This window comes from Cohnella endophytica (assembly GCF_003628305.1).
GTDB classification, from domain to species: Bacteria; Bacillota; Bacilli; order Paenibacillales; family Paenibacillaceae; genus Cohnella; species Cohnella endophytica.
This window is the reverse complement of the sequence record NZ_RBZM01000010.1, coordinates 1-115,343: the sequence shown is the minus strand read 5'-3', so window position 1 is coordinate 115,343 and position 115,343 is coordinate 1. Positions and strand designations below refer to the sequence as shown.

99 protein-coding genes and 2 pseudogenes (1 of these 101 running past the window's edge) are annotated in these 115,343 nt (G+C 48.8%); 36 read left to right on the top strand and 65 right to left on the bottom strand.

The annotated features are described in order from the left end of the window. On the bottom strand, positions 1–238 hold the 5' portion of the coding sequence (locus D7Z26_RS22265; protein WP_120979226.1) for a hypothetical protein. 143 nt of this gene lie to the left of the window's left edge; only the first 238 of its 381 coding nucleotides appear in the window; its start codon is at positions 236–238; its stop codon lies off the left edge, out of view. A 177-nt stretch (positions 239–415) separates the two neighbouring features. Here D7Z26_RS22265 and D7Z26_RS22260 point away from each other — a divergent pair, with 177 nt between their 5' ends. Both D7Z26_RS22260 and D7Z26_RS22255 read left to right on the top strand, forming a co-directional pair. Further along, entirely contained in the window at positions 416–1,222 is an 807-nt protein-coding gene (locus D7Z26_RS22260) for an alpha/beta fold hydrolase (RefSeq protein ID WP_120979368.1), read from the top strand. A gap of 23 nt (positions 1,223–1,245) precedes the next feature. Beyond that, positions 1,246–2,223 (top strand): GGDEF domain-containing protein, encoded by a 978-nt coding sequence (locus tag D7Z26_RS22255; protein WP_120979225.1) that lies wholly within the window; start codon positions 1,246–1,248, stop codon positions 2,221–2,223. Positions 2,224–2,288: 65 nt separating this feature from the next. Here the strand turns inward: D7Z26_RS22255 and D7Z26_RS22250 are convergent, their stop codons facing one another. From D7Z26_RS22250 to D7Z26_RS22235, 4 genes are all read right to left on the bottom strand, one after another. Beyond that, the gene (locus D7Z26_RS22250) at positions 2,289–3,077 is read right to left on the bottom strand and encodes an ABC transporter ATP-binding protein (protein ID WP_120979224.1); all 789 of its coding nucleotides are present in this window, start codon (positions 3,075–3,077) and stop codon (positions 2,289–2,291) included. Further along, entirely contained in the window at positions 3,074–4,102 is a 1,029-nt protein-coding gene (locus tag D7Z26_RS22245; protein ID WP_120979223.1) for a FecCD family ABC transporter permease, read from the bottom strand. Before D7Z26_RS22245 ends, D7Z26_RS22250 begins: the two co-directional genes overlap by 4 nt. A gap of 4 nt (positions 4,103–4,106) precedes the next feature. Continuing rightward, complete coding sequence (locus tag D7Z26_RS22240) at positions 4,107–5,378, bottom strand: ABC transporter substrate-binding protein (protein ID WP_158602405.1); 1,272 nt, start codon at positions 5,376–5,378, stop codon at positions 4,107–4,109. A 204-nt stretch (positions 5,379–5,582) separates the two neighbouring features. Next, positions 5,583–7,157: an ABC-F family ATP-binding cassette domain-containing protein gene (locus D7Z26_RS22235; RefSeq protein ID WP_120979221.1), complete on the bottom strand. Its 1,575-nt coding sequence runs from the start codon at positions 7,155–7,157 to the stop codon at positions 5,583–5,585. A 104-nt stretch (positions 7,158–7,261) separates the two neighbouring features. On the opposite strand from D7Z26_RS22235, the pseudogene D7Z26_RS22230 reads away from it, so the two are divergent. Next, positions 7,262–7,378: pseudogene (locus D7Z26_RS22230) on the top strand (zinc-binding dehydrogenase); the annotation flags it as partial. Between the two features lie 2 nt (positions 7,379–7,380). On the opposite strand, the gene D7Z26_RS22225 reads toward D7Z26_RS22230, so the two are convergent. Beyond that, a complete protein-coding gene (locus D7Z26_RS22225; protein ID WP_120979220.1) occupies positions 7,381–7,989 on the bottom strand; it encodes a hypothetical protein in 609 nt (202 codons plus the stop codon). A 128-nt stretch (positions 7,990–8,117) separates the two neighbouring features. Here D7Z26_RS22225 and D7Z26_RS22220 point away from each other — a divergent pair, with 128 nt between their 5' ends. Together D7Z26_RS22220 and D7Z26_RS22215 are read left to right on the top strand one after the other, a co-directional pair. Continuing rightward, a complete protein-coding gene (locus tag D7Z26_RS22220) occupies positions 8,118–8,435 on the top strand; it encodes a hypothetical protein (RefSeq protein ID WP_120979219.1) in 318 nt (105 codons plus the stop codon). 47 nt (positions 8,436–8,482) lie between these two features. Next, positions 8,483–8,767, top strand: a complete 285-nt coding sequence (locus D7Z26_RS22215; protein ID WP_233567139.1) for a transporter — start codon at positions 8,483–8,485, stop codon at positions 8,765–8,767. A gap of 78 nt (positions 8,768–8,845) precedes the next feature. Here D7Z26_RS22215 and D7Z26_RS22210 read toward each other — a convergent pair whose 3' ends face one another. Then, a complete protein-coding gene (locus D7Z26_RS22210) occupies positions 8,846–9,805 on the bottom strand; it encodes a D-2-hydroxyacid dehydrogenase (protein WP_120979217.1) in 960 nt (319 codons plus the stop codon). 389 nt (positions 9,806–10,194) lie between these two features. On the opposite strand from D7Z26_RS22210, the gene D7Z26_RS22205 reads away from it, so the two are divergent. Then, positions 10,195–12,225: an S-layer homology domain-containing protein gene (locus D7Z26_RS22205; protein WP_120979216.1), complete on the top strand. Its 2,031-nt coding sequence runs from the start codon at positions 10,195–10,197 to the stop codon at positions 12,223–12,225. Positions 12,226–12,310: 85 nt separating this feature from the next. Here the strand turns inward: D7Z26_RS22205 and D7Z26_RS22200 are convergent, their stop codons facing one another. From D7Z26_RS22200 to pqqA, 6 genes are read right to left on the bottom strand one after another with little or no spacing between them, the layout of a single operon-like run. Continuing rightward, the gene (locus tag D7Z26_RS22200; RefSeq protein WP_233567121.1) at positions 12,311–13,246 is read right to left on the bottom strand and encodes a dipeptidase; all 936 of its coding nucleotides are present in this window, start codon (positions 13,244–13,246) and stop codon (positions 12,311–12,313) included. A 24-nt stretch (positions 13,247–13,270) separates the two neighbouring features. Next, positions 13,271–14,377 (bottom strand): pyrroloquinoline quinone biosynthesis protein PqqE, encoded by a 1,107-nt coding sequence (gene pqqE, locus D7Z26_RS22195; RefSeq protein WP_120979214.1) that lies wholly within the window; start codon positions 14,375–14,377, stop codon positions 13,271–13,273. Beyond that, complete coding sequence (pqqD, locus tag D7Z26_RS22190; RefSeq protein ID WP_120979213.1) at positions 14,368–14,646, bottom strand: pyrroloquinoline quinone biosynthesis peptide chaperone PqqD; 279 nt, start codon at positions 14,644–14,646, stop codon at positions 14,368–14,370. The genes pqqE and pqqD overlap by 10 nt, the downstream gene beginning before the upstream one ends. A gap of 2 nt (positions 14,647–14,648) precedes the next feature. Further along, a complete protein-coding gene (gene pqqC, locus D7Z26_RS22185; RefSeq protein WP_120979367.1) occupies positions 14,649–15,347 on the bottom strand; it encodes a pyrroloquinoline-quinone synthase PqqC in 699 nt (232 codons plus the stop codon). Positions 15,348–15,355: 8 nt separating this feature from the next. Next, complete coding sequence (gene pqqB, locus D7Z26_RS22180) at positions 15,356–16,267, bottom strand: pyrroloquinoline quinone biosynthesis protein PqqB (protein ID WP_120979212.1); 912 nt, start codon at positions 16,265–16,267, stop codon at positions 15,356–15,358. Between the two features lie 59 nt (positions 16,268–16,326). Next, positions 16,327–16,398, bottom strand: coding sequence for a pyrroloquinoline quinone precursor peptide PqqA (gene pqqA / locus D7Z26_RS28130; RefSeq protein WP_407643547.1), 72 nt, complete (start codon positions 16,396–16,398; stop codon positions 16,327–16,329). Between the two features lie 233 nt (positions 16,399–16,631). Between pqqA and D7Z26_RS22170 the strand changes: the two genes are divergently transcribed. The 4 genes from D7Z26_RS22170 (at position 16,632) to D7Z26_RS22155 (ending at position 22,489) form a co-directional block, all read left to right on the top strand. Continuing rightward, positions 16,632–16,883 (top strand): hypothetical protein, encoded by a 252-nt coding sequence (locus D7Z26_RS22170; RefSeq protein WP_233567117.1) that lies wholly within the window; start codon positions 16,632–16,634, stop codon positions 16,881–16,883. Between the two features lie 193 nt (positions 16,884–17,076). Continuing rightward, entirely contained in the window at positions 17,077–20,589 is a 3,513-nt protein-coding gene (locus D7Z26_RS22165) for a response regulator (protein ID WP_233567115.1), read from the top strand. Further along, a complete protein-coding gene (locus D7Z26_RS22160; protein ID WP_120979210.1) occupies positions 20,586–21,425 on the top strand; it encodes a CheR family methyltransferase in 840 nt (279 codons plus the stop codon). The genes D7Z26_RS22165 and D7Z26_RS22160 overlap by 4 nt, the downstream gene beginning before the upstream one ends. Continuing rightward, entirely contained in the window at positions 21,422–22,489 is a 1,068-nt protein-coding gene (locus tag D7Z26_RS22155; protein ID WP_199731762.1) for a diguanylate cyclase, read from the top strand. Before D7Z26_RS22160 ends, D7Z26_RS22155 begins: the two co-directional genes overlap by 4 nt. A 96-nt stretch (positions 22,490–22,585) precedes the next feature. Here D7Z26_RS22155 and D7Z26_RS22150 read toward each other — a convergent pair whose 3' ends face one another. The 4 genes from D7Z26_RS22150 to D7Z26_RS22135 all read right to left on the bottom strand — a co-directional run bounded on the left by D7Z26_RS22150 (position 22,586) and on the right by D7Z26_RS22135 (position 26,447). Then, on the bottom strand, positions 22,586–23,575 hold the full coding sequence (locus tag D7Z26_RS22150; RefSeq protein ID WP_120979209.1) for a cell wall hydrolase: 990 nt from the start codon (positions 23,573–23,575) through the stop codon (positions 22,586–22,588). Positions 23,576–23,657: 82 nt separating this feature from the next. Next, positions 23,658–24,596, bottom strand: coding sequence for an NAD-dependent epimerase/dehydratase family protein (locus D7Z26_RS22145; protein WP_233567111.1), 939 nt, complete (start codon positions 24,594–24,596; stop codon positions 23,658–23,660). A 54-nt stretch (positions 24,597–24,650) separates the two neighbouring features. Next, entirely contained in the window at positions 24,651–25,511 is an 861-nt protein-coding gene (locus tag D7Z26_RS22140; RefSeq protein WP_120979208.1) for a MerR family transcriptional regulator, read from the bottom strand. A gap of 54 nt (positions 25,512–25,565) precedes the next feature. After that, the gene (locus D7Z26_RS22135) at positions 25,566–26,447 is read right to left on the bottom strand and encodes a DMT family transporter (protein WP_120979207.1); all 882 of its coding nucleotides are present in this window, start codon (positions 26,445–26,447) and stop codon (positions 25,566–25,568) included. Positions 26,448–26,889: 442 nt separating this feature from the next. On the opposite strand from D7Z26_RS22135, the gene D7Z26_RS22130 reads away from it, so the two are divergent. Beyond that, positions 26,890–30,729 carry a galactose-binding domain-containing protein gene (locus D7Z26_RS22130; RefSeq protein WP_407643546.1) on the top strand — a complete coding sequence of 1,280 codons (3,840 nt, stop codon included), beginning with the start codon at positions 26,890–26,892 and terminating at the stop codon, positions 30,727–30,729. Positions 30,730–30,830: 101 nt separating this feature from the next. Here the strand turns inward: D7Z26_RS22130 and D7Z26_RS22125 are convergent, their stop codons facing one another. Next, positions 30,831–33,248 (bottom strand): S-layer homology domain-containing protein, encoded by a 2,418-nt coding sequence (locus D7Z26_RS22125; protein WP_147423885.1) that lies wholly within the window; start codon positions 33,246–33,248, stop codon positions 30,831–30,833. A gap of 318 nt (positions 33,249–33,566) precedes the next feature. On the opposite strand from D7Z26_RS22125, the gene D7Z26_RS22120 reads away from it, so the two are divergent. Both D7Z26_RS22120 and D7Z26_RS28020 read left to right on the top strand, forming a co-directional pair. Then, on the top strand, positions 33,567–34,676 hold the full coding sequence (locus D7Z26_RS22120; protein ID WP_120979204.1) for an ABC transporter ATP-binding protein: 1,110 nt from the start codon (positions 33,567–33,569) through the stop codon (positions 34,674–34,676). 14 nt (positions 34,677–34,690) lie between these two features. Continuing rightward, positions 34,691–36,250, top strand: coding sequence for a glycine betaine ABC transporter substrate-binding protein (locus D7Z26_RS28020; protein WP_120979203.1), 1,560 nt, complete (start codon positions 34,691–34,693; stop codon positions 36,248–36,250). Between the two features lie 2 nt (positions 36,251–36,252). Here D7Z26_RS28020 and D7Z26_RS22110 read toward each other — a convergent pair whose 3' ends face one another. Beyond that, positions 36,253–36,834 (bottom strand): manganese efflux pump MntP, encoded by a 582-nt coding sequence (locus D7Z26_RS22110; protein WP_120979202.1) that lies wholly within the window; start codon positions 36,832–36,834, stop codon positions 36,253–36,255. A gap of 147 nt (positions 36,835–36,981) precedes the next feature. After that, positions 36,982–37,398, bottom strand: a complete 417-nt coding sequence (locus D7Z26_RS22105) for a GreA/GreB family elongation factor (RefSeq protein ID WP_120979201.1) — start codon at positions 37,396–37,398, stop codon at positions 36,982–36,984. A 666-nt stretch (positions 37,399–38,064) separates the two neighbouring features. Between D7Z26_RS22105 and D7Z26_RS22095 the strand changes: the two genes are divergently transcribed. Next, positions 38,065–38,649: a GNAT family N-acetyltransferase gene (locus D7Z26_RS22095; RefSeq protein ID WP_120979199.1), complete on the top strand. Its 585-nt coding sequence runs from the start codon at positions 38,065–38,067 to the stop codon at positions 38,647–38,649. Between the two features lie 25 nt (positions 38,650–38,674). Here the strand turns inward: D7Z26_RS22095 and D7Z26_RS22090 are convergent, their stop codons facing one another. Genes D7Z26_RS22090 through D7Z26_RS22080 form a run of 3 tightly spaced genes read right to left on the bottom strand, consistent with a single transcriptional unit; the run spans position 38,675 to position 40,004 of the window. After that, on the bottom strand, positions 38,675–39,082 hold the full coding sequence (locus D7Z26_RS22090) for a VOC family protein (protein WP_120979198.1): 408 nt from the start codon (positions 39,080–39,082) through the stop codon (positions 38,675–38,677). A 12-nt stretch (positions 39,083–39,094) separates the two neighbouring features. Beyond that, entirely contained in the window at positions 39,095–39,697 is a 603-nt protein-coding gene (locus tag D7Z26_RS22085) for a DUF2812 domain-containing protein (protein ID WP_120979197.1), read from the bottom strand. Beyond that, positions 39,684–40,004 (bottom strand): PadR family transcriptional regulator, encoded by a 321-nt coding sequence (locus D7Z26_RS22080; RefSeq protein WP_120979196.1) that lies wholly within the window; start codon positions 40,002–40,004, stop codon positions 39,684–39,686. Before D7Z26_RS22080 ends, D7Z26_RS22085 begins: the two co-directional genes overlap by 14 nt. A gap of 250 nt (positions 40,005–40,254) precedes the next feature. Between D7Z26_RS22080 and D7Z26_RS22075 the strand changes: the two genes are divergently transcribed. The 4 genes from D7Z26_RS22075 to D7Z26_RS22060 all read left to right on the top strand — a co-directional run bounded on the left by D7Z26_RS22075 (position 40,255) and on the right by D7Z26_RS22060 (position 45,613). After that, positions 40,255–41,325, top strand: a complete 1,071-nt coding sequence (locus D7Z26_RS22075) for a tetratricopeptide repeat protein (RefSeq protein ID WP_120979195.1) — start codon at positions 40,255–40,257, stop codon at positions 41,323–41,325. A 19-nt stretch (positions 41,326–41,344) separates the two neighbouring features. Beyond that, complete coding sequence (locus tag D7Z26_RS22070) at positions 41,345–41,878, top strand: metalloprotease family protein (RefSeq protein WP_120979194.1); 534 nt, start codon at positions 41,345–41,347, stop codon at positions 41,876–41,878. Between the two features lie 580 nt (positions 41,879–42,458). After that, positions 42,459–44,969 carry an S-layer homology domain-containing protein gene (locus D7Z26_RS22065; RefSeq protein ID WP_120979193.1) on the top strand — a complete coding sequence of 837 codons (2,511 nt, stop codon included), beginning with the start codon at positions 42,459–42,461 and terminating at the stop codon, positions 44,967–44,969. A gap of 179 nt (positions 44,970–45,148) precedes the next feature. Continuing rightward, positions 45,149–45,613, top strand: a complete 465-nt coding sequence (locus D7Z26_RS22060; protein WP_120979192.1) for a VOC family protein — start codon at positions 45,149–45,151, stop codon at positions 45,611–45,613. A gap of 28 nt (positions 45,614–45,641) precedes the next feature. Here D7Z26_RS22060 and D7Z26_RS22055 read toward each other — a convergent pair whose 3' ends face one another. The 14 genes and pseudogenes from D7Z26_RS22055 to D7Z26_RS21990 form a co-directional block, all read right to left on the bottom strand. Next, entirely contained in the window at positions 45,642–46,283 is a 642-nt protein-coding gene (locus D7Z26_RS22055) for a hypothetical protein (RefSeq protein WP_120979191.1), read from the bottom strand. Between the two features lie 23 nt (positions 46,284–46,306). Continuing rightward, a complete protein-coding gene (locus D7Z26_RS22050; protein ID WP_120979190.1) occupies positions 46,307–47,224 on the bottom strand; it encodes a DMT family transporter in 918 nt (305 codons plus the stop codon). A 28-nt stretch (positions 47,225–47,252) separates the two neighbouring features. Further along, a complete protein-coding gene (locus tag D7Z26_RS22045) occupies positions 47,253–48,455 on the bottom strand; it encodes a serine hydrolase domain-containing protein (protein ID WP_120979189.1) in 1,203 nt (400 codons plus the stop codon). A 126-nt stretch (positions 48,456–48,581) separates the two neighbouring features. Further along, entirely contained in the window at positions 48,582–51,578 is a 2,997-nt protein-coding gene (locus D7Z26_RS22040) for an S-layer homology domain-containing protein (RefSeq protein WP_120979188.1), read from the bottom strand. Between the two features lie 211 nt (positions 51,579–51,789). Beyond that, on the bottom strand, positions 51,790–52,746 hold the full coding sequence (locus D7Z26_RS22035) for an NAD(P)-dependent alcohol dehydrogenase (RefSeq protein WP_120979187.1): 957 nt from the start codon (positions 52,744–52,746) through the stop codon (positions 51,790–51,792). Between the two features lie 60 nt (positions 52,747–52,806). Then, a pseudogene (locus D7Z26_RS22030) lies at positions 52,807–53,223 on the bottom strand (M48 family metallopeptidase); the annotation flags it as partial. A 119-nt stretch (positions 53,224–53,342) separates the two neighbouring features. Then, complete coding sequence (locus D7Z26_RS22025; protein ID WP_120979185.1) at positions 53,343–53,558, bottom strand: hypothetical protein; 216 nt, start codon at positions 53,556–53,558, stop codon at positions 53,343–53,345. Positions 53,559–53,719: 161 nt separating this feature from the next. After that, a complete protein-coding gene (locus tag D7Z26_RS22015; RefSeq protein WP_199731761.1) occupies positions 53,720–54,925 on the bottom strand; it encodes a family 43 glycosylhydrolase in 1,206 nt (401 codons plus the stop codon). Between the two features lie 63 nt (positions 54,926–54,988). Further along, positions 54,989–55,147 (bottom strand): glycoside hydrolase family protein, encoded by a 159-nt coding sequence (locus D7Z26_RS27565; protein ID WP_199731760.1) that lies wholly within the window; start codon positions 55,145–55,147, stop codon positions 54,989–54,991. A 633-nt stretch (positions 55,148–55,780) separates the two neighbouring features. Further along, complete coding sequence (locus D7Z26_RS22010; protein ID WP_120979184.1) at positions 55,781–57,643, bottom strand: terpene cyclase/mutase family protein; 1,863 nt, start codon at positions 57,641–57,643, stop codon at positions 55,781–55,783. Positions 57,644–57,880: 237 nt separating this feature from the next. Continuing rightward, positions 57,881–59,449, bottom strand: coding sequence for a M56 family metallopeptidase (locus D7Z26_RS22005; protein ID WP_158602403.1), 1,569 nt, complete (start codon positions 59,447–59,449; stop codon positions 57,881–57,883). Positions 59,450–59,451: 2 nt separating this feature from the next. Then, entirely contained in the window at positions 59,452–59,886 is a 435-nt protein-coding gene (locus tag D7Z26_RS22000) for a BlaI/MecI/CopY family transcriptional regulator (RefSeq protein WP_233567109.1), read from the bottom strand. A gap of 122 nt (positions 59,887–60,008) precedes the next feature. Then, on the bottom strand, positions 60,009–60,272 hold the full coding sequence (locus D7Z26_RS21995; protein WP_120979181.1) for a zinc ribbon domain-containing protein: 264 nt from the start codon (positions 60,270–60,272) through the stop codon (positions 60,009–60,011). A gap of 145 nt (positions 60,273–60,417) precedes the next feature. Beyond that, a complete protein-coding gene (locus D7Z26_RS21990) occupies positions 60,418–61,059 on the bottom strand; it encodes a 2OG-Fe(II) oxygenase (protein ID WP_120979180.1) in 642 nt (213 codons plus the stop codon). Between the two features lie 230 nt (positions 61,060–61,289). Between D7Z26_RS21990 and D7Z26_RS21985 the strand changes: the two genes are divergently transcribed. Further along, positions 61,290–61,613: a 2Fe-2S iron-sulfur cluster-binding protein gene (locus D7Z26_RS21985; protein ID WP_120979179.1), complete on the top strand. Its 324-nt coding sequence runs from the start codon at positions 61,290–61,292 to the stop codon at positions 61,611–61,613. Between the two features lie 64 nt (positions 61,614–61,677). Here D7Z26_RS21985 and D7Z26_RS21980 read toward each other — a convergent pair whose 3' ends face one another. The 4 genes from D7Z26_RS21980 to D7Z26_RS21965 form a co-directional block, all read right to left on the bottom strand. Beyond that, positions 61,678–63,123, bottom strand: a complete 1,446-nt coding sequence (locus D7Z26_RS21980) for a M56 family metallopeptidase (protein ID WP_120979178.1) — start codon at positions 63,121–63,123, stop codon at positions 61,678–61,680. 9 nt (positions 63,124–63,132) lie between these two features. Then, positions 63,133–63,492 (bottom strand): BlaI/MecI/CopY family transcriptional regulator, encoded by a 360-nt coding sequence (locus D7Z26_RS21975; protein ID WP_120979177.1) that lies wholly within the window; start codon positions 63,490–63,492, stop codon positions 63,133–63,135. A gap of 207 nt (positions 63,493–63,699) precedes the next feature. Then, positions 63,700–64,275, bottom strand: a complete 576-nt coding sequence (locus D7Z26_RS21970) for an NADH-quinone oxidoreductase subunit A (protein ID WP_120979176.1) — start codon at positions 64,273–64,275, stop codon at positions 63,700–63,702. 121 nt (positions 64,276–64,396) lie between these two features. Beyond that, positions 64,397–65,290 (bottom strand): C40 family peptidase, encoded by an 894-nt coding sequence (locus D7Z26_RS21965; protein WP_120979175.1) that lies wholly within the window; start codon positions 65,288–65,290, stop codon positions 64,397–64,399. 250 nt (positions 65,291–65,540) lie between these two features. Between D7Z26_RS21965 and D7Z26_RS21960 the strand changes: the two genes are divergently transcribed. Beyond that, positions 65,541–66,170, top strand: coding sequence for a DUF975 family protein (locus D7Z26_RS21960; RefSeq protein ID WP_120979174.1), 630 nt, complete (start codon positions 65,541–65,543; stop codon positions 66,168–66,170). Between the two features lie 66 nt (positions 66,171–66,236). Here the strand turns inward: D7Z26_RS21960 and D7Z26_RS21955 are convergent, their stop codons facing one another. Both D7Z26_RS21955 and katG read right to left on the bottom strand, forming a co-directional pair. After that, on the bottom strand, positions 66,237–66,662 hold the full coding sequence (locus D7Z26_RS21955) for a Fur family transcriptional regulator (RefSeq protein ID WP_120979173.1): 426 nt from the start codon (positions 66,660–66,662) through the stop codon (positions 66,237–66,239). Between the two features lie 90 nt (positions 66,663–66,752). After that, a complete protein-coding gene (gene katG / locus D7Z26_RS21950) occupies positions 66,753–68,933 on the bottom strand; it encodes a catalase/peroxidase HPI (protein WP_120979172.1) in 2,181 nt (726 codons plus the stop codon). A gap of 243 nt (positions 68,934–69,176) precedes the next feature. Between katG and D7Z26_RS21945 the strand changes: the two genes are divergently transcribed. After that, positions 69,177–69,641 (top strand): CcdC family protein, encoded by a 465-nt coding sequence (locus D7Z26_RS21945; protein ID WP_120979171.1) that lies wholly within the window; start codon positions 69,177–69,179, stop codon positions 69,639–69,641. A 60-nt stretch (positions 69,642–69,701) separates the two neighbouring features. Further along, entirely contained in the window at positions 69,702–70,127 is a 426-nt protein-coding gene (locus D7Z26_RS21940) for an exosporium protein C (protein ID WP_120979170.1), read from the top strand. Positions 70,128–70,205: 78 nt separating this feature from the next. Here D7Z26_RS21940 and D7Z26_RS21935 read toward each other — a convergent pair whose 3' ends face one another. Then, on the bottom strand, positions 70,206–70,778 hold the full coding sequence (locus D7Z26_RS21935) for a DUF3995 domain-containing protein (protein ID WP_120979169.1): 573 nt from the start codon (positions 70,776–70,778) through the stop codon (positions 70,206–70,208). A 158-nt stretch (positions 70,779–70,936) separates the two neighbouring features. Between D7Z26_RS21935 and D7Z26_RS21930 the strand changes: the two genes are divergently transcribed. Then, a complete protein-coding gene (locus D7Z26_RS21930; RefSeq protein WP_120979168.1) occupies positions 70,937–71,698 on the top strand; it encodes a VCBS repeat-containing protein in 762 nt (253 codons plus the stop codon). 340 nt (positions 71,699–72,038) lie between these two features. Next, a complete protein-coding gene (locus tag D7Z26_RS21925; RefSeq protein WP_120979167.1) occupies positions 72,039–72,455 on the top strand; it encodes a hypothetical protein in 417 nt (138 codons plus the stop codon). Positions 72,456–72,864: 409 nt separating this feature from the next. Here D7Z26_RS21925 and D7Z26_RS21920 read toward each other — a convergent pair whose 3' ends face one another. Together D7Z26_RS21920 and D7Z26_RS21915 are read right to left on the bottom strand one after the other, a co-directional pair. Then, positions 72,865–76,542, bottom strand: coding sequence for an S-layer homology domain-containing protein (locus D7Z26_RS21920; protein WP_120979166.1), 3,678 nt, complete (start codon positions 76,540–76,542; stop codon positions 72,865–72,867). Between the two features lie 441 nt (positions 76,543–76,983). Continuing rightward, positions 76,984–80,214: an S-layer homology domain-containing protein gene (locus D7Z26_RS21915; RefSeq protein WP_120979165.1), complete on the bottom strand. Its 3,231-nt coding sequence runs from the start codon at positions 80,212–80,214 to the stop codon at positions 76,984–76,986. A gap of 255 nt (positions 80,215–80,469) precedes the next feature. Here D7Z26_RS21915 and D7Z26_RS21910 point away from each other — a divergent pair, with 255 nt between their 5' ends. Beyond that, the gene (locus D7Z26_RS21910; RefSeq protein ID WP_120979361.1) at positions 80,470–81,849 is read left to right on the top strand and encodes a DJ-1/PfpI family protein; all 1,380 of its coding nucleotides are present in this window, start codon (positions 80,470–80,472) and stop codon (positions 81,847–81,849) included. A 564-nt stretch (positions 81,850–82,413) separates the two neighbouring features. Beyond that, positions 82,414–82,995 (top strand): hypothetical protein, encoded by a 582-nt coding sequence (locus tag D7Z26_RS21905; protein WP_120979164.1) that lies wholly within the window; start codon positions 82,414–82,416, stop codon positions 82,993–82,995. A 187-nt stretch (positions 82,996–83,182) separates the two neighbouring features. Here D7Z26_RS21905 and D7Z26_RS21900 read toward each other — a convergent pair whose 3' ends face one another. Together D7Z26_RS21900 and D7Z26_RS21895 are read right to left on the bottom strand one after the other, a co-directional pair. Then, a complete protein-coding gene (locus D7Z26_RS21900; protein WP_120979163.1) occupies positions 83,183–84,328 on the bottom strand; it encodes a serine hydrolase domain-containing protein in 1,146 nt (381 codons plus the stop codon). Between the two features lie 216 nt (positions 84,329–84,544). After that, the gene (locus D7Z26_RS21895) at positions 84,545–86,095 is read right to left on the bottom strand and encodes an ABC-F family ATP-binding cassette domain-containing protein (RefSeq protein ID WP_120979162.1); all 1,551 of its coding nucleotides are present in this window, start codon (positions 86,093–86,095) and stop codon (positions 84,545–84,547) included. A gap of 165 nt (positions 86,096–86,260) precedes the next feature. Here D7Z26_RS21895 and D7Z26_RS21890 point away from each other — a divergent pair, with 165 nt between their 5' ends. After that, positions 86,261–87,394, top strand: a complete 1,134-nt coding sequence (locus D7Z26_RS21890) for a THUMP domain-containing class I SAM-dependent RNA methyltransferase (RefSeq protein WP_120979161.1) — start codon at positions 86,261–86,263, stop codon at positions 87,392–87,394. A 392-nt stretch (positions 87,395–87,786) separates the two neighbouring features. Here D7Z26_RS21890 and D7Z26_RS27200 read toward each other — a convergent pair whose 3' ends face one another. The 4 genes from D7Z26_RS27200 to D7Z26_RS21875 form a co-directional block, all read right to left on the bottom strand. Next, positions 87,787–88,065, bottom strand: a complete 279-nt coding sequence (locus D7Z26_RS27200) for a hypothetical protein (protein ID WP_147423884.1) — start codon at positions 88,063–88,065, stop codon at positions 87,787–87,789. Continuing rightward, a complete protein-coding gene (locus tag D7Z26_RS21885; protein WP_120979160.1) occupies positions 88,065–88,814 on the bottom strand; it encodes a nucleotidyltransferase domain-containing protein in 750 nt (249 codons plus the stop codon). Before D7Z26_RS21885 ends, D7Z26_RS27200 begins: the two co-directional genes overlap by 1 nt. A 5-nt stretch (positions 88,815–88,819) precedes the next feature. Continuing rightward, the gene (locus D7Z26_RS21880; protein WP_158602402.1) at positions 88,820–89,722 is read right to left on the bottom strand and encodes a pentapeptide repeat-containing protein; all 903 of its coding nucleotides are present in this window, start codon (positions 89,720–89,722) and stop codon (positions 88,820–88,822) included. Positions 89,723–90,559: 837 nt separating this feature from the next. Next, positions 90,560–91,210, bottom strand: a complete 651-nt coding sequence (locus D7Z26_RS21875) for a hypothetical protein (RefSeq protein WP_120979158.1) — start codon at positions 91,208–91,210, stop codon at positions 90,560–90,562. A gap of 183 nt (positions 91,211–91,393) precedes the next feature. Here D7Z26_RS21875 and D7Z26_RS21870 point away from each other — a divergent pair, with 183 nt between their 5' ends. Further along, positions 91,394–93,601, top strand: a complete 2,208-nt coding sequence (locus D7Z26_RS21870; RefSeq protein WP_120979157.1) for a stalk domain-containing protein — start codon at positions 91,394–91,396, stop codon at positions 93,599–93,601. Between the two features lie 95 nt (positions 93,602–93,696). Here the strand turns inward: D7Z26_RS21870 and D7Z26_RS21865 are convergent, their stop codons facing one another. The 7 genes from D7Z26_RS21865 to D7Z26_RS21835 form a co-directional block, all read right to left on the bottom strand. Beyond that, positions 93,697–94,452 (bottom strand): hypothetical protein, encoded by a 756-nt coding sequence (locus D7Z26_RS21865; RefSeq protein ID WP_120979156.1) that lies wholly within the window; start codon positions 94,450–94,452, stop codon positions 93,697–93,699. Further along, positions 94,421–94,948, bottom strand: a complete 528-nt coding sequence (locus tag D7Z26_RS21860) for an RNA polymerase sigma factor (RefSeq protein ID WP_120979155.1) — start codon at positions 94,946–94,948, stop codon at positions 94,421–94,423. The genes D7Z26_RS21865 and D7Z26_RS21860 overlap by 32 nt, the downstream gene beginning before the upstream one ends. Positions 94,949–95,129: 181 nt before the next feature. Then, complete coding sequence (locus D7Z26_RS21855) at positions 95,130–96,494, bottom strand: ABC transporter substrate-binding protein (RefSeq protein WP_120979154.1); 1,365 nt, start codon at positions 96,492–96,494, stop codon at positions 95,130–95,132. A 30-nt stretch (positions 96,495–96,524) separates the two neighbouring features. After that, positions 96,525–97,886, bottom strand: coding sequence for an ABC transporter substrate-binding protein (locus D7Z26_RS21850; protein ID WP_120979153.1), 1,362 nt, complete (start codon positions 97,884–97,886; stop codon positions 96,525–96,527). A 30-nt stretch (positions 97,887–97,916) separates the two neighbouring features. Beyond that, positions 97,917–99,230, bottom strand: a complete 1,314-nt coding sequence (locus tag D7Z26_RS21845) for an ABC transporter substrate-binding protein (protein WP_120979152.1) — start codon at positions 99,228–99,230, stop codon at positions 97,917–97,919. After that, positions 99,227–100,735, bottom strand: coding sequence for an ABC transporter substrate-binding protein (locus tag D7Z26_RS21840; RefSeq protein WP_120979151.1), 1,509 nt, complete (start codon positions 100,733–100,735; stop codon positions 99,227–99,229). The genes D7Z26_RS21845 and D7Z26_RS21840 overlap by 4 nt, the downstream gene beginning before the upstream one ends. Continuing rightward, the gene (locus D7Z26_RS21835; RefSeq protein ID WP_120979150.1) at positions 100,732–101,295 is read right to left on the bottom strand and encodes an RNA polymerase sigma factor; all 564 of its coding nucleotides are present in this window, start codon (positions 101,293–101,295) and stop codon (positions 100,732–100,734) included. Before D7Z26_RS21835 ends, D7Z26_RS21840 begins: the two co-directional genes overlap by 4 nt. A gap of 478 nt (positions 101,296–101,773) precedes the next feature. On the opposite strand from D7Z26_RS21835, the gene D7Z26_RS21830 reads away from it, so the two are divergent. From D7Z26_RS21830 to D7Z26_RS21820, 3 genes are all read left to right on the top strand, one after another. Then, a complete protein-coding gene (locus tag D7Z26_RS21830; protein ID WP_120979149.1) occupies positions 101,774–102,718 on the top strand; it encodes an ATP-binding cassette domain-containing protein in 945 nt (314 codons plus the stop codon). Further along, positions 102,715–103,485, top strand: coding sequence for an ABC transporter permease (locus tag D7Z26_RS21825; RefSeq protein WP_120979148.1), 771 nt, complete (start codon positions 102,715–102,717; stop codon positions 103,483–103,485). Before D7Z26_RS21830 ends, D7Z26_RS21825 begins: the two co-directional genes overlap by 4 nt. 621 nt (positions 103,486–104,106) lie before the next feature. Next, positions 104,107–104,946, top strand: a complete 840-nt coding sequence (locus tag D7Z26_RS21820; RefSeq protein WP_120979147.1) for a hypothetical protein — start codon at positions 104,107–104,109, stop codon at positions 104,944–104,946. Positions 104,947–105,170: 224 nt separating this feature from the next. Here D7Z26_RS21820 and D7Z26_RS21815 read toward each other — a convergent pair whose 3' ends face one another. The 5 genes from D7Z26_RS21815 to D7Z26_RS21795 form a co-directional block, all read right to left on the bottom strand. Then, on the bottom strand, positions 105,171–105,701 hold the full coding sequence (locus D7Z26_RS21815; protein WP_120979146.1) for an AAA family ATPase: 531 nt from the start codon (positions 105,699–105,701) through the stop codon (positions 105,171–105,173). Between the two features lie 18 nt (positions 105,702–105,719). Next, positions 105,720–106,091: an ASCH domain-containing protein gene (locus tag D7Z26_RS21810; RefSeq protein ID WP_120979145.1), complete on the bottom strand. Its 372-nt coding sequence runs from the start codon at positions 106,089–106,091 to the stop codon at positions 105,720–105,722. A gap of 85 nt (positions 106,092–106,176) precedes the next feature. Beyond that, positions 106,177–106,722, bottom strand: a complete 546-nt coding sequence (locus D7Z26_RS21805) for a GNAT family N-acetyltransferase (RefSeq protein WP_120979144.1) — start codon at positions 106,720–106,722, stop codon at positions 106,177–106,179. Between the two features lie 22 nt (positions 106,723–106,744). Further along, positions 106,745–107,731, bottom strand: coding sequence for a hypothetical protein (locus tag D7Z26_RS21800; RefSeq protein WP_120979143.1), 987 nt, complete (start codon positions 107,729–107,731; stop codon positions 106,745–106,747). Positions 107,732–108,644: 913 nt separating this feature from the next. Next, entirely contained in the window at positions 108,645–109,529 is an 885-nt protein-coding gene (locus D7Z26_RS21795; RefSeq protein ID WP_120979142.1) for a hypothetical protein, read from the bottom strand. Positions 109,530–109,653: 124 nt separating this feature from the next. On the opposite strand from D7Z26_RS21795, the gene D7Z26_RS21790 reads away from it, so the two are divergent. The 4 genes from D7Z26_RS21790 to D7Z26_RS21775 all read left to right on the top strand — a co-directional run bounded on the left by D7Z26_RS21790 (position 109,654) and on the right by D7Z26_RS21775 (position 112,977). Continuing rightward, on the top strand, positions 109,654–109,872 hold the full coding sequence (locus D7Z26_RS21790; RefSeq protein ID WP_199731759.1) for a DUF2188 domain-containing protein: 219 nt from the start codon (positions 109,654–109,656) through the stop codon (positions 109,870–109,872). Between the two features lie 112 nt (positions 109,873–109,984). Next, on the top strand, positions 109,985–110,956 hold the full coding sequence (locus D7Z26_RS21785; protein WP_120979141.1) for a hypothetical protein: 972 nt from the start codon (positions 109,985–109,987) through the stop codon (positions 110,954–110,956). Positions 110,957–111,111: 155 nt separating this feature from the next. Continuing rightward, positions 111,112–112,125 (top strand): tyrosine-type recombinase/integrase, encoded by a 1,014-nt coding sequence (locus D7Z26_RS21780; RefSeq protein ID WP_120979140.1) that lies wholly within the window; start codon positions 111,112–111,114, stop codon positions 112,123–112,125. A 507-nt stretch (positions 112,126–112,632) separates the two neighbouring features. Next, the gene (locus tag D7Z26_RS21775; RefSeq protein ID WP_147423883.1) at positions 112,633–112,977 is read left to right on the top strand and encodes a hypothetical protein; all 345 of its coding nucleotides are present in this window, start codon (positions 112,633–112,635) and stop codon (positions 112,975–112,977) included. Between the two features lie 108 nt (positions 112,978–113,085). Here the strand turns inward: D7Z26_RS21775 and D7Z26_RS21770 are convergent, their stop codons facing one another. Next, positions 113,086–114,285, bottom strand: a complete 1,200-nt coding sequence (locus tag D7Z26_RS21770) for an ankyrin repeat domain-containing protein (protein WP_158602401.1) — start codon at positions 114,283–114,285, stop codon at positions 113,086–113,088. Between the two features lie 230 nt (positions 114,286–114,515). Between D7Z26_RS21770 and D7Z26_RS21765 the strand changes: the two genes are divergently transcribed. After that, positions 114,516–114,869: a helix-turn-helix domain-containing protein gene (locus tag D7Z26_RS21765; RefSeq protein ID WP_120979137.1), complete on the top strand. Its 354-nt coding sequence runs from the start codon at positions 114,516–114,518 to the stop codon at positions 114,867–114,869. Positions 114,870–115,343: the final 474 nt, after the last annotated feature.

Here is a 115,343-nt window from a genome sequence, read left to right as displayed (position 1 = left end):
TAACCAGCTTACCCTCGTCTGGATTGTCGAAATCTCCGCCGAGAGTCAGATAACCAAGCCCGCGGAAATCGCCGGCGATCGTGCCGCCGAGCTTGTCCAGACTTTGAATGCCGGTGCCCGCGTAGCCGTCGAATCGCTCGATCGCATAGTCTACCAGCTTGAGCGACTTTAGTTGCTCCACCGCCTCTTTCGCTTGATCCGGCGTGTTAAAGTAAGCGAATACCGTTCTTTCCGGCATAGAATTAACCTCCGTTTCCGAATGCTGGCACGTTGCAAGAATGACTTCGGTAGTGTGCGCCGCGCTCAGGGGAACTATTCGCGCATGCAAAAAGCGATTATAGTAGACATTTGTCGAGTTTTATCGAATATAATGATCGTACAAGCCATTAAGCTTATCTGCGAAAGGGGAATTTCCATGACAATCGACATTATGGAGCGCAATAACGTAAAGGTAACAGGAAAGGGTACCCAACCTATCGTGTTCGCGCATGGATTCGGTTGCGATCAAGACATGTGGCGTTACATCGTGCCGCACTTCGAGAACGACTACCGCGTCATCCTGTTCGATTACGTAGGTTCCGGACGATCGCAGCTCGGCTACTACGACGCGGAAAAATACAACGACCTGCAAGGTTACGCCCAAGACGTGCTCGAGATCATGGAAACGCTGGAACTGAGAAAGGCGATATTCGTCGGCCATTCCGTCAGCAGCATGATCGGCTTGCTGGCTTCGAACCGCGATTCCAAGTACTTCGAACGCCTCGTCATGCTCGGGCCGTCTCCTCGCTATATCAACGACCTTCCCGATTATTTCGGAGGGTTCAATAGAGAAGAAATTGACGAGTTGCTCACGATGATGCAGATGAATTTCATCGGCTGGGCAAGCTACCTGGCGCCGATCGTCATGCAGAATGCGGAACGGCGGGAATTATCCGATGAATTGGAAAAAAGCTTCTGCTCCCGGGATCCTCATATCGCGCGACAGTTCGCGGAAGTAACCTTTTTGTCCGATTGCCGCAAAGATCTCGATCACGCGTCGGTTCCATCGCTTATTCTTCAATGCTCCGACGACAGCATCGCTCCGATCGAAGTGGGCAACTATTTGCATGACCATCTGAAAGGCAGCACGCTGAAGCTCATGAATGCCAAAGGCCATTACCCGCATCTCAGCCACCCCGAAGAAACGACGGAATTGATCAAGGATTATTTGGCACATCATTAGGGTTAGGAGAGAAGCGGTTTTACATGGATAATCAATTAGATTTCGCGCCTTGCGGTTACTTCTCCATCTCGAGCTCGGGGATCATTCGGTCCGCTAATCGAACTTTGGCGAATATGCTTACGTACGAACGGGATGAAATGCTGGGGAAGCACATCGAATCTTTCATGTCCGTCACGAACAAGCTGTTCTTTCACACGTATTTCTACCCGTTTATCCAACTGTACGGACACGTTAACGAGATTTTCCTCTCGTTGCGGGCAAGCAATCAATTGGATGTGCCCGTTCTGCTGAACGGAATTCGGCAAGAGCGCGACGGCGAAGTCTTCATGGATTGCGTAGTCGTCGAAATGCGCAAACGGTTGGAACACGAGAAGGATATTCTTCATACGAAAAAGCGACTAGAAGAGCTTTATCAAGCGACGAACGAAGCGAACAAAAAGCTTGAGCTCCTGCATCAAGAATACGAGATTAAACAGCAGGAATTAATTCATATCAACCACCAATTAGAGACGTTGGCATTGACCGATCCGTTAACCGGCCTGAGAAACCGTAGGTTTTTCCAAGAAAGCTTGCAAGCCAACATCGCAATGTTCCATCGCACTCAATTATCTTTCTCGTTGTTCATCCTCGATATCGACCGTTTCAAATCGATTAACGATACTTATGGCCATCCCGTCGGCGACCTGGTTCTTACAGGGCTGGCGCAATTGCTTAAGGCCGAATCCCGGGAAATCGACACCGTCGCCCGATACGGCGGAGAGGAATTCGTCCTGATTGTTCCGAATACGACCTATGAGAACGTCAAACCAATCGCGGAGAGGTATCGCTCCAAGATCGAAGCCACTCCGATGGGGGACTTACGGATAACGGCGAGCATCGGCATCGCGACGATTACGCCTGAAGATACGGAGCTAACCCTGATCGGCAAAGCCGATCAAGCGTTATATGATTCAAAGACCAACGGAAGAAACCGGGTTACTCATGCGGAAGATAAGGCATAAGCGAACTCCGAGACGAATAAAACCGCGTCCTGCCCGGTGAGGGAGAGACGCGGTTTTTTAGTTACTTACTCTTTAACGACTCCGCAAGGCAGGTATACCGGTACTCCGTCATCGTTATGCACTTTGGCCTCGATACCGAACACCTCGCGGAAAAATTCAACCCGGAACACTTCGCTCGGATTTCCCGCGCGCACGATCGTTCCTTGTTTCATCGCCACGATCCGGTTGCAATAACGAGCCGCTTGGTTCAGATCGTGCAACACCATTACGACGGTAATTCCCTGTTCCCGATTCAATCGGCGAATCAGTTCCATTAATTCCAACTGATGCGCGATATCGAGATAAGTCGTCGGTTCGTCAAGCAGCAATATTCTGGGCGTCTGCGCCATGCACATGGCAAGCCATGCCCGCTGTCGCTCGCCTCCCGACAATTCCAGGAGAGAACGGTGCTGTAACTTGCCCATGCTAGTTACTTGCAACGCCCAGTCCACCACTTCTTCGTGTTTGCCCCGGGACTCCTCGAACCATTTCAAATGGGGGTTGCGCCCTCTTCGAACAAGCTCGCGCACCGTAATGTCCAACGAATGCTCTTGCGTCTGCGTCAGCATCGTCATATTCCTGGCGATGGCTTTGCTGTCCATTCCGGCTAACGTCCGGCCGTCCATGGATACGGTTCCTCGTTGCGGGGAAGCCAACCTTGCCAACATGCGCAGAACCGTTGACTTGCCGGACCCGTTAGGGCCGACGATACCCAGCCATTCCCCTTCGGAAACCTGCAGATTAAAGCCGTTGACGATGGAGTCTGCCGGACGATATCCGTATTTCAGATCGGCTGCTTCTAACGCTGGACTCATCCTTTTAACCCCCTTCTAAGCAGGTAGAGAAAGAAAGGCGCACCTAGGAGCGCGAGCAGAATGCCTACGGGAAACTCGATGGGATCGAACCAGCTTCGCGCGGCCGTGTCCGCGGCTACGACGAGAATGCCTCCGCCGATCGCCGCCAAAGGCAGGAAGATCCGATAATCGTTACCGACTAACAATCTCACGATGTGGGGGACGACCAGACCGACAAAACCGACCATGCCGACGATGCTGATCGCGGCGCCCGCCAGAAACGTGGAGACCAGAATGATAAGGAGCCTTCCGATCTCCACCCGGCTGCCGAGCAGCTTAGCCGCATCGTCACCCAGGACGAGCAAATTCGCCTGCTTAACTAGAAAAACGGAAGCGATAATACCGATCGCCGTATAGGGCAACAGGGTCTCGAAATGCGGCCAACTCCGTCCGTTCAAGCTGCCCGACATCCACGGCAATACCGCTTGAACCTTCTCGCTGTTCAGGATCATCAAAGTCGTCATTGCCGCTCCCAGCAGGGAATTGACCGCTACCCCGGCTAAAATAAGCCTTAAGGGCGACGCTCCCCCTTTCCAAGAGAGGCCGTAGACGACGGCCGCCGCGACTAAGGCGCCAAGGAAAGCCGAGACGGGTAAGTAAGCGATCTGAGCCGGGAACAAAATCATAATGATAACGGCCGCTAGTCCTCCGCCCGACGAGACCCCGATAATGCCGGGGTCCGCAAGCGGATTACGGAACACGCCTTGAAGGAAAGCGCCCGCGATTGCCAGGCAGACGCCCGCCAACAATCCGGTCAGTACGCGCGGAAGCCTTAGATTCCATACGATCTGCCTGGCTTCCGAGTCGGAAGAATGGATCAGCGCCGTCCAGACTTCCCGTGCCGGAATGGAGATGGAGCCCGTCATTAGACCGACCAGCACCACAAGCAGCAGAAGCGCAATGCCGGCGATCAGAAAGATTCCATTACGGGTATATCTAGGATTGCGAGCCTCTAGGGCGCTTTCGCCGGATAAAACGGTTGCCATCTTGTTATTTCACCTGCAGGAGCAATTTATTGATCGTTTCAATCGCATCGGGAGCTCTCAAGCCTGGATTCGCGGCGAACAGATCGGCAGGCAGCACCTCGAACCGGTCGTTCTTCACGGCCGACAAGCCTTTCCAAGCGTCATTCGTCTCGAACTGTTTCTTGAAGCTTGCTTTTACTTCAGCGGCGTCGCCATGCGTGATCAAGAGAATCAGTTCGGGATTGGAAGCGATAATCCGTTCCAAGCTCAGCTCCGCGTACTGCGGCATCGTATCCATTTTCGGGAATCCGGAAGCTACGTTTTTGCCGCCTGCCAGCTCCAGGAAGTTGCCGGGATAACTCGTAGGGAGCGCGACGACGAAGCTTCCTGGCGCACCGTATACGATTAACGTTTTCGGTTGCGTAGCGGGTTTAACGAGCGAAGAGATTTTCTTGTCCATTCCTTTAATCAGTTGTTCGCCCCTCGTTTCTTGGCCGAGCACTTGAGCGTACAGTTTGATCGTTCCCTGTATATCCTCATACGTGTTGCTCGAATTGAACAGCACTTGCGCGCCCAGCTTCTCGATCGTTGCCTGCTGGGATTTGAGAGCAGGGCTGGCAATAACGAGATCCGGCTTAAGCGTTGCAAGCTTCTCGAACAGAATGCCGTGAGCGCTGCCGACTTCGGTCGCGGAGGCCGCGGCTGCCGGAATGACGTTGCCCAGGGCAGTTGGACGGCCGACTACGGTGCTTCCCAGCGCATAGATAATTTCCGTGTCCGCGGAAGAAAGCGTGACGATCCGGCTCGGTTTCTTCTTCAAGGTAACCGGTCCGCCGCTTCCCGTTACGGTGAGCGTGCTGCTGATGGCTACCGTATTGGAGCTCTTGTTGTAGGTAACCCATTTGCCGAAAGCTTCGGATATCAGGCGCAGCGGCACTAAAGTTTTGCCGTTCGCCAAGCGAGGAGCTACTGCGAGCGTTTGCTGAACGCCGTCTATGTAAGCGGAATTGGAGCCGATCGTAAGCTTAACCTTTACCCCGCCTTGCGTGGCCGATACCGTCTTCGTTTTGGAATCCCAAGAGGCCGTTCCGCCTAGGGCGCTTACGATGTTGCCGTAAGGAACTAACGTAGTTCCGTCCACGACTACCGGACTCGTATCCAAAGAAACCGCCTTTTGGTCGAGCGTAACCTTGATTGCAGGGCTTGCAGCCTCCGCCAAGTTAACTTTGCTTGTCGATACCGTAGTCAACAATACCGCTGCGGCCAACAATCCGCGAGTCAATCCTTTGTAAAACACGAAATCATCTCCCCAATTAGTAATGATAATCATTATCAATAAATATCATTCTATTGATAATGATTATCGTTGTCAATGTTTAAATATTAAATATGCGATTGTTCGTGCTCTCTAGGTCAAAGTCGCTTCTCGCAGGCTTAAAGAAAGAGCCGGAAACCACCCTCGAAGGTGCTTTCCGGCCCTATTAAATTAAACCTGGTATCCCTACAAACTCTGCTCGCTTACGCCCGTTACCGGATCGAAGGTCAGCATTTTCGTTCCGATCTTATCGATGAAGAACCGATCATGGCTTACCGTAATGACGGCCCCGGGAAAATGAATCAACGCCTGCTCCATGACCTGAATGCTCGTGAGATCCAGATGGTTGGTAGGCTCGTCCAAGACGATGACCGCGGAACCCGAGAGCAGGCATTTCGCCAACGCGACTCGAGCCTTCTGTCCGCCGGACAAGTTGCCGATGGTCTTGCTCAAATCCGCCTCCGAGAATTGCAGCATAGACAGAAATTTGTTTACCTTTTTGCGCGGCGCGTCTAGTCCCAATCCGTACGTATTCACCGCGTGGCTCACGGTATCCTTAGGGTTAAGCTCCTCCCACATCCGGTTAAAGTAGGCGTAGCCGACGCCCTTCTCCCAGACCACCTCGCCGGATTCGGGCTTCTCCTGGCCCGTAAGCGCCTTGATGAGCGTGGACTTCCCGCTTCCGTTCGGCCCCACGATGACCAAGCGGTCTTCCTTCTGAATATCGAAGCTGACGTCCTTGAAAATCTGCCGCCCCTCGTAGGTCTGTCCGATTGCTTTCACTTCGCACAGCTTGTCCGGGAACCGAAGCCTCTCGTAAATATCCGTAATCAGGACATTAACGGGATGCGGCTCGATCCGTTTCTTGTTATCCGCCAGCTTGCGGGAGAGACGGTCCTTGGAGCCGGATTTCCTGCTCGCGCGATCGTCGATCGCCTCGGACTCCATGAGAAGAAGCTCCTCTTCCCACTCGAACTGACGATCCAGCTCCTTCTTGCGCATCTTTTTCTTACGGACGTAGTCCGTGTAATTTCCCTCGTATTCCTGAAAATGATAGTTCTCGATCTCGATCGTTCGCGTGACGACTTTGTCGATGAATTGCCGGTCATGGGATACGAGAATCATGGCGCCGTTGAAGCGGTACAGCCACTGCTCGAGCCACGCGATGCCTTCGATATCGAGATAGTTCGTGGGCTCGTCGAGCAGGACGACATCGGGTTGCTGGATGAGCATCTTGGCGAGCGCGGCGCGGTTTCTCCACCCTCCGGACAATTCGTCGATCGGCTGATTGCGCGATCTCTCGTTGAACCCCAGCTTCGTTAGAACCGTGTTAATCTCGACGGACACGTTCCAGCCATCGAGATGCTCCATTTGCTCGAACAATTCCGCTTGCCTGCCCAGCAGTCCTTCCATTTCGCCGTCATCGGTGACCAAGCCCAGTTTTTCTCCGACTTCCTGCAGCTCCCGTTCGATCAGAGCGACCTGCTCGAAGCATGCCTCCAGCTCTTGCTGAACGGACAGGCTTCCGCTTAATTCCGAGAATTGGGAGAAGTACCCGATCTTCGCCTGAGGATCGATGTCCACTTTACCGGACGTCGGCTCTTCCTTGCCCAAGATCAGCCGGAATACGGTCGACTTCCCGGCACCGTTCCGTCCGATCAAGCCGACACGCTCTCCCTTGCTCAACCGAAAATAAATATCGCGAAAGATCAGGGACTCTTCGTATTTCTTCGTAACGTTCTCCAATCGAATTACGCTCATGCTAGCTATCACCCTTCCGGTTCCAACAGTCTATGGGTGATTATAACATTAGACTGGAGGTCATAGCTCTTTCACAGTCGTAAAGGAATCGTCGTTTCGATCCAAAGTCGGTCATCGATAGGCGCTATCCCTTGGAACAAACGGCCGAAGCTCACAAGTATGTAGAGACGGGACGCAAAAAGGGCAACGTGATTATCACTATCGGGCGTAATAATCCGTAGCTTTAGAATCGCGCGGCCTGCAAAATAGCAATCGCTGCCCGCTCCCTGCGCTCCGCATCGTCGCTTCTCATGACTTCCTTCAGAATACCGAGTGCTTCCATGATCGTCTCTTCGTCAATCAGCCTGGATCCGGATGCTGCCGGCTTCGTTAATAAATTCTCTAGCTCCTCTTGGGTGACAGGGCGCCCGAACATCCCGATTTCCCCTTCGCGACCTAGAAAATTCAGCAGCTCCGGATGTAAATCTTCTCTCCTCAGGCTTCTCAGCCAAGTCACGCCGCGCCTATGCCCGCTGCATTCCTCAAGATTGTCGAAGTGATCCAAATAATAATAGTCGCCCACATCGCCCAGATGCAGGCGTTCGCCATCGTCTACGATCAAGTAATCGCCATCCTGCATGCCGGACGCGAAGTCGCAATACTCCTCTAATCTCCGATCCAGCTCCTGCCCGTCTAGACGATACGCTTTAGCCAATTGCTCCCTCAGATCCGCTTTGCTTATTTTATCCAGATCCCCTATACCCGGCCTTCCGTAACACACATAATTGCCCTCTAGGAATTCCGGCAAGCGGTTTGCGCCCTCCAGGTTAGCTTTCATTCGGAACAAACGCATGTCCATTCCCTCCAAATAAACACAGTTTCCTTGATTATAACACCTCAAACGTTTCGTTTAGCCCCGTAACGCCTAACTAGGCCACCGCATAGAATAACCCATGTTCGACAAATACGGAGGTTTTCGCCATGAGCTCGCAATATGACGTACGGAACGAGCTGACGCCGATCTTTCAGTGCGATTCCAAGCTTCATCAGACGTTGAAGTCCCACAGAGACCAGCTTCATCAATTGTGCGCTTCCCACGCCCATCGGCTGGTTAAGGTCGAGACGATGGACGGCGACGTCTTCGAAGGGCACATCCATTATTGCGACAGAGGAATTTTATACTTACGCCTGTCCAATGAAGGTTTGAATCGCGGCTTTTTCCCAGGTCCCCCGGACCCCTATAACAACTTCGTGCTTCCCCTCGTTCTCTTTAACCTTCTCGCCATCTCGCTGATCTGAGGACGCTGGGACAACCGACTATCTAAGGAGTGATGAAATTGGCCTTTATGCCTCCCTTCGGACCGCAAGGCGGGCAACAACAGCCCCCCTCTTCGCCGCCGCCTCAAACGATTCCTCCCAAGCCCATGACGACGACGTTTGCCATTGATCCGGGCGCAATCTCCCGCTGCTTGTTCCGCAACACGTACATTTGGCCGCGCAGCGGCCCGGGCTTCTGGTTCTATCCCGTCTTCGTCGGTCGGACATCGATCTCCGGATTTCGTTGGAACGGTTTCTTCTGGATGTTCTCCGGCTTCGACCTTCGGAGTATCGAATCGTTCACGTGCTTCTGACGACACAATACACAATAGGAGTAGATAGCGCAAAAAACCGGGAGCTCCCACCACTGTGAGGGGTTCCCGGTTTTTTGGTCAATACTTCTTCTTGTAGTCGACCAGATTACGCAGCTTGTCCGTCTCGCCGGACAAGTAAGTCTCAAGGTTCGAGACGAACAGCTTGGCCAGTCGCTCCGTGTTGCGCACGGTGTTACCGCCGGCGTTGTGCGGCGTGAGAATCACGTTCGGCATCTTCCAAAGCGGATGATCGGCGGGCAACGGTTCCTGCTCGAATACGTCTAGTCCGGCGCCCGCGATGGCACCCTTGTCTAGCGCCTCGATCAGATCCTCCGTCCGGACCGTCGCGCCGCGCCCGACGTTAATAAAATAAGCGCTTCTCTTCATGACCGCGAATCGTTCCGCATCGAACAAATGCTTCGTCTCGTTCGTGAGAGGCAAAATGTTAACGACATAATCGGCTTCCCGCAGCGCATCGTCGAGACGGGAAGTATCGTAGACGGCATCCGCTTCCGGCATTGTTCCTCCCGATCTGCGGACGGCGACTACGCGCATATCGAACGCGCGGGCAATCCGGGCAACCTCCCGGCCGATCTCCCCCGCACCGACAATCGCAACGGTGCCTCCATTCATCTCGGCAAGCGTATTCGGGCTTTCCCATACGGACGTCCGCTGATTGCGAATGGCGTCCGCAATGCCGCGAGACAGCCCCAACATCATGGCGACGGCCGTCTCGGATACCGACCGGGCATGAACGCCGCTGGCATCGGTAAGCCGAATGCCGCGCTCCTCCAGCAGTTCGAGCGGCAGACTATCGATTCCCGACGACCAGCTTTGCAGCCAACGGAGCTTGGCGCCTTCCCGCAGAGCCTCGTCCTTGACCTTTGCATCCCAACCGCAAATAATCTCGGCTTCCCGGTAGATAGGGTCCTCTCCATCAGCCGGTTGACCAAAAACAATCGAGAAATCCGGCGCCGCGCGCCGCACGGCCTCTTGCTGTTCCGCAGTAAATTCGCTGAGACAAAGTATACTTCTCATGATGAATAACCTCCCCTAATTAAAGCTCTCCTGCTTCCTCGGAGAAAACGACTCCTATATAGAATACCGATGTAATCCCTTGCTCATCGGGACTCGGCAGGAATGAAGAACATCGCGACAGTCACTTCCGTTGTTATTTTGTAATTATGTTATCATATGTAATTTGTGATCGGGTAATCTTTTTGTTATGGCCTCGACTGAGTATCGAAAATGAGTCGAAACACGCCCATTTAGGCTATATATTTGGAAGCCTATGTAATTTTTTTACATTACATTACTGGTAATAAATGCATTGACATCGCAGGATATGTCCGGCACTATGTTAAATAGTGGAAATCAATATCGTCACTTGCCACAAAACTCACACTGACAACTTGGAGGGAATTTCAATGAAGAAACTAATTGTAACCGCTCTATCAACTGCAATCGTATTAGGCTCTGCTGTTCCAGGCTTTGCCGCCGAAAACAATTTCAAAGATATTGAGGGTTCCTACGCTAAAGATGCAATTATCCAACTGCAAGCACAGGGTATACTAAACGGACTTGATGCGACGCACTTCGACCCCAAAGGCGATTTAACGCGCGCACAATTCGTTGCAATTCTTGTAAGAGCCTTAAACCTTCCAGTAGACACATCGGCAGCATCGTCATTCGGCGACGTTAACGGATGGGCTGTTCCATACATAGAAGCAGCGCGCAAGGCAGGGTTCATTGATGGCATAGGTAATGGAAAGTTTGCTCCCAACGCCGTCCTGACGCGCGAGCAGGCCGCTAAAATTATGGTGATGGCATTGAAAACGCAAGGGACAATCGAGGAAACAGCTCCATTAACCTTTACGGACGCTGCTAGCATTTCCGATTGGGCGAAAAACTACGTAGCATTGGCATTGAAATACGGTTTAATCTCTGGTACGCCTAACGGTTCATTCAACCCCCTCGGCAACGCTAACCGTGAAATGGCGGCAGTCATGGGTGCAAACTTCATTAAAGGCGTCGAAACAGTCGTTAGCACTTCGCCAACTCCTACACCGACACCGACACCGACTCCAACGCCTACACCTGCGCCTGGAGGCGGCGTAATAATTCCTGCAGAAGCATCAGTTACTACAATGGCAGAACTGCAATCCGCATTAACGGCTGGCATCAGAGACATTACAATCGCTAGCGAGCTTGCAGCAGGTACGGGCATCGCCACTGTTCCGGCAGGTACTACGCTGAGAGATTATTGGAAAATCGGTTCTGGTAACAAAGTGGTAGTAAACGCAGGTGGCCTGTTAAGATGGGGAACCGGTACAACGGATAACCTGTTCGTAGGCGATGCTAGCAGCACGGCTAACCTGCAACTAGCAGCCGGAGCAACTTTCACGATTACGGGCGGAGCGTCTTCAACGATTGAATCTTACGTTCTAACCGGAACAGGAACCGTGCAACAACAAGCTACGAACCCATTCGTAGTAGGAGAAGATGAAACCTTCACAATTGCAACCGGAGCCACATTAAAGGTTGCAGCGGCCGTAGATACGGATATCGAACACGTTCAACCCGTATTGAGCGTAGACACCGACGGCGGTAAACTCGTAGTCGATGGAACATTACATTTGTTAGCTGGATCACGCGTTGTGCTGGGCGATGGACTTAATAGCATTGCAACCACGGGAACGATAATTAACAACGCAGGAACATATGATGGTTCTGTCATTACCGGCGTAGTCGGAATTCTTGATGGGGGTCATCAAGCGATTAATTTTGCAACGGCGTCCGTAGCTACAATGGCTAATTTGCAAATCGCATTAACGGCTGGCGTAAAAGATATTACAATTGTTAGCACACTCACAGGCACGGGCACAGCTATAGTCCCAGCAGGAACTACGCTGAGAGATTACTGGAAAATTGGCGCTGGTAACAAGGTGGTCGTAAACGCAGGCGGCCTGTTAAGATGGGGCTCCGGTACAACGGACAACCTGTTCGTAGGCGATGCTAGCAGCACGGCTAACCTACAACTAGCAGCCGGGGCAACTTTCACGATTACCGGTGGAGCATCCTCAACAATTGCCTCCTACGTGCTGACTGGAACAGGAACCGTACAACAACAAGCTATGAATCCATTCGTAGTAGGAGAAGATGAAACCTTCACAATTGCAACCGGAGCCACGTTAAAGGTTGCAGCGGCCGTAGATACGGATATCGAACACGTTCAACCCGTATTGAGCGTAGATACCGACGGCGGTAAACTCGTAGTCGATGGAACATTACATTTGTTAGCTGGATCACGCGTTGTGCTGGGTAATGGACTTAATAGCATTACAACCACGGGAACGATAATTAACAACGCAGGAACATATGATGGTTCTGTCATTACCGGCGTAGTCGGAATTCTTGATTCGAACCATATCGTAATTGACTTTAACGAAGTGCCATAACCGTATGGATTGACGCAGAACGGCCAGGAGACACCTCTAGAGGGTGACTTCCTGGCTGTTTTATTGTTTTTTAACCCGCGGAATCTTATTCCGGCAAATTGTTCTCGTAAAAGTTGTACCAATTCTTATATACAAAGTGCTCGACATCTTCTTCGTTATAATGCTTCTGCAGCATATTCACAAAATGATGATATTTACCGGAGTGTTCCAGACCGACGACCCACTCCTTGATCCCATCGAAATCCGAGCCTAATCCGATATGGCGGCTGCCTCCAAGCGAACAAACATGGTCGATATGCCGCAATATTTTATCCATCGTCACAGGCTCCTCCAGATGCACGAACGGCGGAACAAAGGTGATTCCCATGACGCCGTTAATTCGAATGATCGAAGCGATCTGCTCGTCCGTCAGATTCCTCAAACGCGGGCAAATCGCGCTTGAATTGGAGTGCGAGGCGATGAACGGCTTATCGGAAAGCTCGGTCAACTCCCAAAAACCTTTCTCGGAGAGATGGGATACGTCCACAATGATCCCCAGGCGATTGCATTCCTTGATCAGTTTCATCCCTCTAGCCGTAAACCCGCCTTTTCGCGGTTCCATGACGCCATCGGCAGCCCAATTCGCATGGTTCCAGGTAATGCCGATGCTCCGCACTCCCAAATAAAACAAGATGCGAACATAAGTCAGGTTTCCCTGCAGCGCATCCACTCCTTCAAGCGATAGCAAGGCCCCAATCCATCCTTCTTCCCTAGCAAGCTTCAAATCCGCCTTCGATTGAACGAAATGAATCTGTCGGTTGGAAAGAATACGTTCGTGGAACAAATCTACGCTTTCTAGCACATGCCGAAATTGATCCGAATAGGGGGCAGATAGATAGATCGCAAAATTCTGGACGCCGATGCCCGATTCGATCATTCTATCCAACGTAACGTCTAGCAGCTTCTCTTCATGAAGAAAATCGAGCTCCGGGTTTTCCAGCAGCTTATTCAGCACATCGCAGTGGGCGTCGAATATTCTCACAGGCACATTCCCCCATTGTTCTATTCATCTGCCGCGATAGGAATAGGAAGGAGATAGCTTCTCGAGATCGGAATCTTGTTCGATGTCTCCTCCGTTAATAGAAGAAACGAATTCGGTGATCAAGCCGCGATGAGGCGACCACTGACATACAGGGTCTGTCTGCCGCGCGTCGCCCGTCAAGAGGAAGGCCTGGCATCGACATCCCCCGAAATCTTGAAAACGACGGTCGCAGCTCTTGCATGGCTCAGCCATCCAATCAAATCCTCGGAAAGCATTAAAGGAGACGGATTCTTGCCAAATTCTCGTTAGATTCCGATCTAGAACGGATTCAAAATGAAAAGTCGTAATACTCGCCGCAGCGGTACAAGGCAGTACTCTTCCGTCCGGCGTGACCGTCAGAGATAATTTGCCCCATCCTCCCATGCAAGGTTTCGGGAAATCCTCGTAATAGTCGGGAACAATCCACAGCAGCTCCATTTTGTTGCCAAAGCTTTCTTTCGCTCGCATGTAGGCTTCTTCGGCTACCATGAGCTGATTTTTGGTAGGCAGCAATTGCTTCCGATTTAATAGTGCCCACCCATAATATTGGGTGTTGGCAAGTTCCAGCCGCTGTGCCCCCCACGACGCGCAAAGCTCGACCATTTCCTCGACGAGATGAATATTTTGCCGGTGCAGTACGACATTCATATGTAAAGCGAGTCCGCCGGCACGTATGATTTGGGCTGCTTGCCGTTTGATTTCATGAGCCTTATAACCGGCTATCGAATCGGCAAGCTCAGGCGTAGAAGCCTGAACGCTTAGCTGTATGCTATCGACGCCGGCCTCTATGAGCTGCCGAACGCGCTTTTCCGTAACCCCAACCCCGCTCGTTATTACATTGACAAAGAAGCCCAATTCGCGAGCGCGATGGACCAACTGCTCCAGATCCGCTCGCAAAAGCGGTTCACCGCCCGTAAAGTGAACTTGTACGATGCCAAGCTCGCTAGCTTCCTCCAATACTCTTATCCAATCCGCGGTCGTTAGTTCGTTCTCTCGTTTTTGCAGCTCTAGCGGATTCGAGCAGTAGGGACAATGCAGGGGACAACGGTGAGTGATTTCCGCCGATAAGGCGTAGGGTATGCTTACTTCCATGTCTCCACCCACCCTTTGTCTGCCGCTTGGTTTAGAAATTCGAGTATATCCGCCTCTAAATCCGCTTGATCGTACCTCGTCTCCAATTGTTCGATGATTTGAGCAACCGTTCGTTTGCCGTCGCAAAGCCAGAGTATCGCTCCGGCGGTAGCATTGAGATTAACGACTCGTTCCGGTAGAAGGAGTAAATCCGTTTGGCGGGCTTTATCGTATTTAAGACGAGCCGGGCTGCGTAACGTCGGCTGATCTGATAGCTCCCACGTGATCATGGCTAATTCGCCTCATTAGGGAATGCCAAGCCCAACGCATCAAGAATAGCCCATAGTACATCGCACTTAAAGTTAAGCGCGGCTATCGCTTGTTCCTGTTCCCTTCGATCCTTGCATTCGCGCAGAACAAGCTCCAGCCCGTGATCCGCATCGCGAGGCGCTTGATGAAGCCGTGCCTGAAAGTATTCCAACCCTTCAGGGCGAATCCAAGGATACAGCCGTTCAAATACCGCAATACGCTGGGTGATCAGAACCGGCGCGAACAGTTCCGTCAATGAAGAAGCAACGGCTACCGGCCAAGGTTGAAGACGGCAAAAATTGACGTAGGCATCGACGGCGAAACGAACGGCCGGGAGCACATGACGTTCGTCCAGCATTTCCTCTCGAGGAATATCAACCGCTTCTCCAAGACGAATCCAAGCCTCGATTCCGCCCTCGTTCCCCTCGCGTCCATCATGGTCGATTATCCGTTGAATCCAGTCTCGTCGCTCCTCGCGCGTGGGAAGCTTCGAGAGAATAAGCGCGTCTTTGACCGGAATATTTTGCTGATAATAGAATCGATTGGCGACCCAAGCCCTCAGCTGAGTAGGACTCAGTTTCCCTTCGTGCATGCGTACGTGATAAGGATGTTTGTCATGATAGCGTAACTCCCCGACTCTTCGTAATCGCATCGTGAATTCCTCATTAGATAACAAATGCATACTCAAGCTTAGACCTCCAGTTCCAAACCGTCATAACCGACCTCGATTCCCTGCTCTTTAAGAAGCAGGTATTCGATCGATCTCTCATCAAGAATAGGGTTCGTGTTGTTGATGTGAATATAGACCTTGCGATGTGCCGATAGGTTGGCGAGCCGCTCTAGGCTGCCGTTGGGGCCGGTAATCGGGACGTGCCCCATGTCTTCCGCAACCAAATCGGAAACTCCTAATCTCCGAAGTTCGTCGGAAAACCAGAAGGTCCCGTCAATAAAGACGCAATCCGCCTGCTCAAGCTGATTCTGGAGCGCTTCGGTCCATAACTCGATGCCCGGTGCATAGACAACGACGCCTCCCGTAACCCGATCTACGATACGGTAACCGACCACCCATGGTTCGGCTCCTCCCGCATCCTGATTGCGGGATGCATAACGGGGAGGCTTGTTACCTAAAAATATCGGAGATATCCATAGCCTACCCCCAAATAGTGGGAATGATTCTTCGGGCTTAACCTCCGACCAACGAAAAGCAGCATAAGGTTCCAAGATTTTCCGGACAGGGAATGACGTCGTCAAAGCATCTAGTACGGGAGCCGTAGCGTACACTTCCAAATCCGCTCCCTGTCTTAGACTGAGTAGTCCTATGGCGTGATCAAGCTCCGCATCCGTAAGCAGAACGCCCGAGATTGGAGTGTCGCGAACCTTCGGACCCGGGATTAGCTCCGAACAGGATTCAATCTGGGCGCACACCTCGGGAGTCGCGTTAATCAGGTACCACGTCTTACCATCGGCGCTTAGGGCTAACGAATCCGTCATCCGAGCATGAACGAACGAAGTACCTTGCCGTGCGCGACGGCAGATCGGACAGGCGCAATTCCATTGAGGAAACCCTCCCCCTGCCGATGATCCCAACACCTTTAATAACATTTGCCCCCTCCTAATAGAAGGTTAAAAAATAGATGCCGGATTTCTCCGGCATTTTATCTTTACTTCTGATAGGCGTATGCCGTAACTTCAGCGCAAACCTCAATGACCGTAAAGCTCGGTTTAACCCACATCGTCCCACCTCCCTGCCGCGGGATAAGTTGCCGAAAGTCGTGATTTATTATACGTTGCTTGATTTTGTCCCATAACAAGTAATAAAGCGGCGTCCAATCGTCTCGAATCGGCACTTCGCGTGGCATGAGCATATTCGAGCAGTCAATTGACATACACATCATATAGGAGAGAACTCGTAGACCAATCGCACGGCAAGGATATCCTTGGTGCAAACCAACAGGAGGTTGTTCGGGTGAAAATAAAACGTTTCTCAAATGCCACTAAAGGCGCGTTCATGGGGCTTACGATGACTGGAGGATGGTTGGTAGCCGACTTGCTTCTTCCGGAACCGTGGGGGGACTATCTTCTATATGCCGCAATGGCAGTCGTTAACGTGATGGTCGGCTGGAGGCTCGCCACATTGACCGAACAACAGGAACGCGGCACGTCCGCCCCCCCGACCGCCGACGCAAGGAGTACGATCACGTACGAACCCGAGGCATAAGACGAACTACGACCCGCAAGATGATCACTTTGAAAGAAGTGACTCTCTTGCGGGTTGTTTGCGTTCTCATCCGATTATCGAGGATGGGCGGCCTACCTCATTGTCGAATGTCGTCGCATCACTTAAACTAGTAATCAAAGAATAGTTTGCCATAACGAATGCGGTTCTGGATTAACCACTGGGGGAGACCGGTATGAAAATTTCGCAAGCGAGAATCGCCTCGATTAACTTGATCATTATTGCCATTATGATTATCGTCGGCATCGTAAGCTTCTTCGCGTCCCTATCGATGCAACGAGCTTCTAATTTCATCGTGCAGGAAACGATTCCCGTCATTCGCGCGACCGATAGTTTGCTTCAAGACTTGACCGACGAGCAGAACGGTATTCGCGGTTATATTCTAACGGACAATCCTTCTTATCTGGAGCCTTACGTAACCGGAAGGGAAAAGGTGACCTCCGACCTGAACGTCATCGCTCAATACGCGAAAGTTCATTCTCCCGAATTGAGTACTTTGCTTAATGTAAAAATCGCCACTTTAATCGAGAAGCTCCAAGCCTTCTTCTACGATCAGAAGACTCGCGTGGAAAGCGGACGAACGAAAGAAGCGCTCGGGTTATTGGACTATGCCAAACAACAGATGGACGAGTTCCGTGCCAGACATGCGGGAGTTAAGGACATTGTAAGCCAATTAGCATCCGAGGCATGGACGGAATCGGATAAGACGGGAGAACAGGCTCGTTATCTCATTCTATTGTCCGTCTTGGTATCCCTCTCCGCGGGCATTGCCTCGTTTCTCATGTTCCGGCGTTCCTCACAAAGCGAAAAAGTGCTTCTCGACACGCTGCAGCAATTATCCGCGAACATCGAAGAAAACGAGCGCCAAAACTGGCTGAAGACCGAGTATGCGCGACTGGTCGGACTGGCTCAGGGAGTTACGGATTTAAAGCTATTAGCCACTCGGCTAATATCCGAGATCGCGAAGGCGGTAGAAGGTGGACACGGAGCGTTCTTCGTGTTGGAGTCCGATCCCAAATCGACTTATAACGGGGAATACGCGCTTCTTGGCAGTTACGCCTATAAGGAAAACAAGCAATTGCCCAACCGGTTCCGTCTTGGGGAAGGGCTCGTTGGCCAGTGCGCGTTGGACAACTCCCCGATCGTGCTCAACAACGTGCCGGAAGATTACGTCGCCATTCAGTCCGGCTTGGGCGAGTATAAACCGCTAACGATTACCGTTCTTCCTGTGGCTCATGAGAACGAAGTCGTCGCCGTCATCGAAATCGCCTCTTTACAGCCGTTTACGCCGATTCAGCTGGAGCTTCTGGAACAGCTGTCGCTGACGCTCGGCGTCTTAATCGATAGCGTGAAAGGCCGGCACAAGACGGAACGGCTTCTGCTTGAAGCCCAGCTATTGTCCGAAGAACTGCAGTCCCAGCAGGAGGAGCTGCGCGCTTCGAACGACGAGCTTGCCGCGCAGACGCAAACACTGAAGCAGTCCGAGGAGAAGCTGAAAGCTCAGAGCGAGGAGCTTCAAGTCATTAATGAAGAAATGGAATTGAAAACGGTTCATCTCGAGGCGCAGAAAACCGACATCGAAAGGCAGAACGATATTATACGGCACGCCAGCGAGGAGCTTCAATTGAAGGCAGACGAGCTGGCGCTATCCAGCAAGTACAAGTCGGAGTTTCTGGCGAATATGTCGCATGAGCTTCGGACTCCGCTCAATAGCCTGTTGATCCTGTCGAAGTCTCTGGCGGATAACGGCGAGGGCAACTTGACGGAAGACCAGATCGAATCGGCCAAAATCATTCACGGCGGCGGACAGGATTTATTAAGACTCATTAACGATATTCTCGACCTATCCAAGGTAGAGGCCGGCAAGATGCAACTTAACCCGGAACGTATACCGATTGACGACTTCCTTCGCAATCTGCAATATCAATTTAAACCCGTAGCCAGCGAAAAGGGAATCAAGTTCGAATGCGCGAAAGCGGCGGATTTGCCGGAGGCTCTCTTCACGGATGCGCAAAGGACGGAACAAATCTTAAAAAACCTGTTATCCAATGCTTTCAAGTTCACCTCCGAAGGAACCGTATACGTTAGCATCGAAAGGCCGGCTCCGGATATTCGTTTCACGGACAGCGATCTTACGAGAGATAACTCGATCGCCTTCAAAGTGCGCGACACGGGCATCGGAATACCGTCGCACAAGCAGGAGGAAATATTCCGTTCGTTCCAGCAAGCCGACGGGTCCACGAGCCGCAAATACGGCGGTACGGGACTCGGCCTTACGATTTCACGCGAGTTGGCGAGCTTGCTTCGCGGAGAAATTCATCTTGAGAGCCGCGAAGGCGAGGGTAGCTGCTTTACCCTAATCCTCCCGCTGGAATTACCAGAGGCGGCTTTGAAGACCGAGACGGAATCGTCGCAGCTAACGGGACAAGCTTCCCGAACGAGGGTAGAGCCAGCGAAGGAACAAGTCCGCGCTACGGCCGAAAAACCGATTCCCCGCTCGGGTGAACGCAGCCGGTCTCTCTTGGTCGTCGAAAGCGATCCGGAATTCGCCGGCGTCCTTCGCAGGATGGCGGAGGTTCGAGGCTTCGAGACGCTCATCGCCCCTAATGGAACGGAAGCGCTGCAACTTGCCAAGCGGAACGTACCCGACGCGATCGTGCTTAACCCGTGGCTTCCTGACATGGATGGGCAAGAGCTGCTGCGACTTCTGAAAGACAGCACGAAGACGAAGAACGTTCCGACTCACCTGATTACGGGCAAGGACGAGGTCGCCGCTTCTCTCGAGAAGGGGGCCGTCGGTTTCCTGACCTCTCCGGGGGCAGAGGCGCTTGAAGCGATTTTCGCGGAAATCGATGACGCGATGCGGCCGGGTCGAATCCGGCAAGTGCTGGTCATAGAAGACGATGAAGGAAACCGCAAGGCGATCCGCGAGTTGATGAGGTCCAAGGATATCGAGATGCATGATGCCGGCAGCGTGAGCGAAGGTATGGATGCGCTCCGCGAGAGAACGTTCGACTGCGTCATTCTCGATCTCGGCTTGCCGGACGGCACCGGCTTCGAATGGCTGGAGCGCGCATCGGAGGAAGGCCGCATTCCGCCCGTCGTCATCTACACCGGTCGCGAGCTTTCGCAGGAAGAATACAAAGATCTGAACCGTTTTACGGATAGCATCGTCATTAAAGGAGAAAATTCCCCCGAACGGCTGCTGGACGAAGTAATGCTCTTCTTGCATAGCGTGGGAGGCAAGACGACTAAGCTCGAGGGCGATAGAACGATGATCCGTCGCGTTCATGATACGGATAACACGTTGCAAGGCCGCAAAATACTTCTCGTGGACGACGATCTGCGCAATACGTTCGCTCTTTCCAAAGTCCTGAAACAACAGGGCCTCGACGTCATCATGGCCGACAACGGCAAGCTCGCGATCGAGAAGCTGCAAGCCGACGACGACATCGAGCTCGTGCTCATGGACATGATGATGCCGGTGATGGACGGTTACGAGGCCATGCGCGAGATCCGCTCGAACGGGAAATACGAGTCTCTCCCGATCATTGCTCTAACTGCCAAGGCGATGATCGGAGACCGGGAGAAATGCATCGAAAGCGGCGCGAACGACTATATGACCAAGCCATTGGACGTGGACAGGCTCCTCTCGCTCCTGCGCGTCTGGCTATCCAGCGACCGATGAACGACAACCGGACCAGAAAGCTGGAGCTAGAATTGCTGCTGGAGGCTATCGCGCAGAAGTACGGTTACGATTTTCGCCAATACGCGCCCGAATCTTTAAAGAGACGGTTGGATTACATTATGAAAAAAGCGGGAGTCGCCCACTTGTCGGAGCTCATCCCGCTGGCGCTGCACGACGAGACCTTCGCGAATGAACTGCTGATGGATATCTCGGTGACGGTGACGGAGATGTTCAGGGATCCGCCGTTATTCGCGGAATTGCGGAGTAAGGTCGTCCCGCTGCTTAAGACCTACCCTTTCGTCAAGATCTGGCATGCGGGCTGCGCGACGGGAGAAGAAGCCTATGCGATGGCGATCCTGCTGCAAGAAGAAGGCTTCTACGACCGCGTGCAAATCTACGCGACCGATATTAACCAACGCTCGTTGCAGATTGCGCAGCAAGGCATCTATCCGATCGAGAACATCGGTACGTTCACGGAAAACTACCACGCGGGGGGAGGGACTCGTTCCTTCTCCGATTATTATCACGCCAAGTACGGCATGGCCAAGCTGAACGAGGATTTGAAGAAAAATATCGTGTTCGCGAGCCATAACTTGGTCACCGACCATGCTTTCGGAGAGATGCACTTGATCGTATGCCGCAACGTGCTCATTTACTTTAATCGCGAGCTGCAGGTCCAAGTGCTGCGACTTTTCGACGAAAGCCTCGTCAATCGCGGCTTCCTGTGCCTAGGCAGCAAGGAGACGCTCGATTTCACGCCGCTTGCCGACCAGTACGAGGCCGTATCCGCGCCTTGGAAAATCTATCGCAGATTCGCATATGGAGGAGAACGATGAGCTTCATGGAGCCGCAAGACAAAATAACAGCAAAAGTGTTGGTCGTGGACGATCGCGCGGAAAATTTGTTCGCGATGGAGACGATCCTGAAGCAGTTGGATTGCGAGGTGTATACGGGGCGTTCGGGCAACGAGGCGTTGTCATTGACGCTTCGGAACGATTTCGCGCTCATCTTGCTAGACGTCAACATGCCGGACATGGATGGTTTCGAAGTCGCCGAGCTTCTTCGGGGCAACGAAGCGACATGCCGCATCCCGATCATCTTCGTCACGGCGATTAACAAGGAAGACCGCAGCGTGTTCAGAGGTTACTTGTCGGGGGCCGTAGACTATTTGCTTAAGCCCGTCGATCCGGATATTCTGCTCAGCAAGGTCAAGGTGTTCCTGGAGCTGCACTTGAAACGCAAAGAGCTGGAAGCCATCAAGGCGAAGCTGGACGAGGAAATCGAGCAGCGCAAAGCCAAGGAAATCGAGCTGCTGGAGTCCAACGAGAAGCTCGAACAGTTCGTTGTCCGGCTCCAGCAGGCGAGCGACACGGACGGGCTGACGCTCGTCGCGAACCGCCGCTGCTTCGATCGGACGCTCGACAAGGAATTCGAGCTGTTAAAGCGCCGCCATTTCGATAGTTCGAACGGGCTCCCGCTTTCCCTCATCCTGCTGGACGTCGATCAATTCAAGAAATATAACGACAACTACGGTCATATGGAAGGCGACCATTGCCTCCGGGAAGTCGCGAAGGCGCTCAGCCGCGCCGTCAATCGGCCAAGCGATCTTGTGGCCCGTTACGGCGGAGAAGAATTCGTCGCTCTGCTGCCGGATACTGCGCTGTCCGATGCCGTGCATATCGCCGAACGGATGAGACAAGAGGTCGAAACGTTGCGCTTGCCTCATGCATTCTCCGACGCAAGCCCCTTTGTAACCGTTAGCCTAGGCGTTTCCGCCATCGTGCCTCAGGAAGGCGCGAATACTCGCTCCCTGATCGAGCGCGCGGATCAAGCGATGTACCAAGCCAAGATGGCCGGGCGCAATCGCGTTCTCTCAAGCGAGGATGTCCTACATGTTTAACGGATTCGAAGAGACTGCCCTCATAAAAAAAGCCTCCAACCCCACTTTAATAGTGGTTTTGGAGGCTTTTCGATTTTGTTCCCATTCTATCTGATCCTACTTGGCATAACGATGAGACCCGATCGTATCGATCACCGTCAGACTGGACCAGAACTTGCCCTTCGTTACCCTGGGATTGAAGAAATACACGGCATCCCCGACATTGTTCTTGCCGTTCAGCGCATCCTTGGCAGCGCGCAACGCGTTGGCTTTCGGCACGCTTTTATCCAATAATCCGTTATGGGCGGGCGGAAACTGCTTGCCGGAATAGACGACGTCCCGAACCGTGTCCGGAAACCGCGAATCTTTGACCCGATTCAGTATGACATTCGCTACCGCCAACTGGCTTTCATAGGACTCGTCGCCGACTTCAACCTGCGTAATCTTGGCCAGCAATAGCCACTCCGCTTCCGTAAACGGCTTTGCCTCGTGGCTTAGAATGGACGGCATGACGACTCGTAGCTTCGCTCCCGCCTCGACGCCGTCTTCCGGGTTCAGTCCGTTGCGTTTCAATAGATTAGCCTGGCTAACGCCTGCCTGCTTGACGATCTCGGTTAGACCGAATTGCTCCGTTGCGACGGACAGCGGAACCGATTCAAGCGATACGATCTGCTCTTCGTCGTTCCAGCTTACTTTCGCGTGCAGCATCTCCGCTCCATCGCGCAAAGGAATATACATACGCCCATCCGACGTAAAGGGAGCAGCGTCCATTATGTAACGAGCGCCGTTGAAGTATACGACAGGTACTCCGTTACCTAATAGGATACGATCTCCATACACGGTAGTAATCGTCGCTTCTTCATTGTCTTGATTCCAATTGACCTGCGCTCCGAACATCATGGACAATTGCGCGACAGGCAAATACATTCTTCCCGCAATCTCTCTGACGGAATCCGTTTTTATATCTTTTCCATCCAACTTAATCGTTGCTTGTACCTTTGCAATCGGCTTCTCCTGTGCGGCATTCGCCGTTAAAGGCAGGGCCGTTGTTAATAAGAGCAGAGCCCCTATCGCTAGGAGTGTAAGCTTGTTTATCCTCTTCTTCATGTTTGTTCCCACTTCGATTTGGACACCCCTCGACGAATTCTTCTTTTCTCAAGGTATCGGAATCGGTAGCGGCTGTAAACGTTTATGAGGAGAATTTCATTTTGCGAGCCGCGAGATACCCTTCCAGCGTTTGGGCGAGAGCTTGCTCCATCGGCGTTGCCGTCACGCCGAATCGCTCGCTGAATTTACGGCTATCGACGATAAAATCGTTGTCGAATTGGTACATCATTTCAACGCTCTCGCGCGCCTCGGGAATAAACAACCCTCCCAATCGGAGCATACTCTTGCCCATCGACTTCACCTTCACCGGTTTGCCGACAATCCGATAAGCCATTTCGGCAAACTGTCGGGGAGTAACGGTATCCGCATTCGGGACATGCCAGACTTGACCGAAGGCGTCCTCATGATTTCCCAGCGTTACAAGCGCCTTGCCGAAATCGTCGATAAAGGTATACGTATGCTTTTTGTCCGGATTCCCAAGCACGGAGCAAGGTTTCCCCTCCGCGATCGGCTGGAAAAATCGACCTCCCACGGAAGAATTGCGTACGGTGGGACCGAAAAAATCGGATCCTCTTCCTATCGCTACCTGTAATACCCCGTCTCGATGAAGCTGCTTTAACCGTTGCGACAACTCCGCCCTGATCTTGCCTTTTTTGGAAATCGGGGCATCCGGCAGTTGCTCATGAATGCTCCCTTTTACGAAGCCGTACATATATAAATTTTCCGCGACCACCAGTTTGGCTTCCGCAGCCAAAGCACCTTCTACAATATTGTTCTGCATGCGAGCAAAAAGGTTTTCCCATTTGTGATAGGCTGGCTGTGCACAGTGATAAACGATCCGGACATCCTTCATTACCCTAGCCGCTTGGGCTCCGTCCATAAGGTCCGCTTTTTCCAGCAGTACCCCCCGATGCACCGCGGCCTTCCCGCTGCTACTGACCATTTTCACCTGTTCGCCGTTTTTTACGAGCTCCTTCATGACCGACATCGCTAATGGACCTGTTCCCAATATCAGATTCATTGCTATTCTCCCCCTCGAATTGTTCGGATGAGAACACAATAAACCCTATAGCAACTATAGAGTCAACCCTTTAATTACGGGAACTTGCAGCTCCACGATAAACTCTTCCGGCTTGCCCATCTGCGTCATATCCACCAAGTATTGCTCTATTGCGGGGCCGCTCTCTTCGTAGCCGTTAGTCTTCATCCATTCGAGCAGCTTCCCGTAGATCCGTTTGCAGGATTCTTCATTCGGTACGCCACAGTAGAGAGCGGTAATATATTCTCCGCCGGCGATGGTTCGCGTGAAATCCGCTGTCGTCCCCCTGCTATCGACGGGGATGCAGACTTCGATATCGGAGTCTTGGCGATCGAAGATCATAATATTCTCATGGTACACAGTCATGATATAACCGTTAGGCGTCAGACCGTTTTCTTCTACCTTATGAAAAAGCTCGGTAAACCGCACGACAGAAGGTTCCATTCCGCAAGCATAGCGCCCCCGATCGAAAGCGACATGGCGATCCGGATAATGTTTCATTTCCACCAGGATATCAAGCTCCTTAAACTCACCGCCCAAGGCTTGAAGAAAATTTACTTGCGCCATTCTTTGTTCGATAGCCGTCGCGACCTTCTCCAGCCTTCGAACCTCCTGCAAAGTTTCCTCGTGCTTCGTTTTCATCATTGCCATGATGCGGTCTAACTTCTCGCTTTTTAACGTATGGCTGATTTCTTCTAGCTTGAAATTCAGCGATTTCAAGCCTTGAACGATTTTGATATGCAGGAGATCAAGATTCGAATAATACCGGTAACCGGAGTGCTTATCCGTTTCACTCGGATGGACCAAACCGATCTTATCGTAGAAGCGAAGCGTCTGAATGCTCAAATTGCATATTTTCGAAGCTTGACCGATGGAATACAGTTGATCCTGTCGCATGAAAACAACCTCATTCCGATGGAATTGGATAGAAAGCTTGAGCACTGCTATAACTCATTGTTTCGCCGTCTTCCTTCTATGATTCGCTAAGAAGACTCCCCCCAGAATGAATGCTAGCCCCGTCAATAAATTCCAATGGATCGGCTCGTTCAGCAGCGTGCTGCCCCAAATAATCGCGCTTGCCGGCACAAGATAAGTAACCATCGTAGCGAATTCGGGACTCCCCTTCTGGATCATATAATAAAAGAGAATGTAGGCGATGCCCGATCCGAATACGCCTAATCCAATCAACATCGCGATGTTCGTGCCCGATGCGATGTGCGGCAACGAGACTCGTTCGAACGTAAATGCCATGCTTCCGCTCCCCAGCATCGCGCAGAGCAATGTGCCGAATGTGATTTGATACATCGATACTCCCTTGAGCCGTTTGGACAATTGCGAGCCGATCGCATAACACAGCGTGGCCGTAATCATGCAAGCAAAACCTAACAAATCGACCGAGATAATCGAATCTTTATTTATTCCTAGTAAAATAATCAGTCCGATAAAGGCAATTCCCATACCGAACCATTGTTTCCGATTCGTGACTGCTTTGAAAAAAAGCGCACCCACGACGATCGTCCACAGCGGCGTCGTCGCATTTAAGATGGATGCCATGCCGCTCGTTAATCTCGTCTCGCTAAATCCGATGATCGCCCAAGGAATCGCCGTATTGAATAAGGCCATAACCGCCATGGGGATCCACGGGATTTTCCCGATTTCAAAGGGCTTTCGCAAAATAAGCATGATCGTCGCTATCGTAACTAAGCCGAAACTAGATCTGAGAAAGGCAATGGTCCATGGACCGAAATCCTGCAGCAGTTGCTTAATAAAGAAAAAGGAGCCTCCCCAGATGAGACTCAATAAGATCAATGCGGTATAAAGCAGACGAGGCAAAACCATTCCTTCTTTCTAAGAAATATCTTCTTCTACCCGAAGGGAACGCCAGTTCCTATTAGATATTATACCAAATGTTAAGGAAACGACCTACTTAAAAATCAAATTAAACCTTAAACACATAGAAAAACACACGATGTCAATAAATGGATCGGGTTTCGAATTGCGTCTATGGTTCCAGGCGGTTGTCGATCGGGCGATCAACACCTTTTGCAATAAAATTACACACGATTAGCGTAGGAATGCATCTTCAGCAAGAGATACAACTGATTTATGCTAAGTTCGCCAGACCGTAATATAACCTCATGGTAGTTTCATACCGGATGAGTCTCTCGAAATTGCACAGTAAAGGAGGTAATAAAAAACGGCTTACGGCCTTAGTAAAATGAAAGCGCATTATCGAATAAAAAAACTTCATACCAGGAGGTTGTTTATGTTATCGATGAACGAATCGCTAAAAAGAAACCCCGTCGTTATTTTGTTTCTGGCATTCGTTGTCCTGCTCTCGCAGCTTACACTTTATCCTTCCACGTCATCGGCCGCAGGCGGTTCTAACCTCGCACTAGGCAAAACCGTATCGGCGAGCGGCCAAGCCGACGTCTACACGCCGACCAACGTGAACGACGGCAATCAAGCCACGTATTGGGAAAGCACGAACAACGCGTTCCCGCAATGGGTTCAGATCGATCTCGGCGCGAATACGAGCATCGATCAGGTCGTGCTAAAGCTTCCTGCGGGATGGGGAACGCGTACGCAGACGCTGACCGTTCAAGGCAGCACGAACGGCTCGACTTTCACGAACCTCGTAGGCTCCGCCGGTTATGTTTTCAACCCTTCGGTTGCGAACAACTCGGTCACGATCAATTTCACGGCGGCAAGCACGCGTTACGTCCGCCTGAACTTCACCGCGAATACGGGCTGGCCGGCAGGGCAATTGTCCGAGTTCGAAATCTACGGCGCCAGCGGTCCTACTCCAACTCCGACGCCTACGCCTTCGAACGTCTACCAAGCCGAATCGGCAGCGCTGACCGGCGGAGCGAAAGTGAATACGGACCATACGGGCTACTCCGGAACCGGTTTCGTTGACGGATACTGGACGCAAGGCGCGACGACGACCTTTACGGTTAACGTAGCGTCCGCAGGAAATTACAACGCGACGCTGAAGTACGGCAACGCGAACGGCAGCACGCAGACGATAAGCCTCTACGTCAACGGAACCAAAATTCGTCAATCCTCGTTGCCCAACTTGGCGAACTGGGATACTTGGGGGACTAAGGTAGAGACCATTACCCTGAATGCCGGCAATAACACGATCGCGTACAAATACGACGCGGGCGATACCGCCAACGTCAACCTTGACCAGATTACGTTAGATCCAACTTCAGCCACACCTACTCCGACGCCGACGCCTACACCAACGCCTACTCCTACTCCTACTCCTACTCCAACACCAACACCAACACCAACACCAACACCAACACCAACGCCTACTCCAACACCGCCACCGGGCGGGAATATTGCTCTAGGCAAGCCGATTACAGCAAATTCTTCCACGTTTACGTTCGTAGCTACGAACGCCAACGATAACGACGTTAACACGTACTGGGAAGGCGGCGGCTTTCCGAGCCAACTGACACTCGACCTATTAGCCAATCAGAACATCACGTCCATCGTGCTGAAATTGAACCCTGCTGCGGCTTGGTCTACGCGGACCCAAACGATCCAAGTGCTCGGCCACGACCAGAACACGACGACGTTCAGCAATCTGGTATCGGCGCAGACGTATACATTTAATCCGGCTACCGGCAACACCGTCACGATTCCGGTTACGGCGACAGTGAAACGTCTGCAATTGAACATCACGGCCAACTCCGGGGCTCCCGGCGGTCAAATCGCCGAGTTCCAAGTATACGGTAATCCTGCACCGAACCCCGACTTAACGATTACGGGCATGTCCTGGACACCGACATCCCCGCTCGAGTCGAACCCGATTACCCTTAACGCAGTCGTATCGAACATCGGGAATGCCAGTTCTCCCGCCACTACGGTAAACTTTTATCTGAACAACCAGTTGGCTGGCTCGGCTCCGGTAGGCGCGCTTACGGCTGGTCAACAGACTACGGTATCTTTGAATGTCGGTACCCAAAATGCAGCGACTTACACCGTCAGCTCCAAGGTTGACGAGAATAACGCGATTATCGAGCAGAACAAAGCGAACAATGCCTATACGAATCCTTCGTCTCTAGTCGTTGCTCCCGTGCCGAGCTCCGATTTGGTCGCAACGGCGGCCTGGAACCCAAGTAATCCAAGCGCCGGCAATACCGTTACCTTTACGGCAAACCTAGGTAACCAAGGTAATATTGCTTCCGCAAGCGGCGCACATGCCATCACCATGGTCATCAAGAACTCTGCAGGTGCAACCGTTCAAACCCTGAATGGTTCCTATAACGGCGCTTTAGCGGCGGGACAATTCGTCAACGTGAACATGGGAACTTGGACGGCCGTCAACGGCAGCTATACGGTCACGACGACCGTTGCGGTCGATGCCAACGAAGTCGCCATCAAGCAAGCCAACAACACAAGCACGACAAGTCTCTACTCCGGTCGGGGCGCTAACATGCCTTTCAACGTTATCGAAGCGGAGCTGCCATCCAATGCGACGAACGGAACCCGGTTGGTTCCTAACTTCACGCCAGGCGACTTTGCCGGCGAAGCTTCCGGACGTTCCGCGGTTTACTTGGATGCGACAGGGAAATACGTCGAGTTTACGCTGACCTCTCCGGCCAACGCGTTCGTCCTGCGTAACGCCGTGGCTGAGAATACGACGGGAACCGTCAGTATCTATGCCGACGGAGTCAGCAAAGGTAAATTCAACGTTACCTCCAAGTTCTCTTACGTGTATGCAACGCCTTCTACGCTTGGTCGACTCGGTTACGACAATTCCGGTTCGAAAGCTTACTGGCTCTACGAAGACTCCCAGCTGATGCTTGACCAGGTCTATCCGGCGGGAACGAAGATCAAAATCCAGAAAGACGCCGGCGACGTCCCATGGATTTACGTAGACATGATCGAGACGGAGAATGTCGCTCCTGCGGCTTCCAACCCCGATCCGAGCAAATACGTTCAGGTTTCGGCGACCAAATCCATCGATCAAGCGCTGACCGAATTCAGGCAGGATAACACCAAGAAAGGGATTTTCATTCCTGCCGGCACGTGGACGATCAATAGCAAAATCTTCATCTACGGCCGCGCGACCGAAATCATCGGCGCAGGTCCATGGTACACGAAGCTGACGGCTCCGCAAGACCAATCCAACACGGACGTCGGCTTTAATATCGCTTCTACCGCGAACGGCTCGACCATTAAAGACTTGTCCGCGTGGGGTAACTATCAGTATCGCGTGGACGGTCCGGGCAAATTCATCGACGGAAACGGCATGCAGAATGTCACGATCCAGAACATCTGGGCGGAGCACTTCATCTGTCTGTATTGGGGAGTCGGTGCTTCCAACAATACGTTCAAGAACAACCGGATTAAAAACATGTTCGCAGACGGAATCAACATGACCAACGGTTCCAACAACAACATCATCGATAACAACTACGCAAGAGCAACCGGCGACGATTCCTTCGCCGAATTCAGCGCAATCGATGCCGGCGGTTCGTACAACGTAGGCAACCAGTTCACCAACCTTACGGCGGTTGCCGTAAGACGCGCTGCTGCTTTTGCAGCCTATGGCGGTTCGGGCAATACCTTCCAGAACCTCTACGCCGCAGATACGTTGACGTACCCGGGCCTTACGATCAGCAGCTTGAGCTTCGGTTACAACACTTTGGGCTTCGGCGACGTGGATACGGTATTCGACGGCATTACGCTCGACCGGACCGGCGGAGACTTCTGGACCAGCGTCGGCGCGGACGACAAGATCAACGATTACCAGAACTTCGGAGCCATCTGGTTCTTCGGAGGAGATCGAGTCTTCAAAAATATTTTGGTTAAAAACGTCGATATTAATAATTCGGTATACTTCGGTTTGATGTTCCAATCCAAATCGCCGGAAAACTTGCCGATGCAGAACGTTCGTATCCAGAACGTTAACATCAACAACCCGACGCGCTACGGAATCAAACTCGTAGCCAGCGCGGAACAAGGGCAAGGACCGGTTTACGGCGGAGCAAGCTTTACGAACGTGAAAATCAATAACCCGGGCGTTCAAGCCATTTATGGCGAGAGCAAGAACCCGAACTTTACGGTCACGAGAGTGTCCGGCAACAACTGGTAATGCAGCTTTGTTAGAAGGGTAACCGGATATCCGGTTACGTGAGACAGACAAAGGCGACCGCGGGATTTCCCGCGATCGCCTTTTTTTACTATATCGCCTTACTAAGCTTTAAGCTGGTCGAGCAATGTTTTAATCTCAGGACTTAAATTTAGAACGCGCAGGAGAATACTCAAAGCTTCCGCTCTTGTCGAAGACTCATTCGGCGCAAACGTGCCCGCGGCACGCCCCTCGACGATCCCCGCAGCAGCAGCCGCGCGAATCACATCCGCGTTCCAAGTACCGGCAACGTCGTTGAAGGACGCCGGCTCATGCTTTTCTACGGCATTGAAATCTACCAAGCGGCTTATAATCGCGATGATCTCGGCACGGGAAATGGCCTGATTCGGTCTGAACGAACCGTCTGCATAACCCGATAGAATGGCGTTGGAAGCCAGCGTCCTAATCGCTTGGCTCGCCCAGTACTCTTCCTTCACGTCTTTGAAGCTCCGCGAGCTGCTCGACGTCTCGATAGGGAATATCCGAGCGATCAATGCGGCGAACTCCGCACGCGTAATCGGAGCGTTCGGACGGAATGTTCCGTCTTGATAACCCGTAATAAAACCCAACGTGACGAAAAGATCGATGTTTGATTTGCTCCAATGCTGGTTAATATCAGAAAATGCGCCGCTAACCGGGCTCGCCGGGGCTTGTTCGACTTTGCTCTTCAAGTACGCTTCTAACTTCGTTTGATCAATCGCAGGCGAGTAAACGGTAGCCGGCGAAGAAGTCTCCGGCTCGGTTGGCGTGGTCGGGGTCGGGGACGGATGATCATCTCCGGAAGACGGTCGACCCGCTACCGCGACGGTCACTACGTAATCTTGACTTAAACCGTCTTCGGCGTATACCGAGTACGTTACAGGGTTCGTGAAGTCTTGCGTCGTAACGCCGCTAGCTTGTTCCTGAACCCCGACCCTGACTTCCTTGCCCGTACTCGTAAAGGAAGGCGTTAATTGAGTTAAGTCGGTTCCGAAAGGTACCGTAATCGCTACGGTATGATGACTCTGATCCACGGCTCCGATTGTTTGCGGATTCGCGAACGAGAAAGAAGTAAGCTCCTTCGCCGGATTCAACCCCCTATTTAGGATCAGCGTATAAGGGATACCCGAATTATCGGAATCTACCGTATAGATGATCGGGGCTAATCTGAGATCATTCTCGGTGACGCCGGATTCTTGAATGTCGCCATTGATGACAAGACGATCTCCCGTTGTCTCGAATTCAGCCATTGTGATGCTTAAATCCGTTCCGTAGGGAATATCGAAGGAGATCGTATGATGGACAGGATCGATCACGCCCGTCGCCTCAATTGGCGAAATCAGGTTGTAGGACTTGAGTTGATTGTCCAACACCACCGTCACCGCATAATTTTGCATCAAACCGTTCTCTGCGAATACCGTGTACGTTTGCGTGCTTGTAAAATCGTTTGACGTGCTTCCGGAAGTTTGGACGCTGCTGCCGATTCTTACGGACGCGCCGCTTGTCGTGAAAGTTGCTTTTAGATGAGTACGGGAAGTACCGTTAGGCAGCGTAACCACTACCGTATGCGCTGTCTCATCTACGATTCCCTCTACTCCTGCAATGCTGAAAGTCAGCATCTCTTTGGTTGCGCTCGCACCTGCAGCCGCTACTGTTACGGTAACCGTATAGATTTGAATGCCGCCGGCTTCATCGTAAACCACGTAGTTAACAGGCGATGTAAAATTAACGACGCCTTCTCCGCTAACTTGCTGCGCTCCGTTAAGGAGGACTCTTGTCCCCGTGGACACAAACGAAGGCACCAATGCCGCCCGGTTAGTGCCGAAGGGAACCGTAAGAGCTATCGTATAATTCGACTCGTCGATAATCCCTACGGAAGATAGCGAAGCCAAGCCGAAAGATGTGAATTCTTTGGCCGTGCTAAGCACTCGTTGAATCGTAACGGTAACCGTATAGTTTCTTGTGCTGCCATCCAATGCTTTAACCGTATACGTCAATGGATGCGTAAAATTTTGGGGACTGCCGCCGCTGGTTTGAACGACCCCATTAACCAGCACTTGGGCTCCGCCGTCATCCGTCGTAAAGGTAGGCTGCAACGCGGTGACGTCCGTACCTTGCGGAACGGTTAGGAAGATCGCAAACGCTTCGTCGTCAATGAAACCCGTCGATGCCGGGCTCGATAAGTTAAATGTACGAATGGACTTTATGTTGCTTGGTCCGATGGTTACCGTCACCGTATAAACTTGAGCACTGCCATCCTCGGCAATGACCGTTAAGTGGACAGGACCCGAATAGTTCGTACGCGTCGCGTAACTCGTATGGTTCTGAACCGTTGCGCCGTCGGAAACCGTAAAGATTTCCAGCATATTAGTGACGGCCGAACGGAAAGGAACGACGACGCTTATCGTATGATTATCCTTATCGATGATGCCGAGATTCCCTTCTACGGAAAAAGAAAGGAAATCCTTATCATTAGACGAGCTTGCCGGGCTTGCGAATGTCATTTGCGGAAATAGACTTAGAAATAAGCTTAAAACTAGTGCGACTGAAAGAGTTCGTTTTGATATTTTCGACAATTTCGTAAGCCTCCAAGTATGATTTCATCTGCCTCAAAATGAAGCAAATCTCTTTTAGTATAGTCTCTCAATCTTCCTAGGGATAGTGCGTGTTGTCATCCCTTTTGTCACATGACATTTTTACAAAAAAAGAGAAAACGTTTGGAGACTTCCACCCGACAAGTCGTCCGAAAGCGTAGGAATCACCCAATTGGGAATAAATAAAAAAGCAACCAAGTTCTACACTGAATATTGCGAGGTGCCGGATTGATAAAGTTCATAAACGTAACGAAACGATACCAAGATGGATCAACCGCGCTTAAAGGTATCGATCTGGAGATTAAGGCCGGGGAACTGATTACCCTGATCGGGCCGAGCGGCTGCGGTAAAACGACGACAATGAAAATGATCAATCGTCTGGTCGAACCGAGCTCCGGTCAAATTCTGATCGAAGGGAAGGACATTTCCCGCATTAATCCGGTCGAGCTGCGCAGAAACATCGGTTATGTCATTCAACATATCGGTTTGTTCCCGCACATGACGATTAAAGAAAACGTCGCGGTCGTGCCTAAACTGAAAGGAATGGACAAAAACTCTTACGAACGAAGAATCGATGAGCTGATGGAAATGGTGGGGCTGGACCCGAGCCAATACCGGGACCGATATCCCGCGGAATTGAGCGGAGGCCAGCAACAGAGAATCGGAGTCATACGCGCGCTCGCCGCGGAGCCGTCGATCATCCTGATGGACGAGCCGTTCAGCGCGCTGGATCCGATCAGCCGAGAACAGCTGCAAGACGAATTGATTCGTCTGCAAGAGGAAGTGAAGAAGACGATCGTCTTCGTCTCGCACGATATGGATGAAGCCCTGAAAATCGCCGACCGCATCGTGTTGATGAAAAGCGGAGAAATCGTCCAAGCTGACACCCCCGACCACATCTTGCGCCGCCCCATGAACGATTTCGTACGCACGTTTATCGGAGGCAACCGGTTGAACGAATCAGAGCAGTTGACGGTAGACGATGTAATGGTGGCCAATCCGATAACCTCCTCGTTGACAAGGGGGCTGGCTCACGGGGCGAAGCTGATGAAGCAGTTCAGGGTAACCAGCTTACTCGTTACCGATAAGAACCGAATACTCAAGGGCATCGTGACCAAAGAGATGCTGGAGGAACAGTACCGCAATGAAGATTTGTCCCTTCAGGACATTATGAAATCCGATATCCCGACCGTTCAGACTGGAACGGGAGTGAACGACGCCGTTGAACTAATGAGGAATCACGGCTTGTATAGCTTGCCCGTGATCCATCCTAACGGCGTACTTGCCGGACTTGTCACCAATTCCAGCCTGATCGATGCTCTGCTTAAGCAGATTTAACACGGAGGTAAAATATGAATCTTTGGGATGTGATGATGAATCGGAAAGAGGATATTTACCATGCGACAATGGAACATATCCAGCTTTCGTTCATCGCCCTTCTGATCGCGATCGTGATATCGATTCCCACCGGACTGATGCTGACCCGTTTCCCTAAGCTGGCCGCCCCGGTGATCGGTGTAACGTCCTTGTTTCAAACGATCCCCAGCTTAGCCTTGCTCGGGTTCATGATTCCGTACCTCGGGATCGGAATGTTTCCGGCTATCGTCGCCCTAACCGTCTATGCTCTGCTGCCTATTCTAAGAAACACGTATACCGGCATCATGAACGTGGAGAAACCGATCAAAGAAGCCGGGATCGGCATGGGCATGACCAGCATGCAGGTCATGCTGAAGGTAGAGCTGCCGCTCGCTTTGAACGTGATTATGGCCGGTATTCGAACGGCGACCGTCATGTTGATCGGCGTCGCCACGCTCGCATCGCTTGTGGGGGCCGGCGGGCTGGGCGATTTGATTTTCCGGGGGATATCGACGGTCAACACCGAGTTGATACTGGCCGGTACGATTCCAGCGGCATTATTGGCGATCGTCTTCGACTTCTTGCTGGGATGGATGGAGAAGGCGGCGACCCCCAAGGGTATACAGTCGGGCCGCAAAAAAACTTCCAAGCTTGTCCGAGGATTGAAAATCGGATTCAGTTCGATCTTAGTCATCGCTTTATTGGCGGGTATCGTGGCGAATAACGTTCGATTCGGTTCCGATAAAATCGTGGTCGGCGGCAAGAATTTTACCGAGCAGGATATTTTGGCGCATATGATGGCCTCATTAATCGAAGCAAAGACGGACCTTCAAGTTGTCCGCAAGCCCTATCTTGGAGGATCCCAGGTCACTCATAATGCCCTGATTAAAGGATATATCGACATTTATCCGGAATATACGGGAACGGGCTGGACGTCCGTCCTGAAGGAACAGCCGATTGGAGGCAAGCCGGAGGAAACGTACAGGCGCGTGAAGGAAGCCTATGAGCAACAATTCAATGTCACCTGGCTTCGGCCGATCGGCTTCAACAATACCTATACGTTAGCCATGAAGAGAGAACGCGCCGAGCAAGAGGGTATCGAGACCTTCACGGATTTGACGCGGAAATCTTCGAATTTCGTACTCGGCGCCACGCATGAATTTCTGGAGCGCCCGGATGGATACCGAGGCCTGCAACAGGCCTATGGAATGAAATTCAAGGAAACCAAAGGACTGGACCCGGGACTGACCTATAGCGCCGTTAAAGAAGGGACGACCGACGTGAATGATGCTTTTTCCACGGACGGCCGTATCGAAGCATTCGGTCTCAAGGTTCTTAAAGACGATAAGAATTACTTTCCGCCCTACTATGCAGCGCCCATAATCCGTATGGAAACGCTGCAGGCGCATCCCGAATTGGAGGAAGTCCTTAACCTGCTGGCCGGTAAAATCGACGATCGAACGATGTCGGTGTTGAACGGCAAAGTGGATCTGGAAGGACAGCAGGCCCGCGCCGTTGCCGAGCAGTGGTTGAAGGATTCGGGGCTTATTCCCTAAAGTTAAAAAATGATTTCATAACAGCCGATTGCAATTAAGAGGATACATCCCATCAAATCGGAATACTTGCCGAGCCACGATTTTGTAATCTTGCCGCCGAGTCTAATGCCAAAGTCGACGGATAATAAGGAGAAAAGACCGACCGAAATCGCCGAAAGGATTGGAGAAACGCCGCTGGCGCCGGCGCCGAAACTGCTCGCAATACAGTTGATGGATAACGCAAAGCCTAATGAAATCGATTCGATCCATGAAATGACGTGATCTCCGTCTTTATCGGTTCTGTCGGCTATGCGATCGGGAGTTACGGCCGGTTGCTTATTTTTTATCGATGAGGAGCGTATCCCCCAAATGCCGAGGAAGACGATCACGAGTCCGCCGATCAAGTTGCCCCAAAACGCGGAAAACAAGTGAGAAAAATAACTCCCGGCTGTCATCGCCAAATAAGTCGCCGCCATCGAAAATAAAGCGATAAATAGATTCGAAAAGAACGGTACTCTGGTTGAACGCGCTCCAAACGTCACTCCGATTCCTAAATTGTCTATATTCGCGGCAATTCCGATGATGACGATAGAAATCCAATGCATGACTTTGCCCCCTGCCGATTGATTTCCTCAATCAGCTTATGCCTGAAATCGCCCAGATGCAACAGGAGCTTTCGAATGGGAAAACCAACTAGGGCTGCAACAGGTTACTTGATCATAACCTGTTGCAGCCCCTCAACTTACTAAAGTTCAATCCGATACATTCACGACGGTTATCCAATACTTCCCCGCCGGAGAGTCGATCTCTATTCTATGGCCGTTCTCCGAGAGAAGGAGGTGTTGACCTACCGGCGACAAGAAAGAAATATGTCCGAGCTCAACATCTACCTGATGAGGCAGCACAATCGTTAGCGTCTCTTCGTCTCCCTCGGCTTCATACCGAATGGTCACCTTGGAACCTATCCAGACATACTTTTCCTCGGCATTATTGCCGGATCTCTCGAGGTATTGTCCAATATGATGGCGATACGTCGCAATGAATTTATTCAAATGCATTCTATCCGCGAGATTCGGGTAGGTGTTGATTATGTCCGTACCATTCTCGTCAAAAAATAAGAGTTGTTCTCTTAGATTATCGCCCAACGTATCTTCACGACTATGGTTCACCGGATCCTACCCCCTCGAAACTCGCTCCCCGATACTCGAAATCCAAAGCACGTCCTTTAGCCATTAATAAATCCTCCTTCAAATAAGACCGATGAATCTTTGTAAGGATCAATTTGCCTTTTTCAATTGTTTTTTGGGTCGGCAGTATTTACATACCTTCGTTGGCGTACCGTCACCCAATACCCCGTCATAGAGCAGCTTTATTCCCGTTCTAGCGCATAGCGGGCATTCTCCTCTACCCTTCCCTTCAAGTTGAAGCAATACATTTCCTCTAGTTTTGGTAGCCATAATCGATTTTCTCTCCTCGTCTCATAATTTGTACGTTCCGGCGTCCAACCTTGCACAAATCGTGTCCCCTTCTAGCGGGGAATAGGACAGAAAACACAGCATCACCGCCTCACCCATTAAATGTAAAATGCAGATATAAACAATGAAGACACCCCGCTTCATTGCGAGATGCCTCATTTAGGATAGGATAACATGACTGGTAATGGATATCAACTTTACCTTAATATTTACATTTTAAGTAAAAGAAATATTGCGTAAGTCCTCAGTTCTGCAATTGGCCTACTATTAAAGATGAAAATTGGCTCTTATCAGTTGTCAATTGTCTTTGTATCCTAAATACTAACCACTAGAAATCGGAGAAAAAAGGAGACATAGTCGATGCGAGTCGAACCCGTTATTTTGCAAGGAGTTAGGATCGCCCTTGTTCCCATGGAAGCTCTTCATATCGCCCCGCTATACAATGCGCTGAACGATCTGGAGATTTGGACGTATTCTCCCCCGGGCATGAGAAATATAAACGATATGAAAACGTATGTAGAGACGGCTTTAGAGGAACGTGCCAGAGGAGTTGCCATGCCTTTTGTTATTCGCGACATAGAGACGGACCGACTAGTAGGAACGACCAGATTTGCGGACATTTCCATCCCTCATAGGCAGTTGGAAATCGGATGGACTGCTCTTGCCAGAGAAGTATGGAGAACTCGCGTCAACACCGAGTGCAAATATTTGCTGCTGCGGCATTGTTTTGAAACGTTGGGTACGGTCCGCGTGCAGCTTAAAGCCGATTCCCGCAATTCCCGTTCATTAAGTGCGATGGAGCGAATTGGTGCCGTTCCGGAAGGAATACACCGATGTCATCGAATATTGAACGATGGCTACATCAGAGACACGGCTTATTATAGCTTTATCGCCTCGGAATGGCCCGACGTAAAATCGAAGCTGGAAAGCATGCTTACCGTTTAGCCAAGCATCGGCTCCTTGCCCGGTGCTATCCAACCGGGTTTGGGTTGATCGCAAAAATGGAATGGATATTCCCCTCTGGATCGGCAAAAAAGCCAGTCGTATGCCCCCATGACATGGTCTTTGGTTCAGAAATCGCCGTAGCTCCCTTCGAGGTGAATGTCTTGAACAGATCATAGACAGCTTCCGGAGAATTGCATTCAAAGTTAAGCTCGAATGCTTGTCCCTTTCGTTCTTCAATGAACGAATGGTGCTGGTTTGTATTTTCCGCCATTAACGATTTGGAGCATATCGCCATACGAATCCCGCTATTCTCGAATTCTACATAATGATCCTCTTCGATCACCGTTTTAAACCCAATGACTTCGCGGTAGAAACCAGCCAAGACAGATACATCGCTCGCCAACACGGTAATACCTTCTAATCGAATCTTCATACTTTGTCCCCCTTAAACGTACTTTTTCTTCTTATTATTGTATTGGACGCAGCTGAATAGGAACATGGCGCAGGCGATCATGAAAATCCAGGGAGGCAAGAAGCGCAGCATCGCAAACGGAGTTTCGAATATAAACGCCCTCCAGAATTTCGATCCTTCCCTCTCCCATAATCCGTTGGTTAAATAGCTTGCTTTGATATCGAACAGGGCGTGGAAGATACTTCCCTTCAATATGATCATTGTGTAAATGAAAAAGAGGCAGGCCGTCATCAGGGAGTAATTCATAAGGCGTTTATAATATGCAACCTGCGAGCCGGCATCCGAAAAAATCTCGTCGCGGCCATCCGCGTTTTTTTGCCAATACTGTATGCTCCCCCAGCGTCCGCCCTTCAGATGGGACCAACCGAAATCCGCATAGGTCACTTTATATTCTTCGAACTTCTCCGCACTCATATAATCCTGATAATCCAGACGAATGACCATTTTACGGGCTGACGGCTTGAACGTATACGAGCCGAACGGGCTTATCCTATCGCAAGCGTATCCTTCGGCCAATCGGTCGTTTAGCCACTTTTCCTCAGCTAGTAGATTAGCGAACAACCTAAGTTTTTTCATCGTACTCCCTCGTTTCATAGAGTGATAGCAGATGCTGTAGACGCCTCTGTTCGATTGCCAGTATTCCTTTCCCCTCATCCGTGATCCGGTACACTTTCCGGCGTCCCGATTCACCCGGCACCGGCTCGATCCAGCCATGCTTGCTCAAATTATCGACGGCTCCGTACAACGTTCCCGCCGCCAGAATTACCGCCCCTCCGCTCATATGCTCAACCGTTTGCATAATGGCATACCCGTGAAGCGGCTCATTCAGCGCCAATAAAATATAGTGCATCGTTTCCGACAACGGCAGCAGTTGGTGCTTCATTCGTTCGCCTCCCATCTCTATGCAGTTGAACTGTACAGTTGAACTTAATAAGATTATATACAGTTCAACTATACATTTCAACTATATAATCGCTCTTTATTATTTGCGGTAGGTTCCCCTATCGGATTCTCTAGAGAAGGAATATGTGGAAATTTGTAGAATTATGAGATTTGGAAATGATTCTTAATCATGGGAGGGTATTTAGTTCAGAATCGAATCGGTCCGCTAATAGAAAGGATTGAAGGCCCAAATGGAGACGATAGCTTCCGGCAGCAATGAAATCGCTCTTAATACGACCCTTCCCGCCCATGATCTTGAAGAGACGATTTGTCAGCGCTGCGAGGAAAGAGAAGTTGAAGACGGCTACAGATTATTATTGTGCCATGTATGCCGAACCGAACTCGCCAAACGTAAAGTTCCCTTATGGATCAAGGGGACAACGCTTGTCATCGTAATCTTGCTTTTGTATTCCCTGTTTCAATTTCCGTTCACTCTGAGCGCAGGCGTTCATTACAAAAGGGGAGTTCAGGCATACGACAGCCACAAAAGCTGGACGGCCGTGCATGAATTCGAACAAGCGACGGATCGTTTTCCCGATTCGACGAAAATACTAGCCCGGTTATTCATTTCTTATTATCAAACAGGACAATTCGACAAAGCCTCCGAAACGCTTAGTAAAATCGGCGGTAAAACCGCCGAGAGCGAAAGTATGGCCAACTTGATCAATAATGTCGTTTCCGAGATGGAGCGCCGTTACTATTCCGATAAAGAACTTCAAGAAATTTTCATGGGGTCGGATCTCGCCGTTCGAATTACGAAGCTGAGAGAATACATAGACAAGCACCCTGAAAGCGTGTCGGGACAATACTATTTAGCGGATAGCTTATTCGATGCTAAACAATTTAATGAGGTCGAGTCCATCGTATTGAAGTTACGGGAGACGGAAACCGATTATGAGCCCGCTACTTTATTGTTGGCCGCAGCCTACAGGGAAACCAAGCAATACGATAAAGCAACCCATGAAGTTCAGTCCGTTCTCGGCAGTAACAGCGAGAGCGATAGCGCTTATTTTGCATTAAGCAGAATCGAATTAAAGCAACACTTGGACAAGCAAGGCTTAGCTGACGCACAAACCGCCTATGACCTGAATCCGGATGACGGGAATCTGATCGCCAACTTGGCGCTTGCCAATTATTTTAATCAGAATATGGCTGAACGCGATCGACTGGTCAACTTACTGCGAGATCGTGAAGATTACGGTCAGAAGGATTTAGATCAATTGAATTCGATCTTCGACGGTACGACGGCATGGCGCGGTTAATATCAAGCGAGGTGATCTCTTGTTCTTTATTCCCGGATTTCTTATTTCCATCGTTACTTTCCCTGGCGTGATCGTGCACGAATTCGCGCATCAGCTTTTCTGCAGACTGTTCCGAACGGCCGTCTTGGATGTGTGCTATTTCCGTGTCGGCAATCCTTCCGGTTTCGTCGTACACGAGCACCCTCGCAAAGCATCCCATCAAATATGGATAGGACTTGGCCCCTTTTTTGTTAACACAATCGTAGGTGCCTTAATTGCGCTACCCTCGGCTATTCCCGTCATTCAGTTCGAGAATGCGTCGTTCATTGATTATGTATTGATCTGGTTAGGAGTATCCATTGCCATGCATTCCTTTCCAAGCACCGGCGATGCCCAGAACATCTGGAGCAGCATCAAAAGCCGGGAAACATCTTGGTTACTGAAAATTTTGGTGTCGCCCATCGTCGGTCTAATCTATATTTGCGCGTACGGCTCTGTCATTTGGTTGGACTTATTATACGGCATTGGCGTCGCCACCCTTATTCCCTATTTACTCGTCAATTTATTAGTTTAACGATGAGAGAAGAAGTGTAAAAAAAGCCACTAAGTCTATAAGACTTGGCGGCTAATCCTTTAATATGGGCATCCTACCTCTGTATCCGCAAGCGGGACAAGTGACTATTCGTTCGTTGAATAATCCAGTTTTTAATGCGAACGCAAAATATAATCTCGATAATTTAAAGCGACTGGCGCATGCCGGGCAAACAAAATGAGTATTTTTCGTGCGGATATCAACGTACTTGTAAACCAATAGATAACATAAAACCAATGGGAGAAATACTTGAACCAGAATGGCTGCCGTATTTTCTTGATTCATCCTTGTCCCTTCTTCCGTTTGGGTTTGAAATCACCTGCGATCTATATTAAGTATAATATGATAGCTCATCGTAAGTGAACCTTACTTTTATTATCCTTAAGCGGTTGTCTGTCGGAAGAAGCGTCACCCTCTTAAATTTATCTAAATCCTCATTATTTTACATTAATTTCATGGAGCACCCCCATTTTACATGGTAATATTCACCTATATTCGAGGTTCTATGATTACGTCTTAATACCTTAATGATGTGCCTCGTGAAATATAAGGAGGAAAATGAATGAAACGAAGTAAGCATTTAGTCATAGTTTTACTCGTTCTGAACCTTGTTTTCAACTCGATGCTATCCTCTGCGTCCGCTGCAGTGCCACAGGATATAGAAAAGCATTGGGCAGCTGACACTTTGAGAAAATGGGTAGATGCCGGCTTAATTAAAGGTTACCTTGACGGAACATTCAAACCGAATGCTCCCGTAAAACGCAGCGAATTCGTGGCTCTCCTGAATCGCGCGTTGAAGCTAAGCGATGCATCCGCAAGAGTATCCTTTAATGACTTGACCCAAGACAACTGGGCATATCAAGAATTTGCAATCGCAGTTAAAGCTGACTATTTGAAAGATACCGTCAACAAAGTAAATCCAAATCAAAATACATCCCGCCAAGAAGCGGCTGTTATGATTGCAAAGGCGCTTCATCTGGATACGCCGGCTGGCGGAGACGTCTCACAGTTCAGGGACGCGAGTCAAATCGCGGTTTGGAGCAAAAGCGCGATTGCGACTTTGGCTGCGCACAACGTATTCAAAGGTGACGCGAAGGGCAACATGCGTCCTAAAGCGGATATTACGCGCGCGGAAGCAGTCGTTGCCATCAATGCAGCGCTAGGTCTGCAAAACAAGCCAGACACCGTATTCGATAAAGCGGGCGTGTACGGTTCTACCGATAAGACAGAGACAATCAACGGTAATGTTGTCATTGCCGTGGACGGCGTTACGCTTCAAAACACGATTATCAACGGGGATCTGACCATTGCCAAAGAGGTACGCGATGGAGACGTTACTTTGAAAAAAGTGACAGTAAAAGGCACGACCCATGTAAATGGAGGCGGCGAAAATTCCGTTCACATCGAGGATTCGGTTTTACTTCGCATTATCGTGGACAAGCCTAGCGGTAAAGTAAGAATTGTGGCAATCGGCGCGACAACCGTAACGGACGTAATCGTCAATACGTCAGCCAAAATCGAAGAGTCTAACTTAACGGACAGCGGATTTGCAAATATCCAGCTTTCCTCAGCTTTGCCGCAAGGAGCTACCGTTGATCTGGTCGGCCAATTCGAAGACGTACGCGTCATGGCAGCCAACATTAAAATCAATATTCCAAGCGGTTCCGTTAGCAATTTGCTCGTCGACGAGAGCGCAGCTAACAATACGATCAACGTAGGTACTGAAGCACAAGTTCTAAAGCTAATACTCGACGCAGTAGCCAAATTGGTCGGTAACGGTAAAATCGAAAGCGCGACGGTCAACGAGAAAGCGAAAGGCTCCTCTTTCGAGACGAAGCCAAACCAAGTAGACGGCGCCTCCAAAAACGATATTTCGCTGACGCCACCGACAAGTGGATCAACACCTTCCTCGAACAACGGTGGCAATGGTAATGGAAACGGCGACGTTTGTACGGCCGATTGCAGTAATGCAACTCTTAGCAGTCTGTCGGTTTCGAGCAGCGTGAACGATTTTGAGCTCTTTCAACGAAACTTCGATCGTGTAATAACCGGGGCAGGCTTTAGTAGCGATGCATTTGCTTACTCGTTAGAAGTACCGCGCGACTTCGTCGAATCTGATACAGCGTTCAGCGTCACGGCTGCTGAATATGCAACTGTTTCTTACGACATCCAGTATGACGACGGAACTTATAGCTGGGACACATTAACTAAAGGTCAAACCTCCTTTAACGTTCACCTGAAACCGCTACACGACGCAAGCATTTACATTTACGTTAACAGTGGCGATAAGATCCACACCAAATCTTATTACATCGAAGTTTTTTACACTCGTAATTTGCAAGAAGCGTTCCGTATAGAAAATAGGGGCTACGACACAGCGCACCCGCAGTACAGCTTGGTGTCCCGAGCACTTGAAGACGGGGATCAAGTCGTCGTCACTATCGGCAGCAACAGCATCACTGCGACTAACGAAAATGGTAATACGTTTATGCAATTGCCAAATTTCACACCGGCAGCAAACTTGCAAGGCGAATTTCATGTGACGGTTACACGCGGCGACCAACAAATCATGGATGGCAGTTATCAATATGATCTTACCCCTCTCAATCTCGTGACGGACGGTTCAGGAATCGATGTCCAGTTGATGACGAGAGAAGAACTGCAGGATGATGACGCTCATAGCACTTTTCCGGATCGGAGCTCGTATGGATTTAAAATCAGCTTCCATCCTGATAAAATCACGAGTTCGGATCTGCTTAACGCAAAATTTATGAGCATCAATTGGTCGGATATTTGGAGTGCCGACACAGCTCCGCGCATCTGGACGAATGAAGATGTCAAAATCAGCTACAATAAGTTTGGGGCCATTCATTCCGTATCGAAAATTAATTTCGAATTCCCTTATCTGCATTACTTCCTTGGCCGAAATGAAATATACAACCAATACGTATATGTCTTCGTCTATGATGAAAACAAAAACATTATCGGTTATTATGTGTACAAGGCAAATTTCGATGAAGACCATGTCGGCGAATTTGTGACGATTCTTCCGCCAGCTCCAGCAATCCCTTAATGAATTAATCTGTCCGTAGCCTTCGAAGTAAAATATGCTGATATACATGATATTAAGGGCCGGGATGTCACCTAATAGAGGGTGTCTGTCCCGGCCCTTTCTCTACCTGTATTTTTTGAAATACTTCTTCGGGTATATTAAAATTGACGCAAAAGCATCGTTAAGGGAGGCATTTCAAGATGAAAAACCGCTCCGTACCGACCGACTTCATTCTTCCGCATGTCTATTACGAGAAAGTGGCCAATGCGCTCTCCTGGTTAATCGAGGTGTTCGGTTTTACTGAACATTTCCGCTTCGAGCTCCCCGACGGTCAGCTCCACGGCGCAATGATGCACTACGGCAATGCGTGGGTCATGCTCAAGAGTCCGAGTCGAACGATGACAAGTCCTGCCAAGCTCGGCTTGGCCACGCAGTCCATTATGGTGTTCGTCGAAGATATCGATGAACATTATCGCCACGCGAAATCTTCGGGTGCCCAAATCGTAGAAGAGCTTTTCGATACGGAGTACGGCGAGCGTCAATATTCGGCGCAAGATCTAGAAGGGCATATGTGGACGTTCTCGAAGCATGTTCGAGATGTTAGTCCCGACAGTTGGGGTGCGACGCTAGCCCGTAACGGAGGAGAAGAATGGCAAGGAGTTTGAAGAGCAACGAATCCGATCGCTCAAGCCATCATTCATACTTTTGATCGGCCAATGATAGAGGTATCTCAATAGAATCAGTTCCCATCATTTTTTGGCCTTCTTTTTCATTGGAGCCGACTTCTACGCCAATTTTAGATACCTCTGGGTGATGTGGGCCATTTTCATCAGGAATGATATCAATCATAACGGTCCCTGTGCCACCTCCCGTCGGCTTATAGCTGCGATCTCTTCCAACCTCTATCATCGTACGCCATTCTGAGTGACCTGAAGCAGTCGTCCATGTTGAGACATAGTCCGCGGGTTTTAATCGAGTTCCGTTGTCGGGGTAGCTGCTTATGATGTTGGAGACATGCCACTTGTCGGGGATATAGAAAGCAACGCCGCCCCAATCATCAGAGTCGATCTCAATCCAAGCAACAATCTGTATATGCTCAGCCTTCCCATTGTCTCCCCTGACATAGACCGTTCCTTTGGCCGATGTCTTCAAATCCGTAGAAGCCGAATTCACATGAAAACTTTTGGTCTGAATGACTTTTTCGTTGACCGTCGTATCCCGAAAAGATTTTTCTTGTCTTGAAGATAGCTGAAAAATCACTACCGTCACAATTATAATTAGTACGGCAAGCAAGATATATCTCGTTTTTTGTCCTTCTTTTACGACATTATTCATTAAACGAAACACTCCCTTGCCCCTCAATTATAATTGTTTGCGGAACCGCGTAAGCTCCTTATCTGCGGAAGCTGCGGCACGATCATCCCCACCAGCATTAACAAACAGCCGATTACACCCCGGGTACCCAGCAGCTCGTCCAGAATGAAATAACCGCCGATAACCGCAAAAACCGTTTCCATGCTCATAATAATCGCAGCCTGCGTCGGTTGCGCTTTTTTCTGACCGATAACCTGCAGCGTGTATGCAATCCCGACAGAGCATATCCCGCCATACAGAATTGGAATCAGCGCCTGCGACAAGCCAGTCCAATCGATCTTCTCCATGGCTACGGCCACGAAGAAACTAAGAATCGAACAAGTTAAAACCTGGAAAAACGACAGCTTGATTACGTCCGACTTACGAGATAACTTGTCGATAATCAGAATATGCGCCGACCAGAAAAAAGCCCCTACGAGCTCGTATAAGTCACCCTCTCCCAACGTCAAATCACTTTTTACGCATAGCAAATAAAGGCCGACAAGCGCCACGATTGCACCTAATGCGCTATTCAAGTTAAGGCGTTGCTTCAGGAACAACCCAAGAAACGGCACGATGACAATGTATAAGCCCGTTATAAAGGCGGCTTTTCCCGCTGTCGTATGTACGAGCCCGATTTGCTGGAAAGACGAACCGCAGAAAAGGATAAGGCCTGCGCAGAACCCGGAAACAGCCGATTTTTTTACCGAAGCTCTAATCTCTATCGACGATTGAACGGATCTTCTATCTAGAAAAAGGATGAGCGGAATTAAGGATAGCGCGCCTAGGGCAAATCTGACCGCGTTGAAAGTAAAGGGGCCTGTATACGACATTCCCTCGCGCTGCGCCACAAAAGCAAATCCCCAAATGCAGGCGGTAATCAGAAGCAATAAACTCGACTTCAATTGTTTTTGCTTATTCATAAGTTGCCGTCTCTCCCAGCCTATCTTTTTATTGCACCAAATCGAAACCAAAATGATAGTCCGATTGGTTGTCGAATTCCCACTGACCTATCTGTTGTATGACTTCCTGAAACATTGCTCCTCCCGAGTCGCTGTTCGTAAGGATGACTACTCCATCTCCGCTCGTTCGATTGATATAGTACGTGCTCTGGTAGCCTATATTAGAGCCTGAATGGGTAATCAACTCGTCGTCTGAACCGGAAATAACGCCAAAGCCTAGTCCATAATTATTTAAAACCGGAGTAAACATCCGACCTAACGATTCCTTGCTCAAAATGTTTCTGCCTGCAGGTTGTTTTTCGATTTTATCGTCAACCAAAGCAGCTACGAACTTCGCAAAATCGACAACGTTCGTATGCAGTCCGGCTGCCGCCAATTCACGATAAGATATTGTTGGATATGCCTTTTTCGATTGATTGTATCCGACGGCAAGATTGGATACTTCTTCAGAATGGAGAGCAAATAAACTATCGTCCATTCCCAGAGGATTCAAAATTTCGCTTTTCATGTAGTCGGAATAATTCCGTTTCGTTACTTCCTCTACGACTAATTGAAGCAGCGTGTATCCGCCTCCGGAATATTGATATTGAGTTCCCGGTTCATAGATTAATTCCACTTTCTGCTCCGCACTGTTCTTTCCGCTTAGAGACTCCTCCAGCGTCGGTATTTTCCGGCCCTTAGGGTACCCTGGGTAACCATGTAAAGATAAACCGGCTGTATGGCTTAACAATCGGCATATCGTAACTTCCTCCATGTTAAATGAACTTTCGGGAATATGCCATCGGGTAAGATAACGATCTACCGGCTTATCCAGTTCGAGTTTCCCTTGTTCGACCAGCTTTAATATCCCCCAAGAATTTACGGACTTTGAGTTGGACGCTACTTGAAAGATCGTTTTCTCATCTACTTTAATTTTCTTCTTAACGTTCGCGTATCCAAAACCTCTCGACCACGCCAAATGCCCTTGATGAATAACAGCGATCGCGGCACCCGGAACATGATATTGTTTCATCCTTTTTTGCATTTCTGCTTCTAAGAACGTTGGTAAATCCATTTCCGCATAACTCGTCGGTTCCAACGTGCTCTCGTTTACATTCGTTATGTCTTTAGAACATCCCGGCAAAAATATTACACCCGCAACTAGGATCGTAATGGATAATAGACGTAATCGGCCTGTTCTTGTCGAGATCATCGAACCCCCCCTAACCAAATACCATTTTTTATAATAATTATATAAAAACTCATATGCCTTCGAAAGCTTTTACGAATGAGCATATACAAAAAGGCACCGCAGCTGGACCTGCGATGCCGGATGCGATTAGATCAAATTCGATTTTTGTAACAGATGCTGCACGATAACGGCAACTTCCGCTCTTGTCAGATTGGCTTTAGGGGCAAGCTCTTTAGCGCTTCTGCCCGAGACAATGCCCGCTTGCAAGCAAGCGGATACGGCGTCTTTGGCCCATTGGGATACCTGCTCCCCGTCTTTGAAAGCTTGCAGCTTCCCTGCCGTCGCGTTTGCGCCATCTTTCTGAATACCGGTCAGCTTCATCGCTTGCGCGATAATGACCATCGCCTGCTCGCGCGTCATTAGAGCTTCCGGCCGGAACATGCCTTTCTCGTCGCCCTTGATCAGACCGTATTCATGAGCGGCGTGAACAGACCCGCTGTACCATGCATTAGCCGTTACATCGGCATAAGAGACCGATGTGTCCGTTGTCCGCAGACCTAGCCCTCTTGCTACAATGGAAATGAATTCGGCGCGAGTAATTGCCTGTTCGGGGTGGAACAAGCCGTCTTCTTTACCTTTCACAACCATCCGCGAGCCCATATCGTTCATGCTGTTCTTTGCCCAATGGCGCTCCGCATCCTTAAAAGTAACCGGATGATAGACGAGCGCATACACGCTGTTCGTGAGACTATTGATTCGAGCGTGGTAGCGGCCATCGGAAATCGTCACTTGGGTTGGCACATGGCGAACGGAGCCGTCGCTTTCTACCACGACCGCCGTCGTGATTTTGCTAGGATCAATGCCTTCCGGCAATTCGATGGATCGTTCCACGTACACGTTGAACTTGTTAGCCTCCACCGTGGAACCGCCGCCCGTCACCGTGATGCGGAATTCGATCGGCTGTCCGACAAGCGCGAAATGACTTTCGGCCGCAGCCGTCTCGACTCGTTTTTGCGTCTCGTCGTCGGGCTTGGCAATCTCGATGTTGACGCTGACGTCTTCCAATCTCACATTATTTCCCAACTGCTTCAAGATTTTCGAAAGATCGAGCTGAGGGGCCGGGATCCTGTAGGTAGCGTTCGCCGTATTGATCTCGACAACCGCATTCTTCCGAACCAAATCGTTCCACATTTCTCCTTTGATAGTTTTCTGTGGCCCATCTTGTCCAGACGGATTGCCCGAGCCGCTGCTGCCATTGCCACCGTTACCACTGTTGCCGTTGCCACTGTTACCATCGTTGCCGCCGTTGCCGTCGTCTTCTACGAACTTCAGCGTAAAGACTGCGCCGTTCGCACCGACGAGCACATATTGACTTCCATCATAAGCGACATCTGTAAAATACTCTGTTGCGCCCGGAACGGACGTCCAGACGATTCCGTCGGGAGAAGTCAGCACCGTTTTGTCGCCGACCGCTACGAATTGCCCGTTCAGATACTTGACGCCATTCAATTGCGCGGTTACGCCCGACGTGCTTGGCACCCATGTCTGCCCGTCACCGGAAGTCAGAATCGTTCCTTTCATGCCGACCGCTACGAATTTTCCGGCGGCGTAGACGATACCTTTCACCCACAGTTGGTTGATGGGTTGACCGGGCTTTTGCTCCAGTTCCCAGGAAACGTCCCAGATCTCGCCATCCGTAGAGGACAAAATCTTCTGCTCTCCGACCGCGGCATAGACGCTGCCCGAATAGGCAAGGCCGAATAATGAAGTGCTTTTCCCCGTATTTACAGACGTCCAAGTTGTACCGTCGCTTGATGTATAGACTCTTCCGTAAGTATCCGTAACCATATATTGATCGTTCGCGTATATGATGTCACTAATGGGAGGAGGAGAATTCGACGTGAGCGGGTTAACCGTCCACGTCTCGCCGTCATCCGAGAAAAGCACTTGACCATACTGACTAACCGCCGCGTAATGGCCGTTGATGTAAACGATTTTGTTTATCGCAGCCCCTTTATTGTCCGCGATTGGATTAGACGTCCAATTCTTTCCGTCCGCAGAAGAATATACCGCGCTGGTGTAACCCCCGACCGCCAAGTATTTACCTTCGTGGTACACAACGTTTTGCAAATGTTCGCCGATACCGCTGGAGACGCTTTCCCAATTTTCTCCGTCTTCGGAGGTCAACACCGCTCCCTTGTTGCCGACAGCGACGTATACACCATTGCCGTAAGCCATATCCAGAAGGTAACTATCCGATATCGGCGAAGTCGACGACACCCAGTCGGTCAAGTTCGTCGACGAATAGTGAACATAAACGGAATTACTCCCCACATACTTGTAACCATTTATATAGTAATTTCCATTTGCATAATTGATATTTCCGAAAGTCGCGGGGGCATCCACGACCACGGCGGACCAACTTGCGCCGTTCTCGGAAGTCGCCACTTTTCCGCCTTCTCCGACGGCGATAAACATGTTTTCGTCGGTCGTTATATCGATCAGCGTATACGTGGACGAAACGGAATTCCAGTTCGTTCCGTCCGTGGATGTGATAATCGTTTTGTCACCGACCGCAACAAATTTGTTATTGTTAAAGGCGACTCCATAAAGCGGTTTTGTTCCGAACTCTTTCTTGTCCCAGTTCTCCCCGTCGCTGGATGTCAGGACAACGGACTTGCCTTGCGAGATCATCCCCATGTCCCGAACGCCGCCTACCGCAACGAATTTTCCGCCCGCATAGACGATATCGCTGAAACTCACCATATATCCCGCATAGCTTTTCTTGGTCCATTGATTGCCGCCGTCCACGGAAGTATAAAGGACAGCTCCATTTCCCATCGTCGAAGATCCAACCGCTGCATAAACGCCATTGCCATAGGCGATCGCGCTCAGGTAAACGTCATTATTTCCAACGGTCGTTTTTGCCGTCCAATCTTTTCCATCCGGTGATGTCAACAATTCCCCATTACTGCCCAGTGCAACAAACTGATTGTCTCCGTATGTAATACTCGATAAATTCTGGGCTGTTGGATAAGGGCTTTCCCGATTCCATACCTCCTTGGTCGCCGCTGCCGCCCAAGCGGGAAGCACGCCGACCATGAGCAGGAAAACCAACGCCGCCGCTGTCAATCGTTTCATCATTCGTAAATGCCATTCCTTTCGTGTTGGAATCGTTTCATTTCGTCATCCAACATAGCACACCGGATCTCTCAAACTTCTCTCAAAAATCTCTTATCAGGTGTAGCTATTGACTCCGTGTTGACTAATAGGCATAAAAAATACATCGCCAGAGCCCTTGGGCTACATGGCGATGTATTAAAGCTTTCGTACCGCTATTTGTCTTGTCCTATTCTCATTCTTCTATTGACGATCCGGAATATTCAATCGATATGGCTACCCCTCCTCTTTTGCGACCCAGCCCTACGTAATCATGTGCTTCTACGATTCGATCCATTGGATAGATTCTGTCAACTACCGGTTTCATATATCCACCTTCAACTAACTCTTTGATCTTAGCAAGGCGAACTGCTTTTAATTCTAATTTCCCATCATCGATTGATATATATTTCCCTTTTGGGCTTAACGCTTTTTTGCACATTTCTTTTATTTTCGAACCTTTGGCTTTTCCCGCAGCATCGAGTATAAAGTCGTAACGATCAACGGAATTGGCAGAATCATCATTGGTGTAGTCAATTACCTTATCTGCCCCCAAAGATTTCACAAACTCCAAATGACTCGTACTGCATACTCCCGTAACTTCAGCCCCATAATATTTTGCCAGTTGTATGGCTATTGTTCCTGATGTTCCGGAAGCCCCGTATATAAGAACTTTTTGTCCACGTTGAATATTTCCTTCTTCTACGCGTTGTAACGCCAAAAGGCCGCCATACGCAGCAGCAGTTGCCTCTTCGTAACTTATATTTGCAGGCTTTAGGGATAGACACCCGCGCATAGAGTCTGTTTCTTTCATGCATTTATATTCCGCGTAAGCGCCAAGTCCAAGACCCGTAACTCCATAAACCTGATCACCTGCTTTAAAACGTTTGATGTCTTTGCCTACGGATTCAATTTCTCCTGCTAACACCATGCCTATGATGGACTTTCTCGGCTTTGTAAATCCTAAAACCATACGCATCGGCAGCCAAAACTGAATAGGCAATTGAGAACCTCGAATATAGATATCGCTAGCCGTTACTGCTGTCGCGTGGATTTTAATGCATACTTCATCGTGCTTAGGGAAAGGCTTTTTTACTTCCTTAAGTTGAAGAACTTCCGGCGGCCCATATTTCGTGCATACAACTGCTTTCATGGGATCAATTCCTTCCTGAATGGATGGAAACCTGATAGCATTACTCTTCCCCCGCTGCAATTAAACCGTCATTAAATGCCCATACCTGGCTAGAAACTCTTCCTTCTCTTTATAGTCCGGCATAATGCTTCCGACACGTCTCCAGAATGATCTATCGTGATTCATATGAATTAGGTGACATAACTCGTGGATAATGACATAATCTATCACTTCGATCGGGGCCATCGCTAGACGATAATTAAAAGTTACCTTCTTACTTGAGCTGCAACTTCCCCACTTGGTTATCGACTCTACGATCTCAATGGTTTTGGGTTTTACTTTCAGTCGTATTTGGTACCTATTGATTCTTTCCGCCACGATTTTCTTACAGCTTGAGATGTAGAACCTCTTGAGCTTCCTCTTCAGTTCCTCTTCATTTAAATCGTCCGTTTCTATTAACTCATGAAGAGAATACTCTTTACCAAGATAAAGGAACTTTCTCGAGAGATATAACTCCTTCATATATGAATCCACCAACATTCCATTTCAATTCGGCCTAATCATCATTGCTCATTTAACACTACATGATTATGGGGGAATTGAATACCTGGCAACAACTATTCATTGGGATGGGATGATTTAATCAAATCTTTCCTCCAGAAATCGATTACGGTATGGTCCGACAATTCCATGGAAGCCCACGAATTCTTATATCTCAGCCCAAATCCATCCATCATCTCTATCGTGCTTTTAATTTCCGCGTTCTTCACTCTTAGTTCCATCGATACCACATGATTAAGAATATTCTTTAACGTATCCATTTCAGAAGTCATCTTCCGTTCAGTCCTCCAATAGTTCGTCCTTAGTTGTTTCTCCAATCGTAGTATACTTCCCCTTCATCTCAATAGCGAAACGTTCTTAGGGAAAAATGTACTCAAAAAAATACAGAGCAATGGCTTCAAACTTCGCCACGCTCTGTATTCAGGATAAGAACTCACGTTGTGAGGGAAACGGTGACGAGGGAAACATTCGCCCCTCCCATGCCCCCGCTTATTCGAATGACGTTGTCCGTACCCGGTTTAAGATCGATCAGTCTACTGGCACGACCGGTGTAGGCGCTCCAGCCTCCCGTGCCGGGCAGGGAAAGAAAGTAACCTTCTCCCGACGGATCGCCGCTGGCGTCTACCTTAAAGGCCGCTCCGCCGTCGGCGGAAGCATAGGTTACGGTCAGTAACGCCTTGCCGCCTGCGCCTCCATTAACGCCGGTGAGCTCTATGTAGGAACCTTCGGTATGCATATTTTCAATGCTTGCATTCGTTCGGGTCGCCCCGCCCCCGACGGATACATGGTCGCCGTTCACCGGATACTCCGACTTCTCGGTATATTTCTCGAAGCTCTCCCCGACCAAGTCGCGATATTTGACCTCCGTGGCTTTGGAGCGCGGTCCGACGGATGGGACGCCCTCGGTCGTCTGTTGTACCTTCTGGATGGCCCCGTCTTTATCGAAGAACACCTGGTCCACGCAGACGGAGCGCAGCGTACCGTTGGATGAGATTTCGGCATTGTGATAGAACAAATACCAGTTACCCTTGAATTGGACGATAGATCCGTGCGTCGTTCCGCTATTTTTCACCGGGTCCAGAAAGACGCCGCGGTTTTTCCACGGTCCAAGCGGACTGTCGCTGGTCGCGTACCTCATCTGGTTGCCACCTGAATGATTGTCGGCGTACATCAGGTAATACATGCCTTTCCGTTTAAATACCCAGCTGGCTTCATGGAAGTCCTCCAGCTCGGCGAATCGCTTGGGCTGACCGTCTATCGACATCATGTCGTCGCCCAGCTTGACGCCGAAGCTTTTCCCTCCGCCGCCGGCATAGAGGTAATAGGTCCCGTCGTCGTCTCGGAACACGCTCGGATCGATCAGACTGTCGCCGGGAAGCCCCTCTATATAACCTTTGACGGTGAAATTCGCAGCTGGCTTATCGCTTGTGGCCACGCCTATTTTCCAGGAATTATTCCAATTCGAATCGCTAGGATGGGGAAAATAGAAGTAATATTTTCCGTCCTTATAAGCGGCGTCCGGAGCCCACATAAAGCCGCCTTCCGGCCGCCCCCACGACACGTCGTCTGCTCCCAGTATTTGACCTTCGTCCACCCAGTCCACCATGTTGTCCGACGAGAAGACGTGATATTTATCCATCAGATCGCTGCCTCTGGAGGGGAAAATATCGTGCGAAGGATACACATAAATACGCCCGTCATCTCACACGTGAGCTGAAGGATCGGCGGTGAATATACTCGTGTATATAGGATTCCCCGAGGAAATATCGGCATTCGGAGGCGAGTCGGAGGATGTGCACCCGCTAAGAACGAACAGCAGCATAGCTCCCGGCAATAATAGTCTCGCAAGCATCTTTCTCATACAGGTTTCCTCCCGGATAGATCTATACGGGAGGTATCCCCGGTATGTAGATCGGCTAACCCCAGTGTATAACAAAGGAAAGCACCGAAAGAATGAGGCGTTCTTAAACTATCCTTCGTCAGCCTTAACTTCTTGAGCTCATTTCGCTACTGAATAGGACTCCATCAGAAACAAAGAGCTGCCCAATAGACAGCTCCCTATCACTCTAAACGATATCAAAATCCATGGATTAGACCCCACATCCGTCTGCGATGGTAAGGATTCTCAGGGTCGACGCAACAATTCATTAGCCACTGGGCTGCGTTCTCCCTTTGTTCGGGCGTGACCGGCACTCCCATACAATCGGATAGCCGATCAATCATCCGGCAGCACTTGCCGTGGTCTTTTAAATCTTCGAATCGATGGGACCTAAGAATTCCGCAAACACGGTGGAAATGCAGAGGGTTCATGAATTTGCAGCGGAACGTTCTCATTAATTGCGGGTCAAGGTATGCCATAACTTCTCCAATTCCCCCTTCCGTATTGATCGTTTTCTCGCCATTATAAGCTTTCTCCGGCTTTGTGGCGGATAGTTTAGCATATGTGATCGTTCGGAAAGGGGACAGGGCTGCTCTCTCGTATAAGTTAAATTGATTATAGGCTGCAGACTTTGTATTTCTTCCTATAATGACTCAAGGTGAGCAAGGGCCAAATACGAGAATAACTGTGATAATGAATATAGAAGTGTCCGGGCAGCCCGGCACCGGTCGGGTACGAGGATCGTTTACTTTCCTGCCTGTTCCATTCCATTAAATTGGCCAGTCCCTTATTGATCTCTTCCGTCGGCTGTTCATGGACGGCAATGAGCGCATCGAGCGCCCAGGCCGTGTGAACCACCGTAGAGTAGGGAGCAGGAACATACTCTTTGCGTATATCGCTCTTGCAAGACTCGCCCCATCCACCGTCCGATTTCCTGATCTTTAACAGCCAGTCAATCGCTTGTCGAACATTCAGGTGATCGGCCGACATCCCAACCGCTCTCATCCCGGTAACGGCGGCCCATGTACCATAAATAAATGAAATTCCCCACCGACCATACCATGATCCATCTTTTTTTTGATTTTTGATGAGCCAATGTACGCTGTCTTGAACCCGAGGATGAGCCATTGTCAATCTGAAGTGACTGCCTAGAAATTCAAGGGTTCGACCTGTTATATCCGCTGCGGAAGGATCCACAGCCGTATCGACAAAGTTCTGTATCTTGAATAGGCGAGTTATAGAGGGGACGCTGTTCTTCTCGAAGGCCGCCCAGCCCCCATCATCGTTTTGCATCCCTAACAACCAGTTAACTCCTGTTCTCCACGCCTCCCGATAGTCTAATTGATGGTCGGCCAACCGCGTAAGCGCCCGCAAAACGGCCTGCGTATCGTCCACATCCGGATTTGCGGTGCTTCCTTCGGAAAATCCCCATCCGCCTGCAAGGTGAACAGAAGCGTTCCCTCTTCTCCCCCCTAGATCTCTTTGCTGAAGAGCAAGTAAATATTGAGCAGCATTCCGAATCGCCGGATCTTCTGTCGTAAGTCCCGCTTCCTGTAAAGTATGGCAGATCAGCGCCGTATCCCATACCGTAGAAGGAGAGTTCTGAATATGGGTCTCATCGTTTATTGGGTATCCAAATGAGGTTAACCCCCGAATAGCATGCTGAATAACAGGAGAATCATGCTCGTAGCCAAGAGACAGAAGAGCATAAATCATGAAGAAGGTCGCGCTCGCATAACTGCTAAGAGTACCGTCCTGTACGATATTTTGCAGCATATAACTCTCCGCTTTCTTTATTGCCGCCTTAGAGATAGGATTAGCCCTCCGGCGTTTCGAAAATACATGTAACCAACGACCCTTTCTATTAAGTCTCCTATATTTACGAGTTACAAATAAATGAGTGATGTCCGACGCGGATGGCTTCCTAAGCGAGAATTTCCGGTGGCAAAGAATCAATACGGGGGCAAAATGAGTGCGAACATAGGAACTCCATCTATAAAAGCTAAAGGGGATAAACTTGGGCATATGCAATAAGAATAGCGGGATCGGATAAAAGGCCGGCCAGGGGTAGAGATGATTCAAAGCCAGCATGAACTTGGTGGAAATATGAGCCTTCTCAACTCCGCCGTTACGAAGGATAAATGCTTCCGCCAATTGCATATGGCGATCATGTCGATCTAAATAGCCGGAAAGCAGCAGCCCGGTATATGCCTCTATCGTTGAAGAGAGATGACCTTCATCGTCGTCGTACTGCTTCCATGCTCCATTCGCTGCCTGTTTGTTCAGCAAGCGCCGACCCAGCAAGGGAATAAGCTCCTTGTCCTGGCTGTTAAGAGTGCTTAAGAGAATCATCATATAGGCGTCAGTCACAGGCCCTGCTTCAAAACAGTACCTCCATGACCCGTCCACATGTTGTTCCGTCCTCAGACGGCCGATGTATCGTTCGATTTCTAATTGTACCTTCTCCAGCAACTCCATATTTACCCCCCGAAACAGGCGGTTCACACCTCATTTGGCTCATACTATGTACGGTGTGATACATTGGTGGAGGTTTTCACCCTAGCAGGCTAATTTCAATCATTTGCCTAGATAAACATCAAATAACCCCCATCTTGTCATGAAGATGAGGGCTTAAACATCATTTCTGGTTGATTGAGATTTGACCATCGGAATAAACGATATCCGCAAGAACATCGGTGCCCTCGATCTCATAATTCACAAAGCCGCTCCGATTGGATAGGGTTGCGGCGAACAAGGACAAGCTGCCGGCGTGATGTTATAGCTTGTGTCGTTGTCATATCCCGATTCGAAGTCCTTATTCAGGGCTAGAAATTCATCGACGCGGTCCTGGGCTTCGACTATAACGGCTTTCCCCGGTATCCGCTCGTCAAGTTTTTTAATTTTATAAATGCTCCAGATATATTCGCTCTTTAGAACATTAGCGGTATCCTTGTGTACTTTCGCAAGCCACATCTCGCCATCCAACACATAGAGACGGTAAGCGGGAGAAGCGGACGGATCGGTCAATGCGTACTGATATCTCTCTTTGTACGGGGCAATATCGGGAACGCCGATGCCTTCCGCAAAAAAACTGTTCCTAAACTCCTGCTCATCCACCTTTGTCCGCTCATAGTCGGTCGCCATGATTTGCTGCTTACCTGTTTGGTCGGTTATGATGAGCGATTTATCAGTCAGCGTGTAATACTCCTTAAGCCCCTCAAGGTAGAAGGTGGAGCTGAGCGGATTCATGTAGACCTGCTTATCAAAGCTGTAATTGCCGTACAGCTTCTCTATGTCCTTTGTCATCGCATTCACCGTCGGATTCGTGGCACAGGCGGCCACGACTATCATGCAAGCAACGGCCGATAGGGCGACAACCCCTCTTTTCGGCGCCTTAAAGCGTAAAACGTTCTTTACTCGCTCCCGGACGCTCGTCTCTCCGAAAGCAAGCGGACCCGCCGCCGGAAAACGATGATTTACCGCAAAAGAGAGCAGCGACGCGCAGTATTCTTTCTTCTCGCCCGTACCGATCTCCGACAGCACTTTTTCATCGCAACTCATTTCCATATCTTTTGCCATCGACGCAAAGGCAAGCCAAACAAGCGGATTAAACCAATGAAAGGCAACAACCAGAAAAGCGATCGGCTTGATCAAGTGGTCCTTCCTTTTTAGATGACACGCCTCATGCCGAAGAATGTGCAGACGCTCCTGTTCGCCGAGGCCAAAGGGAATATAAATTCGGGGTTTGATAAAGCCGAGAACGAAGGGCGACCGGATGTTATCCGACTCGAAGATATGTTTGTCCAGCCGAACTGCCGTGGCCATACGAAGTCTCAGGCGGATGTAGGTGACCATGCCGTAAATAAGCATTGCAGCGAAGCCTAGACACCAAACGACTGCGCCAAGCAGGATCCATATCTGCAGAGGATTGACGCTGGCGCCCGGAACAGGCGCGGGCAGACTGCCGTTGACAACGGCGTTCAAGGTCGGGATTCCCACCGTCACCTTCGGAGTCTCCATATACCCGACATCGGCAGGGACATAGTTCAGCGCCACGTAGCCGCTTCTTTGCGCTGCCGTCATATCGAAGGGATCGGCATTAAAGAGACTGAGTCCGGAGGTAAAGGATACGGGACAGACCAGACGGAACAGGACAACGACCCACAACAAATACGAATACTTCTTTGGCGCTCTCTTCAGTAGCAAGCGGATGAGAAGCACTGCAAGGATTACATAAGTCGCCGTAATGCTCATGTTGAGCAGCTTCAAGAACAGCATTTCCATTCTCATCGCTCCTCGTGTTCGTCAATCAAGCGCTTTAGCTCTTCAGCTTCCTTCTTGGACAACGGCTTATTTCCGAAAAACGAAACGAGAAACTGCGGAAGCGAGCCCTCGAAAGTCCGCTCTATAAAATGTTCGCTCTCATAAGCTTGTACTTGCCCCTTGGGTACAATGGAGCTCACAATCGTATCCTCGTTTTTAAGCAGTCCTTTTTCGCACATTTTCCGAAGAACCGTATAGGTGGTGGGCTTCTTCCAACCGAGCTTTTCAGAGCATAGCGTTACCAACTGCCCCGAAGCTACAGGCTCGTTCTCCCACACTACCAGCATAAAGCGATAATCGCTTTCGCAAAGCTTCAAATTATTCATACTTGCCTCCCGCCATGGTTTATAGTTATAAACCTTTAGATTTAGTTTATAACTATAAACCGAGGCTGTCAACGTGACCCCTCATGTTGATATCGCGCAGCACGTCTCCTAAACAACAACGGCCAGAACCCTCGGACGAGGAATTCTGGCCTTGTTTTCACTTTTGAATTTTGGCTTTATAGTACCATTGCCCACTAATTACGCCAGCGTTCCAGCTTAGGTATGCCTCTGGTAAAAAATCCGGCCATAAATTTAGGCATACCGAATTCGATGACCTTGTCGCGTACGCGGTCCTGCATTTGCCCGACCGTAATCTCGGGTAACGTATATTGACCCTCTTCATAACAATGACTACAAAATTTTACGCTCTTCGTTCCGTCCGCTTCCGTGCCTCCGCCTTTTTCATCCCGCTTCAGCGGCATTCCGCAGCTTTGGCAATTTTTATAAGCTTTTACCATAACAACACTTCCCTTTCGTATGTAATCTCTGGACCTATTTCTATTCTTTTATACTATCATCTTTGCTTTATCGACTGCTTCTTTTTTTATTTGAAGCTGGCTGAATCGGCAAAGTGAGATCGGAAGCCTTTCGCGCCGTTCATCTCTACTCCGTTGTGTAACGATGCCGTTGTCTTCTCATCCACTGGGTAGCCACCCATTTTTCCCCGACTACGACGGGATTCCCTGCATGTAAAGTATGTTCATTCAAGAGATGATCGCTATAAAAATATTCAAAATAGACGGCACTGCCTTTCTTAGGAGTTACCGATAAACGAAGCGAAGGAAAATGCGTTTCGCCGCCTGCTTCCACGTCATTTAAATACATTACCAGCGTGCTAATCCGATTGTTGACCACATTCGCGGACGTAAAATAGTCAAAATGAGGCTGATACTGGTCACCGACATTATAATGCAAAATTTGCAGCGGTTCAGCATGCGAAATCGGTATATTCATCAGATCGGATACTCTAGTTTCGATTTTTTGAATCAATTCATTTTCGCTTTCCTCGAAAAACATGCTGCTGCTTGTTCTAATCTCGCTTACGACGTGAGACTTGCCTATTTTAGCTCGCTCCAATCTATTTTTAGCCAAATCAACTAACGCATCGCATTCAACGCTGCTTAATACGTTTTCCAATATCAGAATAAGCGGTTCATCGATTTTGCCGACAATGTTAATCTCTTGATCCGTTGTTTTCAGATTGTTTCCAGTCAGATTAAAAATCGTCTGCTCTTTAATGTTCATCGTTTCATCCTCCATTATTTGAGAAGTAAATCGAATGAACATGATGTCCGTTCATAAAGATAGTTCTTTGCGGAACCCCGAATCCCTCTTCCATTTTTTTTATTTTTATCTATTTTTCGTCAACGGCAACTTAACATTTGGATTGGAATTGGACTTATTCACGAAGGCAATGGTTTAATAGAAGCGGGTTAGGAAAATATAAGGATGAACAATCCGAGGAGGAATGGCCAATGCCTACGATTCAAGTAGAAGGAAGAGACGCCATTCAGGCGGTCGAAGGTACGAAACTCGTTCTTGCTTTGGAGGATAGCGGGGTCGACATCTTGCACCGCTGCGGCGGCAATGCCAAGTGCACGACATGCGCCGTAGAGGTACTCTCCGGGAATGCGGGCGAGATGGAAGAGGCGGAAGCGACGGTCCTCCGTAACAAAGGAATCGAAGACGCCGCCGTCCGGCTATCTTGCCAAATTCGGCTACATAGCGACTTAACGGTACGGCTGATCAAGACGGCGACTTCTACGGGCTTGGAGCCGGGGACTCGTCCCCAAGAGTGATCTAACTACCTAATAGAATATTGAGGGGCCGGAATTCCTCGTTAGAGGAACTCCGGCCCTTCTTCTATTCGCGATATAAGCAAACATAATCGTTATCGATAAATTTTCCGTCGGACGTTTTAATCTTTTTCGTCAGCAAAATACGCACGGGCGCAGCGGTAAAACCGCCTTGCGACTTTTGTTCGGAATCCAGCTTAAGATCAATATTAAGCTTTCTTGATTTCGCATGATAAGCGTAGTTAAATTCGGTTGATTTTTTGCCTATAAAAACGAGGATGTTTTGAGAGTTCAATGTACTTTCATCCATGTCTTGTTGAAACTTGATTACAAAGCTGCTAAAGTCGTCGCCTGTGATTGATTCCGTGAGGTTTTTGGCCTCCGAGATATTTTTTGCGTCGATATTCAAATTCAGATCGGTTATATCGATTTCTTTAAATGCATCCTTTTTAGGCTCGGCCTTCAGCAAATTTCCGTGTCCTGATATTTGGTTTTCGGAAGCATTTTGCGCGACGGGCGTAGCAGTTGCCGTAATCCCCTTTGCATGGGGGCCGGTCGTTGCAAAAGCGACTGACACGCCGATAACCAAGACCAATGCAGCCGCTGTTCCGACGATAGAGATCTTTTTCAGCTTCATGATTGCTTTTATCCTCTCTTCGATCGAATTTTTGCTGAAATTATTGCAAAACGGCGCATACATGCTTCGCTTTTCTTCCATGTTGATTAACGTAAGCGCATAGGAAGATTTCTGCTTTGCACCGAATGCGCGAACAACGGTTTCATCGCATGAGAGTTCAATATCACGGTTAGCTAATAGATACATCACCCACACCATCGGATTAAACCAATGGACGCATAAGCTTGCCGCAAGCAGCCATTTCCATAACGTATCAAACCGCTTGATGTGTACGAATTCATGCATCAGTACATATCTCAACTGCTTTTCGTCCGTCCAATCCGTTGCCTTGGGCAATAGAATAACCGGACGTAAAATTCCGTAGGTCAAGGGTGCATTAATCCTGTCCAACTGCCTGATTTGAATCGGCCGTCTGATCTTATGCGAACGCAGCCATTCATCGATCAAACGGTTGTCGATCGGAAGCGCAGTCTGATATACCCGACGAAATCTGAAATGCGTAATAAGGAAAAATAATGCGCAAACGGTCACGCCCGTCACCCAAATCATCCAAACAGGATTTATCGAGACTGCCGCTGCTGTTGCGGCATCGACGGCTTGTTCAGTAGCATTTGCGATTGGTTTAAGGGTTGCAACCTGTTGCAAGGAAGTAACCGTTGCCGAAGGCAGCTCTGGCCGGAAATGATTGAGTCTGTCTAATGCCGCGTATAAACTAAATGACGAGGTTACGGAAAAAGGGATAAGCAGCCGGCACATGGCCACTCCCCACAAAACTAGGAATGTAGCTTTGGGAAGCTGATGAATGGCAAGCGCACGTATGACCACGATCGCAAGAATGAGAAGGGATGCGGAAACGCTCATTTCATAAACCGTCATAACCTCACCTCATTCCAATTCATTTACAAGCTGCTTAAGCCGTTCAATTTCTTTTGACGACAGCTTTTTGCGTCCTAGAAGGGAGGCGATTAGCTGATCGGCTGCGCCATCGTACATTTTGTTGATCAGCTCGGTGGTTTCAAATTGTTGAGCTTGCTCCCGCGTTATGAGAGCACGGCAGACAAAATCGGGATCGATCCGTAAAACGGCTCCTTTGTCGAGACACTTTTTTATGACCGTGTAAGTAGTCGTTTTGCTCCACCCCACCTGCTTTCCCAGAACATCGGCAATATGTTTTGCGGTGACGCTGCCTTCTTTCCATAAAATCTCCATTATTTTCAGTTCGGAATCAAACAGTTTGATTTCCATCGTACTCGCGCTCCCTTTTACCGCTATTCTATCGCAGTAGAATGACCTTATTTGCATTCTACTCCGGTAGAACGATGCTGTCAATAGGGCTTGTTCATGTACGCGGCATGCTCCAGAATGTCGAAAAAGCCCCCATTGGAGATGGGAGCGGTTTCGGCTCTAGTAGCATTACGTTACTTTTCTCGAGCTCTTGTTCGCAAGCTGACGTTAGGCCTCAGCCTTGCGCGTCCACACTTTCCAGCCAATCCACAGAACCGCCGCATTTAGGAAATACAGCCCTTTATCGTCGTCAGGCGGAACGAAGTTTCCGATCAAGCCCAGTAAGAATAGTATGCCTGCCCATCTAGCAAGCGTGCTGGACTTAAGTAAGGCTATGCTGTACAAAATGAGCCCAATATTAAAGGTGAAGAAGGAAATAACCGTTCCTTCGGCCAGAGGCGATGGCAGATCCGGTGATTTGCTTCCTTTTATCGCAATCAATGAAGGGTCGAGATCCTCGATTACCGGACGCGCAAACGCTTCCCCCCAGGATAAGCCGACAATGAGCAGCAGACCGATGAATACGACGATAAAGCCGATCAATCCGAACCATCCTAGTTGTTTGTACTGAACGAGATAGGAGACGATAATACCGAAAATAATGAAAATGAGCGCGAAAGTGTTAATCGTACGGGGCACTGTCGTATCCGTATCGAAGTAGGCATACGTTATCGATCCAATCTGTATGATTGCGCCAATCATTCCAAGCAGTGCGAACGCCTTATACACTTGATTAAGAGTCATTTTGCCGCTCACCTTCTCCTATAGATTTCACCTTCAATGCTGCCTCTTCATCATATTTCCAGGCAATCGAAAATGGGAGGATGAACTTTCTTCACCCCCCCACCGAATCGATATGCAGATCTTACAATACCCTACGGGACCATAAGTAACGCTTATTCCAGTTTGCATTAAGAGTAGTTATGGTTACTCCCGGAGATCCATAGGTATTAATCATTTGGTTGTTGCCAATGTATATCCCGACATGCCCGACGATCCGATTGCTGCTGTACCTGCCCGGGGTATAGAAAAAAATCAAGTCGCCCGGCATCAAAGCATCTCGGCCAACCCATTGTCCCACGGTCGATTGCGACTTCGAGGAGCGCGGCAATTTGATACCGACATGTCCGAATACATACTGGACGAACGACGAGCAGTCGAATGCATGGGTTTGATTATAAGGTCCTGCGGAAAAACGGTACGGGGTACCCATAAATCGGTTCGCGAACGCGATGACCTCGGTTGCGTTACCCGCATTTCCTGCCGATTCGGCTTTTAAACCGTTATTCTTGGGAGTTGCGTTTGGCGGTGTGACGACAACGGAATTCGTTTTTGCATCCCATTTTACCGGAGTTTGCCACAGCTGCGATAAAGAGCTTATTTCGAGGTAAAGCTTATCGCCCTTCACACGGGGAGCCTCATTTAACCGAACCGATTCGTCTCCCACTTTCGCTGTTTTTGAGCCCTTGGAAAATTTATAAAGGGGATCGGTATAACCCATCTCCGCTACCTGTTTTTTCGGTTCCCAAACGTATTGATAATGAAACAATTTAGCGGCTTGATCCGCCGCAATCCAAACCTTTCCGTTTTCTTTCCAATGATTTGCTTGTAAAGTCTCGGCATGTCCTAACGCGCGAAGGGTAACGGTGGAGCTAACGGCGTTATTTCTCACGGCGTTATTTCTCATGGAATTATTTTGCTTGGGCGAACATGAGACCAAAATCAGACACAAGGAAACTACGATCACTAGCTGCTTCACTTTAATTATATCCTCCTTTTGATTGTCGAATGTCCTTTGATCCCTATTTCAAGGGTTATTATTACCACCTTCTTACTAACCATGTAAGTGTAGAACAAATTAAAGCAAAGACCGGGAGTTCTCCTAAGAGGGAGCTCCCGGCCTGCTTTTTTTCCGACATTAGAGGATTATCGTCGAAATTGTCGAATATGAATTTGGTCAAATTACAATTTTATCAAGAGCATACAACTCATTAGGAGGAACGCTGTCAGTGAATGCCACTTATTCGGAATTACGAGCAAGAGCCAGAGAAAGCTTACGAGGAAACTGGGGAAAAGCGATCGGTTCGATCTTTCTAGCCGCCATCCCTTCGTTCGTTCTCGGTATGCTTGGGATTATATCCCAATCCGCGCAGATCGCCGAGAATATCGTAAGTTTTCTGATTGCCGGGATGCTCGCTCTAGGTACCATCACCTTTTATCTTGGAATCGCCCGCAAACAAAATCCTCCCGTAACGACCGTGTACCATGGGTTCAATAATCCGGTCAAAGCTTTCCTGCTCTATTTGTTGACCTTTATCTTCACGATGCTATGGGCGCTTCTGCTGATCATTCCAGGCATCATTGCCGGCTTACGCTATTCCATGGCTTACTACATTCTCGCGGATAATCCGGAAATCGGCCCCTTGGAAGCGATCCGTCGCAGCAAGCAGATGATGGCCGGCCACAAATGGCGCTTTTTCGTTCTTCAGCTCACGTTTATCGGATGGGCGTTGTTGTGCATTCCGACGATAGGCATCGGTTTTTTGTGGCTTACACCGTATATTGCCGTCACGACGGCGCATTTCTATGACGATTTGAAAAATAAAGGCGCGGAACCTCCTGCTCCTTCCGACGTATAAGCGGTAACCGAAAACGTCCTCCTTCCGGCACAATGCCGTAAAGGAGGACGTTTTTTTGTGCTACCTCTAAGCATTACAGTCCGCGCATAGGCCATAATACTCGACACGATAATGATCGACCCGGAACGCGCCGTTATTCGAACCGACGGCCATCAGCGTTTCGGGATCATTCGATTCCAGATCATAGATCTCGCCGCAAGCTTTACAATGAAAATGCCAGTGATCCTTATCGGCCAATTCGAAGTTGCTGGACTTGTTGCCATTAGTGAGTTCTCTGACGACGCCGATCTCCTTCAGTTTTTTGAGCGTGCTATATACGGTCATCGGGCTGACATAAGGAAATTTCTCGGCCATCAAGGCATAAATCCCATCTGCCGTCGGGTGCGACAAATCGAATAGAAGCTCGACGATATGAACCCGCTGGGGAGTATGACGCAGACCTTCTTTTTTCATTTGGTCTAATATCGTTTCCTTACTCAGCGCGAGTGCCATTTGTGCCCCTCCTTATTCTAAAACAAAGAGCAGTATTCGATAACAAACACCGCTCCTTGCTTTACATGTTCAGTTTGCCCGCACTAACCGTTAATGAAGGTCATAACGGTCTGCGTTCATTACCTTTACCCAAGCCGCAATAAAGTCGCGCACGAACTTTGATTGGTTATCGTCCTGCGCATAAACTTCCGCAATAGCTCGCAGAATGGAATTTGAACCGAATACGAGGTCGACCGTAGTCGCCGTACGAACGACTTTGCCGGTCTTGCGATCATGGCCTTCAAATACATCTCCGCCCACAGGGTTCCACTGTACTCCCATATCGAGCAGGTTAACAAAGAAGTCGTTAGTAAGCGTGCCTACGCGGTCGGTGAATACGCCGTGTTTGGTGCCGCCGAAGTTCGTACCCAGTACGCGCATGCCGCCCACAAGAGCCGTCATTTCCGGTGCGGTCAGGTTTAGCAGTTGTGCCTTGTCTACTAGAAGCTCTGCCGAGCTTACGCTAAAATGCTTCTTCTGATAATTGCGGAAACCGTCGGCGATCGGCTCTAGCACCGCGAAGCTTTCTACATCGGTTTGTTCTTCCGTTGCATCTCCGCGTCCGGGAGCAAAAGGAACAGTTACATGAAAGCCTGCGTCGCGTGCGGCTTTCTCCACCGCGGCGCTGCCGCCGAGTACGATCAAATCGGCGAGGCTGACTTTGACATCTATGTCACCTTGAATGCCTTCTAGAATCGTAAGCACTTTGGTAAGTTGCGCGGGCTGGTTCACTTCCCAGTCCTTCTGCGGCGCAAGCCGGATGCGGGCGCCGTTCGCGCCGCCGCGCATGTCGGAACCGCGGAAGGTGCTAGCCGAAGCCCAAGCCGTAGTGACCAGTTCACCGATCGTAAGACCGGAGTCTAGAATCTTCGTTTTGAGATCTTCTACTTCCGCGTCCGTTAAAGCATATTCAACTGTCGGCACGGAATCTTGCCAGATCAGCACTTCTTCGGGAACTTCCGGGCCTAGATATCTTGCACGGGGACCCATGTCCCGGTGCGTGAGCTTAAACCATGCGCGAGCGAATACATCCGCGAACTCTTCCGGATTCTCGTAGAAACGACGAGAAATTTTCTCGTACGCCGGATCAACGCGCAAGGCCATATCCGCGGTAGTCATCATCGTCGAAACGCGAATGGATGCATCTTCCGCGTCTGGTGCGAGATGCTCGGCGGCAGGATTTACCGGAGCCCACTGATGTGCGCCCGCAGGGCTCTTCGTAAGCGTCCATTCGTATCCGAACAGAAGTTCGAAAAAGCCATTATCCCACTGTGTCGGATTCGCGGTCCAAGCCCCTTCAATACCGCTTGTGATCGTGTCGCGGCCTTTGCCGGAGCCATGCGTGCTGAGCCAACCTAAGCCATGCGCTTCGATCGCGGCAGCTTCCGGCTCCGCGCCCACATGCGCGGCATCGCCTGCACCGTGCGCTTTGCCGAATGTATGTCCGCCGGCTACGAGGGCAACGGTCTCTTCATCGTTCATCCCCATCCGTTTGAAGGTATCGCGGATATCGCGCGCGCTTGCAAGCGGATCCGGAGTGCCGTTCGGACCTTCCGGATTCACGTAGATCAGACCCATCTGAACGGCGGCAAGCGGATTCTCAAGCTCGCGATCGCCCGTATAACGCTTATCCCCCAGCCACTCCGTTTCCGCGCCCCAGTAGATGTCTTCTTCCGGGTGCCACACGTCCGCGCGTCCGCCGCCGAAACCGAATGTTTTGCCGCCCATCGATTCGATCGCGACATTACCGGTTAGAATGAACAAGTCGGCCCAAGAGATTTTGTTGCCGTATTTTTGCTTAATCGGCCACAGCAGCCGACGAGCTTTATCCAAGTTGCCGTTATCCGGCCAGCTGTTAAGGGGAGCAAAACGCTGCGTGCCGGTTCCAGCACCTCCGCGGCCGTCGCCCGTACGGTAAGTACCTGCGGAGTGCCATGCCATGCGTATAAAGAATGGACCATAATGCCCGTAGTCGGCTGGCCACCAATCCTGACTGTCAGTCATGAGATCGCGAAGATCCTGCTTAAGCGCTTGGTAGTCTAATTTGCCGAATTCCTCTGCATAATCAAAATCATCGCCCAATGGATTCGATTTGCGGTCATGCTGATGGAGAATGTTCAAATTCAACTGATTCGGCCACCAGTTTCTATTCGTCGTACCGCTGGATTTGTGACTCGTAGCGCTTCCGTGCGAGAACGGGCACTTTCCGGCATTAGCAGCAACACTATCCATTGTCATCTCTCCTTAAGTAAAATAAATATTAAATAATAATTATTCTAATCTAGAATAAAATGATTCCGGGCGAAAAGCAACTTCTTTTTTATAACAATAAAAAAACAGCGCGATAGCATTACTTTCGCCACGCTCCGTTTTCGAATATGACTTTTCTCATGTCTATAAAATGAGATTTTACACTGACCAAGGAGCCGTCCTACAATATATGATTAGAGTATCAACTGAATGAGGTGATCGAAAATGAACGGAAGCAATGTATATTTGATGATCGCCGCTATAGCGGCTTTGGTATTGTGGAGAAGAACGAGAAGCATGTTCCGTCCGATACGAGGCAGCGGAATCCGATTGTTGATTCCCTTGTTATTCATGTTACCTGGTCTGTCGCTGGTGTTTAACGCAAACGTGAATGAACCGGCCTGGACTTTCGGCGCAGCCTTCGGACTTGGCATCGTGTTCTCGATCCCGTTGATTCTGACGACCAACTACGAGGTAAGAGAAGACAATCTGATTTACGCGAAGAAAAACTGGGGGTTTTTCATTGCTTTCCTTGGTTTTGTGATCATTCGGTTTATTCTTCGTCTGGAACTGTCCGATATGGACCCCCAAGGCCAAATGGCACTTTTCATGACGGTAGCATTCGGATACCTCATTCCATGGAGAATCGTTTCGTTTATTAAATATCGGCACGTGATTGCTTCCGAATAACCCAGTCATCTCTGCTTGTCCGGCATATCTTATGGATATCCGACAAAAGGAGTTGATCATATGGCGCGCATAATCGATAAAGCAGCCGTACAGCCGAGACGCAGCTTTAACTTGGCAACCTCTTTTCCCATTCGGCGTTCGCCGTCCCGAAACGTGCTTGCGACGATCACTTTACGTATTCCGGCGAACGCCCAACCTAACTTGGTAGATTTGGTCGTAACCGTAGGCGTTCGAGGCGTCACCGGGATTGCGCAAATTCTCTTCCGAATTTTCCGCGATGGAAAAGAGATCTTCAACACGCTTCAAGGCATTGAATCTATCGGTTCCGAACAAAACTATGCCGTTACGTTCCAAGCCGAAGATCGAAACGTAAGATCGGGTGCTCATATCTACACGGTCACCGCTGAGAATCGTGCGGCAAATACGAGGGCCGACGTTGTCGGGCCGATATCGTTTAGCGGGTTAGCCGTTAAGACGGGGAACTAACATCCGAAAATGAAAAAAGCAGCTCGTACCTCTAAGGACGGCTGCTTTTTGCTTTAAATGATGGGGCAATCCTTGTGTTTACGCGAATCGTACTCCAAGCAAACCTGTGATCATGCCGATACTTATGCCAATCGTACAGAGCGTTAACCAGATTCGTCTATCGCGCGGTTTGTTCACGTAACACCAACCCAAGATTCCTAATAGAATGCCCTCGATCGTAAACCAAGGTTCGATAAGTAAAAGATCCCACAGGACATAAGCATGTTGCTTCGCGTTAAACGGTCCCGCTTCCAAACCGGCAACGCCTGTAATTTGAAGGATGCGATAGATGATCCCATAAATGCCGTGCGATGTCGATAAAGAGCATCCCGCCAATGACACCGCGAGTAACAACCCACTTAGAAATTTTCGTTTTCCGAGATAAATCATCGCAATTCCCAGGAATCCTGCCGCTGTGAGAAAAACGGAAGCAACCCAGTTGATCATTTCCCATTGGGGAGATTCGGATACACCCGGCTTTAGCATCGACAACCCGAACGTGCCATCCAACGCCCAATAAAGATGGGGCAGCATATAGGCGATCGACCAAATGAATACGGCATATCCCGACCACTTTAAGTCACTCCAGCTTCTTATCCCCCTACTTTTCATGGATTGTCCTCCCTATTTGAATGTTGCAAAATGACTACACCTTCGTCTTCCACATAACGATGTATTCCGAATTTCATTTCTTCATGGGCATCTACACAATCGTATAGTTAATAACCTACATATTTGTAGACACAAGGTATTCGACTTATGAGTAGGGGATGTTTAATTTGTACAGACAATTTCAAGAGTTTACGCAGGGTACCTATACTCATTCCAGAAGCATTACTTTGCTTGATATGAAGCAAGGAGATGTAAATGGGGACGGAATAATCGATAACGTATATTTATACGGAAATAAACCCGATGGAATCTTTGCAGATAACATTACGCTTCTTATTCAAGATGGACATTCTAACCAAAGCACAACGGTAAATCTTCAAAACAATGCGGGATATCATCCTACGCTATTCCTTGGGGATTTTTCTAAGGATAACGTAAAGGACATTTTAGTAAGCATTGATACCGGAGGAAGCGGCGGATATGGTATTTTTTATATCTATTCCTTCAAGAATAACATTCTATATGAAATGTTTGATGTAGAAAAATATAATAAGGAGTATAAATTCAATGTGAATTATGAAGATTTTTACAAAGTGAGCGTGGGGAGTCCACAACTTGACGTGCTATTTACAATAGACATTAGTTATAAAGGCTATGACTATTTATCACAATATTACTACGAAAACGGTAAACTTAAACAACCAATCAAGGGTGAGGTTCTTGCTTTAGGTGCATTGTATCCCATCGTTACAAACGAAAGGATGGGTTATGATTTACTTGCTTTTCAACGTATTATCGGTACTTCTAACTCCGATACATTAGGATATGTCGAAAACCTTCTGACATGGAATGGCACTCAATTTACATCCTCAAGATTGTCAGTATCCATACTTGGTACGAAGTTAATCAGCCTTTTCTAATCATTTCTGCACGGGTTTATTGGCTTTGCATAAACGCGAATGTATAGAAGGCCGGTGTCTCCATTAGTGGAGAATACCGGCCTTCTATACGCATACGTATTGTTATACCTTTCTCGGTTTTCCCTCCTAACCGGTGGCATCATCTTACACAATCTCCTTTTTTATCGTATAATCTAGCAAAGTAAATTGTCCCAAAAAATACCATAAAAATCAAAAAGAAAGGATGTGCAATACTACGAACTTGAGAATATTTTTTACCATTTTGTCGATCGTTGTCTTTCTTGTAGCATGTTCCCCTAAAAATGAACGAATTGAAAGCGAAGTAGAAGAGACTAGCGAAATGAGTCCTCCGCCTTCTTCCGATGAGAAACCAGAGTCTGTAATGATTTCTCATTATATTACGGGTACCACGAAGACACAGCCCGAACTTGGTAGCTATTTAACTGAGAAATCGGAATTTGAAAGGTTAGAGAAATGGATTCAGGGGGCAGGTACGCCAGAAGATTTTCCTAGCAGCAAAAAAATAAATATCATCAGAGTATTAGCTTTTTCTTATGAAACTGCAGGACAAATCACGAGGAAAGACACTTACATGGTTGCCACATTTGAAGATGGTGACATATATAGTAAACTCGTTAACCCGCCAGACTCCTCCATCCGGGACTTTTATCCTTACGATGAATCCATGAGCAAATTTGTCATCATGGCGATGGGAACGGACAATTGGCGCAAGATGGTTAAAACGAAAATCTTATAATCATTCGAGGGCTTTGTTAACTTGATCGGCTGAGCGGAGAGATTAGCAATTCGACGAAACAACAGATGCTTTGCATGGGAGAGTTTGAAAGCGAATCACGAGTTGACTTCGTGTTGACTCTGGACTATAAAAAATACATCGCTTGGGGAATCATTTTTAGGCGTAGAATCATTGATGTACCCCTTCAAGTTCGACGATTTTCTGCTCGTCGAATCCCGCAACGCGTGTCGTGTCAAGGCTTCATCTATCGCCGGCAAATCCGAAGCATAAAAGGCCTCTCCCCTCATACCCCCTCAATCGTGTCAGGGAAAGGCAGTGTGCGGTTCTTTTTGTTTTGGCGTGCCCAGAGGCACGCCAAAATTAAAAAACCTGCGAAGCCGCTAGGGCTGTCGCAGGTCGCATGAAGCGATCATGGCGTTTGCTGGTTGAAGTATTGGTAAGTGCCTTTCGGATACACGTTCCATTCCCCGGTTTCCGAGAACTTCGCGGATCCGCTATAGATGGCAGCTTTTCGGATAATCGTTCCGCCGTTCGGCAAGAAATCGTCATGGCTAGTCGAATCGCCGAGGACGTCGATGACAGTGCCGTTATGCTTCAAGACGATCGCAATCAATTTTTTGCCCTGAACATTGAGATTGAGTTCGAGGTTGTAATAGGGCGTATTGATGACATCAAAGAATTCATAAAACGCTCTGTCGATTACGTTGATATAGTTTATATCCTGTATATTTTGCACAGGTATGTTGAAAATACTCGTCGATACGCTCGTAATTGAAGTCGTTATCGGGTCGTAGTGATACACATCGATCGAATATCCCGCGAATTTTTGCCCCGTACCGAAATACGCATTGCGGATTTGGATTGCTTTACTGTAACCTCCGCCGTCAATGTACTGAGAGAAGTACGATTCCCCGCTTACTTGCGCATTGACGGTGACGCGCAGCAACACGGCTTTGTTATCCGCGCCGACGATCCAGTAGTCGCCGTTCATCGGGGTACTGGTCCATTTCGTTCCGCTCAGAGAAGTCGGACCCGTTAACGTCTGGTCCGGCGTAGCGAAATAGACATTAAAGTTTGTCTGTCCCGGGAATTGGGACTTCACATCGTAAGTCAAGCTCGGAACGCCGACTTTGGTGTTAACCTCGACGAAGCCTTTGTCGACCAGTTGCACCGAAAGCACGGAAAGATTGTACGTTGCGGATCCTCCGTTGCTATCGGTAGCTGTAATCGTAACGGTAACGGCTCCCGTGTGGCCAGCCGTACCCGGCGACAGGGTGAACTCGTTGCCGTTTATCGTCGCTTGAGCGGCAGACGTATCGCTTACGACCGCGGTGAAGGTCATCGCATCGCCATCCGGATCCTCGAATAGCTGGGATAGATCGTAAGTGCGAGCATTCGTATAACCCGGACTCAACAATTGCGTCTGGATTGCGGCTACGACCTCCGGCGGATTATTGGATACCTGGGGTGCCGGATTTATCGCTATTTGAATCGTCGTTGAAGCCGTTCCGCCCTGGCCGTCCGACACGGCTACCGTGAAGCTAGCCGTACCGCTCGCCACCGGATGGATCGTCGGCGTGCTCGTTATGCCGCCGGAAGCAACCGTCGCAATGGAAGAGTCGAGCGCCGTAATCGTATAACTGAGCGTGTCGCCGTCTTCATCCGTGAACAAACCCGTAAGATCCAGCGTTCCGTCTGTGCCTACCGTGAACGAAGTTGCTGTCCATGCATTGTTCTTTACTGGCGCATGATTAATAACTGGCGCCGGATTTACCGTGACAGTAATCGTCGTTGTTGCCGTTCCGCCCACTTTGCCGTCCGACACGTCTACTCTGAAGGTAGCCGTACCGCTCGCTACCGGATGGATCGTCGGCGTGCCCGTTGTACCGCCGGATGCGACCGTCGCGATGGATGAGCTAAGCGCCGTTATCGTATAGCTGAGCGTGTCGCCGTCTTCATCTGTGAACAAGCCCGTAAGGTCCAGCGTTCCGTCTGTGCCTACCGTGAACGAAGTTGCTGTCCATGCATTGTTCTTTACTGGCGCATGATTAATAACTGGCGCCGGATTTACCGTGACGCTAATCGTCGTTGTCGCCGTTCCTCCCGCTTTGCCGTCCGACACGGCTACCGTGAAGGTAGCCGTACCGCTCGCCACCGGATGGATCGTTGGCGTGCTCGTTGTGCCGCCGGAAGCAACCGTCGCAATGGAAGAGTCGAGCGCCGTAATCGTATAACTGAGCGTGTCGCCGTCTTCATCCGTGAACAAACCCGTAAGGTCCAGCGTTCCGTCTGTGCCTACCGTGAACGAAGTTGCTGTCCATGCATTGTTCTTTACTGGCGCATGATTAATAACTGGCGCCGGATTTACCGTGACGCTAATCGTCGTTGTCGCCGTTCCTCCCGCTTTGCCGTCCGACACGGCTACCGTGAAGGTAGCCGTACCGCTCGCCACCGGATGGATCGTTGGCGTGCTCGTTGTGCCGCCGGAAGCAACCGTCGCAATGGAAGAGTCGAGCGCCGTAATCGTATAACTGAGCGTGTCGCCGTCTTCATCCGTGAACAAGCCCGTAAGGTCCAGCGTTCCGTCTGTGCCTACCGTGAACGAAGGTGCTGCCCATGCATTGTTCTTTACTGGCGCATGGTTAATAACTGGCGCCGGATTTACCGTGACGCTAATCGTCGTTGAAGCTGTTCCGCCCTGGCCGTCCGACACGTCTACCGTGAAGGTAGCCGTACCGCTCGCCACCGGATGGATCGTTGGCGTGCTCGTGGTGCCGCCGGAAGCGACCGTCGCAATGGAAGAGTCGAGCGCCGTAATCGTATAGCTGAGCGTGTCGCCGTCTTCATCCGTGAACAACCCCGTAAGGTCCAACGTTCCGTCTGTGCCCATCGTCATTGGAGAAACTGACCAACCTAGGTTCACGACTGGCGCATGGTTCACAGGTGTCGGCACATTCGTCACCGGGGCTGTTGGCGCAGGCGTTTCCTTCTTGCCGCCGATCACTTGTCCGATCTGCGCCATTAATTTGTAATAATTTCGGATGATGTCGGATGGAGCTACGTTATTTGATAATACCAGCGTACCAACAATTACGCCGGAGAGCTGTAGGTTTGAAGCATTGTCCTTCGGTTCGAGCCTCTCGATGCGGGTATTCCCGTCTCCTTTGATCGTCACGTGATTGCCCGAAACGCGCAATACGCCGCCGAACGATGTGCCGCTAAGATCGAGCACAGCCGGCTTGTCACTGCTGCCACTCTGCACGATTTCTAGTTCTTCCAATTCGCTAAGCGAGCGGTTTTTCGATTTGAAAATCAACACCGCTCCTGCAAGCACGTCCGCATTGTTATCTCCGATCAAACGCTTCAACGCCGGAGTAATCAGGAAAGGCTTATTGTCGATAATGACGACGTCCCCATCGACTCTCGTTATGGTCGCCTGCTGCTCCTTCGACTGGAAAATATTGAGCAAAAATGCCGCGATATCCTGCCGTTGCACGATTGCCTTTGGTTGGAACAACCCGTCTTGCTGCGCATCGATCAATCCGAGACGAACAGCCGCGGATACCATGTCTTTCGCCCAAGCGGAAGTGTTACCTATATCATTAACCACGACCGCATTACCTCCGCGCGAGCCTTCCCCATTAACAGCGCGTACGAATATCGCCGCGAGCTCTTCCCGGGATACCGGGTCTTTCGGGCGGAAATTGCCTTTGCCGTCCCCTAGCATCAATCCGGCTTTGCGAACCGCATCGATGTAAGGAACAGCCCACACTCCCGTCCCCGCCTCAAGGCGAGTATTGCTAGGCGCGGCTTGCGTATCCAATTGCAAAGATCTCGCTAACAGAACAGCCAGCTCCTGTCGCGTCAGTTCATCTACTGGCCGAAACATGCCCTTGGCATCGCCGGTTAACAACCCTTGGCGAGCCGCTTCTACGATCGCGGCCTTCTTTTCTTCCGATATTTGCTCCATATCCACAAAAGTGGTCCGGTAGGGGACTTTGATGGTTTCTGCAGAGACGAGTGATGGATTCGTTACCGCTGTCAAAATAATTGCTGTCGAAAGCGCTTTGCTCCATTTTTTATTCATCTTCCGCCTCCTTTTTTGGTATTTTTTATATTTAATTTCATTATTATCGAGGCTGCAAAATCAGACCTCGTGTAAAATTTGCCTTAGGATCTCCAATATCTTATCACGGTAGATTAGCCTATCTATGAAACTTAAAGAAAACTTTGAGTTCGAGTTTGCAACTGTTGACTTCCTGTTGATTCGATTTTCATCGATTAAATGATGTTGACTTTTGGTCAAAAATTAATAAGCAGGCTTGGCTTTTCGAAGTTACTTCCAGTGACCGTTTGTTTACTCCGTGTTGATTTCTGGGCATAAAAAATACATCGCCAGGGTGCACAGATCCCATGGCGATGTATTCATCGATTAAATACTGTTATACGTCTTTCGGTTACTTCTTCTCGCCTGTCTCTACGGGGTTTTGCGGGTTAGAGATCCAATCGCTCCAGCTGACGGAGTCGTTCAAGGAAGTCCGACTAATATCAATGTTGCCGTAAGATTTGCACGGGGAACATTATGGCTATTATCATATACATTCGCAGCAGTAATCTCGTATGTGCTACCGATTGTCAGCGTAAACCCTACTCCTAAGGTTATGATGGCCGATTTTCCATCTTGCCATTCTACCACGGCTGGAGTTCCCGATGCTCCCCAGACATCCGAAGCTGCAATTTGGTTCCCTATTGCGGCTTGCGAATCTTCGGATAGGTTCTCCGAGAATAAAATCCTGACTGAACCTCCAGCTAACAAAACAGAATTCACTGTAGATAACAAAATAACGGCAGGCGGCGTTATATCCGATGGCAACGTTATCGTAAGATTTGCTGACGGTACATTATGGTTAGCATCATATACATTGGCGGCTGCAAGATCATATGTTCCGTCTAATGCTAGTCTAGGCTCGGCGCCGACTGTAATGACGGCCGTCTTACTATCCGTCCAGGTTACAATAGCGCGATGCGCCGAATATCCCCAGACATCGTCGGTTTCTATCTGGTTTTTTATTGCCGTTTGCGAAGTCCCGTCTAAATTCTTCGTAAATACAATCGTAATTGTATCTCCGTATAAAATACCAAATCCTCGCCCAACGCCCGTCACCGAATTGATTGCCGGCGGTGTTGTATCAGCCGGAACCACCACGTTCGTTACGACCGGCGTTGTCGACTGTCCGTTAATCGCCGCGATTTTAGACAAGTCGCCTGCATTCGCGAAAATTTTGGCGGGATCCACTCCCGGAGGAACGATCAAATTGGAGATAGAGACGCTGCCTTCCAAAACGAGTTTAGAATTTCCCGTGACCTCAAGATTTGCGATTGTTCCCTGTACGTTCAGATGAACTTCCTTGGCATCGCCGTTTACGGTTAACTGCTTGATCGTCGCCGAACCCGAGAAGGAGGTGCCGCCGGTTGGCGTATCGCCGGCGTTAGGCGCGCTGCCGATGATCAGGTTATCGATTATCGCGTTGCCGGAATAGTTCAGGCTCGTTCCAGCCTGAACGGTAACCGTGTTAATAGTCGCCGTCTTAGCGGCGGCTTCGGCGGCGGCTTTTGCAGCGGCTTCGACTGCGGCTTTTGCGACTGCTTCGGCTGCGGCTTTTGCGGCGGCTTCCGCTGCTGCTTTCGCGGCGGCTTCGGCGGCGGCTTTCGCGGCGGCTTCGGCTGCGGCTTTTGCGGCAGCATCTGCTGCTGCTTTTGTGGCGGCATCTGCTGTAGCTTTTGCGGCGGCTTCCGCTGCTGCTTTTGTGGCAGCATCTGCTGCTGCTTTTGTGGCGGCATCTGCTGTAGCTTTTGCGGCGGCTTCCGCTGCGGCTTTTGCGGCGGCTTCAGCAGCAGCTTTTGTGGCTGCTTCCGCTGCAGCTTTTGCGGCGGTTTCGGCAGCGGCCTTTGCGGCGGCTTCCGCTGCGGCTTTTGCGACTGCTTCGGAAGCAGGCTTGGCTGCAGAATCCGCAGTAATCTTGGCTTCGCGAGCCTTAGCGGCGGCATTAGCCGCAGCAACCTGGGCGGCTTCGGCGGACATCGTAGAGTTGAAATCGGTATTCGTCGTCGCCGTAAAATCGAAGTTTGCGTTTTCTACCGTTACATGCATGGGTTCTCCCCCGGAACCCGAATTGCCGCCGGATCCGGAAGAATTGGACTGTCCGGTCGAGGTTCCGGAGTTAGAGGCATCGAGAGCGGAACCTGCTTGAAAAGCTATCGTCCCTGTTGAATTTCCAGGTACGCTAGATGAAATGGGCTGATTAAAAACAGGAGGCGGCGTAAATTTTATTCCCGGATTACTAGGAAGTATGACGGGGGGCGTTGTGAAGTTAGGCGTGAAGCCGAATTGCCCCGCGGCAAAATTCGTCGGAGCGCCGCTTGTTACATTGATGAGACCGTCAAGGACTTGGACATATAGGCCAGGAGATAAAGTTGGAATTACAGTTGGTATGGCCGGCGTTACAGGTCCCGGCGCGGAGGCGGCCAGAACGCGAACTTCGTTCTTTGATTTGACGCCCGTTTGGGACGTCTTGTCCGCAATGAGATCAACCTTTTTCACATTTGCGCTATTTTCCAAAAACAATTGACCTAGATCGCTATGCTGGAGCCATATATTCGCGATCCGAGAATTCGAACGGCCTTCATCGTGAAGGTAAATCGTTTTGCCATGGACGAGCACGTCATAGGCATAGAAATCCGACGTAAGCGCCGGGGTCAAAAATAAATCGCCTTTCACTTCCACATGCGCCAACGCGACCTGATTCGCGCTTACGTTGACGTTACCGTCGACCGCGTTGCCTGCGCCATCGAAAACAAGCGGCGAATTCTGTCCGGACAGCGCGCCTTTGTAGCCGATAATCAAGCCTTCAACCGACTCGATCGTGTCCCCCGTATGGGTGAACTGTATCGCCGCGTTGCGCAATGCCGCCTTATTCGCCGGTTGAAAGATGCCTTGTACCGACTTACCCGCGCGATAGGACTGGCCGTTGATCGTAATCGTACCATCGTCGCGAATCTCTTGAATGACGGATGGACTGTAAAAGGAGCGATAAAGCAGGGTAACCGCTTCGCCCATATTAATATTCGTATCCGGATCGAATCGATCCTTGGATTTTCCCGACGTAATCCCTTCTTTAGTCAAGGCTCCGACCGCGCCGGCATACCAGCTTTTCAGCGGTACATCGCGGAATCGGCTGCCGCTCTGAGAATCCGGCTTTAACTTCTTGGCCGCGGCTAGCCAGCTAGCCATTTCCGCCCTCGTAATCGGCAAGTTCGGACGGAACGTGCCGTCCGGGTAACCTTTCGCCAGCCCCTGATCATGAAGAGCGGCAACAAACCCGGATAATGCGCCGACAGGTACGTCCTTAAACGACGAGCTTTCGTTGGAAGAGGACAACCCGAGCGAGAACGCAAGCATAATCGCAAAATCGCCGCGCGTCGTCACATGCTGGGGATCGAATTTCTCTCCCGGCTTCGGATTCAGAATGCCAAGCGTGATCCAAGCGTTAACCGCCTCTGCGTACCAAGCTGTTTCGGGAACATCGGAATAGCCTCGCGCGTTATTCGTCGCGGACTTATCAGCCGAGGCGGAATCGGTATTGGTTGCCTTAGGCTGCTGCGCTTCCGCCGCCGTGCTTACCGGAGAACAGACATTCAGCAACAACAACAAAACTAGCGAACCGGCCAACCATTTTAAAGGATTCCTTGAAGACGCCACTAGAAATCACCCTTCTCTTTATTTAATGATTTAAAAATGGATAAATAACCAGCTGTTTCCTTGATATTACCCATCATACACCACCTTCTGATAAATTCCGATTTTTTTCGCAATATTCGATGGAATACAGACCAAAGTCCAGTGGCCGCTCCAACGTTAGGCGAGCTCCTCTACCGAACCAGAGACAGATGCTATGTTCATCTTGTTTTTGTTACATTTTATAGGTGAGCAATCGGGTTGGAAGGAGCGAAGCAATTGAAAACGATATTACGAATCATTATCTATATCATCGTTTTTGTCGTCATCGTAGGGGGGACAGGAGCGATCGGGTTCGTCAACACAATGAACGCCGGAATGTCGGTTTACGATAAAGCCGCCCCTGCATTGGCAAATGTGCAAGTACCGAAATATGATGCCAATAAACCGACAGTGGCCGTTCTGCTGGCGAACGAAGTAACGGAAGTGTTCGATTTTCTCGTCCCGTATAAGATGTTCGCGATGACCGAGGCTTATAATGTATACGGTGTTGCTCCCGACCGCGATATTAAATCGCTAACCGGCGGACTCGATGTCGTCCCGCACTATTCGTTTGACGAAATAGATACGATGCTCGGCAAAAGCCCGGACATTATCGTCATTCCGTTTATGCCGATTTTGGACGAGAAGAAATATGCGCCTACCCGTGAATGGATTCGGAAGCACTCGAGCGCCAAGACGACATTGATCTCCATATGCAATGGGGCTGAGAACCTGGCGGATACCGGCTTGCTGAACGGCAAATCGGCCGCGACGCACTGGGGAGACATTAACCGGCTAATAAAAAAATACCCGGCAATCCAGTGGGTGAAAGATCGGCGCTACGTCCCGCATGGCAATATCGTAACTTCTGCCGGTCTGACATCGGGGATCGACGCTACGTTGTACGTCATCTCCCAGCAGTTGGGGGAGGCGGCTGCGAATAAAGTGGCGAAAGAGATGAACTATCCCTCTTACGATTACGTGACAAACCCGCAAATGAAAACGTTCGTTGCCGGCTTGAACGATATCACGTACGTACTGAATAACGCTTACCAATGGAACAAAGTAAAGGCGGGCGTACTGCTATATAACGGAGCCGATGAACTGGATTTGTCTGCCGCCTTCGATACGTACGCCGCTTCCGGTACGACGACGACGTTGACCGTTTCCAGCGCGGACGAACCAATCGTAACGAAGCACGGCCTGAACCTAGTCGCGCGCTATCAGATAAAAAACGTACCAAAGCTGGCGAAAATGATCGTCGTCGGTGCCGATGCCGAGTCTACAGCAGCAGAAGACATCAACCAATGGAAGACCAGCGGTAACAGCGCGAAACTGCTGTTCCTGCACCGCGACGCGGCGGATCGGTTTGCAATGGATCCCGCTTTCGAAGATTTGGCCGAACAGGAGGATATCCAGACAGCCAAATTTGCCGCCAAACGGCTCGAATATCGCGCCACCGACCACCTAAAGCTGGAAGGCAACTCCTTCTCTTTGGAAGCGTTTGGCATACCGGTTTTGCTTGGCGTCCTGTCCTTACTCATCGCTTATTTCATCGATCGGCGCCTCATCCGCAGGAAAAAAGGACCGCACGCTGGAATAATCGCATCGAGGTAATGCTGTTCTATCCTAAATCGTAGAAACCAAACAGGGCTACAGATAACCGTCCAGCGGTTTACTGTGGCCCTGTTTAGTTACAGCCTGTTATACGACATACTAATATGCACATTTCCGTCCTTATTCCTCGCCTACAGCCACCGCTTTCCCATCATTACTGATCTAATTGCGGAGTTGACTTCGGAAGCCTTCGAGACGTACATCGGGGCGCCCGCCCCACTATCGTGAAGCCGACTTTCTGTCGACAATAATTCGACATTTTGAGGAAGGAGGTTTAATTTTCTAAGTACAGTCATTATATTTTATGTGGGAATTGTTACTTAATTATAATATAGTTGGGTTGATTTCAATTTATTGGTGATTATGAGATCAACTTAATGAAGAGTTGCACTATTACGGAGAGAGACAGTATGAATGATTTGAAGAAAGATAAAGCAAAAGGTAATAGTGATGCTGAGTTCTTTGAGGGTTGGATTCAACAATAGTTTATCGAGACTACCCAAGATCAGAAACTCTGTCAAATACGTATAAGTCCCGTTCTGAGCGAGATGTACGTAGAAAGTAATGAAAGCCGGTGACTATTTGAAAAAGAAACTATTCGTTTTTGCTGTTAGTGCACTAATTGTCGCATCGCTAGGCATTTATTATTACTCCTATCAATCTAAAGAAGCTGCAATGCAAGAAGTCCGTGCATCATCAGAACTGGATGAAGATCCTCCGTTATTCGCGCAAGGATCTCATGCCGAAGGGTTTTGGGATATTCAAGATCTAAAAAAGAACGCTGCATTAATTGTCAACGGAACAGTAATCTCGCAAGCAGGAGCATCAGATGTTGGTGTTGCTATAAAGTTCAAAGTAACCAAAACATTTAAAGGAAAAGAACTTAGAGAAATCATTATATATGAATCAAAAAGCGAAGCTGTACTTACAACTGGCGAACAATATTATTTATTTTTAGGCAGACAATCGGATGATCAAGAAAATTTGTTCTATGTTAAGGGCGGAATTCAGGGGATATTCGTTATAAGAGAAAATAAGGTTTCGGCGAGAGAACATTTAATGAGAAACAGCATGAATGATTTGTTGAAAGAAAAAGAAAAAGGTACTAGCGATGTTGAGTTCTTCGAGGACTGGATTCAACAATAGTTCGGTATATGTGGCACGAGCATGGCATGGCCCCCGTCTTTATAACTCCTCATTCCAGTAGCCTCAGGCGCGCATCTGATCTGAGAAAATCATAGCATTGGAGATTCATGGAAAATAGGCAATCACGATTTAAAATGAATTTTGCACAATGAAGCACGCATATTCGAAGGCGATCGCGTTGATCGTGTCACCATACACTGGCGTACGCGTAATTGCGCACCGAGCCGTGCCATCGATACCATGGTGATCCGCCCTCCTGCTGCGCGTAGAATAGTGCGATCTGGGCATCCGGATCGATGACGACGTAACAGCCGCGAGCGCCGTCCCAGCCGAATTCGCCCTTCATGCTGAGCGCATTGTTGTCCTCTGGATCGACTAGGGTACGCACGCCGAGACCGTAGCTATACCCACTTTTGCTCACGCCGCCGAAGCTCGCAAAGTCCTGCTGCGCCTCGGCGTACAGCTGCCGCTTGCGCAGATCGTTCACCGTTTCGGGCCGTAGAATGCGCTCCCCGCTTGACGCAAGTCCGTAATTACAAAGGGCTTCGGCGAACAGAATATAGTCCGGAACGGTCGAGTACAGTCCGCCCCCGCCGCTCTCGTACGCCCGCCCGGGCTTCAAGTTGAACGACTCTCCAATGCTTTCCGCCTGATGCGTCTTGCCGTTGAACTGATTGTACAGCTTCGCGAATCGCTTCTCGTCCTTTAAGTCGAATGAAGTATCCGTCATCCCGATCGGATCGAAAATATGGTCCTGCATATACGCGCTTAGCTTCTTGCCCGATACGACCTCTATAACCGCGCCTAACACATCGTGACAGACCGTGTATTTGAATCGCGTTCCCGGCTCGAACAGCAGCGGCTCCTTCGCCAGCGCCCGGATCACATCGAGCGTTCGGCCTTCGCCGCCTGACGCCGCGATGACTCGCCGCGCCTCCGGCGTGTCGTAATGCTCGATGCCGGCCGTCATGCTGAGCAGATGCTCGATCGTAATCGGCGTAATCGCCGGTCGAAGTTCTTGCGAACCGTCCGGCAGTTGATGGCGCACGGCTACATGTTCATATTCCGGAATAAACGCGTACAACGGATCGCTGAGCTTCGCTCGGCCCGACTCGACCAACTGCAGCATCGCCGTGCATGTCATGACTTTGGTCGCGGAGTACAACCGGAATATCGTGTCGGGGCCGAACGCGATTCGATTGTCCACGTCCGCATAACCGGTATAATGCTCGAACACCGGCTCATGCTTGTAGTACATCGCTAGTCCGACTCCGGGAATATTCTTCTCTTCATAGAACCGATCCAAGTAAGCTGTCAGTTTATCGAAATTCATAATGTGCCTCCTCCAATACAATCCGACGCATGAGTCTCACTTCTATCATAGAAGCTGGATTGCAGATTGGAATGAGGCAAATCGATACTAACTAGGCCGAATTTAGCGAGTCGCGAGCGTCATGAGCGAGAGCACTCGCTGGAATCGGTAGATAGGGGTAACAAAAAAACATCGCCGGGGCCAACGTGACCCTCGACAATGTTTTTTGTTGCTCCCCTAGCCCTGCATGGACCAAGCTTCAACATCCCACGTTTTGGTTACCCATTCCTCATAGAATTCAGGCTCGTGAGAGACAAGAACGACCGTACCCTTATAGGCTCGTAACGCCCGTTTCAGCTCGGCTTTGGCGACGACGTCCAAATGGTTCGTCGGCTCGTCCAGCAGGATCCAGTTGCTTTCTTTCATCATCAGCTTGCAAAGACGAACCTTCGCCTGCTCACCGCCGCTGAGCTGATTAAGAGGACGCGTAATATGCTCGTTCTTTAGACCGCAGCGGGCAAGCGCGGCTCGCACCTCATGCTGGTTCATGAAGGAAAACTCGTCCCATACGTCCTCCAGCGGAGTCATCGTAGGAGCCTTAGCCTCCTGCTCGAAATAAGCGGGAGATAAATAATCGCCCTGATACGTCGTGCCTTCCAGCGGAGGAATCACGCCTAGAATCGTCTTCAGGAGCGTTGATTTGCCGACGCCGTTGCAGCCTGCGATGGCGATCTTATCGCCTCGCTCGACGACCATGTTCATCTTAGGCAGAAGCGGCTTATTGTAGCCGATCACCATTCCCTCTGTTTCGAATACGGTCTTGCCGCTCGGTCTGGATTCCTTAAAGTTAAAGGTCGGCTTTGCCGCTTCCTCCGGCTTGTCGATGCGATCAATCTTGTCGAGCTGCTTTTCGCGGCTCTTCGCGCGTCCGGAGGTAGAAGCGCGTGCCTTATTTTTATTAATGAATTCCTCTTGCTTCTTAATAAATTCTTTTTGCTTCTCGTAGGCGTCGATATGTTGCGTTTTGTTTAGATCGGCCATCTCCAGAAACTTCTCGTAATTGGCCGAGTAACGCGTCATCTTCGTGAATTCAAGATGATAGATAACGTCGACGATCTGGTTCATGAAGCCCGTTTCATGTGAAATAAGAACGAATGCAAAGGGATAATTCTTCAAATAATTCGTCAGCCAATTAATATGTTCTTCATCCAAATAGTTCGTCGGCTCATCCAGCAATAAGACGCCCGGCTTCTCAAGCAGCAGCTTGGCGAGCAGAACCTTCGTCCGCTGTCCGCCGCTAAGCGCCGTAACGTCCCGGTCAAGCCCGATCGCATTAAGGCCTAAACCGTTTGCCATTTCATCGACCTTCACGTCGATTAAATAAAAGTCGCCGATCTCAAGCGCCTCTTGAATCTCTCCCATACGCGCCAATAGCTGCTCCAACGTATCCGGATCGGCATCGCCCATCCGCGCGGCAACGTCGTTAAGCTCCTCTTCCAATACAAGCAGCGGCAAAAAAGCATCCCTCAGCACGTCTCGGATCGTTTTACCCGCTTCAAGCTTCGTGTGCTGGTCCAAGTAACCGTAACGAACATGGGGCGTCCACTCTACCTTGCCTTCGTCCTTCAACAACTTGCCTGTCAGAATATTCATAAGTGTCGATTTTCCCGTACCATTCGCGCCGACCAACCCAACATGCTCTCCTTCAAGCAGCCGGAAAGACACATTCTTAAACAATACCCGATCGCCAAACGAGTGCGATAAGTGCTCAACCGTCAACAAACTCATTTTCTATATCTCCATTCCTGTATGCACCCTATTAAAAATTGCAAAATCTCGCGATTTATCCGAATCATTGTAACACAAAACCTACCTGAGCGATGGACCCGTTGCTTTCGAATCGTACGAATGCTACCATTCAGATGACCCTTTCATAAAGCGAGTGATACCCTAATGACTAAATTCGAACTGATCGCTACGTGCCCGATGGGACTCGAAGCCGTGCTCTCCAGAGAGTTGAAGAGCTTGGGCTACGAGGACCAGCTCGTCGAGAACGGTCGCGTCACGTTCTACGGCACGGAGATCGATATATGCAGAACCAACTTATGGCTAAGAACCGCAGGTCGCGTCCTCGTCAAGATGGGCGAATTCGAAGCACGCACGTTCGACGAGCTATTCGAAGGAACCAAAGCGCTGCCTTGGTCCGATTGGATTCCAAGGGACGGAGAGTTCCCGGTAGACGGCCGGTCGCATAAGTCGCAACTTAGCAGCGTGCCCGCTTGCCAAGGAATCGTTAAGAAAGCCATCGTGGAGAAAATGAAGCAGCGCTACGACACCGAATGGTTCCCGGAGACGGGATCCCGTTTTGTAGCGGAGGTAACGTTGCTCAATGACGTCGCGACATTAACGCTCGACACCTCGGGAACGGGGTTGCACAAGCGCGGTTATCGCACCGATACAACGGAAGCTCCCTTGCGGGAATCTCTTGCCGCGGCAATGATCTTGCTCAGCCGATGGCGTCCGGAACGTCCGCTGTATGACCCATTCTGCGGTTCGGGGACGATTCTCTTCGAAGCCGCGCTGATCGGCTGGAACATCGCGCCGGGATTGCGTCGCACCTACAACGCGCAAGGCTGGCCTAACGTAACGGCGGCGATGTGGGAGGAAGCCCGCGAAGAAGCGTACGATTTAATGAAAGATAATCTCCCCATCAACATCGTAGGCTCCGATATCGATCGCGATGCGATCCAGGCTTCGCTAGCCAACTTGAAGAGCGCGGGAATGAGCAAGGAAATCAAGCTGAAAGTCATGTCCGTCGCGGACGCGCGTCCGGAAGGCGATTACGGATGCATCATTACGAATCCGCCATACGGGGAACGAATCGGGACGGCCCCCGAGGTCGAACGGCTGACGAAACAGCTAGGACAGGTCGCGAAGCAATTGCCGAACTGGTCCCACTTCGTCATTACTCCGGATAAGGAGTTCGAAACGAAATTCGGCCGGAAAGCGGACAAGAAGCGTAAGCTGTTCAACGGTCAGATCGAGTGTACGTACTATCAATATTTCGGACCGTTGCCTCCGAGATAAAATGGCTATAACGCGAGACCGGCACTCCATAGGGGGTGCCGGTCTTTTTGTGGCGGTTAATCTTTTTGAAGCATCATTAAAATCTAGCAATTCTTGAACAGTACCGCTAGACTTGGAAGTGACGAATTATTCGGGGAGTATGACTTATGAAAAACAAGTTGAGCAAAATCTCGATGGCGACGGCGCTAGCGCTCTCGCTCGAGGCCGGAATCAGCGGCAATCCGGTGGCTACTGTCCTGTGGCGGGAATAAGTCCGGTCGTGATAACTTCCGGTGGCTCGGCTGCGTTCGTAGCGGCCGACGTTCTTCTTCATCCTTACGGCTATCGGGTTATCACTAAATGAAATCCAATCACTCCAGCTAGAGCATTAACTTTAAGAAGAAAGAGTATTCTTATTGTAGAAGTTGCTTTAATGTTTGTATATCTTTCCTGAAGTAATTGTATGTTGATAATATGCCATCGGGAGATTGATAGCTTCTATCAGAGATATAACTAATTCTATCATTTATTGAATTGCATAATGAAAATATAGATTCACCATTTGGAAGTTGTTCATGTTGAGACAATACTCGAATCATTGTTCTTTCTAGCCTTGTTCTAAACACATAAGCGCCACGTTGACCTGAATCTAATAACTCATCGAATTGTTGTAATAATAATTGATTATCCATTATTGGTTCCTTTCTTGCAGCAATTTTTGTGTAATCATAATTAGCTTTTCGGCATATTTGATCCATAAAAGTGCGAGTTCTAGCTTTGACAAACTTGTATTTTCCTCTGGTATGCTCTGGTTCCTCGTGAAGAAGGTCCTATATTGATATAAATGTTTATAATCTTTAAGTGAAAACTCTAATGTCGAGCTTCCAAGATGAGATATAGTCACCTCTACCGGAAGATATTTTCCAAATATAAAATGATTCTTAAGAGAGCAAAATCCAATACATGTATTTCTAATAATCGAAGCCAGAGTAGAAAGATCATAATTTATAGTTGATTGATCTATATCTAAAGAAGCTCTAATATCTCTACAAACTAGGAAATAGTCTTTGAGATTCTCTTCAAGTCTTTGAAATGGAGGTAATTCTGCCAATATCGTCTCGAAAAAGATGGATTTTGAATAAAGGTGTATCCCTTCATACTTTAAATGCCACAGAAAATATGATCCATAATTTGACATATCAATTATAGAGCTCTTTCTATAAACCGATATCCAATAAGGTGGTAAATTAAGTTCTTTAACAATGGCTTTTTTTTGTTCAATTAATTGATGCTCATCACAGTCTTCAATGATAACAAGAATATCTATATCGCTAGTTCGATCGTAGTCACCACGAGCATATGATCCAAATAAATAGATTGAATCAATACTCTCGTCCTGAATAACATGATAACTCTTATTGTTAATTTCAAATTGTATCATTAGGGCTACCTTCTATTAATAAATCTAAATAGTCCAGCTACAAAGAATCCTAACATAATAAGTCCCAATGAGCATTCTATTAATGTAAACGTTCGTATATTAGTGTCTGATGAAGAAAAATCAGAGCTAATTGTTAAAAAATTGCAAATGCTAAAGTAGAAACTCTCTTTATAGCTAAGACTCTGTGTTTCTAAAGGTAGACTGGTTAAGTGAAACACACTTCCTTGAGCGCGGTATAAAAAAGAAAAAGTTGTTATTGTAGCCACAATAACTAGGATTAAATTTTGAATCCTTTCACCATAGCCCCATATCAAGCGACTTAACTTGCTATAAAGATATTTAGATAACCCAGAAATCCTGTCCAGAGTATCATAATTTTCTTTATAGTATTTTTTTCTCTGGAAAAACATTTCTAAATAGTGTTCTTCGCTAGCACTCTTTTCCTCAAAGAAAAAGCGCTTATACTGCTCCGAATTGCCTGCACGTAAACCTTCAAGAGCTAAATTGGTACAGATTGACCATCGAATATTGGATTCAGAAGGTAAACAACCCTTAATATCTTCATAATTTATATAACAGTTTTCAAATGAAGTGTATCTCAAATCGGATTGAGCTAACTCTATTTTATCAAATTTACAATTGATAAATTTACACCCTACAAAAATAATATTGTTAAGCTTTGTCTTTTTAAAATAACAGTTAATAAAGATGCAATGTGAAAAATCGCATTTAGTTAATTCAGATTCCAAGAAAGATATGTTTGCAAATGTACTGTGAGTAATAGTAAGTCTTGATTTTTTCAAAGCTTTGTCTGGCCTTTGGTTGCAAAAAACAAGATTTATATGGAAGCGATCTTGAGGGATGGACATAAGTTCTTTCTCATGCCTTCCCATAAAATACTGATTCATATATATAATGCAACTCCTGATTGAAATAGTCTTCATTATTATAATCTAATTTATTAATATTGGAAACAATTTCAATTAATGCGACGCAATTGATAAATTGTAAACATAATTGGTAAGTGGAATGCTATGCTGCTCCGATCAATCGGAGTGGTTTTCTTTTTTTTGTAATAAAATGAACGGAGCGAACTACTTGAAAACGCAGGTGCGAGCATGTTAGCGATCAATAGCAATGAAATATTGTCCATGGAGGACACGCTACGCTATGTGACTTGCCTGCTAAACAAGAACTGAGATAGCTTAGTCTGTCGCTTCTGTTGTGCCTAAACACTAACCGAACAATTGACCTCCACTTTTTTGTTGACTTTTCATTGAGTTTTCCCCGACAATCGAAATTGTTGATTCCATGCGTATCTTGTTTATAAAACATGACGATGTGATGGTACAGTGAAAATGGGAATACACTCTATGCAACTGCAGTGTAAACTTTTTCCACAATCAGTTGTTGACTTCGTGTTAACTTCGGCAATAATAAATACAGAGCACCGGCCTCTCTCGCCATGCTCTGTTTAGAACCTACATACTATTTATAATTAATTCCGACCTTACTCTTCCCCCACGTCCAAAGAATTCCCCTCATAACTAACCCAATTGCTCAAACTATAGAATTTACTTGCGATACGGTTCAGTTTAACGGTCATAACGGCAATAAAACGAAAAAGCTACCATTGCGTTTATTTTAGTAAGCTTACCTTCAAGGATAATAATTTTCTCAAAAATTTCCCATGTAGATCAGATCGATAACATTAGAAATTATGAAATTGTGCTAGATTTTGAATTTCATTTAAATTTATTCAGAAACCATTTCGCTAATCTCGATGTAGGTACTGATTTTAGAATATTTGTTATTTGAGTCTTCTCCGTTTCACTAAACTCTACCGAGTACAGGTTATTGACAATATCACCGGTTTTTTTGTCATATATATTTAACTGAACTTTATCACCTGTTTTTAATTCAAGTTGGATGTCATTAAGATTCATATCTTTATTCATAATAATCACTTTATAGTCTTCAACTCTTACGTTATTATCCACAGGAATCATAGATAGATAGAGAATTAACGATCCATTATCTTCAGTTAGCTTTGAGTTTACATGAAACTTTTGTTTTGCAACGCTATCAATCCCCGTAGTAGTAGTAATCATATTTCCCAAAAATCTATTAACTTCCACTTCCTTTTCTAAAATTGATTTATAATTATTTGTTATATAACTGAAGGCGGCTAAGTTTATAAATGCACCAATAAATCCACTTACAAGCACAGTCCAAAATATGTTATGCAGAACATATCGAATTCTATTTTTTAAAGGTTTCCCACTTTCCTGATAACTAGTAATAAATATTTTATTTCTTTTATGGGTTTCTTTTCTGGACTTCGCAATTTGTGTGATACCGCTTTTGCTATACGCCGTTATTTTGTGAACTTCCATTTTTCTGTTCCTTTCAGTTTTATTAGTCGACTATTGTCTCCCATACATTGCATAATCGATCCTGGTTGGATTGGTCTCGACGAGATAGCGATGCATTTATTTACTAGTATACTCGAAGGCTCTCATTAATTAGGATAGGTTTGTGTCTATTATTATCTGTTCTGTTTAGGGGAGCACTATAAAGTGAAAATATTAAAAAAGACAGCGTTGTTTATCGTTGCTGCCATGCTCGCAGTACAATTGCCGCACGTGGCGAAAGCGGACGCCCAGGCGGACTTTTTGAACAAAGTCAAAGGCGCGGTCATCCTATATCTAGGCAGTCCTAACGCAATTGTCAATCTATCCGACGAGATTATCGACGAAGACAATTTCAGCATTACGCCTTATACGAGCAACAATCGGACGCTGGTTCCGCTCCGATTCATCGGGGAGAGCTTGGGCGTCGCCGTCAAATGGGACAGCTCCTCTTCCACGGTCACTCTTCAAGGCAACAAACTGACGATAAAGCTGAAGCTGAACAGCGCCCAGATGAGCGTGAACGGCTCCGCCAAGAAGCTCGAAGCGCCAGCGACTTATAAGAGCGGCCGGGTATTCGTTCCGCTGCGGGCGATCAGCGAAGCATTCGGCAAAAAGGTTTCGTTCGCCCGGGGCGTCATCATGATCAGCGGCACCCAGGTGCTCAATCCGACCCAGGATGCGGACATCGTCAGTTATTTGGTCGGCACTTTGCTGCCGTTCCATAAAGACGCCTACAATGGACGCACTCTGACGACGGAGCAGCTCGCTTCCATGGACCAAAGCGTCGTTATGCTGGAAGCATTCGATAAACAAGGCTTGTCCGTCGGATTCGGCAGCGCGTTCGCCATTGGTTACGGTTTGTATTTGACCAACTACCATGTCGTCGACCAAGCGAGTAGCTATCTTGTGGTAACCGAGCAGGACCGCTTTTACGATGTGGAAGGCGTCGTTGACGTGGATCCGGACCATGACCTGGCGATCGTAAAAACTTCGATCCGCACGAATGTGCCTCCTATGCATATCGGAACGTCCTCGGGCTTGACCAAAGGACAGTCGATCTTCGCCATCGGCAATCCGGAAGGGTTACAAAACACCGTTTCGACAGGTGTGATAAGCGGATTTCGGTCGAACCCTTCCTTGATCCAGATCAGCGCGCCGATCACGCACGGTAGCTCCGGCGGGCCGCTGCTCAACATGAAAGGCGAAGTCATAGGCGTCACCTCAAGCGGCGTAGAGGAAGGCGGGAACTTGAACTTTGCGGTTCCGATCGACTTTGCGAAAGACGCCGTCAAATACTATACGTCATTGCCGTTCGCCAGCATTCCCGTCATGAATCAGAAGCAGTTCGAAGCAAAGGGCAACCCGGAGCCAGGCCCAAGCCCAAACCCAAGTCCGGAGCCAAGCCCGAGCCCGTCGCCTAGCAACCCGGTGACGCTACCGACCGAAGACGTACACGTTTTGAGCCGGTCGATCTCCGCCATGGCGCCGGATCCTTCCAGCTCCGTCGTCTATATGGCCGATGACAACCAGAAGAAAGTTATCGCTTACGATTACGCAACCAACAAGGAAATCGCGGTTTCGGCCGCGTTCGACAAGCCGGTTCGCAAGCTGGCATTCGCGAACGGCGAGCTGTATGTCATGATGAGCGACCAAGATTACAGTCCCTTCACGTTCAACGGCAACCAAGGCGGGACGATCGCAGTACTCGAACCGGGCACGATGCAGTTGAAAGACCAATGGCGCACTCGGATCGATCCTTACGATATCGCGGTCGATAAGGCTAACCATGTGTACGTCTCGTCCGGCTCCGGACAATGGACGTATATTCTCAGCTTCGACCGCACGACACACGAGGAGATTTCATCTAGCGGCATCCGCAACGCCAGCTATATCGCCCTTCATCCGGCCGAGGATAAAATCTACGCGATCAACACGGATTCCATTCCTCGGAATATGAGGGTGTACACGCTTGGCAACGGCCTGTTCACGGGCGGCAATGATTCGCCGTATCATGGCGATTTTCCACTCACGACAAGCCTGGGCATTACCCCGGACGGGAAATACGTACTGAATGGGTACGGCGGCATTTTCTCGTCCACGAACATGAGCACGACGAACATGAAATTCGTAGCCAAAACCGATCCGTTCGATATGATGACGGGCGATCCGTCACACCCGGAGACGTATTTCACGGCCCGTCAAAGCACGGTTCGCCAATATGATACCGACACGATGAACAGGACGAAGCTGTTCAACACGAACGGCACGCTCGTTCAAATTGCCGAAGCTCACGGGCAGTTCATCGCCTTGACCAAAGTGGCCGTCAAAGGATCTGCGGTTCCTAAGTTTGCGCTTGAAATTACGGATATTTAAAAGAAAGCCCGGTTGTCCCCTGAGTAGAGGCGGCAACCGGGCTTTCTTTTACGCTTCGCGTGTCGCATGCTGGAACGGCCTATTTATGATCGATTTTATTCGATATTCCCGGAAGCAATTACAATTCTACCTGCAGACAAATTCTGAGCGTAGAAATAATACTCTCCTGCCTCATCTGCCGTAATCGTATAGGCAAACTCCGGTGCCTTCTTGGCAAAAGCTCTGACTAATTCACCGTTTTTAATATAACCTATCTCCATCCAGTTTCCTACTGTATCCAAATCATTAAGCTTGGAATAGAATCCCGGGTCCGTATCATCAAGCTTGAACTGGATGGACATCTTCTCGCCTTTGTCCAAATGCCACCCTGCATCCTTCTTTTTTGTAAAAATGACTATGTCAGCATTGCTCGCCAGAAGCAACTCCGGAATTGAATACTCCTTGTGATTTTTCGATACGGCTATATTTGTTATCGAAGTGGCTCGGAGCGTTTGAAGCTGGTCTTGATTAATAATATTGCTTTTCAGAATTGGCCCGTTATGAATGGGTACGCTTTCTCCGGGGCGTACTTCTTGCATTGCAGCATAAGTTGGTTCTTTGGCTATATGCCTATTATCCTTGTTTAGTAATATCGCGCCAAACAGCTTTCCGCCAGTCGCTGCATTGACGGTTAATCCGGAAAGCAGCATAGCAACTATAGCCGCGACGACCAGTGCGACCCTTACAGAGATTCTTCGTCTTGGCGTCGGACGAAATTCCTCTAACCTATCCAAAATGGCTGACGTCGCTTTCTCAGAATCAGCTTGGATATAATCTGGCTTAGCCTGACGTATAAGCGTCTCCAAGTTCATCCGTATCAAATCCTCCTCCTAATTTAATTCTCAATTGGTCTCTTCCTCTTCTTAGGCGTGTCTTAATTGCTCCTTCGCTGAGTTTTAATGCATCCGCAATTTCACGAATGGATAACTCTTCAAAGTAATAGAGGATAACAGGCACCCGGAATTTCTCAGGCAAAGACATGATTGCTGCATAGACTTCCCTGTCCCGGCTTCGTTGCATGTAAATATCTTCAGTGCTTTTGCTTCTGAGCTCCGGCAAAAATTCCGTGGGTTGTTCTCGTCTGTTTTTCCGGGTAGCGTTAAGGCATTGATTTATTACGATTCGGACTAACCAAGGAAACGGACGAGTTGGGTCTTTTAGTTGATGTGTCGAAAGAAATGCATTCACAAAACTCTCTTGAACAAGATCCTCTGCCCTGCTCTGATCACGGACGTAGTTAAAGGCTATATAGGTTAACCGAGCATAATACTGCTGGACCCACTGCATAAGTTGATCCTTCGGCTCCAATGGCTCTCACCTCTTTTCTACAATAGAGACACACAGCAAAGAGAAAGGTTTCAAAATGCAACGGTTTACTCCGACTTCTTGTTTGCAAGCTGTTGCACGGAAAACCCAAAAAGGGCTGCAACAACCTGCCTACTGGCAACCCGTCACAGCCCTCCAACCTGCTTCCTCTCTACTTCTGTCTTCAGCGGCGATCCGGCAGCAGTCGCGAACCTGCTTCCTGAATTCCCGCGACGGCGTCGTCGACCGACTTGCGGCCCGCGATCGCCGCGTTGGTCTCATCGTCGATGATCTGCAACAGTTCTTTTTTCTCGTTTACGCCGAGCAAATACTCCGACTGCTGCGGCATTGGCCGCAGCTGGTAGAATACCTCATACAACGGATCCTTCGCCATTCTTCCTTTTACCCGCGAGGGCAGGCCGACATCCCTCTCCGAATAGACTTCGCTCATCCTCTCCGACATGACTCCCTCGATGAGCTTCCAAGCTTCCTTGGGATGGCTCGACTTTGCCGGAATCGCAAACATGGAGTCCACCGAGACATCCCCGCCCCGGCTCGGGTCACGCGATTGGACCGGTCCGGGGAGCAGACCCCACTCGAACGTTTGTTTTTGCCGCTTCAGTTGCGTCACGTAATACTCGCTTGCGACCGTTAGCGCCGCCTTGCCTTGGGCGAACAGGTCGCGCTGAACCATTTCATCCTGACTGATCGTGTCGCCTTTTGCCTTGTAGGGCTCGGCCTTGAATGTACCGTGCTCATAGGCAGCTATGACTTTAGAGATAAGGGCATGCCATTTGTCGCTGTCGAACGTGAGGCGGTTGGCGAGTTTGTCGTACATCTCGATTCCTTCGGTCCGGGCGATTTTGGACATGAGGTCATACGGCTTGGTCAACGATGTCATGCTAAAGCCTCTGACGTCGTTCTCGCCCCCTGGCCGGTCTACGAACAACCCCGCCAGCCTTAGAATCTCGTCCCAGGTCATATCCTGATCCGGTAGCGGCACGCCATAGCGTTGGAACAGCGTTTTATTGTAATAGACCGCCGAGGAGTAAAAGAAGGGCGATAGCCCATACAGCTTGCCTTCCTCATTGTTCCGTACCTTGTCGAGCATCCCCTCGTACAGCGTGCCGAGGTCGAACTTGTTCAACGCCGCCATGTCCTCAAGGTCGCGCAGCAATCCCGCATCCGCGGCGTATCTGTATTGCGTGTCCCACAGGATAACGAGGTCCGGCTTCTTTGTCTCGAACATTTCTTTAAGCGCGTCTCGGATATCGAGATCCGGACGGTAATAAATGGGGTCGGCTAGCGATATGATCTTGAATTTCGTATTCGGATAGACGGACTCCAAGGCGCTGCGGTAGATAAAATCGAAGGTCATCTCGTTGAAGCACGCGATCGTCAGCTCGGTTGGCTCTACCGGAGGTTTAGTCTTTCCGGTGCAACCGCTAGACGCCGCAAGCATGCAAATCGCCAGCACCATGACAAGGAAACCACGGGCCCTTGAGACCGGTGCCCTCAACGTCTCGCCTTGCCGGATCGCCTCGTTCATGACGCAACACGTTCCTCTCTACCTCTGACTTCAGCGTCGATCCGGCAGCAGCCGCGTGCCCGCTTCCTGAATCGCCGCGATGGCGTCGTCGACCGACTTGCGGCCCGTCGCCGCCGCGTAGGTCTCGTCGTCGATGATCTGCATCAGCTCTTTTTTCTCGCTCGCGCCGATCGAATACCCCGTCTGCAGCGGTACCGGCCGCAACTTGTAGAACACCTCATAGAGCGGATCCTTCGCCGCTCTTCCCTTTACCCCCACGGGCAGGCCGACTTCCTTGTCCGCAAAGATTTCGCCCATTCGCTCCGACATGACGGCCTCGATGAGCTTCCAAGCTTGCTCGGGGTGATCCGACTTGGCCGGAATCGCAAACATGAAGCCCACCCCAACATCCCCGCCCCGGCTCGGGTCTCGCGATTGGACCGGTCCAGGCAGCACGCCCCACTCGAAATCGACGTACATCCGCTTCAACTCGGCCACGTAATAATCGCTTTCGACCGTAAGCGCCGACTTGCCGTGGGCGAACAGGTCGCGATCGCGCATCACGTCCAGACCAATATACTTGCTCTTTGTCTTGTAAGGTTCGGCAATGAATGTGCCGTGCTGGTACGCGGCTGCGACCTTAGAGATGAGGGCATGCCATGCCGGACTATCGAACACGAGGCGGTTGGTGGTTTTGTCGTAACTCTGGACCCCTTCGGTCGTGGCGATATCGGACATGAGGTCGAACGGCTTAGTCATATTTCTTGTACTGAAGCCTCTGACGCCTTCCTCGCCCTTCGGGTTCTCTACGAACAACCCGGCCAGCCGCAAGATCTCGTCCCAGGTCATATTCTGATCCGGCAGCGGCACGCCATAACGTTGGAACAGCGATTTATTGTAAAAGACCGCCGTGGCGTTAAAGGTAGGCGCAAGCCCGAACAGCTTGCCTTCCTCATTGTTCCGCGCCCTGTCGAGCATCCCCTCGTGTAGCGTGCCGAGGTCGAACTTGTTCATTGACGCCATCTTCTCGAGGTCGCGCAGCCATCCCGCATCGGCGGCGTATTTGTATTGTTCGTCCCACAGAATCACGAGGTCCGGCTTCTTCGTCTCGAACATTTCTTTCAGCGCGACTCCGAAGTCGGGGTTTTGGGGATAAAAAACCGGATCCAGCAGCGGTACGATCTTGAATCTCGTATTCGGATAGACGGATTCAAAAGCGGTGCGGTAGAACGCATCGAAGGTCATCTGGTTAATGCACGCGATCGTCATCTCGGTTAGCTCTACCGGAGGTTTAGACTTTCCGGTGCAACCGCTAGACGCCGCAAGCATGCAAATCGCCAGCACCAGAACAAGGAAGCCTCGCACCCTTGACGGCGCTCTCAACGTCTCGCCTTGCCGGATAGCCTCATTCATGACGCAACACGTCCCTCTCTACCTCTGTCTTCAGCGTCGATCCGGCAGCAGTCGCGTGCCCGCTTCCTGAATCGCCGCGACGGCGTCTTCAGCCGACTTGCGGTCCGCGATCGCCGCGCCGATCTCGTCGTTGATGATCCGCTCCAGTTCGTTTTTCTCGTTGACGCCGAGCGCAAACTCCGACTGCTGCGGCACTGGCCGCAGCCGGTAGAATACCTCATACAGCGGATCCTTCGCCGCTCTTCCATTTGCCTGCACGGGAAGGCCGCCGAATTCGAATCCGGAATAGATATCACCCATTTTGTCCGACATGACTCCCTCGATGAGCTTCCAAGCTTCCTTGGGGTGACTCGACTGCGCCGGAATCGCAAACATGGAGTCCGTCGCGATATACCCGCCCCGACTCGGGTCCAACGATTGAACAGGTCCGGGCAACAGACCCCACTCGAACGTTTGTTTTTGTCGCTTCAGCTGCGTCACGTAATATTCGTCGGCGAACGTAAGCGCCGCCTTGCCTTCGGCGAACAGGTCGCGCTTACGCGTCGCGTCCTTATCGGCAATTAACGTACCGTTCCGGTAAGCGGCAATGACCTTAGAGATAAGGGCATGCCACTTGTCACTGTCGAACGTGAGGCGATTGGCGGTTTTGTCGTACATCGCAAGCCCTTCGGTCCAGGCGATATAGGACATGATATCGAACGGATTATTGGTCGCCCATGACATGGTGAAACCTCTGACGCCGTCGTCGCCCTCTCTCTGGTCTACGAATAACCCCGCCAACCGCAGAATTTCGTCCCAGGTCATATTCTGATCCGGTAGCGGCACGCCATAGCGTTGGAATAGCGTTTTATTGTAATAAACTGCCGAAGAGTGAAAGAGAGGCGCAAGCCCATACAGTTTGCCTTCCTCATTGTTCCGTACCTTGTCGAGCATCCCCTCATGCAGGGTGCCGAGGTCGAACTTGTTCAACGCCGCCATATTCTCGAGATCGCGCAGCAATCCCGCATCCGCAACGTATCTATATTGCCTCGCATACAGGATAACGAGGTCCGGCTTCTTCGTCTCGAACATTTCTTTAAGCGCGACTCCGATATCGAGATGCGGGTTTATATACTTCGGATCCTCCATCGATACGATATTGAATTTCGTATTCGGATAAACGGACTCTAAGGCGCTGCGGTAGAAAAAATCGAAAGTCATCTGGTTGACGCAAGCGATCGTCAGCTCAGTTGGTTCGGCCGGGGGTTTAGACTTTCCGGTGCATCCGCTAGACGCCGCGAGCATGCAAACTGCCAGCACCATGGCAAGGAAGCGCCCTCGCGCCCTTAAGACCGCCGCTCTCATCGGCTCGCCTCCGAGACGCCGGCGATAGCGGCCTGTTCCGCATCCGCCTGCAGCCGGTTCAGCGCTTCGTCGACCGTCGACCGTCCGGCCGCAATATCCTGAACCGCCGCGTTCGCTTTTGCCGACAGCATGCTCATCACACGGTTGTACGCGGGCAGCCGACTAAGCTCTGCCTGCCGCAGTACGGCGGACGCGTCCAGCCCTGACTCGTAGTAGCGGCCGATCGGAGTGCCTTCCCCGATTTTCGCGTCCGGTACCGCCGCTAGTAACATTTGCGGTCCCCCCGTCTCGACGGCCTTATTCGACCGTTCCTTGCTCGCGATATATTCCATGAATTTCAAAGCCTGCGGTTGATTGGCAGACTTGGCGTTAACGGCATAGACCGTCCCCTCGGCCAGCGAACTAATCTTGCCCGGCGCGGTAGGCGCGCTCAGCGGTATCGCATCCCATCCGTCCCGTAACAAGCCTTGCTGGATCGCTTCGTTCATAACGTACCACGACAAGTACGGCTGCAGCGTCATCGCGGAGCGGCCGTTATAGAACGGATTGCCGGATATCGCCGCCTGTAACGGGTCGGACTGTTCGGCATTATCCGGCAATTCATCGCTGATCCAACCTTTGCGAAGGCCTTCCGATACTTGGCTCCAGATGACCTTCCATGAGGCGCCGTTTACTTGCGGCCGACCCTTCGCATCCACGATCGACAGTCCTTGGGACTGCCCAATGTCATAGATCATTCGAAACGGATCCGGAGTATATCCATACGAGAAGCCGTATACCGGCTTGCCCTGGTCGCGCGCGCCTTCGAACCGCGCGGCTAGGCGGACGATGTCGTCCCACGTCGCGCCTTTCTCGGGGAGCGGCACGCCTTTGCTCTGGAACAGCGACCGGTTGTAGATGAGCATATTCATATCGATATCATCGAGGATGCCGTACATCTGCCCATTGCCCGCTTCCTTGACCAGATCGACCGCGGACGGGTAGAGTTCTTTAATATCCAGTTTTTTCCTTCTAATCAGATCGTCGAGGGGAAAGAGCACGCCGTCCGCGGCGAGGTCGTCTACGAAAGCAAGCGGAACTTGAAGAATATCCGCGTTGGATTCGCTTACCCATTTCTTGTAGGATGCCAAGTCTTGCTTCTCTGCGTACTCTTCGCTCGGTTCGGCGACCTCGAACTTTGCTTTCGGATGATTGAGCATATAAGTCGAGCCTAACTGGGACATAAAGCCCATTTTGCTCCCATACTGCACGGTCAGCCGAAACTCTTGCTCGTCGGTATCCGCCGCCCCGGAGCTAGAAAAGAGCGCCCGGCCGTAATCCCCGGTCGCCCAGACGACGACCGCGAGCAGCGTACACGCCGCCGCGATCGTTATGCCTCGGATGGGGCTTTTGCGTTTGCCGTCCAATCGTATCCTCTCCTTAATTTGCTTCATGGACTTCGGGGAGAAGCCGCCGCTGCCGAGCGGAAGCTCTTCGAGGTGCTTCTCCCAGTCGGAATGATTCATGGACGCTTTCCTCCTTCGAAAGCCGCAGGCTTGCCTAGCTTGCGGCTAATAGCGGCCCGCGCGCGGAAAATGCGCGATTTGACCGTCCCTTCGCTAAGCTGCAACAATTCCGCGATCTCTTTGTGCGAGAGATGGTGATGCGCGTACAGCAGCAGCGTCTCCCGCAGCTTTCGTGGCAAGCTCAGCACGGCATTCCATACTTCGCGCTGCTCGAGTGACACGAACCATTGCTTCTCCGCGGAAGGTTGGAACACGCTCGTCTCGTACTCCTCCCAGACCAGCTGAACGCGGCGAAACCACGCGGATTTGAAGTAATCCCGCGCCGTGTTGCGGGCGATCGTGAGCAGCCACGCCTTCATCGTCATCCCGCCTCGGAACGAATAAATCGCGTTGTAGGCTTTAATGAACGTTTCCTGGGCGATATCCTCGGCCAGTTCCCGGCGACGCGTCAAGCAGAACGCGTAGTTCCACACATCCTTGCCGAACGTCATCATCAGTTCGTCAAGCAAGGCGTTGCGGTCGATCCCTTCGTCCATTTGCTTGATATACTCGTAATCCACTCCGGCAACCTCCTCTAACCAAACAACGAGCTCGACGCCGCATAGTTCCTTTTTTTTCATCGGTATGTAAAAAAAACCTGGCATTCACAGCCTTGGCTTTATCGTTCTGATTATGGAATTCTAGGCGCCGCCGCGTTGTTCCTGCAAGCTTGCGGATGATGGAGTCGGCAAGGGGTGATCAACGATTTATTTTCAGCACCCCCTTTTCCCCCTATTTACATTCCCCCTACTCGGTGCTACTATGTAGTGGTACTGAGTTATACAAAGTAGCGCGGAGGCCTTTAATGGAATACCTTACGGAAATGCTGAAGGGAGTTTTGGAAGGCTGCTCGTCGATATCGAGAAAAAACCATCCGAATTCGGACCGCCAAGGAAATTTTATAGCTTGAATGAAAATGGGCGGAGTGAGTTGTCCCTATTCTGGGAGAAGTGGGGATACGTAACGTCTAGACTTGCTCAACTAAAGGAGGAGATCGGGATGAAACCGGACAATTGGGCCATTGAGGTCATAGACCTCAAAAAATCCTATAAGAACGTGGAGGTTCTGCGCGGAGTGAACTTCACCGTGCAGAAGGGTTCAACCTTTGCCCTTCTCGGATCCAACGGCGCGGGTAAAACCACAATAATCAAAATTCTTGCCACCTTGCTCCAACCCGACAGCGGAAGCGCAAAGATTAATGGGGTCGACGTAACCAAACAACCCGAGCACGTACGCAAGGAGATCAGTCTGACCGGACAAAGCGTAACCGCGGACTATATCCTGACTGGACGCGAGAATCTGCGGATGATGGCCAAACTCCGCCATTTGCCCGCCCCAGACAAGCAAGCAGAAGAGTTGTTGCGCCGCTTTGACTTGCTCGATGCCGCTGATCGCCGAATCTCCACTTATTCCGGAGGCATGTGTCGGCGCTTGGATTTGGCCATGAGCTTATTAGGCAACCCGTCGGTCGTCTTTCTCGACGAGCCGACCACCGGACTTGACCCGCAAGCCCGCATTGCTATGTGGGATATGATCAAGGAATTAGCGAGATCGGGTGTCACCGTCTTTCTAACCACGCAGTACTTAGAGGAAGCCGACCATCTAGCCGATCAAATCGCGATCTTGCATGAAGGTCATATCGTGGCTACCGGCAGTCCGGCGGAGCTTAAAAATAGGTTGCCTCGGGGACATATCGAACTTCGATTCGACAATGAAACAACGCTAAATCAAGCACGCGACCTGTTAAAAGAATTCAACGCGACCGCAGATTCGAACAATCTCACGCTCTCCGTCATGACAGACGGAAGTACAAGACAGATGATGCGACTGCTAACGAAAGCAGCGGAAGCCGACATAGAAATTGCCGAGTTTTCCCAGAAACTACCCACGCTTGAAGATGTGTTTCTCGCAATCGTCACCAGCAAAAAGGAGGACTCCAAATGAAGCTCATTCATTTTCTAGGCGATACCGCCGTCATGAGCGGGCGTGTCATTCGCCACTCCACGCGTAGCATTGACACGATTATCACCGTCATCGCCATGCCGATCATGATCATGTTGCTCTTCGTTTACATCTTTGGCGGAGCGATGAACACCGGCGATGTCAGCTATATCAATTACATTTTGCCGGGAATATTGCTCTTCTGCATTGCCAGCGGCGTGGCCTATTCTTCTCTCCGTATCAATAACGATCTCACGAAAGGCGTATTCGAGCGTTTCCACTCCATGCCGATCGCCAAAGCCTCCATCCTTGGAGGTCACGTGGTGGCATCACTCGTTTTCAACGTCGTTTCATTGCTTGCCATTTTCCTCGTTGCTTTCGGCATGGGCTTTCGGCCGCAAGCGGACGTGTTGGGTTGGGTATTAGCTATTGTCATTCTGTTGCTTAGCGTTCTTGCGTTCATTTGGATCGCCGTCACCTTCGGCTTGCTTGCCAAATCCTACGAGGGAGCCGGAGTGTTTTCTTACATTCTGATGTTGCTATTATTCGTAAGCTCAGCCTTTGCCCCCACCGACAGCATGCCCGCAGTTATCCGTGTATTCGCGAAATATCAGCCCATGACGCCTCTTATCGAGAGCATTCGTTCTCTTTTACTCGGAGGAACGGCGGATAAAACTACGCTTTCGGCAGTTTTATGGAGTTTGGCAATACTCGGTATCTTCTGCGCTTCCGCCATGAGGGTGTATAAACGGAGGATGAAATATACGTAAAAAAAGACCGGCATACGGCTCGCAAACTACCAACACAAAGTACGTTGCTGACTTCTTGTCTGCATAAATAGGAGAGATGTAAGTGAGAAATAAATTAGTCAAACACAAAATTGGCCGGTAGCACCTCGAAAGAGGGGCATACCGGTTTTTTGTGTTCACAGGTATACGTGCACACGCTCGATTCAACGCTTCCTGAAAGTATTTTTAGGAGCCGAGTGTTGACTGCGTGTTGAATTCTAGGCATTAAAAAATACAGAGCACCGGCGTTCATTCATCTAACTGTGCTCTGTATTCTACATGCATACTAATCACACTTACACGTCTCACATCTCACCGTATTCCCCGTATAACTAAAGTGTCAGTCCCTTCCCCCTCTTATGTATTCCTAACAGTAATTATTTCCGTATTTTGGAGGAGTTTCGAAAGTCCTGTCGAATACATAGATCATTATAAAGATCGACAATATCCGTTGGCGATATGTTATCTTCGACGAATTTCATTATTACTATAACGCAAACAACTTACTATATTTGCGGTAAGAGGTAACGCTTAAATGTAAGGGTACAAATAACATTTACGTTTTTAAAGCAATATAAACTTTTAAACTCATAGGAGTAAAGAATGAAGCTCAAGGAAAAGGACTATGCCTATATTATTGTATTTTTAATCTTATTATTAGTAGGTATATTTACATTTTATTACGGATCAGACAAGAACCAAATTGTTAGTTACTTGGGGTTTGCAGGTACAATTACTTCACTAATACTCTCTGTAGTTGCCTTAATATATACATTTTATCAAAGTACAACATCGATTACTCAGGCTCAAAAAATCACAGAAGCTTCAGAGAAACTGAACCAAGCAATTGGGGGGTTTCATGAAGTTCAAAACCAGATCTCAAGTTCTGTAGAATCAATGAAACACGTTAGTTATCAGGTTTCCGAGATGCAAAACCAGATATCTGCTTCTGTAGATTCGATAGTTCAAGTTAGTAACCAGGTTTCCGAAATGGACACCAAAGTAAGCCAGGTAGTTTCCGGAATATCTAAAGCAGAATCACCTACTTCAACAGATATCGACTCTGTTACCTTCAACGACATTGTGGAGATTCTACAACGAAATTCAATAAATGGGCTACTTACTTTGTTACTTGGTATATATCAATCAAGGAGTCCAAAAAAAGAATTTACCCTTGGTAAAATTATTGAAGAACTGAATACAAAATATGAACTTAAATTATCTAGTGATTATTCATATGGATTCTTAATTGGTTTTAACGGAACAAAGCTAATAAAAGGGCTATCAAAGAACAATGAGGAATTTAGTCTCGACTTTATTAAACCAGATGAAACAACAAAAGGAGTTCTAAAAATATTAGATGATTGGCATGCCAAAGCACCAAAGTATATAGATAAAGTTCGTACTGCATACTCTGACTACTATGAGATAAAAATTGGTTAAAGGCGGTGATTACATATTTTCGATTAATCCAAGCAAACCTTAATTCCAAGGTCTTGAGTACCAACTACATAACTTGTGAGTCTTTAGCATTAAGATAAAAGTGCCTTGTGAATGTGAAATATTTCAGACCTGTATCCTCAACATGTAGAAAGTATCTAAGGTTATTTTGAGGATGCTAACGCTAGAATAAAATGGTGTTCTACGGTAATTCAAATATCTTCAATTTAGGTTTTTAATGACTCTATAAATTTTCTAATCGAACTGATTGATGACTCTGCACTATAAATCAGATAAGGTATTCCTAACCCCTGGGAAATTTCCTTTGCATAATCTATCTCTTCCTCTTGAAAGCTCTTCAGAAAGGCTATATCAAATTGCTCCATATCCCTTCTGCTTAATCTGTCCGATATTTTTTCAACATCATCAATCTTAACAATTATCCCCTTTGGGTTTAGTTTTCGGAAAGAATTTTCCGGTATACGAGTTATTTCTCCCTCTTCATTAATTAAACAAAAATGCCCTTCAAGTATAAAAAACTTACTTCTGATATCTAACTGGTTAATTGCATATAGTAGTATTTCTTGATTATCTCTAATGTTTTTGACCCTTTTATTCTTTGCAAACCTTATTTTTTTTATATCTGATATCAATTTACTAGCTGAGTAGGTCTCAAGCTTTAACTGCCTTTCCAGATCGCTACTCAATTGTGTCTTTCCTACACCATGAACTCCCCCAATAAATATGAGATTACTCATTCAATGCCCAACTCTCTATTAGATATAACAAAACGATTGTGGAGCTTTACCAGAGGAAATTACATCAGCAAGTTCAAGAGGTCGATCAAATAGTATGGCTTCTTTTATTTTTATAGCAAATCCCAACTCTCTATCATTAAAATAATCCTGAAAATAATTATGAGTAATACCAGAGAACTCATGCGTATTAACCCAAATGTTGTTTGGTTCATCCTCAATTATTTCATCAATATAAATTTCTCCTATTATTTTTCCCACTGGTTTCGTCGAATAAACCAAGATAGAGTCAATATTCTTTTTTTTAAAAATATTCTTTCGATACTCATATCTCTTTTCACCGGAAAATATTTTGTTTGCATATTCAGGCCTAATTGATAACAAAACCTTCATAAGTACTTCCCCCCAATTAAATTATAAAAGCAGCTACAATTTGACATGCAAATGTAACTGCTTTTATATTATGAGTTTATTCCCGTTATCTCTCATCGGTTAAATACCCGTTGTAAACATATTCAGTTGAATCTTTTTTATAGTAGTCTTTTAAGATTTGTGTTTCGGAAAAATTATAGTTTTTTATATGAGTTTCAAACATTTCCTTCCTATCACTTGAAATTGTAATGATCGGCTTCCTCGTTTCTAAGTACTCAAAACACTTTTCAAAAAGTTCTGATCCTATCCCTTGGTTACGGAAATTATCGTGTATTCTAATTGTACAAATTTTCTTTTCTGTATCGGTTTTCTTCAAGATAGCAATACCCGTTAATACAAGACTTGGCTTTGCTTCAACCTCTGAAAGCACTATAATTATTTGCCTGTTCCCATTTTTCATCTCAATTTCCGGAATAACAGCATCAAAAAACCATTTTTCGAATTCAGGGTAACTTTCTGTAAGATCTTTTAAATAATTATACAACTTGTCTTTTGCTTTCTCTCCCACTTCATTAATGATATAAGACCTTAGTTGTTCAGGCTCAATTTCAGATACTTTTAAAAACAAATTATTTCTGATTACAGCACTCATAATTTGTACTCCTTATTTTTATTTATAAACCCATTTTTTTAGATATCAAGTTTCCTATTACTCCTCCTAATGCGCCTAATCCTATAATACCTAGTATATACTTTGTAATAAGCGCCCTGGTATCCTTTTTTGATTGAAACCTAGATAGGTCGGAAAAGTCTTCTACATAGACGTATTCTTCCTCGTTTTTTGAAGGATTAAAGGTTACCTTTGCTTTACTCTTGATGTGATATGCAATAATAGTGTAGTCAGCCCCATCAATGTAACTTTCCCAAAGATTATTTTCTAATATCCTACTATTAATTTCCTTGCCATAATGAATAATTGAGTCATTTGCATTTCTTAATATTAAATAATGTATGGCTAGTATTTGAAACTTTTTTCCTTTGCTAAATTGTTCTTTAAGTTCTTCACTATAACTTCGAACATCATTCAATCTAAAATCAATTATTTCAGTATTTGTAAACTGATTATTTAAGAAGCTTACTCCTTCTATTTCGTCGTTTATGAAGCTAATTCCTCTTTTTGAAGCCTCCAAACGAATTCTGAAGTAATATCTAGAGATGTCGTTTATGTCTATATTCTCAACTTTAATTTCGATTATAGTTCCTGGAGTAGTTCCATTTCTCTTAAACCTTGTAAGTTTTACTTGATTCTCTATTTCCAAAGCATATATAACAAAAGGTGGCTTCCCACCGGAACCGTTAACCACCAACCTCTTCGGCTCCCCATCTGTTGTCGTAAAATTTTCATTAAAAATTGCATTGACTAAGCGATTCTTAGAAATTACCCCTCCCAAATCCTTGATCTGATTCTTATTTACTTCAAATGGTGCATATAAAAAGATACTTTTAATATCTTTTAAATCTTCTACCAACACACCAAAATCAAAACAGTATTCATCATTATCTTCATGTGGTTTATCCCATAAGTTTATATGTATTGTTGCTTTCTTTTCTAACAATGTTATATTGTCATTCGTTGAGTACCAGATAGCAAAACTTCTCATTGTCATGCCTCCCTACATCAATCAACTAATGAATAATCTTATATTATCAAAGATAAAGCCACTCTCTCGTCTATAATAAAGTAAATACTATTATTTTGATAGGCAATGTTTTTGCATTATCCAAAACTCTTCACGGTAATTTATTCTAACAAACCCATGTAAGTAAATTATAAGGCCTATTGTTACGTATATTCTTCAACCGAATTTATCCTCATTCACTAACATCGTTTATTTGCGTCATTTGTGAAACGGCTCTCCGCAATTGAGATCTTCAACTACCCTAATATGAACTCCATACTTGTTGACTTCGTGTTGATTCGAACTCATTCACACTTAAGATGTTGACTTTAATGCGATCGAGCTGAGCAAGTTGTAGAGTAACGCCCATTAAGCTGTCTCAAGGGACCGAGCCTTAAAATAGAGTTTCGTGCGTAACCTCGGTTCGTCAATGTGCTGAAAATACCTACAGCGAACAAGTGTTGGCTCCCTGTTGACTCAGAGGCAGCATAAAAATACATCGCCGGTTCGTACAGTCCGCATGGCGATGTATTCATCGAGAAAGTACTGTTATTTGTCTTTTCAGTTCTCTTCGTTTCCGGTCGCTATTGGATTGTCGCTAAATGAAATCCAATCACTCCAGCTTCTTACTCCCCCACGAACCTATATGTTCGGAGGGTTCCAGCATCAAGAAGTAGGGGTTCCGATCAGCGCCGTGGGAATGCCTCGGAGGACATGCTAGCGCCCATGTGCAACGATCTCCCTTGACTACGCTTGGGAGGACTTAGGGAGCAAGAAGCCCGTGAACGACGGGGCTTGGGCGACATTACGGTTTGAACCGGGGCGAGTCATCCACCTGTGGCTGGGTCAAGCCGAACGGAATGCCAAGGAAAGGCCAAGTGAAGTAAGGTAGCAACTAACTCACTTTGACCTCATCTTGATCGCTGTTTGCAGGTTGTTGAATATCGATTGCAGGTTGTGTGTCTTGATTATTATGGGCATCATCATAGGTCGGGTAAGGATACTTTTTCTTGATTCTATCAACGGTATAAGAACCAAAACCTTCTGCTGGTTTTTTTGGCCTAACCCAATCCTTTTTGTAGTTAAATATGGCATGATTCAAACCGTAGAAACATAGCCAAAAGATAATAATCATAGCTGTGAGAGGGAAAATAAGTGGTGCATACTTAACTAATAATACTTGCGTAGCGGTTCTTTCTACTAGGTGGGCTACAAACTCAATTAGTGTTAACACACAAACAAGTAACGAGAATTGAGTTATTCCTGTAATGAACTCGTACGAGATTCTAAAGGACTCAAATAACAGCCTGAAGAATGGATTCTTTCGCTCCATCCTATAATTCCAATCAAAGCTTTTGAATACAACTCTATGACACTCTTCCAACTTCCTCAAAACTCTTTCATAAAATTGACCAAATGCCGTCCATAACTGTTCATAGTTCGTCTCGTTAGGTTCTGTCTGATATTGATAGAAATATTGCTCCAGTCGATTATATCGATAAATGATTTCTGGGCTAGATTCTAAGAAAAGAGGTGACTTGACTCCACCCAAATTATCGATCAAGCTCTGCAACTTCAAAAATCGACTTGCCTTATCTTGATCTCTTAAAATTATGTTCATTTGATTGATCATTGGTCCAGATATCTCTTTTAGATTTATCTCTGTCTTGGTAAGAAACATCTCGTACCTTTTAGCACGCTTATTTGAGAAATAAGCGAAAAACCACCCTATAATCACTACAAGTGTAGATATATAAGGTAATAGATCTTTAATATTCATAGTTTATCCCCCCGTATCTTGTTTGCACTGCTCTCTAAATCATATATCGGACAACACCCCACAAATTTCCATAAAATTTTTTTATTTAGGTTCGATCTTGGGCCAAATATTGGGGGTGGATATTATGCCAAACCAGCACGTTGTACCCCACGGTGATAAGTGGGCAGTTAGAGGGGCCGGGAATGACAAAGTGACTCGAATCACAGAGACAAAAAGAGAGGCCACTGATACGGCTCGCCAGATTTCACGAAATCAAGGAACAGAGCTATTTATCCATGGCAGGGACGGAAGGATTCAGTCCCGTGACAGTCATGGAAATGATCCTTATCCACCAAGAGGTTAAACTAACTACGCCCACCAATATTTATTGTGGTGGGTTTTCTTTTAGACGACATAAAATTGTAAATATTCCATCAATTTGATACTATAATACTATACAATATAGTCCAAAGGACGTGGTTATCATTAAGCTACCATGGAAGAAGAACTTTCTAAAAATACCTGATAGTATTTTGGTAAAGTCAAAAGAGCTTAAGTCAGACCTCCAAATTGTAGGTAGTGTCAAGAAAATCCTGCTAACCGATATTAAAGACAATGTGTACAGTCATATCGGTATATCTATATCAAACAGTGAAATAGATATTTTATCGCCCATTCTTCCGAGGCAGTCTACTGGTAGGTATTCCAACTATAACGTTAATGGAAGAACTATCATTCGTCGTGATCTTCCAAAAGTTGATAAATCCTATTCAGTTGAAGCACCAAACTTCGGGGACTGGAGTAAAGGTTCCCATGATATGTCATGGACTCGACCTGTATTTCAGCGAACGCATTGGTTGCCCCGAGAAATACATATACTAGTCGAAGTACTAGAAAACGATGAGTCTTCTGTCACAATCAAGTTTAGTTTGGATCATTATATTGACAAACAAAGTTCGACTTACGAGGAAGATTTGCTTTTTCACTGCAACCTTTTACAAGAAAATACTGGTGTGTGTAATATTTTTGAAGCGGACGCAACCAACGACGATTATATAAATACACTTTATGTAAACTGGGAGATTTTTCCCCCTGGTGAAAAAAATATTGAACACAACGTTGCATACTTAATCTCGAAATTCAGAAATCCTACTAAAGAAATTCAAGAAATTATTGCCGATAGGGTTAACTTCTTCGAAGCCCTAAATCCCATTCAGTACATCGTTGGTGAAAGCAAATTTAGTCAATATATTGGTGCTATGCTAAAAGAGAACTTAGTTCTTTTGGAAAATGTCCGATATGGAAATGCGATTTATATTTTATTTGAGAACTGGAAACAGTTGAGCAAATTAAGCAGGACAGAGCTGTTGAACAGCAATAATAGAAACTTTGTTAGAATCACTCACCGAGGAAATTGGAAAAATAAAGTAGTCAATGCCATTCGATGAATTCTTTTGAGGCTCACAAATTTGGTTTTTTCAAGGCTCATTCATCTATGAAAAGAATCACTTTATTGTTTGCTTGAGCTTCCCAATTTTATAATTTAACTAAGCCGCCGATTTTGGGCGGCTTTTTTGCACTCATTCCTAGAGGAGCGATTCATATGTCAAAGGTAATAGCGAGACGCGAACGGTTGACTTCCGCTGCGGTCACCTTGCACCATCCACTTGATTATTATTTCGGCACTTTTCTTCGAGCCAAGGAAGCTGAAGGCTTAAAGCCCCGGACGCTAAACGACCACAAGAGCCACTACCGCTACTTGCAACACTGGTTAGCCGAGCAGTACCCGACGCTCAAGCTGGAAGAACTGACCACCGACCACATTCGACAGTACGTCGGGCACATGCTGACCGAACAAACGCTGTACAACGGACACCCGACGTTGCAGAGCCATAGCACAGCCAAAGGCTTGTCCCCAGCCACAGTGAACATCCGTACCCGGACGCTCAAGTGCTTCCTTCGGTTTCTCCACGACGAAGGATATCTAAATTCCGACCTCGCTTCTCGCGTCAAGCTCCAAAAGGTAACGGAGGACACGATCGGCGGTTTCGAGAAGGAGCAAGTCCTGCAACTGCTCGCCGCGCCGAACCAAAGGGAGTACACAGGCTTTCGCGACTATGTGTTGCTCGCCGTTCTTTTCGACACCGGGCTTCGGATCAACGAGGCGCTTAACCTGACTGTGGATGACTTGAGCCTGAGCGGTAAAACGATCACCGTCCGCGCTAGCATCGCCAAGAACGGCAAGTCGCGGGTTGTACCGATGAGTAAACGCACGGCGGAGATTCTCGACGCGCTGGTCGAAGAGAACCGAAAGCAGTTCCGCAATCGCAGTTCTGCCGTGTTCCTCCTGAACAACGGCAAGACGTTGACATACAACCAAGCCTATGAACGTATTCGTTTGCACGGCGAGGCAGCGGGAATCACAGGCGTTCGCGTCTCGCCGCACACGTTCCGGCATACATTCGCTACGTTGTACGTCAAGAATGGCGGCGATCCGTTTTCTCTGCAAAGGATTCTCGGCCACCACGACCTGAGTATGGTACGGAAGTACGTCCAGCTAAGCAACCGTGACCTGCAAGAGCAACACGCACAAAGCAGTCCGCTCGTCGGCATGTAACCGTGCAAGCCTCATGCACCAGACGAACACGCCGGAATATCTTCCCTGTTAACCTATTGCAGAACCAAAATAATCGCGGTTCAGAAGTGAATAGCTAGGAAGCCTTCTCTACGCTTTTTGTTCTATCGTGTGCTGATGATGCTTCAGGTATCCCAGTGTGGGGCTGCTGTAAGGAATGCATCCCACCAGACGAGTGATGCAGTTGAAGTGTTTCCGCTGTTCCTCTTGTACCGACCGCTCTCTTCCACAGCGGTAAAACCATCGCGTCAGGTGTTGGCACAAAGAACAGCGGTGAAAGGGACTGGCTCGGCAGGCTTCCCAGTTTGCTCTCCGTGACTCTCCGCATTGTGACAGTCTGCCCTGTGGTATGACGCGCCAACCATCTGTTTGTTCACTCTGTTCCTTCGACCACAGGCGATTGACAACCAAATTTTGGGCATGTTTTACTAGAAGCAGCAGGAGAACAACTAAACGAACGAAACGTCAGCCACGCCCAAGTGTTGGGGAATGGCTGACGTTTTTTTCGTGGCGAGGGAGCGGCATGTATTGACGGAGCGGACGAAAGAGGAGCTATTCGAGGAGTATTCCCGGCTTGAAGAGCAAGAAACAAGACTGTTCTTGCAGATTGAAACGTGCGAGAAATGCGTATCAGGCATCTTGGGGCAACTATATCTGCATGGTGACAAAATCGACTTGCTGACTATTGAGGATGTTCTAACGCTTGTCCACAACAAGGAACAGGAGTTTCGGACAGAATTGTTGCACCTGCAACTGACCAAGATGATGGTATCTTTCCGGCACAGTAAGGCGATCGGAGAGAATCGGCCACTGGAAGATCGGGATGAAGAGTAGGCTTCTGAATAGCGAAAAGACACTTCCGTTGGTCTTCAAGTCCGGGAAGGGGCGATAACAGCCCTTCACACTCAAGAGTCCAAGAGAAATGCCTCGTCAGCGTTCTAGCTATGGTAAGTAAATTGTAGGATTTTGGAGCAGACCTTTTGATTCCACGATGCTAAAGAGCTTGTCTGCTTGCAGACTGAACGTCAGCTTTTGAATACCACTAACATCAATATCGATGTTTTGTGCCGCTGTTTTGATACTAAGATAATCGCTCTCGTACAGCTTTTTCCCGTCACCTTCAATCGTCAACTTAACGTTATAGTCGGACTCAATATCCTTTCGTCCACTGACGAATGTAGCCTTGAAAGACTTGGCCGACCCGCTGAGATTAAACGTCATCTGTGGGTTCGGATGATTCTGGTGAGCACCTAGCGTAACGGCACTGTCGTCCGCAGACTTGGGAATCGTAATACCGTCCGTGGTCGTTTCCACTGTATATGTCAGTAGGCTGACATCCTTGACTCCTTTGGCAATCAGCGCGTCAGCTACGTCGGAGTAACCTTTTGTTTTGGCGAGAGTCAGCAGTCCAACCCCGCTCTTGGTTTTGAGGGCCAGGTCTGTACCATGCTCGATTAGCTGTTTTGCGTTTTCTGGCTGATCGTGGTCGAGGGTATAGAACAATAAGTTGTCGCCCTCTGGTGTTTGGGCGTTGGGATCGGCTCCGGCATCCAACAGAATCTTTGTCACATCGGACAAGCCCTTCTGGACAGCCTCGAACAGTACCGTTCTACCGTTTTGTTGCTTGTTCGAATCGGCACCTTTATCCAACAAAAGCTTGACGATCTCGACGTTTCCGGAACGAACGGCGAGTGCAAGCAAGGTTGTACTTCCAGCCATCAGATTGGCGTCTGCACCGCTGTCCAGAAGCCGTTGAACTGCTTGAAGCTGAGAAGCATCGACGGCGTTACTTAGTGCCGTTTCTCCTTTGCTGTTGACGGCGTTCACGTCGGACTTGGCTTTAAGCAAGAGGTCAATTGCCCCGATGTTGCCTTTCTGTGCGGCGATCATAAGTGCGGTTTCGTCTTTAGAGTCCTTTGTATCAGGTGTCATCCCTGCATCCACGAATAGCTGTAACGCCTTTTGGTCGTTGCTGGCGGCAGCTTGTACGAAGCTATCCGGCGTGTAGGAGATCGAGAGCTTCGCCAGATTATCCCGTGCGTTGTCCTCTTTGGATGCACAACCAGCCAGCGCGATTGATGCGGTGAGAATAATGGATGAGGCTCCGAGCAGTAAGGTTTGTTTCTTTGGTTTGTTGTTCAACTGTATCCCTCCGATGATTGTCCTGATTTTCCCGCCCATTAAAACATGCAGGAAGTGATTTCGACAATTATTTGTACTTCTCGTCTTTTCGTATCGACATTGAATAATAATGTCGTAAAGTATTATACAGTAAACATATGTATTTGAGTATCAAAGTATATTTAGATACTTTTATAGATGTTACTCCTTGTCCGACGTTTCTCTACACTCGAAGTATGGAGTGTGATGATATGTCGGATCGAGTGCTGCAACTCGTTGGCGGAAAGATTCGCGAGCTTCGTAAAGCGCGTGGATGGTCTCAGGACGATTTGGGTGAAAAGGCGGGATTTCACTTTTCGTATATCGGCGGGCTAGAACGAGGAGAGCGTAACGCTTCGCTTACAAATCTTGCGAAGGTGGCTGAAACGCTTGAGGTTGATATAGGAGAGCTGTTCGGATACGTGCGGGAATATGACAAGCCGCTCACAGAGAAGGAAAGGGTACTGAAAGAAGCGTTCTTCCTGCTGCTGAACCGAGATGAGAAGGAAGTGCAGATGGCGGTCAACGTGTTGACGGAGGTTTTCAGAACCTATGCGCCCAAATAAGTGAAAGCCGCCTAGCCCTGTGTGGGAGAGGCGGCTTTCGGTTTGGTTGAAGCGATAGGAGACTGCGATTATTGGTAAACTCAGCAAGAGTACCGACAGTCTCCAGCGGGACAAACCCGGAAAAGAAGTAAACCCAGGTGAACCATGCCCTTGAATTTTATAGGTCATTGTACGAGCCACAGAATCAGCCTGTCAAGGTATGGATGAACTTCGTGCTCGGTGAAAGCGATCGGAAATGAGCTCCCCACAGCCTTCGTACGTCCACATCTCAGCCCATCCACACCCTCCGGGTGCTACCTTACTTCACTTGGCCTTTCCTTGGCATTCCGTTCGGCTTGACCCAGCCACAGGTGGGTGACTCGCCCCGGTTCAAACCGTAATGTCGCCCAAGCCCCGTCGTTCACGGGCTTCTTGCTCCCTAAGTCCTCCCAAGCGTAGTCAAGGGAGATCGTTGCACATGGGCGCTAGCATGTC

Bases quoted from the DNA above. Each gene is read 5' to 3' on its own strand.
- D7Z26_RS22260 (WP_120979368.1), top strand. From the start codon at position 416: ATGACAATCGACATTATGGAGCGCAATAACGTAAAGGTAACAGGAAAG.
- D7Z26_RS22255 (WP_120979225.1), top strand. From the start codon at position 1,246: ATGGATAATCAATTAGATTTCGCGCCTTGCGGTTACTTCTCCATCTCG.
- D7Z26_RS22250 (WP_120979224.1), bottom strand. From the start codon at position 3,077: ATGAGTCCAGCGTTAGAAGCAGCCGATCTGAAATACGGATATCGTCCG.
- D7Z26_RS22245 (WP_120979223.1), bottom strand. From the start codon at position 4,102: ATGGCAACCGTTTTATCCGGCGAAAGCGCCCTAGAGGCTCGCAATCCT.
- D7Z26_RS22235 (WP_120979221.1), bottom strand. From the start codon at position 7,157: ATGAGCGTAATTCGATTGGAGAACGTTACGAAGAAATACGAAGAGTCC.
- D7Z26_RS22225 (WP_120979220.1), bottom strand. From the start codon at position 7,989: ATGCGTTTGTTCCGAATGAAAGCTAACCTGGAGGGCGCAAACCGCTTG.
- D7Z26_RS22220 (WP_120979219.1), top strand. From the start codon at position 8,118: ATGAGCTCGCAATATGACGTACGGAACGAGCTGACGCCGATCTTTCAG.
- D7Z26_RS22215 (WP_233567139.1), top strand. From the start codon at position 8,483: ATGCCTCCCTTCGGACCGCAAGGCGGGCAACAACAGCCCCCCTCTTCG.
- D7Z26_RS22210 (WP_120979217.1), bottom strand. From the start codon at position 9,805: ATGAGAAGTATACTTTGTCTCAGCGAATTTACTGCGGAACAGCAAGAG.
- D7Z26_RS22205 (WP_120979216.1), top strand. From the start codon at position 10,195: ATGAAGAAACTAATTGTAACCGCTCTATCAACTGCAATCGTATTAGGC.
- pqqE (WP_120979214.1), bottom strand. From the start codon at position 14,377: ATGGAAGTAAGCATACCCTACGCCTTATCGGCGGAAATCACTCACCGT.
- pqqD (WP_120979213.1), bottom strand. From the start codon at position 14,646: ATGATCACGTGGGAGCTATCAGATCAGCCGACGTTACGCAGCCCGGCT.
- pqqC (WP_120979367.1), bottom strand. From the start codon at position 15,347: ATGCATTTGTTATCTAATGAGGAATTCACGATGCGATTACGAAGAGTC.
- pqqB (WP_120979212.1), bottom strand. From the start codon at position 16,267: ATGTTATTAAAGGTGTTGGGATCATCGGCAGGGGGAGGGTTTCCTCAA.
- D7Z26_RS22165 (WP_233567115.1), top strand. From the start codon at position 17,077: ATGAAAATTTCGCAAGCGAGAATCGCCTCGATTAACTTGATCATTATT.
- D7Z26_RS22160 (WP_120979210.1), top strand. From the start codon at position 20,586: ATGAACGACAACCGGACCAGAAAGCTGGAGCTAGAATTGCTGCTGGAG.
- D7Z26_RS22155 (WP_199731762.1), top strand. From the start codon at position 21,422: ATGAGCTTCATGGAGCCGCAAGACAAAATAACAGCAAAAGTGTTGGTC.
- D7Z26_RS22150 (WP_120979209.1), bottom strand. From the start codon at position 23,575: ATGAAGAAGAGGATAAACAAGCTTACACTCCTAGCGATAGGGGCTCTG.
- D7Z26_RS22145 (WP_233567111.1), bottom strand. From the start codon at position 24,596: ATGAATCTGATATTGGGAACAGGTCCATTAGCGATGTCGGTCATGAAG.
- D7Z26_RS22140 (WP_120979208.1), bottom strand. From the start codon at position 25,511: ATGCGACAGGATCAACTGTATTCCATCGGTCAAGCTTCGAAAATATGC.
- D7Z26_RS22130 (WP_407643546.1), top strand. From the start codon at position 26,890: ATGAACGAATCGCTAAAAAGAAACCCCGTCGTTATTTTGTTTCTGGCA.
- D7Z26_RS22125 (WP_147423885.1), bottom strand. From the start codon at position 33,248: ATGACATTCGCAAGCCCGGCAAGCTCGTCTAATGATAAGGATTTCCTT.
- D7Z26_RS28020 (WP_120979203.1), top strand. From the start codon at position 34,691: ATGAATCTTTGGGATGTGATGATGAATCGGAAAGAGGATATTTACCAT.
- D7Z26_RS22110 (WP_120979202.1), bottom strand. From the start codon at position 36,834: ATGCATTGGATTTCTATCGTCATCATCGGAATTGCCGCGAATATAGAC.
- D7Z26_RS22095 (WP_120979199.1), top strand. From the start codon at position 38,065: ATGCGAGTCGAACCCGTTATTTTGCAAGGAGTTAGGATCGCCCTTGTT.
- D7Z26_RS22090 (WP_120979198.1), bottom strand. From the start codon at position 39,082: ATGAAGATTCGATTAGAAGGTATTACCGTGTTGGCGAGCGATGTATCT.
- D7Z26_RS22085 (WP_120979197.1), bottom strand. From the start codon at position 39,697: ATGAAAAAACTTAGGTTGTTCGCTAATCTACTAGCTGAGGAAAAGTGG.
- D7Z26_RS22080 (WP_120979196.1), bottom strand. From the start codon at position 40,004: ATGAAGCACCAACTGCTGCCGTTGTCGGAAACGATGCACTATATTTTA.
- D7Z26_RS22075 (WP_120979195.1), top strand. From the start codon at position 40,255: ATGGAGACGATAGCTTCCGGCAGCAATGAAATCGCTCTTAATACGACC.
- D7Z26_RS22065 (WP_120979193.1), top strand. From the start codon at position 42,459: ATGAAACGAAGTAAGCATTTAGTCATAGTTTTACTCGTTCTGAACCTT.
- D7Z26_RS22060 (WP_120979192.1), top strand. From the start codon at position 45,149: ATGAAAAACCGCTCCGTACCGACCGACTTCATTCTTCCGCATGTCTAT.
- D7Z26_RS22055 (WP_120979191.1), bottom strand. From the start codon at position 46,283: ATGAATAATGTCGTAAAAGAAGGACAAAAAACGAGATATATCTTGCTT.
- D7Z26_RS22050 (WP_120979190.1), bottom strand. From the start codon at position 47,224: ATGAATAAGCAAAAACAATTGAAGTCGAGTTTATTGCTTCTGATTACC.
- D7Z26_RS22045 (WP_120979189.1), bottom strand. From the start codon at position 48,455: ATGATCTCGACAAGAACAGGCCGATTACGTCTATTATCCATTACGATC.
- D7Z26_RS22040 (WP_120979188.1), bottom strand. From the start codon at position 51,578: ATGATGAAACGATTGACAGCGGCGGCGTTGGTTTTCCTGCTCATGGTC.
- D7Z26_RS22035 (WP_120979187.1), bottom strand. From the start codon at position 52,746: ATGAAAGCAGTTGTATGCACGAAATATGGGCCGCCGGAAGTTCTTCAA.
- D7Z26_RS22025 (WP_120979185.1), bottom strand. From the start codon at position 53,558: ATGACTTCTGAAATGGATACGTTAAAGAATATTCTTAATCATGTGGTA.
- D7Z26_RS22015 (WP_199731761.1), bottom strand. From the start codon at position 54,925: ATGGATAAATATCACGTCTTCTCGTCGGACAACATGGTGGACTGGGTG.
- D7Z26_RS27565 (WP_199731760.1), bottom strand. From the start codon at position 55,147: ATGAGAAAGATGCTTGCGAGACTATTATTGCCGGGAGCTATGCTGCTG.
- D7Z26_RS22010 (WP_120979184.1), bottom strand. From the start codon at position 57,643: ATGGAGTTGCTGGAGAAGGTACAATTAGAAATCGAACGATACATCGGC.
- D7Z26_RS22005 (WP_158602403.1), bottom strand. From the start codon at position 59,449: ATGGAAATGCTGTTCTTGAAGCTGCTCAACATGAGCATTACGGCGACT.
- D7Z26_RS21995 (WP_120979181.1), bottom strand. From the start codon at position 60,272: ATGGTAAAAGCTTATAAAAATTGCCAAAGCTGCGGAATGCCGCTGAAG.
- D7Z26_RS21990 (WP_120979180.1), bottom strand. From the start codon at position 61,059: ATGAACATTAAAGAGCAGACGATTTTTAATCTGACTGGAAACAATCTG.
- D7Z26_RS21985 (WP_120979179.1), top strand. From the start codon at position 61,290: ATGCCTACGATTCAAGTAGAAGGAAGAGACGCCATTCAGGCGGTCGAA.
- D7Z26_RS21980 (WP_120979178.1), bottom strand. From the start codon at position 63,123: ATGACGGTTTATGAAATGAGCGTTTCCGCATCCCTTCTCATTCTTGCG.
- D7Z26_RS21975 (WP_120979177.1), bottom strand. From the start codon at position 63,492: ATGGAAATCAAACTGTTTGATTCCGAACTGAAAATAATGGAGATTTTA.
- D7Z26_RS21970 (WP_120979176.1), bottom strand. From the start codon at position 64,275: ATGACTCTTAATCAAGTGTATAAGGCGTTCGCACTGCTTGGAATGATT.
- D7Z26_RS21955 (WP_120979173.1), bottom strand. From the start codon at position 66,662: ATGGCACTCGCGCTGAGTAAGGAAACGATATTAGACCAAATGAAAAAA.
- katG (WP_120979172.1), bottom strand. From the start codon at position 68,933: ATGGATAGTGTTGCTGCTAATGCCGGAAAGTGCCCGTTCTCGCACGGA.
- D7Z26_RS21945 (WP_120979171.1), top strand. From the start codon at position 69,177: ATGAACGGAAGCAATGTATATTTGATGATCGCCGCTATAGCGGCTTTG.
- D7Z26_RS21940 (WP_120979170.1), top strand. From the start codon at position 69,702: ATGGCGCGCATAATCGATAAAGCAGCCGTACAGCCGAGACGCAGCTTT.
- D7Z26_RS21935 (WP_120979169.1), bottom strand. From the start codon at position 70,778: ATGAAAAGTAGGGGGATAAGAAGCTGGAGTGACTTAAAGTGGTCGGGA.
- D7Z26_RS21930 (WP_120979168.1), top strand. From the start codon at position 70,937: ATGTTTAATTTGTACAGACAATTTCAAGAGTTTACGCAGGGTACCTAT.
- D7Z26_RS21925 (WP_120979167.1), top strand. From the start codon at position 72,039: ATGAGTCCTCCGCCTTCTTCCGATGAGAAACCAGAGTCTGTAATGATT.
- D7Z26_RS21920 (WP_120979166.1), bottom strand. From the start codon at position 76,542: ATGAATAAAAAATGGAGCAAAGCGCTTTCGACAGCAATTATTTTGACA.
- D7Z26_RS21905 (WP_120979164.1), top strand. From the start codon at position 82,414: ATGAAAGCCGGTGACTATTTGAAAAAGAAACTATTCGTTTTTGCTGTT.
- D7Z26_RS21900 (WP_120979163.1), bottom strand. From the start codon at position 84,328: ATGAATTTCGATAAACTGACAGCTTACTTGGATCGGTTCTATGAAGAG.
- D7Z26_RS21895 (WP_120979162.1), bottom strand. From the start codon at position 86,095: ATGAGTTTGTTGACGGTTGAGCACTTATCGCACTCGTTTGGCGATCGG.
- D7Z26_RS21890 (WP_120979161.1), top strand. From the start codon at position 86,261: ATGACTAAATTCGAACTGATCGCTACGTGCCCGATGGGACTCGAAGCC.
- D7Z26_RS27200 (WP_147423884.1), bottom strand. From the start codon at position 88,065: ATGGATAATCAATTATTATTACAACAATTCGATGAGTTATTAGATTCA.
- D7Z26_RS21885 (WP_120979160.1), bottom strand. From the start codon at position 88,814: ATGATACAATTTGAAATTAACAATAAGAGTTATCATGTTATTCAGGAC.
- D7Z26_RS21880 (WP_158602402.1), bottom strand. From the start codon at position 89,722: ATGAATCAGTATTTTATGGGAAGGCATGAGAAAGAACTTATGTCCATC.
- D7Z26_RS21875 (WP_120979158.1), bottom strand. From the start codon at position 91,210: ATGGAAGTTCACAAAATAACGGCGTATAGCAAAAGCGGTATCACACAA.
- D7Z26_RS21865 (WP_120979156.1), bottom strand. From the start codon at position 94,452: ATGAACTTGGAGACGCTTATACGTCAGGCTAAGCCAGATTATATCCAA.
- D7Z26_RS21855 (WP_120979154.1), bottom strand. From the start codon at position 96,494: ATGAACGAGGCGATCCGGCAAGGCGAGACGTTGAGGGCACCGGTCTCA.
- D7Z26_RS21850 (WP_120979153.1), bottom strand. From the start codon at position 97,886: ATGAATGAGGCTATCCGGCAAGGCGAGACGTTGAGAGCGCCGTCAAGG.
- D7Z26_RS21845 (WP_120979152.1), bottom strand. From the start codon at position 99,230: ATGAGAGCGGCGGTCTTAAGGGCGCGAGGGCGCTTCCTTGCCATGGTG.
- D7Z26_RS21840 (WP_120979151.1), bottom strand. From the start codon at position 100,735: ATGAATCATTCCGACTGGGAGAAGCACCTCGAAGAGCTTCCGCTCGGC.
- D7Z26_RS21830 (WP_120979149.1), top strand. From the start codon at position 101,774: ATGAAACCGGACAATTGGGCCATTGAGGTCATAGACCTCAAAAAATCC.
- D7Z26_RS21825 (WP_120979148.1), top strand. From the start codon at position 102,715: ATGAAGCTCATTCATTTTCTAGGCGATACCGCCGTCATGAGCGGGCGT.
- D7Z26_RS21820 (WP_120979147.1), top strand. From the start codon at position 104,107: ATGAAGCTCAAGGAAAAGGACTATGCCTATATTATTGTATTTTTAATC.
- D7Z26_RS21815 (WP_120979146.1), bottom strand. From the start codon at position 105,701: ATGAGTAATCTCATATTTATTGGGGGAGTTCATGGTGTAGGAAAGACA.
- D7Z26_RS21810 (WP_120979145.1), bottom strand. From the start codon at position 106,091: ATGAAGGTTTTGTTATCAATTAGGCCTGAATATGCAAACAAAATATTT.
- D7Z26_RS21805 (WP_120979144.1), bottom strand. From the start codon at position 106,722: ATGAGTGCTGTAATCAGAAATAATTTGTTTTTAAAAGTATCTGAAATT.
- D7Z26_RS21800 (WP_120979143.1), bottom strand. From the start codon at position 107,731: ATGAGAAGTTTTGCTATCTGGTACTCAACGAATGACAATATAACATTG.
- D7Z26_RS21795 (WP_120979142.1), bottom strand. From the start codon at position 109,529: ATGAATATTAAAGATCTATTACCTTATATATCTACACTTGTAGTGATT.
- D7Z26_RS21790 (WP_199731759.1), top strand. From the start codon at position 109,654: ATGCCAAACCAGCACGTTGTACCCCACGGTGATAAGTGGGCAGTTAGA.
- D7Z26_RS21780 (WP_120979140.1), top strand. From the start codon at position 111,112: ATGTCAAAGGTAATAGCGAGACGCGAACGGTTGACTTCCGCTGCGGTC.
- D7Z26_RS21775 (WP_147423883.1), top strand. From the start codon at position 112,633: ATGGCTGACGTTTTTTTCGTGGCGAGGGAGCGGCATGTATTGACGGAG.
- D7Z26_RS21765 (WP_120979137.1), top strand. From the start codon at position 114,516: ATGTCGGATCGAGTGCTGCAACTCGTTGGCGGAAAGATTCGCGAGCTT.